Source organism: Mycobacterium sp. Root265 (assembly GCF_001428895.1).
In the GTDB taxonomy this organism is placed as follows: domain Bacteria; phylum Actinomycetota; class Actinomycetes; order Mycobacteriales; family Mycobacteriaceae; genus Mycobacterium.
The window spans coordinates 112590-227932 of record NZ_LMJA01000033.1; the positions used below are offsets into that span (position 1 = coordinate 112590).

Sequence of the window (115343 nt, forward strand, 5' to 3'; positions counted from 1 at the left end):
GGGACAACCCTCGCAGTACAACACCACCTACATCGTCAACGAGTACGACCTGTGGGGTGACTTTCCGGCCTACTTCAATCCGGTGGCGATCCTGAACGCCGTGCTGGGACACGAGTACGCGCACGTCGACAAGTGGTACGACGCGGTGGACCCGACCGACCCGGCCAACCACGTGAAAACCGTGACCGACCTCGTCACCGGCGGCACCGACACCTACATCTTGGTGCCGGCGTCGCGTCTGCCGCTGCTCGGCCCGCTGCGCGACATCGCCTACCACCTGGGTGTGTCGGTCCCGGCGGAGCGACTGCTGGGTCTCGTCGAGCCGCTGCTGCGGGTCATCATCGACATGGGCTACACCGACCGGCTGAACCTGAACCCCGAAGTGCGCACACCTTTCTCGCTGTTCACCCCGCCGCACAAGATCATCGAAGCACTGAACGCGGTACCCGGAGCGGTACGTGAAGGCCTGGAGAACCTGCTGGGCGTCAAGCGCCACCCGGTCACACCTGCGATGGCGCCGGCCGCCACCGGTGCGGCCACCACGCAAACGGCAACCTCAGCAACGACGCCCGAGCCCGACGTGGACGTCGAAACCACCCTCGGGGATGAGGCGTCCTCCGACGACGACGACGAACTGGAGACGTCGCCGACGGTCAAGAAGAGCCCCGGCGCCCCCGTCGTCACCCTGCGCGACGGACCGCGAAGTGCGTTCGGCGGCAACCGGACCGGACCCAAGACCGCGCAGTCACCGGCCCGGTCGGAGAAGCCCGGTCAGGACAGCCGCGACCGCGGTGCAGCGGCGGCCTGACGCCGCTGGCGGCGCCGCAGCCGGGCCAGCAACACCCGGCGGTGCACCTCGAACGACAACGACAGCGGGTCACGCCATGTCACGTTGCTACCCATAGTTTCCCAACTGTCGCACACGTCACGCGCCAACGCAGTTGACGCGCCCCGTGTTTGACCAATGTCACCGACGAAAAGAACTGCTGGTGAACGGGTTTCAAGCGACAGGCGAACCAGGTTCGACGGCCGGGCTACGCGGATCAATCAGGATCTTGGCCTGCGATTCCGGATCCCCGAGCGCTTGGAACGCTGCGGCCACCCCGTCCAGGCCGACGGTGCCGGTGACCAGAGCCGACGCATCGACCTTGCCGTCGGCCAGCAGGTAGAGGGTGTCCCGGAATTCCAGCGGGGTGTAGGCGAAGACGAACCGCAGGTCGATCTCCTTGCCGTTCGCCATCGCCGGGCGTAGCCGGTCGTCGCCCATGCAGACCCCGACCACGATCACCCTGCTGGCCACGGGTGCGGCGGCGATGGCGCCGTCAATCATGCCCGGCACCCCGACGCACTCGAAGATCACCGGGCTCTTCGGTCCGGCCGCGCCCAGCTTGTCCGCGATCCGGTAGAGGTGCGCCCAGCCCGGCACCTTGCGCAGCTTCTCCATCGAGCCCATGCCGAGTTCGTAGAGATCGGGGGCCGCGGTGATGACGCCCTTCTGCGCGGCGACCCGGTCATAGGGCGAGTCGTGCGCCGGATCGACCACCACATGGGCGCCGCACCGGGTAGCAAGCGCGCGGCGGGTCGGCGAGTAGTCGCTGGCGACGATGGTGGCCACACCCTGAGCCTTGAGGTGACAGATGACGGCCAGCCCGACCGGTCCGCAGCCGATCACGATCGCGGTGTCCCGGCGTCCGATATCGCTGCGCCGGACGGCATGCAGCGCCACCGCCATCGGTTCGGTGAGTGCGGCGGTGTCGACATCCAGGCCGTTGGGCACCACGAAACTCATGGCGGCCTCACCGAGTACCTGTTCGGCATAGCCGCCCGGCGCCAGCGGCGACAGCCCGGTCAGATGCACTCCGCCGTTTGCCCGCAGCAGCGGAAAGGACACCACCGTGGTGCCGACCTTGAACTCCTTGGCGACCCCGCGGCCGCGCTCGGCCACCTCCCCGCAGAATTCGTGGCCCAGGACAGTCGGGGTGTCCCCACGCATGAAATCGGGGTATCCGACCGCGTCCATCACCTCGGTGAGCTCATCGGCGTGGTCCTTGGCGTGCAGATCGGACCCGCAGATACCGCATCGCCGCACGTCGAGCAGCAACTGCCCGCGGGCGGGCTGCGGTGTGGGCATCTCGACCACGGACAGTTCGCCGGACAGACAACTGACAGCCTTCATAGGTATTTCCCTTCGTCAGTACCTGAGTATGGCGGTCGGTCAAAACCCCCCATAAAGCTTTCGCCCCTGTCAATATTCGGAGGGATCCAGGTGCCAATGTCAGGGGAATTCATGGAACGCCTTTCGGTGTGGGTAAGTGCTGGGCTGCTGTCGGCCGGAGTGTCGGCGGCGGTGCTGGCAGGCGCCGGCGTCGCGGCAGCCGATGACTCGACGTCGGGCACCGGTTCGGGCTCGGAGCCCGGTTCGTCGTCCTCGGCGGGCGGCACCCAGACCGACAGCCCCGCTGACACGGATACCGACACCGACACCGACACCGAACCCAAGGCGACAGCGGAACCCGAGGCCGAGGCAACCGGGAAACCCGTGGACGACGCCGTCGGCGACACCCCGAAGAAAAAGAAGCGCAACCTCACCGCGCGGACCACGGCCGTGACGGCGCTCAAACCGCACTCCGCACCGGTGACCGCGAGCGCACCCGAGCGATCGGCGACGGTCGCCGCCGAGACGGTGGAGACCGTCCCCGGTGTCGCGACGCCCGCGGTGACCGACATCAGCTCCGGCGGCGCGGCCGCCGTCGCGAGGATCACCGCGCAGCCGAACGTGTCCCTGGCGCTGGCCGCACCCGAGGCCGCCGCCCCGGTGCAGGCCGCTGCCGCCTCGCCGCCGAACCTGATCCGCTGGCTGCAGGGCGTGGCGGACAGAATCACGGGCGGGATCGCCTCCCTGGCGTTCAACTCGTTGCAGGCGCTGGAGGCGCTCGTCACCGGCCCACCGGTGCTGCCCCCGAACAGCACTGTGACGGTGCGCAACTCGACGATTCTGCTGTCCACCGGGCAGCGGGTGAAGGCGAACTGGTACTACCCCGAGGGGGATGTGGTGCCGACGAAGCTGATCGTGTTGCAACACGGCTTCTTCGCGCTCGGTCCGATGTACAGCTTCACCGCGGCCAACCTCGCCGCATCCACCGGAGCCATCGTGGTGACACCCACGATCTCCTCGAATCCCTATGCCGGTGACGACAGCTGGATCAACGGTGACGGTCTGGCCGCCGCCATCGCCGACCTGTTCGACGGTGACCGCCAGGCGTTGACCGACAGCGCGCTGGCCGCGGGCTTCGCCACCCGTTACGGCCTGGACCCCGCAGAGGCGCGGCTGCCCGAGAAGTTCGGGCTGGCAGGCCATTCGGCCGGCGGCGGGCTGGTGGCCGCGGTCGCCGGTTACCTCGTGGACAACGGTGACGCCGACGACCTGGTCGGTGTCATCACCTTGGACGGCGTGCCGCTCGGCAGCGCCGCAGTGGTCGCGCTGGGCAAGCTGCAGGCTTACGAAACCGCCACCGGCCGTTACATCCCGGTCCGTGAGATCGGCGCACCGCCGAACTCCTTCAACTCCAACAGCAACCTCAAGGCGGATCTGAACGCGGCCCGGCCCGGCCGGTTCAACGGCGTGGTGCTCGCCGGTGGCGTGCACATGGACTCGATGCGGGGCGGCAACCCCGTCGTGCAGTTCGTCGCCTCGCTGCTCGCGGGCTTCCCGCGGCCGCAGAACCCGCCCGCCGTCGTGCAGCTGTCCACTCAGTGGTTCAACGACTGGTTCGCCGGTGACACCGACAACGGCGATGAACTGGTACCCGGGTCGACGGTACCGATCAGCACACCGAACGGGACCGCCCAGGGCACCGTGATCGGATCCGCCTTGCCGGCAACCCGGTTCGTCACCGTCGCGGTATAGCGCGCGAGCTACATCCCGCGCCTGCGCCCGATCGAGACGGTGCCGTTGCGCCGGAGCATCGCCAGCGTCGTCGCGATCCGGCCCCGGTTGACGTCCGGGGCGTGGCCGGCCCCGATCCGGTGCAGCTGATCTGTGTGCCAACTGAGTTCGAGAATGCCGTCCAGTGACTTCAGATCCACGAACCTGCCGAGCAGCCCGCGCATTCCCGCGCGCACCTGATGGGCCACCACAGTCTCCGACCGACCGTGCAGGATCGCACCGGCCGCGTCGGTGGTCGTCACCGTCGGCCTGCCCAGACCGATGACATCGCATTCCCCGGTACCGACCGCCTCCGCCATGGCGCTGCGCGACCGGAATCCGCCGGTGACGGCAAGCGGGACATCCCCGACGATCTCCCGCACCGTGCGGGCGTATTCAAGGAAGTACGCCTCCCGCGCCCTGGTGCTGTCGGCGGCCTTGCCCATCATCGCGGGAGTTTCGTAGCTTCCACCGCTGACCTCGATGAGGTCGAGGCCCTCGCCGGCCAGGGCTGCCAGCACACCGCGGGACTCGTCCTCGGTGAAGCCACCGCGCTGGAAGTCCGCCGAATTCAGTTTGAGCCCCACGGCGAAGGACGGTGAGACGCGCGACCTGATGCGGCGCACGATCTCCACGAGAAAGCGCATCCGCCGCTGCGGGTCGCCACCCCATTCGTCGTCACGCCGGTTGGACAGCGGCGACAGGAACTGCGCCACCAGATAACCGTGCGCCCCATGGATCTGCACGCCGTCGAAACCCGCCGACTCACACACCACGGCCGCCGTCGCAAACCGGTTGATGATGTCCTCGATCTCCGCAGCGGTGAGCGCCCGTGGTGTCGGCGAGCCCGGCAGGGTCAACGCAACGGCGCTGGGGGCGACCGGCGTGTGCCCGAGTGCAAGCGGATTCGATTGCCGCCCTGGGTGATTGAGCTGGACCCAGATGGGCACCCCGCCGTCCTTGGTGGCCTTGGCCCACCGCGACAATGCGTCCAGATCGCGATCATCCTCGATCACGACGTTCCCGGGTTCGCCGAGCTGCCTGCGGTCGACCATCACGTTGCCGGTGATGACCAGGCCGTAGCCGCCCTGACTCCAACTGGAGTAGAGCCGCTCCAGGCGCCCGTCGGGAGCATTCTTCCGGTCGCCCAATGCCTCACTGAGCGCCGCCTTCATGATCCGGTTGGGCAGTACCTGACCACAGGGCAGCGTCAATGGTTCGGACAGGGAATTCATGTGCATGGCTCCTTTATTCGCCGGCCAGGAATGCGATGGCATCGGGCACGAAGGTCTCGTGATGTTGAAAGATCCCACCGTGGCCGGACCGTGGATAGATCTTCAGCATGGCGTTGGGCAGTCGACGCGCCAAGTCGGCCGAGTGACTGCTGGCCACCATGACATCGTGGTCACCGTTGGCGACTAACACCGGCGCGGTGATGGCGGACAGATCATCGGGGGCGCTGAGACCGGCCCGGCGGATCGCCTTGAGTTGTCCGATCCTGGCCTGGAGCCTGATCTTCTCGTCGCGGTCAGACGTCCGCTGTGCGAGTCGGCGGAAGTACTCCGACGCCGCGCGCTTGCCCTCGCCGGTGCGGGGAAAGAACAGGAAGTTCCTGGCATCGCTGAATGTCAGAGCTGCCTTGACGTACGCGATGGCCGTGATCACGGCGATGCGTTCGATACCACCTCCACCGCGTGGACCGGTACCCGCCAGGATCATGCGGCGCACGAGCTCCGGGGCCTGCAGCGCGACCATCTGGGCGACGCCCCCGCCCAGCGAGAACCCGAACAGGTCGACCTTGCGGTGGCCGAGCGCACGGATGAACGCGATGGCATCGGCGCCCATCGCCTCGACCGTCGGCGGCACCGTGGACCCCGTCCCGCCGACTCCGCGATTGTCGAAAGCTATGACGCGGTGGCGGGCGGCGATCCCCTCGATGATCTTCGGGTCCCAGTCATCCAGCACGGCCATCAGGTGGTGCAGGAACACCACCGGCACACCGGCGCCGGAACCGAGTTCGCGGTACGCGTAGGTGATGCCGTCGACATCGATCGTTCTGGTCGGCGCATCTTTCCAGCTCGTCGTCTTGGTGGTCATGTCGCCTTTCGCGGCCGTCACGCCGGTCGTGGTGCGCGTCCGGTATACCGATTGGTGTACTTGTGCCCGTCACCGTAGTAAACCGATTGGTATATTGCAACCATGCGTGTACGAGATCGACTCACCTCGGCGACCGCCGTCCTGATGCAGCGCCACGGCGTGGCGGGTACCGGGATTGCGCGCATCCTGGAGACCAGCGGCGTCACCAGGCGGTCCATCTACCTGAACTTCCCTGGCGGCAAGGCCGAACTCGTCACTGCCGCAACACGTTTTGCGGGCGATGAGCTTTCGGGCACCATACGCGGCCTTGTTGACACGCCGGATCCTGTGGGTGCATTCGCCCGGATGTGGGGCACCGTCCTGTTGAGCACGGAGTTCGAAGGCGGCTGTCCCATCGTCGCTGCGGCCTGCAGCGGGGACGAAGCTCCCGAGGCCGCGGCGGCGGCCGCCGAGGTGTTCGCCACGTGGGGCACACTGCTCGCCGAACGCCTCATCCGCGACGGGATCGCCGAGGACGTGGCGCAGTCACTGTCGACGACCATCGTCGCCTCGATGGAAGGCGCGGTGATACTCGCACGCGCTGCGCGTTCGACCACACCCCTGGAACAGGTCGCCCATCACATCGAAGAACTCATCGCGGCGCACCGGCCGGCCGCACGGCAGCGCCGTCGCACAGAGAAATAACACCGATCGGTTTACATGTCGCAGCCGCGACGTGTACCGTCCCAAGTACACCATTCGGTATACAAGGGACGAGGGTTCTCCTTTCTCCCATTTCCCACGAGAGGGAGAACCACATGCGCTCTGTACTGGTCACCGGCGCGGGCCGCGGCATCGGCCGCGCGATCACCGAGCACCTCAGCGGCCACGGATGGGAGGTGTACGCGACGGCACGGTCCGATTCCGCCCTGCAGGGTCTCGACCGGCTTCCACACGTGCACGCCGTACCCCTCGGCATCACCGACCGGGACGCCATCGCCGCCCTTCCCGACCAGCTACCCGAAACGCTCGACGGTGTGGTCAACAATGCGGGCATCATCGTGAACGGACCGGTGGAGGGCCTGCACCTCGACGACCTGTCGCGGCAGTTCGAGGTGAACGTGACCGCTCAGATAGCGGTCACCAAGGCAGTACTGCCCCAGATCCGGGCCGCTCGCGGCCGGGTGGTGTTCATGTCCTCGGTCAGCGGGCTGATCACGACCCCGGGTACCGGTGCCTACAGCGCGTCGAAGTACGCGATCGAGTCACTCGCCGATGCGCTTCGGATAGAACTGCGGCCGTGGCACATTGCGGTGTCGCTCATCGAGCCCGGCCCCATCCGCACCGACATGTGGGGCGACATCCTCGTCGAGCACGACCGGATGGTGAACGCACTCGACCCCCGGCACCGCGCACTGTATTCCGCCCATCTGGGCGGTACCCGGCAGTTGCTCGGGCGTATGCAGAAGTTGGCCGCCGACCCGAAGAAGGTGGTCAACGCCGTCGAGCGCGCGCTGACCGCCAGGCATCCGCGACGCCGCTACCTTCTCGACAATCTCAGCCGCGTCCAGAAGCTCGTGGTGGCGCTCAGCCCCACGCCGCTGAACGACGCGGTCCTGTCTGCGGCGACCACCCGCTCATGAAAGCCTTCACGGTCGACCGTTATGCGAAGAAGAGCGTCCTCCGCAAAGCGGAGATGCCCGAACCCGTCGTCGGCGCCGACGACGTCCTCGTCGAGATCCACGCCGCCGGGGTCAATCTGTTGGACGCCAAGATCCGCGACGGTGAGTTCAAACTGATACTGCCCTACCGGCTGCCTCAGATCGCGGGCAACGACGTGGCCGGCGTCGTGCGGCGGGTGGGCGCCCGGGTACGGGATTTCGCGCCCGGCGACGAGGTGTACGCACGCCCGGACAAGGACCGGATCGGGACGTTCGCCGAGCTGATCGCGATGAACCACCGCGACGTCGCCCAAAAGCCCCGTGCGCTCGGCATGGTCGAGGCCGCCTCGCTACCACTGGTCGCCCTGACCGCGTGGCAGGCACTCGTCGAGAGCGCCGGCCTGCAGAAGGGCCAACGGGTCTTCATCCAGGCAGGCACCGGCGGTGTCGGCACCATCGCCATCCAGTTGGCCAGACATCTGGGCGCGACTGTCGCGACCACGTGCAGCCCCGGCAGCTTCGATCTGGTCAAGGGTCTGGGCGCCGACATCGTGATCGATTACCGGACAGCGGAGTTCGAAGACGTCCTGAGCGACTACGACGTCGTGCTGCACAGCCAGGACACCGCCGCGCTGAAGAAGTCGCTGCGGATCCTCAAGCCGGGCGGCACATTGGTCTCCATCTCCGGGCCGCCCGATCACGTCTTCGGCGCGCAGATCGGAGCGCCCTGGTACGTCCGGTTGTTGCTGCGGGCACTCAGCTCGGGGACGCGACGGCGTGCCCGTCGGCTCGGCGTCCGCTTCCACTTCCTCTTCATGCGCGCCGATGGTGGGCAGCTGCGGGAGATCACCACGCTGATCGATGCGGGCGCCATCCGTCCGGTGATGGACAGGGTGTTCCCGTTCGATGAGACCAACGACGCGCTGGCCTACGTCGAGTCCGGACGGGCCAAGGGCAAGGTCGTCGTCGCGGTCACGCCGGAGCGCGACTGATCGCAGCGTCGAGCAGGGTCTGGGCGGCCTTCCTGGCGTGCGTCCAGGGTGCGGGGTCGTTGAGCGAGGTCGACATGGCGGCGGCCCCCTCGAAGAGCAATGCGAGCTGGTGGCCGAGCAGTTTGGGATTGGCCGCCCCCGCTGCGCGCGCCAGCGTGACGAGCCCGTCAATGTAGCTGCGCTTGTGCGCCTCGACGATCTCGTGCACCTCGGGCATACCGTCGGCGGCCTCGACAGCCGCGTTGTGGAACGGGCAACCTCGCATCAGCCCTCCCGCCGGAGGCGTCTGGAACAGTGCCAGGATGCGTGACCTCGGGCTGCGGTTGGCCGCCGCGGGTCCGGGTACGACGGGATCACCGACACCCTGCCTGATATGGCGCAGATACTCCTCGACCACGGCCGTCTTGCTCGGAAAGTGTTGATAAAGAGTGCGTTTGGAGACGTTGGCCTCGGCCGCGAGCCGCTCGACACCGGTGGCGTTGATGCCCTCCTGATAGAAGAGCCTGATGGCGGCGTCCAGAATCCGTTGGCGCGCCCCCCGGCCGCCGCGCCCGGGCGCCGGTTGCACATCAGATGTCACGGTCATCACCGAAGTATACCGCTTGGTTTACATCGCCCCGGCTGGCGTGTAGCGTCGGCAACGAAGTACACCGAACGGTATACATGGAGAGGTGCCAACCGATGAGCGCGCGAACGTACAGGGATACCCCGACCAAGACGATCGACGTCGGTGACACGACGTTCGCGTACCGCGACGTCGGCACCGCAGCAGGCGTGCCGGTGATCTTCCTCAATCACCTCGCGGCCGTCCTGGACAACTGGGATCCGCGCGTCGTCGACGGCATCGCCGCGCAGCACCGCGTCATCACCTTCGACAATCGGGGCGTCGGAGCCTCCCGCGGTAAGACACCGACATCGGTGGCCGCGATGGCGGACGACGCCATCGCATTCATCCGCGCACTGGGCTTCGAGCAGGTCGATCTTCTCGGATTCTCGTTGGGCGGCATGGTCTCTCAGGAGATCGCTGCTCGGCGGCCGCAACTGATACGGAAGCTGATCCTCGCGGGAACCGGGCCGGCCGGCGGTGTGGGCATCGACAAGGTGACGCGAGTGACGATCAGCGACACCACCAGGGCTCTGCTGACAGGCAAGGACCCGAAGGAGAATCTCTTCTTCACCAGAACGGCGCACGGCCGGGCGGAAGCCAAGCGCTTCGTCGGCCGGCTCAAGGAGCGGACCGCCGATCGTGACAAGTCCATCTCCCCCTTCGCTTTCCGTGCCCAGCTGAAAGCCATCCACGGGTGGGGCGTTCAGCAGCCCGTCGACCTCTCCGGCATCCGGCAGCCGGTGTTCGTCGCCAACGGCGACGATGACCGGATGGTCCCCACCAGCAACTCACACGATCTGGCCCGTCGGCTCCCGAATGCGCAGCTGAAGATCTACCCGGACGCCGGGCACGGCGGCATCTTCCAGTTCCACGACGAATTCGTCGCCCAAGCCCTCGAGTTCCTGCGATGAGCAGCAGGCGGAGGTTGCAGTGGACACTGGGGCTGCTGGCCGCCCTGCCGGCGCAAAGCGCGGTCCGCGAGATCGTCGGGGGCCCAGCTGCGGTTCCCGGCGGCTCACCCGCTGTCGCACCGACCGTCGACAGTGCGCTCCGGTATGCCAACGTGTTCAAACTGGCTGTCGCACCGATCATCTGGTCGCAGCTGTCGCGCATCGAGCGCTCGGACGCCATCACGGTCGCCGGTGCCACCATCGGTGCCGGCGGGCTGGCCCGGCTGTGGTCATGGAAGCAGGCCGGGCGTCCGCATCCGGTCACCGTCGGCGCGACCGCGCTCGAACTCATCGGCATTCCCGTCATCCTGGCGTGGCAGCGCAGCCTCGCCGACCGATGACAGACATCCACACACCCCCAGGAGAAACGACATGACCTCACTGCACAACCAGACCGTGCTCGTCACCGGCGCCAATCGCGGGATGGGGCGCCACTACGTGACGCAGCTGCTCGATCGCGGGGTGGCCAAGGTGTACGCCGCCGCGCGTGACACCGCTCAGATCGACACCACCGACCCACGGGTCACCGCACTGACCCTCGATGTCACCGACGCCCGGTCGGTGGCCGCAGCGGCCGAGGCGGCGCGCGATGTCACCGTGTTGATCAACAACGCCGGCATCGTGCGCGGCGCCTCGGTACTGGACCGGGATTCCACCAAGCTGCGGGAGGAGTTGGAGACCAACCTCTTCGGGCCGCTCGCGCTGGCATCGGCGTTCGCCGACCAGATCGCCGACCAGGCCGGCGCGATCGTCAACGTGGCCTCGGTGCTGGCGTGGCTGCCCGTCGGGGCGAGCTACGGCGTATCCAAGGCCGCGATGTGGAATGCCACGGACTCGATGCGGCTCGAGCTCGCGGCGCGTGGTGTCCAGGTGGTCGGCGTCTACGTCGGGCTCGTCGACACCGACATGGCGTCGTTCTCCGACAGCCCGAAGTCCGACCCCGCCGACGTCGTGCGGCAGGTTCTGGACGGGATCGAAGCCGGCGCCGATGAGGTGCTCGCCGACGAGCTGACCCGCACCGTCCGCGCGGAGTTGAACAAGCCCGTGTCCGAACGCGCGCTGGGCTGAGCGACCGTCGATGCGGCTGTGCCAGGCTGGACAGCATGCTTGTTGCCTTCAGTCTGACCCCGTCCGCCGCCGATGAGGACGGTGGCGTGCACCGGGCGGTGGCCGAAGCCGTCCGCATCGTGCGGGCATCCGGTCTCCCCAACGAGACGAACGCGATGTTCACCAACATCGAGGGTGAATGGGACGAGGTGATGGCCGTCGTCAAGCAGGCCGTGGACGCCGTCGCAGCCGTCTCGCCGCGGGTCGGCCTGGTGCTCAAGGCCGATATCCGCCCCGGGCACACCGGCCAGCTCAGCGCGAAGGTGCAACGCGTGGAACAGGCGCTCGAGCCCTAGCTCCGCAAACGAAAAGCTCCCCACCGGTGTGTACCGGTGGGGAGCCATGGCGGTGGCGGAGGGATTTGAACCCTCGGACGGGGGTTACCCGTCACACGCTTTCGAGGCGTGCTCCTTAGGCCGCTCGGACACGCCACCGCGTGGCAGCTTACCGGGGACTGGCGGTTGGCCATAATCGCGTCAGCGCTGCCGGGCGAAGAACTCCTCCAGCGGGGCCGCGCACTCCTGCGCGAGCACCCCTCCGCGCACCTGCGGGCGGTGCACCAGCCGGCGGTCGCGCACCACATCCCAGAGCGAACCGACGGCCCCGGTCTTGGGCTCCCACGCCCCGAACACCAGCAGGCCGATCCGCGCCATCACCAGTGCCCCGGCGCACATGGTGCACGGTTCGACGGTGACCGCCAGCGTGCAGCCCTCCAGACGCCATCCGTCACCGAGCCGTGCGGCGGCCTCCCGTATCGCCAGGATCTCCGCGTGCGCGGTCGGATCGCCCAGTGCTTCACGGGCGTTGGCGGCACGCGCCAGTTCGGTGCCGTCCGGCCCGAACACCACCGCACCGATCGGCACATCGCCGGCGGGCGCGGCGCGGGCCACCTCCAGGGCGAGCCGGATCAGCTCCTGATCCGACTTCACCGACCCAGTTTGTCGAGCACCGCGGACAGTTCGTTCTCGAAGCCCATCCGCTCGGCGATCGCGGTGATCTGCTCGTCGATCTCCATCTCGTCATCGGAGATGATCACGCCGAGCACACCGGCGGGCAGCCCGACATCGGCCAGCAGCCCGAGGTCGCCCTCCTCGAACGGGTCTTCGTCCTCGAGGTCCTCGTCATCGATATCGGAGTCCAGTTTGTCGAGCACCTCGGCGGCGATGTCGTAATCCAGTGCCGCGGTGGCATCCGAGAGCAGCAACCGCGTGCCCGCCGGGGCCGGCCGGACGATGACGAAGAATTCCTCGTCGACGTCGAGCAGCCCGAAAACGGCACCCGCGCTACGCAGCTCCCGCAACTCGGTCTCGGCGGCCGTGAGGCTGTTCAGCGCACCCTTGCGCAACGGAGTACACCGCCATTTGCCGTCCTCCCGGACGACCGCGACTCCGAATCCGCCTGGCAGGTTGGCAGCTTCCTGCGCCGGCGCACGCTGTGCTCCCATGGGCGCTAACGGTAGTCCCCGGCCGGGACCTTTGACCACCTATTCACCGGCCGGCAACCGGGCGCCTGAACCGTGTGCCAACCTAGAACCGTGACCGAGACTCCGGTGTGCGTGCTGGGACTGGGATTGATCGGCGGCTCGCTGATGCGGGCGGCGGCCGCGGCCGGCCGTGTGGTGTTCGGCTACAACCGCTCCGTGGACGGTGTGAAGGCCGCCCAGTTCGACGGGTTCGACGCCACCACCGCCCTCGACGAGGCGCTGTCCCGGGCCGCGGACACCGACGCGCTGATCGTGCTGGCCGTTCCGATGCCCGCACTGGGCGTCATGCTCGAACACATCCGCGCCCACGCCCCGGACTGCGCACTGACCGATGTGATCAGCGTCAAGGGTGCGGTGCTGGCGCAGGTCGAGTCCGCCGGGCTGCGGGCCCGCTTCGTCGGCGGTCACCCGATGACCGGGACCGCGCACTCCGGGTGGTCCGCCGGGGACAAGGACCTGTTCGCCGGGACCCCGTGGGTGGTCGCGGTGGACGACGATGTCGACGCCGACGTCTGGGCGACGGTGATGCAGCTGGCGCTGGACTGCCGGGCATTCGTGGTGCCGGCCCGCTCCGATGAGCACGACGCCGCCGCCGCGGCGATATCGCATCTGCCGCACCTGCTGGCCGAGACGCTGGCGGCGACCGCCGGCGAGGTTCCGCTGGCCTTCGCGCTGGCCGCCGGGTCGTTCCGGGACGGCACCCGGGTCGCGGCCACGGCACCGGACCTGGTGCGCGCCATGTGCGAGGCCAACTCCGAGCAGTTGCTGACCGGGCTGGACCGCAGCATCGAGCTGCTCACCCGGGCACGCGAACATCTGGCCGCGAACGCCTCGGTGGCCGATCTGGTGGAAGCCGGCCACGCCGCCCGGATCCGCTACGACAGTTTCAGCAGGCCCGACATCCTCGCCATCGCCATCGGGGCGCCGGACTGGCGCGAAGAGCTCGCCGCGGCGGGCCGGGCGGGCGGGGTGATCAGATCCGCGTTGCCAGTCCGGGGTAATCGAGGATGAAGCCGTCGTCGTCCACGGTGATGGTGGTCTCGGCGACCGGCGATTTCAGGTCGATCCCCGCCGAGCCGGTGCTGCTGTAGCTGATCGTCTCCAGCTCCACGGTCAGTTCGGGCAGCCGCACGTACACGACGGGCACCTCCAGTGACTCCGCGCGCTGGTAGAGCCCGGTGCGGCGGATGGGCAGCGCGTTGAAGAACGGGCTGAAGACCACGTCGACATCCATCGCCCCGTCGAAGGCGGCGCGGCTGGTCTGGTTCTGGTGGTCGCGCACCAGCCACATGCCCTCTTCGTCCCGGGCGATGGACAGCTGGCGTTCCCGCTCGGCCAGCGTCATCGTCAGCGACAACCGCTTGGTGGCGCCGGTCTCATCGGTGACCAGGTCATAGGAGGCGCTGAACGCGGCGTCCGAGGGGGTGGCGGCCGAGACGATGCGGCCATAGGCCTTGATTCGGTTGCCGGAGAGCTGCACGCGCACCGACTCCATCCGCGGTACATCGTGCGCACGCCAGGTCAGGATCGCCGGCCAGGCGCCTGCCGTTTCATCCGTGGCGCCCGTGCCTGATTGTGGGGCTGGTTCAGTCACCCTCATACCGTATGCGAACGTCCCCCGGCTTCGTACCCGCGTTGGATGATTCGAGTGCCACTTCGTCATCTAAGAGTGGCTGCGGTAACCGATCGGCCTGCCTGCCGAAACGGTCGCCGCCGGGCTGGGACAGCCACACCGCCAGGGCCAGGGCCCCGTCGAGGATGAGTGCGAGCAACGTCACCATCAGCGCGCCCACCAGGGCCAGGTAGAACTCGCGGACCTTGATGCCGTCGATCAGGTAGCGCCCCAGCCCGCCGAGGCTGGCGTAGGCCGCCACGGTGGCGGTGGCCACGATCTGCAGGGTGGCGGTGCGCAGGCCGCTGAGGATCAGGGGTAGCGCGTTGGGGACCTCGACGCGCAGCAGCACCTGGCGCTCCGTCATGCCCATCGCCCTGGCCGCATCCACGACGGCGCGGTCGACATTCGCGATGCCGGAGTAGGTGCCCGCCAGCAGCGGCGGGATACCCAGCAGCATCAGTGCCACCGTGGGCGGGATGAGACCCAGCCCCCACAGCAGCACCCCGAGCAGCAGCACGCCGAGCGTGGGCAGTGCGCGCAGCGCGTTGACACCGGTGACGACCAGGAAGGTGCCGCGGCCGGTGTGCCCGATGATCAGGCCGATCGGGATCGCGACCAGCACCGAGAACACCACCGCGATCGCGGTGTACTGCAGATGCTCGGCGATCCGGATGCCGAGGCCCGCGGGCCCGGTCCAGTTCGCCGACGTGAAGATGAAGGACAGCGCCTCCTGCAGGAAGTTCATCGTGCACCTGCCTTGGTTCTGGCGCCTCTGTCCCAAGGGGTTAGCGCCTTGCCCGCCAACAGGATCAGCGTGTCGATCACCACCGCCAGCACGAAGATGGCGATGATGCCCGCGATGATCTGGCCGCTCTTGTTGGCCTGATAGCCCTCGGTGAACCAGGTGCCCAGCCCGCCGATGCCGATCACCGAACCGACCGACACCATCGAGATGTTGGTCACCGCGACCACCCGCAGGCTGGCGATGAGCACCGGGATGGCCAGCGGTAGTTCAATTTTGAGGATCCGGGTGAGCGGACGGTAGCCGACCGCGGTCGCCGCGTCCAGCACATCCGGGGGCACCGCGTCCAGCGCCTCGGGCACGGCACGCACCAGCAGGGCGGTGGTGTAGAGCGTGAGAGCGACGATGACGTTCGCCTCGTCGAGGATGCGGGTCGGGATGATCAGCGGCAGCACCACGAACAGCGCCAGCGACGGGATGGTGAAGACGATGCTGGCGATCACCGTGACGACCCGGCGCGGCTGGGTGGTGCGCTGGATGACCGCGCCGATGGGTACCGCGATGATCAACCCGAGCACGATCGGCACCAGCGACAGCCGCAGATGGATCAGCGTCAGCGTCCAGGCGTCGTCGAGGTGGGTCAACAGATAGTTCACGGCAACTACCCGACCTTCGGGACCCGGCGCTGTTGCTTCAGCGCCGCGAGCACGTCATCGGCCTGCACGCCCCCGATCAGACGTCCGTCCTCGTCGACGGCCACCCCGAGACCGGACGGGGAGGACAGGGCGGCGTCCAGGGCCAGTCGCAGCGAGCCGTCGGGCCGGAAGAAGGATCCGCCGCCGATGGTGCTGTCGTACAACGCGCTTCCGTTGCGGTGCACCTGCACACCCTCGGCGTTGATCCAGGCGAATGGCTTGCCATCGCCGCGGATCACCAGGGCCCAGTCGCCGTCGGCCAGCTGCAACTGGTCGATATCGTCCTCGGCGACCTGGCGGATATCGTGCAGCGGCAGGCCGGTCGCCTTGAAGAACTGCAGTCCGCGGTAACCCCGGTCGGCGCCGACGAAGCCCGATACCAGTTCGTTCGCGGGGTTGGACAACACGAAGGCCGGGTCGGCGAACTGCTGCAGCACCCCGCCCCTCCCGAATACCGCGACCTTGTCGCCGAGCTTGACCGCCTCGTCGATATCGTGCGTGACGAACACGATGGTCTTACGCAGTTCGCTTTGCAGCCGCAGGATTTCGGCCTGCAACTCCTCCCGCACCACCGGATCCACGGCACTGAACGGTTCGTCCATCAGCAGGATCGGCGGGTCGGCGGCCAGCGCGCGGGCCACCCCGACGCGCTGCTGCTGCCCACCCGATAGCTGGGATGGATAACGTTGTGCCAGTTTGGGATCCAGCCCGACACGCTCCAGTACCTCAAGGGCGGCCTTACGGGCGCTGCGCCGCGACTCGCCCTTGAGTACGGGCACTGTGGCGACGTTGTCGACGACCCGCTGGTGCGGCATGAGCCCGGCGCTCTGGATCACGTAGCCGATGCCGAGCCGCAACTTCACCGGATCGACCTTGGTGACGTCCTCGCCGTTGACGGTGAGGACGCCCGAGGTCGGCTCGATCATCCGGTTGATCATCCGCATCGAGGTCGTCTTACCGCAGCCCGACGGACCGACGAACGCCGCCAGCGTGCCCTCGGGGACCTCCAGAGTCAGGTCGTCGACGGCGACGGTGCCGTCCGGGTACTTCTTGGTGACGTTGGTGAACGTGATCATCGCGTACTCACTTACCCGGCAGTGGTTGGTCGAAGCCGTTGTCCCTGATCCAGTTTGCGGCCGCTTCGTCGGGGTCGACGCCTTCATTGCCCTCGACCGACGTGTTCAGCTGGATCAGCGCTTCGGTGGTCAGCTTCGCGCTGACGGCGTCGAGCACGGATTTGAGAGTGTTCGACATCTTCTGCGAGGCGACCAGTGGCACCACATTCGCCGCCAGGAACACGCTCTCGGGATCTTCGAGGACCACCAGATTGTTCTTCTCGATGGCCGGCGACGTGCTGAAGATGTTGGCGGCGGTAACGGTGCCGCCGGTCAGTGCCTGCACGGTGGCGGGGCCGCCGCCGTCGCTGATCGCCACGAAGTTGGCGGGCGCGATGTCCAGCCCGTACTTCTCCTTCAACCCCACCAGTCCGGTCTGGCGGGTCTGAAACTCCGATGGCCCACCGACTTTCACCTCGGGTGAGCGTTTGGCCAGATCGGCGATGGACTTCAGGTTCCATTCCCGCGCGATGGCCTCGGACACCGCGAGGGTGTCCTTGTCCTCCGCGGGCGAGGGATACAGGATCGACAGGTCACCGGGCAGCGCCTTCAACAGTGCCAGCAGCACGGCATCGGAGGTGGTTGCGGTGGCCTGCGCATCGAAGTACTGCAGCAGGTTGCCGGTGTACTCCGGGATCAGGTCGATGGAATGGTCCTGCACGGCAGGGATGTAGGTCTCCCGGCTGCCGATGCCGAACTGCCGTTTGATGGTGAAGTCGTTGGCCTCCAGGGCCTGAGCGTAGATCTCGGCGATGATCTTCGATTCGGTGAAGTCGGCGGAGCCGACCGTGATCGATTTCAGGTCGCCGGATATCTCACCACCGCCGAGTGGGTTGGAGCTACCGCAACCCGCAACCGACAGGGTGAGCAAAACGGTACACAAGACGACGAACTTACGGATGCGGCGCATACCGTCCCCTCGGCCATTGGTGCGTAGATGCGTGGCAATTTCTCGACAGTAACGGGCCGCGCCAAGACATGCCGAGCTTTAACTCACCGTGAGATGGTTTGTCATCGCCCTTGAAAGGGCACTATTAAGACCATGACGACCGACCCGCACGCGCTGCCCGCTGAGCCGGAGCAGCCATATCAACCTCTGGGCGCCGCGGAACCGCCACCGCCGCCGCCCGAAGATGCGGTCAAATTCACCAGGGCGGCAGCGCTCTGGACATCACTGATCATCGGATTTCTGATCCTGATCGTGTTGCTGATCTTCATTGCGCAGAACACCGACCCGGGCACCTTCCATTTCCTGGGCTGGAACTGGACGCTGCCACTGGGTGTGGCGCTGCTGCTGGCCGCGGTGGGCGGCGGGCTGCTCGCGGTGATGGTCGGGGCGGCGCGCATCGTGCAACTGCGACTGGCGGCCAGAAAGAACCTGAAGGCGGCCCGCCGGACGTTCTAGACGAGCTTGAGTCCCTCGGCGATCAACGGGGCCACCGCCTCCCCGACCGCTGCTGGGGCATCGCCGCTCTCGCGGCCACGGAAATCGATCCCCGCGGCGATGATGGCCAGCTTGAAATAGGCCAGCGCCATGTAGAAATCCCAGTTCTGCAGTTCCTGCCCACTGGCCACCGCATACCGCTGGGCCAGGTCATCGGCCGGGGGCAACAGCTCTGAGGTCCATGCGGCCCGCATGCCGAGCACATCGTCGAAGTTCGGGTTGCGGTAGACGCACATCAACGCCGCATCGGAGAGCGGGTCGCCGAGGGTGGACAGTTCCCAATCCAGTACTGCGCGCACCACGGTCGGATCCTGCGCGTCCAGGATGGTGTTGTCGATGCGGTAGTCGCCGTGCACGATGGAGGCCCGCGGGCTGGCCGGAATCCGTTCCGCCAGAACGGAATGCAGCCTCTTGACGTCGGCGTCGCGGGCATCGTCGAGCAGCCGCACGTGGTCCCACTGCGAACCCCAACGCCGCACCTGGCGTTCCAGGTAGCCGTCGGCCCTGCCGAAGTCGCCCAGCCCGACAGCCTGCGGATCGACGGCATGCAGATCGGCGAGCACCCTGATGAGCGAATCGACGCAACCCTCGATGACCTCTGCGTCACCGAGCGCCTCGAGTTCCTCGGCACTGCGCACCACGTTGCCCTCGACGTTCTCGACCATCTGGAACGGCGCGCCCAGCACGGAGTCGTCATTGCGCATGGTGATCGCGCGGGCAACCGGAACCGGGGTGTCGGCCAGTCCGGCGACCACCTTGTACTCGCGGGCCATATCGTGCGCGGACGGGGTCAGTCCGTGCAGCGGCGGGCGGCGCAGCACCCACTTGGACGCGTCATCGAACACCCGGAAGGTCAGGTTGGAGCGGCCGCCGGAGATCAGCTCGGCGTGCAACTCACCGGCGCGGGCGATGCCCTCCGCGCGCAGGTGGGCGTCCAGGGCGTCGAGATCAAGTCCTGCCAGAGAGTTCACCGGGCTTTTCTACCATTGCGTATTTCGCGGCAGCAGATCCCATACGTGTTCGGTGCCGTTGACCGAGGCGACCGAGAGCTTGCCGATGCGCGAGGACAGCAGCCGGGTCACCGAGGCGTAGTCGACGTGGAACGACAACAACCGCTCGGTGCCCAGGATGTGATGCAGCAGGACATTGATCACCCCGCCGTGGCTGAACACGGCCACGGTGTCCTCGTGGTCGGACGCGGCCACCAAGTCCCCCACCGCGGCGAGCACCCGCTCCAGGAACGCCTTCTCGTCGACCGCGCTGGGCAGATGACCCGAGATCAGTCGCGCCAGCTCCTCGGGGTTTTCCTTGGCGATCTGCTCGATCGGAATGTAATGCCCCAGGTCGCGGTCGTACTCGGCGAGGCGTTCGTCGACGTCGACGGCCAGCCCGAGCTTCTCGGCCAGCGGCCCTGCGGTCTGCTGGGCACGGCGCTGCGGACTGCTCACCAACCGGGTGACGGGAAATCGCGACAACGCATCGGGAAGCCGGGCGGCCTGTGCCAGCCCCTCCTCGGACAGCTGCGGATCGGACCCCTCACCGGGCTCACTCCGCAGCGGCAGCGCATGTCGGACCAGAAGAAGTTGCACCGTGACACCATATGGCTCGTGCGTGCCTTCGCCTGCCCGGTGTGCGACAGCTTCATCGCGTTCGAGGCCGATCGCTGCGCCGAGTGTGGGACCGCGCTGGGCCTGCACCTGCCGTCGCGCACCATGCTTGCGCTCGGTGCCGGCACCGCGCTGCACGACGGCATCCGGTGGATCCGGTGCAACCAGTACGTGACGCTGGGGTGCAACTGGCTGGCGCGCGAAGAGCAGGAGGCGGGCCACCGCGGCCGGTGCCTGGCCGGCTCGCTGATCCGCCGTGAGCCCGACGCCGACGACACCCTGGCGCGGGAGAAGCTGGTGCCGACCACCCTGGCGCTGCGCCGGCTGGTGTTCCAGCTCGCCGACATCGGGTTGCCGATCGAGCCGTACTGGCACCGCGACGGCGGCCTGGCCTTCGACCTGCTGTCGAGCTACAGCACCGGCGAGAAGGTGACCATCGGTCACGCCAACGGAGTGATCACGATCGACCTCGTCGAGTCCCTGGACGACTACCGGGAGTCGCTGCGCGTGCGCCTCGGTGAGCCGTACCGCACCATGCTCGGCCACTTCCGGCACGAGGTGGGCCACTACTACCAGAACGTGCTCGTCGAAAACGGTTGTGGCGCAGACATCTATCTCGACGAATGCCGTCGGCTGTTCGGCGACGAGCGGGCCGGCTACCGCGAGGCGATCACCCGGCACTACAAGCTGGGCGCCCCCGCCGGCTGGGAGTCGACCTTCATCTCCGAGTACGCCACCATGCATCCGTGGGAGGACTTCGCGGAGTGCTTCGCGCACTACCTGCACATCGCCGACACCATGGACACCGCCCGGGAGGCGGGCATGGTGCTGCACGCCGACCGGGTGCGCTTCACCGCGCCGCGCGACATCGTGGCGCTGGAGTGCTACGACGACGAACCCATCGAGCGGATGTTGTCCGACTGGAAGTGGATGTCGTTGTTCTTCAACCGGGTGAACACGGCCATGGGCAAGAATCCGTTGTATCCCTTCGACCTTCCGCAGCCGGTGGTCGAGAAACTGGGTTTCGTGCACAGGGTCATCCGCGACAGCGCCAGGAGCCAGTGATGGGCTTTGCCGACAACCTGTTCGACCTGACCGACCGGGTGGTGCTGATCACCGGTGGCAGTCGCGGCCTGGGCCGCGAGATGGCCTTCGCGATGGCCGAGTGCGGCGCCGACGTGATCATCGCCAGCCGCAATTACGAGTCCTGCGTGGCCACCGCCGAGCAGATCACCGCGGCCACCGGCCGCGCGGCCTTCCCCTATCAGGTGCACGTCGGGCGCTGGGATCAGCTCGACGGCTTGGTCGACGCCTGCTACGACCGGTTCGGCAAGGTCGACGTGCTGATCAACAACGCGGGTATGTCGCCGCTGTACGAGTCGCTGACATCGGTGTCGGAGAAGCTGTTCGACGCGGTGATGAACCTGAATTTCAAAGGCCCGTTCCGGCTTTCGGCGCTGGTCGGGGAACGCATGGTCGCCGACGGCGGCGGGTCGATCATCAACATCAGCACCAGCGGCTCACGCAGACCCGATCCCGCGTTCCTGCCCTATGCCGCCTCCAAGGCCGGGCTCAACGCGCTGACCGAGGGTTTCGCGTTGGCGTTCGGCCCGACCGTGCGGGTGAACACCCTGATGCCGGGACCGTTCCTGACCGACATCAGCGACGCCTGGGATCTCGAGGCGACCCAGGCCGGTGCGCAGCACTTCGCGCTGAAGCGCCTCGGCAATCCACCCGAAATCATCGGGGCCGCTCTGTTTCTCGCCTCCGACGCGTCGAGTTACACCAGTGGTTCGATCCTGCGCGTCGACGGCGGTATGCCCTAGTTCGCTCCGCTCGCCCACTAGGGCGTGATGATCGCGAACCCCGGGTCGGGCTGGTCCAGCACACCGATCAGCGTGGGCAGCGCCTCGGCATCGCCGGTGAACTCCACCCCCGGCGACTCGCGGTCACCGGCCGCGAAGGCCAGCAACCGGGCCTTGGTCGCGAACGTGACGGTCGCCGTGGCCGTGGCCGGATCGGCAGGGGTCTTGCGGTGCACCAGCACACCGTTGCGCAGCGTCAGCCGGTAATCAGCTCCGAGGTCGACGAAGGTCACATCGATGGTGAGGTCCAGATTCCAGGCGCGCGGGCCGTTGACGTTGATCGCCAGCGCGTCGAACATCTGGTCCGGGGTGAGCTGGCCCATCAGCGACGGGGAGGCGGTCTGGGTGGGGGTGCCGAAATTGCCGTCCCGCAGTTCGGTGGCCCCGGACAGGAAGAAGTTGCGCCACACCGCGTTCTCGGCGCCGTACGCCAGTTGCTCCAGCGTGTCGGCGTACAGGTCGCGGGCACCGGTGTGGTTCTCGTCGGTGAAGATCACGTGGTCGAGCAGCGTTGCCGCCCAACGGTAGTCACCGTCATCGAAGGCGGACCTGGCCAGCTCGACCACCCGATCGATGCCGCCGATCGCCTCGACGTAGCGCGGGCCGATCTCCTGGGGCGGATGCTGCCAGAGCCGGCCGGGGTTGCCGTCGAACCAGCCCATGTAGCGCTGGTAGACCGCCTTGACGTTGTGGCTCACCGACCCGTAATAGCCGTGTGTGTGCCAGGCCTTCTCCAGGGCGGGGGGCATCTGGAAGGTCTCGGCGATCTCGATCCCGGTGAAGCCCTGGTTGAGTTGGCGCAGCGTCTGGTCGTGCAGATAGGCGTACAGATCCCGCTGCACCGACAGATATTCGACGATATTGTCCTGCCCCCAGGTGGGCCAGTGATGCGAGGCGAACACCACGTCGGTGCGGCCGGAGAAGGCGTCGATCGCCTCGGTGAGATAGCCGGCCCAGCCGTGTGGGTCGCGTACCAGGGCTCCGCGCAGGGTCAGCAGATTGTGCAGGTTGTGGGTCGCGTTCTCGGCCATGCACAGTGCCCGGAACTTCGGGAAATAGAAGTGCATCTCGGCCGGGGCCTCGGTGCCCGGCGCCATCTGGAACTCGATGTCGACACCGTCGACGGCGTACGTCTCACCGGTCCGCGTGATGTCCACCGTGGGCACGATCAGCGCCACCTCACCGAGTGACGGCGTCTGCCCCAGCCCGCAGCCGACCTGTCCCTGCGGGCCGCGGGCCAGCACCGCCCCGTACATGTAGGAGGCGCGGCGGGCCATCGCCGTGCCGGCATACACGTTCTCCTGGACGGCGTGCTCGGTGAATCCCTCCGGGGCGATGATCGCGACCTCGCCGGCGTCGACGGCGGCCTGGGACGTCACGCCCAGCACACCGCCGAAGTGGTCGACGTGGCTGTGGGTGTAGATGACCGCTTTGACCGGCCGGTCACCGCGGTGCGTCCGGTAGAGCGCCAGCGCCGCGGCCGCGGTCTCGGTGGATACCAGTGGGTCGATGACGATGATGCCGGTGTCGCCCTCGATGAAGCTGATGTTGGACAGGTCCAGGCCGCGTACCTGGTAGATGCCGGGGACCACCTCGTAGAGCCCCTGTTTGGCGCACAGCTGGGACTGCCGCCACAGGCTCGGGTGCACGCTGTCCGGCGCGTCACCGGCCAGGAACCCGTAGGAGTCGTTGTCCCACACCACCTTTCCGTCCGCGTCGGTCACCACGCACGGTTCGAGGGCGCCGAGAAACCCGCGGTCCGCGTCTTCGAAATCCCGGGTGTCCTCGAACGGCAGACCGTCGCGGTGCGCGAGGTTGGCAGCGGCAATGGTGGCGGTGGGCGGCTTCTGCTCCATGGCTACGACCCTGCCACGCACAGCTGTCCGGCGCGCCGATATCACGGTGCCGTCACGTTGAGCTGCTGTGCGGCTATACCCGATGCAGGATGACGTCGGTCAGCACGCCACCTTCGACCGAGGCCGTCATGTAGGTGCAGAAGGGCTGGCGCCGACGGTCGGTCGGTGAGCCCGGATTGAGCAGCCGCAGACCGGTGGAGGCCGTCGCGTCCCATGGAATGTGACTGTGCCCGAAGACCAGCACATCAGTGTCCGGGTAGAGGCGGCCCATCCGTTCGTCACGCCCGGCAGCGCCACCCGTCTCATGGGTGACGGTGAACCGCAGCCCACCCAGGACGACATCGGCCCGTTCGGGCAGCCGCGCACGCATCTCGTCGCCGTCATTGTTTCCCCAGCACGCCACCAGCAACCGCGCACGGTCCTGCAGGCGGTCCAGCAGATCCGGCGCCATCCAGTCACCCGCATGCAGCACCACGTCGGCCTCATCGACTGCGTCCCACACCACGGCCGGCATGTCCCGTGCCCGATTCGGCACATGAGTGTCGGAAATCAGCAAAAGACGCATCCTTGGCAGGCTATCGCAGGCGCATGATGTTGCTGGACCCGCTACGCGAATTAGTGTTCTTGGCACCCGAAAACCACTCTAAGCTGCATGTAATGCGCATGATCAGAGCGAACCCCAGCTACGCCGCCGGCATGGTGGTTTACCTGGTGTTTGTTTGCTGGTTGCTTGCCGGTTGGGGCGGTCCGCAGGTGACGACGTTCGTCAGCTCGGTCGGCTTCGTTGCGTTCAGTGGACTGACGTGTGGATGCGCCGTCTGGGCGGCGCGCGCCGGCCGGGGCAGTATCCGCATCGGGTGGCTCGCGATCGCCGTCGGCTTCCTGGGCTGGGTCATCGGCGGCCTGGTCTGGGCGTACCACCAGGTGATCCTCGGGGTCGCTCCTCCGTTCCCGTCCGTCGCAGACGTCGGCTTCCTGGCGCTGCCGGTGGCCGTCGCGGTGGTGTGGGTCCTGCGCACCGCGACCGGCAGGATGTCGGCGGTCCGGCAGCTGCTCGACGGCACGGTCATCGCGTCGGCGCTGTTCCTGTTGGTCTGGGTCTCGGTGCTGAACGAGGTGTTCACCGACAACCGGCTCGACCCCGTGCGCACGGCGCTGACCGCGATCTACCCGATCGCCGCGCTGACGATGGTCACCATGTCGATACTGGTGCTGTCCGCCGTCCCGCCGGGACGGCGCTACATCCTGGGTCTGGTGACCGCCGGGCTCGTCGCGATCGCGATGGGCGATCTCACCGCGCTCTACATGAAGCTGCAGGATGCCTATCCGGGCAGCCCCTTCCCGGTCATCAGCAAGGTCACCGGACTGCTGATGATCGCCGCCGGGGCGGTCATGTCGGCCACGGTGAAACGCAGGCAGGAAGCCGACGATCACCGGCCGCTGCCGACCACCATCATGTGGCTGCCCTACGCGCCGATGCCGTTCGCGGTCGCCGCCGCTGTCGCACATCTGTGGCCCGACGCCGGCATCCGCCCGGTGCTGCTGGGGTCGGCGATCCTGGTGATCGCCGCCCTGATCCGTCAGCTCACCGTCCTCGTCGAGAACCGGCGGCTGCTGGACGAAGTGGCGATGCATGCGTTCAGGGATCCACTCACCGGACTCGCCAACCGCCTGCTGTTCACCGACCGCCTGGACCATGCCATCGAGTTACAGCACCGCGACGGCCGGCCGGTGGCGGTGCTGTCGCTGGACCTCGACGACTTCAAGCTCGTCAACGACAACCTCGGGCATCACTGCGGTGACGCGCTGCTGCGCGAGATTGCCGGCCGGTTGGTGCGCAGCGTCCCTCCGGGCCACACCGTGGCCCGGCTCGGCGGCGACGAGTTCGCGATCATCCTCGAGGCCGGCCCGGAGGGCCCCGAGGACATCGCGGATCGTGTGATGCGGGCCTTCGACGACGCCTTCCAGCTCGACGGTGAGGACGTCTACATCCACCCCAGCATCGGCCTGGTCGCCGCACCCGGCCTCGCGGAACCGCCGATCGACACCGAGGAACTACTCAAGCGGGCCGACGTGGCGATGTACGTGGCGAAGCGCTCCGGGGTCGGCGGCATCCAGATGTTCGTCCCGGGCATGCAGATCGGCGATGTGGACACCGCGCCCGCCTGGGGCGACAGCGGGCAGATCCGGCTGCCTCCGGTCTCGGAGATCCGGCTGCTCGGCGAGTTGCGCCGGGTGGTCGACGGCGGCGATCTGCGGCTGGCCTATCAGCCGCAGATCTCGCTGGCGACCGGTGACATCGTCGGTGTCGAGGCGCTGGTGCGGTGGCCGCATCCCGACCTCGGTGTGCTGACGCCCAACCAGTTCCTGCCGCTGATCCGCCGCAACGGCCTGATGGGCGCGGTGACGGATCTGGTGCTGGAACAGGCGGCCCGCGACGCCGCCGCCTGGTATCGGCCCGGGATCCGGGAGGTGCCGGTCGCCATCAACCTGTTCGCGCCGTCGTTCAACGATGCGACGCTGCCCGAGCGGATCGGCGCGGTGCTGGCCGGTCACGGTCTGCCGCCGGAAGCGGTGACCATCGAAATCACCGAGCACTATCTGCTGGCCAACGTGCGCCAGGCCCGAAACGTCATCGAGCAGCTCCGCAGGGCCGGGTTCCGGGTCTCCATCGACGATTTCGGCAGCGGCTACGCCACGATGAGCTACCTGCGGGATCTGCCGATCGACGAGCTGAAGCTGGACCGCAATTTCGTGGCGCCGATGCTGCAGAACCCGAGGGCCGCCGCAATCGTGCACTCGGTGATCAAGCTGACCCACACGCTCGGGATCACCAGCGTCGCCGAGGGCGTCGAGGATGCCGAGACCGCCGAACTGCTGCGCGGATACGGCTGCACCGTGGCGCAGGGCAATTACTTCGCCGAACCGGTGTTCACCACGGCCCTGCAGGCCCAGCTCGACGTCACTACGCGCCGAGCAGCTCCGCCATCCGCGGTATGACCGCCTGCAGGCCCTTGAACGGCCTGATCATCACCTTGAACGAGACGATCTTGCCGTCCTCGCCCCAGTGGATCATGTCGATACCGTCGACCACGACGCCGTCGAGGGTGGCCTGGAATTCCAGGATCGCCGAGTTCTCGCCGTACCACTGTTCGACATAGTGGAAATCGGTGCCGCCGAAGAGTTTCGCGGCGGCGTTCAGGTACTTGGCCGTAATGGCCTTGCCCTGTTGCGGGGTGAAGACCGCCGGTGAATAGAAGACCGCGTCCTCGGCGAGGAGCTCATCGAGTTCGGCCGGGTCGTGATGGTCGATGTAATGGATCCAGCGCTGGATCACCTGCGGGGTCATACCGGCATCTTGCCCGACCCCACCCTGCTAGCCGGCAGAGCGCACCAGTTCGACCACCGGGATCACCCGGGAGGTCTTCCTTTGGTAGTCGGCGAACTGCGGTTGTACGGCCGACTGTTTCGCGTAGATCGCGTCACGCTCGTCGCCGGTGAGCACCCGGGCCGTCACCGCCACCGTCTCGTCGCCGAGTTCGATGACGGTCTCGGGATGGGCGAGCAGATTGTGATACCAGGCCGGATGGATATCGGCGCCGCCCAGACTCGCGAACACGTAAACCCGGCCGTCCTCCACGAACGGAACCAGTGGCGCGATGCGTGCGGTGCCGGATTTTGCCCCTACGTGGTGCACCAGGACCAATGGCATGCCTTCGACCAGCCCGCCCGCCGTGCCGCCGGTCTCCCGGAACTCGCGGATGACACCGCTGTTCATGTCGTCCAGGCCGCTCATATCGAAATCAACGTTGTCGGTCACACCGTGGGGAACGCACAGCCCGAGTCGAACCATTCCGGCCGTCGCGGCCCGCCCGGAAATGCAACGACTCCCGGGCGTGGTGCTCGTGCCGCGGGAGTCGTGATGGTGCTGGTGTGCGCCCGAAGGGATTCGAACCCCTAACCTTCTGGCGTAGATCCGGCGCCGATCGTCGTCCGCACTAGTCCACAAAAGTACTGCGGCGCATCCCCTTCCGCGGATATGAGTCCATTGGAGATTGTTGAGAGTCGGGTCGATCCAAACTCGTTTGTGTCAGGAAAGTGGAGACCAGGGTCGTGCTGAACCGACGCGCCAGACAGAGCAGCTAGGTGTTCTTCTTCGGAGAAGGCCAGATGTCGTGTGTTGGGTCCCACCAGAGAAGCGCGATCAGGTGGCCGAACCGGAGCCCGTACAGCCTGCGTTCGCCCGAGAGTCTGAAACGGCAGATGTTGTCAGATGACTCGTACAGCTCGGCCAACCGCTTAGGGGCCGCGACGTTGGGGCAATCGCCAAAGTTGTCGTACTCCTTGTACAAGTTGCGTCCATTTGGGCCAGCCAGTTCATTGACCGTCTGGCCCTCAATGTCGCGCAGAAATCGGAAGAAATCGGGTGTGTGCTCAGGAGCCAGATCGAGCAGTGACCAGGGGCCATCTAGGTCGGCGTCGGCGAACGTGAAACGAATCTTCCGCGCGCCGACGTCGAGGTGTGCCTGACTCTGAGTACGCGGCACCTTCTCCGGCTGGACGTTGTGGGCCGCCTTCGGAGTCTTGCCGCCTGCGCCCTTGAAAGGGTTGCCCGAGACGCGAGGTTGTTTATCTTTCGCCACGACTACAAGGCACCTCCGCAGCGGTGAATCGCCGTCAGAGCGACGAGTAGTACTCGGCCATCGCAGCCTGGGTGATCTCCGTATCGCTCGGCGCGCCTGGTTCCAGCGCGCCCCGCGCTTCACGCCACGGCTGTTCCCGGTGGGTCAGATCGCTGAGCCACATCGCGGACTTGTCGCCATAAAATTTGACCACGGAGTCAATCGTCGACTTTTCCTCGGCTCGCAGGGCACCGGGGTTGCCGGGAATGTCGCTCTCAGACACCCGAAACTGCCGGCGATGTTCGCGGTACAGCGCAGGGCAAACAGGCCCGTTCGCCCAAGCTTCAATGCGCCGAGCGAACAGTGGCTGTTCCTCCCAGACGAGATGCCAAGCCTGGCTGTAGTACACGAGCTTCTGCAGCTTCATCGCGGTCATCGGGCCCAACTTGGCAAGGATGTACCGGGCGACGTCGGATACCTCTGCCATTTCAGACCCTTTCTGTGGATAACTTGTGGATAACCTGTGGGCAACTTCCTTGCCCCTTGTGTATAACGCAACCCTATGACAAGTAGTGCCCAGTCTCGCAAACGGTGCGGTGTGTCATCGACCTAGGGCTCGCGGGCTGGGCGAGGGGCGTGGCGGTCAGACCAGATCAGCATCGCCTGATCACCGTGAGCACATCGTCCTTGCTCTGATCGGGTTCCAGGAGTTTCAGCATGTTTGCGACGTGCCGCTGAGCGGCTTTCTTTGCGTAGTGGACGTGGCGGAAGTCCCCCAGGTCGTTGGTCCACTCGACGGCCCACGGCTCCGGCCCGAGGTCGTCTGTCGGCTCGATCTCGATGGCCACTATCCGGGTGACGTGCACACCATCCTGCATACCCAGATCCAGCGCCAACACCTGCAAAGCCGACTTCACCCGCAGCCTCGTTTCAGCATCCATACCGGATTGGACGCAGCGGACAGCCGCTCGGTTCCCACGTCTACGCCCCTCTTTCGACGACGAGCGGGGCGCGCCTGTCCGTCGTTCGGATTAATCGGTCGCGTTTTCGCTCCAGAGGCCATCACGGCGCCGATAGGCTCCGTCAGTTCTACGCATCGGGGGAAGGGAAACCATCAATAAATGAAGATTGCTCGCGTCGTCGCCGCACTGCTGGCCATGGTCCTGCTATCGAGTTGCTCAATGTCCACGTCGTCGTCGACCAAGTCCGACACAGCAGCATCATCTGCCGGCATCGGCACACCCGTCCGCGACGGCAAGTTCGAATTCACAGTCACAAAGGTGGACACCACGGACCCCAACCTTGTCCGGGTGCACGTCGAAGTCACCAACATCGGGAACGAAGCACAGCACTGGTCCTCCGGTAACCAGAAGCTACTAGCGGGCGGCAAAGAATTCGAATCCGATATGTGGGAGTCGGAGGGGTCATCCATGGACGAACTCAACCCCGGCTTAAGCGCCTCGGCCGTACTTGCCTTCAAGGTCCCACCCGGAACCGTGCCCGACGGAATCGAGCTTCACGACTCAATGTTCTCCCAAGGCGCGACTGTAAATCTATGACGCGCAGGATGGCGGTCTGACGAATGACAACACCCTGTCAGGTTCAAAGGTGCACGGGCGAAGCTACACACCCGGTCAAGCTCAAAGAACCCGGTGAGGTTGCCTCCACGTACATATGGACCGAGGTCTGCAGATCTCACTGGGAACAACTCACCCAAAAGTCTCTTGAGTGGGTTCTCGAAATTGGTAAGAACCCCATGAACCCTGAATGGCACCAACAAACACTCATTGCCGGAACTGATCTCGCAGCTCTGGACGAGCACGTGATCGTAGAGAGACCGATCCTCAAAGAGCGGCCCGACCTCTACTCGCGAATCTTCAGCAACAACGACGAAGACGGCCCGCACCTCCAACTACTACTGCGACAACGGGGCGGCCAGACCACACAGAGCCTCACTGTGGTCGTGCGGCGGTCAGACGTGGACGGGCTGATTCAGCTCCTTACCGACTGGCGCGACTCCCGCTGATCCAGGACACCCCACCCCCTCTGCCCCTCCCGGCTACCCCCCAGCCGCATCGGCCGGCATTGGCGGGATCTCTCTCCGAAGTTTTTTCCACAAACCCACCCCCTGACAGCGCCGCATACCCGGTGAAGAAAAAAATTCTCGGGGAGGGTGATGCCTATGCCGGCCGTGGCGGGTCGGGGGTGGGGTGGAGGGGCCTCTCGGGTGGGCGCGAACACTGAATCAACCGATCGGGCGACATGCATCGAGCCTTCATGACCCAACCTAAAGGCCATACTTCCGACCATGACCGAACCGCCCGTACCAAAAGAACCGGACTGGACGGCGCGCTGTTTCGTGCACGAGCTGGATGAGATTGGGCCTGGCAATCCGTATATGTTGCGCACCTCCGACGACTCAGCGAGCCCGTGGAGGATGGTCAAGTCCCGACACCAGGGCTGGTGGACGGACGAGCAGACCGGTGTGCAGTTCGAATACACCACCGTGGAGTTCCACCGAGACGAAGCCCAGCGGATCTTGAATCACACGGACGAGATCGAGGTCGGGTTGATCCGACCGCCTTGGTGGCCGACTGACATGGAACCGCCGGTCTGGCCAAAACGCGAATGAAAGCCCCGAGAAGAGATGCGCGATGACTGATGATCCGGCCGAGGAACCCGTCTCCGCCGAAACGCCGGCCGATCAAGCGTTCGTTGACGGCAGGACTGACTACGAAAAGCTCGTCGAGCTGCTCGCATTCCCGGAAGGAACGCACCTCGACTTCAAAGCCGAACTGGACTTGGGTTCGACCGAATCGAAGTTGAAGTTCGCCAAAGACGTCGTGGCGATGTCGAACACGCCGCCGGGAGGATACCTGTTGATAGGTGTCGACAATGACGGAAAGCTTTGCACCCCAACTGGAACCATTAACCGACCGAGCTTCGACGGCGCCCGCCTAGGCGATTTGGTGCGCCCGCACATCGAGGGTCGCGTCAACCTGCAAGTCGCTGTTCATGACCACCTCAATCATGAGGTTGTCGTGATCCTGGTCCTCCCCCACCACGACGGATTACCTGTGCCGATGAGCAAGGCCGGCAACTATCAAGATCCCGAGAACTCGAAGAAGCAGATCAACATTTTCCGTCAGGGCGACGTACCGGTCCGAGAAGGTCCCGCAAACGTCCCTCTACGGCATGCACATTGGAGGCAGATCCTCTCCGTCTACAGCCGCCAGGTCCGAGCTGAAGGTACAGAACTGGCGCAAGCCATGCTGCGGGAATTCCTGAACGAACGCGGACAGTCCCGCGTGGAATCGGCCGGCAGTGTAGCGATACCCGTCCCACTGCTTGCCGACATGGACGAGCTCACCTTCACGAGCACGATGCAATCGATGCTCAACATGAACGACGACTTGCGCCTACGCCGATTCCTCCAGAAGCTCGCCAAGACATCGCTGAAGCCCACGGCCAGCGAAGATGTTTTTGAGAACGGGTTAAGTAAGTGGTCAATCTTTTGCGCACAAGCGCTTTTCGGAGGGCGCACCGACCTTGTTGAGGAAGCCATTGAGGTGCTCAGTGAGCAGTACGCCGACCTCGGGTTCGGTGATGCCGAAACGAGAAAGCGACTCGCGGCCGTAGTCCACATCTACGCGTTGGGTAGCTCCGCGGTCCGTCAAGCAGACTGGCACGTCGTTCACCAACTAGCGCTGCAACCCGTCCCTTCGAACCCCTACGACCGGCAATACATGTACTCATCTTGGATTCGGCACGGACAGGTAGATGCGAGCCGTGGAGCACTTCTGCCCGACCGGGGTGGATATCTCATATCGGCAGCACGTGACCTGCTGGTCCGGAACCCAGCGATGAGGCCAGACGTAGACGACGATGAAATTCCACCTGCCGATGAACTCGCGGCAGACGACCTGCTGCTGAACTCATTGGCCGAGTTTGACATTGCGTACTGCTTAATCGTCGCCGCCGAAGGAAAACACGAAGGGGGTGGATACCCAATGTCAGCCGTGCTGAACGACCATCGATCGGGCAAGATGGCCGAAAGGATCGTGAGCAAACCGGAAGTCCGAAGAGCATTGTTCCCTAACTCGGATGACGCCGTGATTGCGCACGCGTTGCAGGAGACATACAGATCCGCAAGCATTGAGGCTTCCCGCTATGGCATGCACTGGGAAATGCCACGGTCGGTCAGGAAGTTCATCGAAGGCCATCCGACTGCCAATTAGGATCCGTCCTCGTAGTCATCCGCCCACCGAATACCGCGAGCAGCTTCCGGGTCCTCTCGCAACCTCCCGACGTACGCGAAGGCCTCTGCCGGGTCCATCGATTCACGCTCCATCAGCCACCGACGTATCTGATTCGGTGTCATGCCCTCCCAGAGCAGGCCCCACTGCTCCAGCCAGCCGTGCGGCCACTGGCACACCCCTTGATCGATGTTCTTCGGCGACTGAATCTCCCAGGCCATCAGTTCACCGCCTTCACCGCCTTCAGCGCATGCCGGGCGATACCGGCCTTCACGTGGCGGGCTGACTTCGGGCGGCCTACACCGAACTCCAAGCGCGACACCAGATCCACCACCTGCTTGTCCAGCGCCCGCGCTTCAGCGGAGAGCTTCACCAGCACTGTCATCCGGGCCTCGCCGGCCCGCTCGACGTCGTATAGCCCGCGCACATCCTCCGCACGGTCAGCAGTCGCCACCGCACGATCAATGATGTCCAGCTCCGGTGGAGACCACGCCAGCACAGTTCCCGACATCTCACCCGCTTGGCGAAGGCCCTCGGTTAGCGATGCGCGGAGACGGCTACCCGCGGACGAAGATCCACTCATGCCCAACCCCCAGAAAATCCGGTTGCTGAGCATCCAGTGGCAGGCCCTATGCCGGCCGTGTCCGCTGTGAGGGGTGCCATGGGGGGCACGTGGGTGGGGGTGTGCGGCGGCGCTGCGCAGGTACTTCTCCGGCGTGGTGAGCCGTCGTGGAAGTCCTTGCCCGGAAAGGAGTGCACTGACAGGAAGTGGGTTTGACGCGTGCCGCCGCTGGCCATGAGGTTCTAGTCGGCCGGGGTGAAGTTGAAGAGGGCGCCGGATCGGAGCGCGTTCAGGAAAGCGAGCTTGTCGGCCGCGGTGAGCGAGTTGACGTACTCATCGAGGCTGGCGTGGAACATCTCCATGGGGCTCAGGAAACCGGGCAGTGTCGCGAGGGCGGCGGGTCTAGGCATGGGTGGCGATCCTTTGGTTGGTGGTGGGTGCCGGGGCTGCAAGGTCGGTGCTCGCGCCGAGTTCGGTCAGTTCGGCGAGACGGTTGTAGAACCACGAGGTGCCCGAGTAGGCGGCGGTGCGGAACATCTCGTCGGCCAGGGCGTGGCAGGCGGTGAGGGTGGCAGCGTCGGGCAACCATGGCTGGTTGTCGACGACGATCAGTAGCCATTCGCTGGGCCTGTGGGCGTGCGGCCATGGGCTGTTGCGCTGCATGTCCTCGGGGTTCAGATCGGTTGCGCCGTGTTGGTTGAGCCACGCTGCGATGTCGTGGTTGTTGCTGCCGTCAGGTGCGGGTGTGGTCGCTCGGCGGTGCAGCCAGGCCGGTTCGATTTCGAGGAATCGGCGGGTTTGTCCGCACGCGACGGGGATGTGCGTCGGGAGGTGTGTTTCGTGTTGTCGGCTGACCCATTCGGTGTACTCGCGGTGAATCTCGTCGTAGCGGCCGAGTAGCTCGGTGACGGCCTTCCAGTCGGATGCTGCTTTCGGCCCGCCTGTGGTGAGTGCCTGCTCGGCGTTGACGGGGTGAGCGACGATCAGCGCCCGGTGCTTGTGAACATCGGTGACGAGGGTGTCGAGTTCGGACCGAAGGATGTCCAGGGCGGTATCGGATCCGGTGGTGAGCGCGTGGTCGGCGTCGGTGCGGGCCTGCTGCATGACGCGGACTGCGAGTTGGTGGAATTCGGCGCGTGCCCTCATGCCGTTCAGGTCGGCCACGTAGGCGTCACAGACGCTGTTGAGGTCGGTAGCGCCGCCGTCGACAGCTTCGGCGACCTTGGCGTAATAGGCGGATTCGAGGTCTGCGCCGTTACCGAGGTTGTCGAGGCTCTGCAAGGTGAGGGTGCGAAGGCGGCGTTCACGTTCCAGAGCGGTCTGATAGCCGGGGATCTGGGACAGGATGCGGTCTTTGAGGCCGGTCTGATTCGCCTTCATGCCTGCACCTCGTAGTCGGTGCGCTGGGCGGTCTGTTCGACTTCGATGGTGCGGCGTCCGTTGTTCCGGTACAGATCCTGCCCGGATTTGATGCCGGCTCGGGGGTCGGGTTCCGCTGGGGCTCCGGGGGTGGGTTCGCCTACCTCGTTGATGAGTGCGGAGCGTTCGGCTTCGGGGAGTTCGGCGAGCCACTGCTTGACGACTTGGCGCAGTACGGGGTCTGTCATGGGTTTCTCCTAGCTGTGGCGTATTCGGTGACGGTGTCGTGGTTGAAAAGCCAACGGCCGGCGATGAGTTGGCCTTCCAGGTCGGTGTGTAGTCGTCGGACGTGGCGGCTGCTGCATCCGAGGATTACGGCGGTTTGCTTCGCGTCGATTAAGTTGGGGTTCTGACTCAATGGTGGTGCAGCAGACCCAATCTCATGTCCAGAGGTGGACATGTAGGTGAGTAGGCTTCGCACCCGCTCCGGGATCGGCTGGCCCGTGCGCTGCCGACGCATCACCATCTCCGCGACACAATCCCGCAGGAGACGAGCCTGATCATCGGAGAACTCGACGGTCATTACTTACCGTCTTCCGTGGATCACGCGGACACCCCGTCATCGGTGTCTGACGACTTGAGGGTCCAGATGGTTTCGGATCCGCGCCGGGTGGATTCGATGCGCCCAGATTCGGTGGCAGCGTGCCGTGCTGCGGTCCACGAGTGGCCGTTCGCGCCAGCGGCGGACCGGAAGGCCGTCTTATCCACTTCGGCTCCCAAGGGCAGAGCGGCCAAGTAGTCGTTCACCCAGTCGTCGGCAGAACGGTATGGCGCCGAACCCTCTCCAGTGATGCTCCACTTGGCGGTGCCCCCGGCGCGGTCAATGACGACGATGTCGGGGTTGGCGGACGCGGCACCACGGAGCTGTTGACGGGTGTACCCCTGGGCCTGACCCGCTTGATACACCAGCAGCGACATCGCGGTCGTTTCCCCGGCTGCCCGAAGGTCGGCGATGTGGGCGTCGAACCACTTCTGGCAGGACACCTTCGCTTGACCCTTAGTTGTTTGCTGGCGTCGGTGTTTGGCGGTACAGAAGTCGCACAGACCGGTGTCGCGTCGGGTAGGGGCGCGACGGCAGTCCGGGCACAGTGTGGAGGTGGCGGCACCTTGTGCACCGGAGGGAAGCGGCACATCCGGCACAAGCGGCACAACTTCGTGTAACACCTGCTCAGGGGCATTAAATGCACGTGCCGCTTGTGTGCCGGATGTGCCGCTTAACGATGTATCCGGCACAGTCCGCAACGCGCCGACCTGCAATGTGTCGGCTGTGCCGCTTGTGCCGCTTACAGATGGGGTAAGCCAGTGATCCCATGCTTGACGTAGTCCCGTGGGGCCGTGCACGTCGTACCCCTTGGACGTTGCGATACCCAATCTGATGCTCTTGGACTTCACTCCGTAGCGGTTCAGTTCCTTTGCTAGACGTCGTTGGTCAAGCGGTTTGCCCCACAGGTCACGCCACTCAGATTCGGCGTCGGCGGTCAGCTTGGCGATGATGTCCGACGACCACATGGCATCTACGTTCTCGCCCTCCAGCAACAGTTGGATGTCGCGCAGCAGGCGCTGCCCGATGGACAGCTTCTCGTCATCCGCTGCGGAGTCCACGACGAAGAACGTGCACGCCTCTCGGGAACGCCGCGCCCAGTCCGGGCCTGCCAGATCCGCTATCGCAATGAGCGGTTCCCAAATCTCTGCGGAGCGGTCTGTGACGCCGCTGGGCAGTGTGGGGCGCGCCGACGCAAGGCGTTCTTCATGTTCCTTGGTCCATGCGTCGAGCTGCTCGCGGATGGGAGCGGCTTCGGCCAGGGCGGCGCGCTCCCGGAAGTCGGCTACCTTCTGGTCGGGTCGTCGGCGTCGCATGTGGATGGTGATGCCTCGGGTCTTGATGGTGTCGGGCATCTTCCCGGCCAGCCCGGCGAGCGCGACGGGTGCGTGGACGGGGAATTCTCTGACGCGCATGTTCTTGGCGTCGCCTTCGCAGCGGTCGACGGTGGCGCCCTTGCGGTACCCGGCGTTAAACAACGCGCGGAGGTCTTCGGCCTGCGGGCTGGAGTTCTTGCCGAAGATGGCGTCAGCTTCGTCTTGGAGAACGGTGGGGGGTGGAAGGCCGTCGTCGTCGGCGGCGGCGATCCGCCGATACAGGGCGGCGGTGGTGGTGGACAAGGTGAGCTTGGCGGAGCGGCACAGCAGGGCCAGTAACTCCAGAACTCGCGTCTTGCCGCTGCCCGGTTCGGCGGAGTCCAGGATCAGGCGCGGCGTCACATAGAAAGCGTTGACGACCCAGGTGTGTAGAACCCAGAGTGCGATGACGGTGCTGTGGTGTGGCGACTGGAAGGCCAAGTACTTGTTGACCATCCGGTCGACTTCGTTGAGCAGGTCGGTAGTCACGCGACCCCCTTTCGTCGTTCGATGTATGTGGGGCCGCTGCGCCCACGGAGGCGGTTAGCTTGGGTGGACCAGTCGGTTGCTTCGGCGATGGCGCGGGAGGCGTCGGCACGATGTTCTTGATCTACGTCGTGCAGGAGTGCTTCGCGGATGCCTCCGAGGATCAGGGAGAGCAACTTGGTGGCGTCGTCGTCGGACATCGAGCACCATGCCGGGGTGCCGGGGATAACGAGGTCATTGGAGAGCAGGTCGATTCCGCGGCTTGACGCCCAACGTTGTGCGAACTGGTACACCGAGAACCACGACACCTGGCACGACGAGGGGTAGCCCCCGGCGTCGCGGCCGGGGGCTACCTCGTTGTTGTCGTTCACAGCCGCCGCGCCGTGAACGTGTCGGAGAAGCTGGGGAACCGGGTGTCGCAGTCCTCGCAGTAGGTGCGGCCGATATTGTCCCGATGCCATTCCCAGTAGTGATGCCCGCAGACGGTCCCCCGGTAGCAGCCATGGAGATTCACATCCCAGTTTGCCGGCCGTCTGCACGGCTTGTGGTTGGGCAAGTCGGCATACCAATCGCACGGCACGCGGTCTCCCCAATGGGCGACGAGATCGCCGAACTGCATATCGGTTTCGGTGCCCCTACTCATCAGCGGACCGCCCGCCGTCAAGCGCGGACCGGAGCTGGTCAAGGTCAGCCAAGACGAAGCGCGCCCGGTCAAGGATCTCTTCAGCGCGAGCTCGGCGTGCCCCGTCGAGATGTGCAGCGGCAGAGTCGATCAAGCAGCAGACCGTGTCTGCGTGGCCTCGTGCACCGTCGACATCCCAGCGGGCCGCGTAGGTGCGGTCAACGGCGGCGGTCACTTTTCACCACCAACCATGTCGACCGCGGCGAGGATCACGTTGGCGAAGTCACGCGCCTCGTCCAGCGTGAGGGTGATCCCCAGCGAGTTCCACTTCTCATCTAGGTAGCGCGTCATGGTGATGCCGACGCCCGCCCAGCCGTCGCCGATGAGTCGTCCGCGAACCCGGAATCCGCAAGGGAGTAGGCACTCGCCGATCGCTTCGCCGCCCATGCGGTTCGCCGGAACGTGTGCGGTGGTGCTGTTGAATGTGGTCCAGCCGACTGACTTACCGATTTCGTCGCAGTCGGGGTCAGCCCAGGCGGGCCGCGGGATCGGAATTATCTTCTCTGCGTCGCCGCCGTGGTCGATCGCGATATCTCTGCCAGACAGTTCTTCCCAACGCGCGAGGACCGGGTCAGGCGGGTCGAGTTCGACCGGTGTGAGTTCGGCCGGGGACACCTCGTCGAGGTCGACAGGGGGGGTGATGTTCGTGTTGCGTTTTGTCGTGCGAGTAGCCATGATGTGGTTACCTAACTTCTCTCTGCTGAGGGTTGGTTACGAAGCCTCGGAGGCGGCAACCTCCGGGGCTTCACTCTTTCCGGGACGTAGATCTTCGGTTCTGTCGTTCTCGATCAAGCCCAGGTCGGCGTGATCCTGCTGTGGGAGCGTCCGCATCAGGCCGTCGCTCGTTCCAGCCGCGACAAGTACTCGTCAATTTGGCGATCTGTCGAGAAGCGCTTTCGCCCGATCGTGACCGAACCCAGTTCTCCCGAGGCCCACAGGTTGAAGACAGTGGACCGGCCGATGCCGAGCCTGGCGCCCGTGGCGATGTGGTCGTTGTTCCTGTTCATTACCTCTCCTCCACTTTCCGCTTACGTGTATCGACGTTCAGGAGAATCCACTTGCGTCGATGCACGCAAGAATAGGCACATCTCGTGTATCGACGCAAGAGTGGGCTACTCTGCGTGTCATGGCGTCACGCCCGAAGCGGGAAAACTGGTCAGACTCCCCTCCCCAGAACTGGGCCGAGCGGGAGGCATACCGGTTCTCGCGAGTCGTCCAAGAGCTGCGGCGGGGAAGGTCCGCGCAATGGCTTTCAGATGAGACTCACAAGCTTGGACACCGGGTGTCGCGGGCGGTCATCTCAGATCTCGAAACCGGCCGGCGACGGTACGTCACCACCAGTGAGTTGCTAGTCCTGGCTGCAGCGCTGGAAACATCGCCTGTGACACTTATGTACCCCGGCCCATACCAAGATCAGGTGGAGATTCTTCCTGGATTGGACGGCACGCAATTTGATGCAGCTCAGTGGTTTTCGGGAGACGGGACACGGGGGTTAACGCCAGACCCATCGACTTCTCGAGGTCGCTGGCTCTTCCACGTACAGCAGCTGCGTCAGTGGCGTCGACTTGAAACCCTCGAAGACCGACGGAGGTTTTTGGCATCCGAAGTGGATGCCGACAGAGATCAGATTGCGTTCTACGACGAGCAGATTCGCGACCTGAAGACCGAACTGCAGCACGGAGGCGAGGATGCCTAGACAGAGGATGACTCCTGGCGAGCACGGCCGAATCGCAGAACGCTTACACCGCGGAAAGTTTTACGCCACAACATATGTGCGCGACACCGACGGAAAGCGGCGTCGAGTCGAGCGATCGAGCGTTAAGAGCGCCGAGGACGCCCGCCGGCTGCTGCAGCGTCACCTCAAGGACCGTCGAGCGCCGATTGCTCGGCAGGAGGTCACCGACAAAACGACGCTGTCGGAGCTGTTTGAGGTATGGGTTCTGGCGAAGGCCAATGAGGATGGAGTGTCGCCTCAGACGGTGGATCAGTACCGCCAGGTATGGGCGAAGCACGGAGCGACCCAATTGGGGGCGCTGCGTATCCGAGAGGTGGAGGCCCCACAGGCCCAGCGGCACTTGCAGGACATGGGCGCCACGACTCAGGCGAAGAGGATGCGGATGATCCTCGTTGGCATGTACTCGACGGCCGTGCGGTTTGGTGTTGTCGCAGTGAATCCGATCAGGGAGGCGCAGCCCTCGAAGGCCGTGCCCAAGGTGGTTACCCGCGAGATCCAGCAAGGCGACCTTGACCGCGTCCGGGCTGCCGCGCGGGCGTACGCGGAGCGCTCTGGGCCAGGACCGCAGCCGGGACGACTCCTGCCGGCGTTCGTCGATCTGTTGATCGCCACCGGAGGCCGGCCGAATGAGATCTTGGCGCTGAGGTGGTCCGACTGCGATCTCGGCGCAGATCCACCGACGATCACGATTCGCGGCACCCTGATCGACCACGGGCGTATCGCAGGGCGTCCGCTACACCGGCAGGACAAGCGCAAGGGTGACGCCCCGGAACACACGGTGCTGCTCCCCCGCGTCGGTGTCGAGGCACTCGAAGCTCTGAAGAATCATGCAGTCGGCGACGGCCCCGTCTTCTCCAACCGTGACGGCGGGTGGATGTCACTGGCCAACATGCGGCGGTCCCTCCGGGCGGCCCTACCGGAGGACCTACGGGCGGCGATCACACCGCACACATTCCGGCGCGCAGTCGCCACGGTCGTGCGGAACAAGATGGGTGCGGAGATGGCGCAGCAGCAGCTGTCGCACGCAAAGCTGGCGACCACGGAGAAGCATTATCTTCAGCGTCACACTCACGGCCCGGACGTGCGCCACGTGTTGGACGAGTACGCCAGCGTCCGGGAATGAATGTAGCGGGAAAGTAGCGGCTCCCGGGCGTGTTGCTTATGCCGCGGGAGCCGTTCGTGCTGCTAGATGGTGCGCCCGAAGGGATTCGAACCCCTAACCTTCTGATCCGTAGTCAGATGCTCTATCCGTTGAGCTACGGGCGCTCGGTCTTGCTGGTCTTGCTGGTCGAACTTTATCTTGCCGGTCGAACTATTCAGTTATGCAGCGGAGGCGAGAGGATTTGAACCTCCGGTCCGCTTTAAGGCGGACAACTCATTAGCAGTGAGTCCCATTCGGCCGCTCTGGCACGCCTCCTGAACGATCTGAGGGTACCGGACCCCCGGAACCGCCGAGCGCACAGATTACACAGGCCGGAGCGCGGAAGGCAAAGCGCGCCTCCGCGCACCCCTAGAATGACTGGGTGACCGCCCGTCTGCGACCCGAGCTGGCCGATCTGCCGGCCTACACGCCGGGCCGCACCGTGCCCGGCGCCATCAAGATCGCCAGCAACGAGACCGTGGACGGTCCGCTGCCCAGCGTGATGGAGGCCATCACCACTGCCGCCGCCGGCATCAACCGGTACCCCGACAACGGCTACCTGGATCTGCGCGAGCGCCTCGCCAAGCACGTCAACTTCGCGCCGGAGAACATCTCGGTGGGTTCCGGCTCGGTCAGCCTGTGCCAGCAGCTCATCCAGATCACCTCCACCGTGGGCGACGAGGTGATGTTCGGCTGGCGCAGCTTCGAGATCTACCCGCTACAGGTGCGCACCGCCGGGGCGACCCCGGTCGCGGTGCCGCTCAAGAACCACACCCACGACCTCGACGCCATGCTGGCGGCCGTCACCGACCGCACCCGGCTGATCTTCGTCTGCAATCCGAACAACCCGACCTCCACCGTCGTCGACCCGAACGCCCTGGAGGCCTTCGTCGCGGAGGTCCCCTCCGACGTCCTCATCGTGATCGACGAGGCCTATGTCGAGTACATCCGCGACGGCCTGTTGCCGGACAGTCTGGGCCTGGTCCGCAGGTACCCGAACGTCGTTGTACTGCGCACCTTCTCGAAGGCCTACGGGCTGGCCGGGCTGCGCATCGGTTACGCGGTGGCCGATCCGGACATCATCACCGCACTGGGCAAGGTGTACGTCCCGTTCACCGCGACCACCATCTCGCAGGCCGCGGCCATCGCCTCCATCGACGCGGCCGACGAACTGCTGGCCCGCACCGACGCCGTGGTCGCCGAACGCGCCAGGGTGAGCGCCGCGCTGAGCGCTGCCGGCTACGACCTGCCCGCCTCGCAGGCCAACTTCGTCTGGCTGCCGATGCCCGGCCGCTGCGACGAGTTCACCAATGCCGCGGCCGACAACCGGCTGCTGGTGCGGCCCTACGGGCAGGACGGCGTGCGCGTCACGGTCGCCGCCCCGCACGAGAACGACGCGTTTCTGGCTTTCGCCCGACAGTGGATCCGAGGAGAACAGCCATGATGCGCACCGTGGTGGCCGCAGGCGCCGGCCTGATCGCGCTCGGCCTGCTGACCGGATGTGGGCGCAGCACCGACGGCACCGTCGCGATGACCACCGAACCGGGGCCGCCGCTGAGCTCGGAGCCGACCACCACGGGCCGCGGTACGCCCGGATTGCCGCAGATTCCCGGGCTCCCGGAGATCACCATCCCCAACTTCCCGATGCCGGGCCAGGAGTCCGACGTCCCCGATGTCCCGGCGCCGCCGGATGCGCTGACGATGAAATGCTCGGAGTTCAACAAGCTCGATGCCGCGACCAGGAAGGCCGTCGTCAACGCCATCCTGGAAGGCGAGGATTCGATCCTCGGACCGGAGAATGTGGACATCGCCCGATCGCTCGCCGAGGCGGTCTGCCAGTTCATGACCGACAGCACGGTCAGTGAGGTGCTGCTCGGAGGACCCGTTCCGTAGCGGGTTAGCCTTCACGCCATGGCATATGAATCCGTCACGGTGGAGATCGCCGACCATATCGCCCGGGTGACCCTGATCGGCCCCGGCAAGGGCAACGCGATGGGCCCCGCGTTCTGGGCCGAGCTGCCCGAGGTGTTCGGCACGCTGGACGCCGACCCCGAGGTACGGGCCATCGTGCTGACCGGTTCGGGGAAGAACTTCAGCTACGGCCTGGACCTGGCCGCCATGGGCGCCACCATGCCGGGCCTGGACGCCGGCGCCAAGGATCGCCTCGGCTTTCACCAGAAGCTCACCAAGATGCAGGGCGCCATCAGCGCCGTGGCCGACTGCCGCACACCCACCATCGCCTCGGTGCACGGCTGGTGCATCGGCGGCGGCGTCGACCTGATCAGCGCGGTGGACATCCGCTACGCCAGCGCCGACGCCAAGTTCTCGGTGCGCGAGGTGAAGCTGGCCATCGTCGCCGATGTGGGCTCGCTGGCCCGCCTGCCGCTGATCCTGTCCGACGGGCACCTGCGCGAGCTCACGCTCACGGGTAAGGACATCGACGCCTCGCGTGCCGAGAAGATCGGTCTGGTCAACGACGTCCACGCCGACGCCGACGCCTCCCTGGCCGCCGCGCACGCCACCGCCGCCGAGATCGCGGCCAACCCGCCGCTGACCGTGCACGGCGTGAAGGACGTGCTGGATCAGCAGCGCATCGGCCGGGTCTCGGAGAGCCTGCGCTATGTGGCGGCGTGGAACTCGGCGTTCCTGCCCTCGAAGGATCTGGGCGAGGCGGTCACCGCGATGTTCCAGAAGCGCCCCGCGCAGTTCACCGGGGAATAGGCGTCCAGCCCAGTTCGGCCTTGGCCTTCGCATTGGACAACGGCAGCCACGCGGTGCCGAACGCGGTGGCTGCGTACGGTGCCACCAGCCGAACCAGGCTGCGCGGCACCGGCAACGGTCGCGGACGACCCAGCCCGGCGCTGAGTTCGCGCACATAGTCACCGAACGACTGTGGCCGGTCATCGACGATGTTGTAGATCTGCCCGCCCCGCCCCCTGTCCAGGGCATCGGCGGTCGCGCGCGCGACATCGTCGATGTGAGTCCAGGACAGCACGCCATGACCGTTCAGCGCCGGTAGCGCCCACCACTTGGCCAGCGCGCGGAACAGATCGTCGTGCGTGACGCCGGGACCGTAGAAAACGCCGTAGCGCAACACGATTCCCTCGGTGGCACCATGCTGACCCGACTCGAGCACCGTGCGCTCCATCCCGCGAAGGGCGGCGAGCATCGCGGCGCCCCCGGGCGGCGGCGGACCCGGATACGGGTCGCTCTCGTCCAGCAGGGCCGGCCCGGTCGGTGCATACCCGTAGGCGAAGATCACCGATTCGGCGATCACCCGGCACACCCCGGCACGCTGGGCCGCAGCCACCAGATTGCTTGCGCCACGGCTCCACAACTCCTTGGCGGGCTCGAAATCCTTGATCCGCTTGGGCCCCAGCTTCGGCAGGGTGGTCAGCAGGCTCACCACCACCTCGGGGGCGAATTCCACGAGCGCCGAATCGATCTGGCCGGCGTCGAGTACATCGGCCACCACGGGCTCGGCGCCGCACGCGGCGATCTGCGGCGTTTTCGCCGCGGATCGCGTCACCCCGATGACCTCGTGACCACGCGCGGTGAGCTCCCGCAGCAGCGGAATGCCCGGGACACTGGTCGCCCCCGCCACCAATACACGCATCTACCGAACACCCGCCTTCACCGGCAACCCGATTCTGGGCATGGGCTCACGGTAGACCCGGCGCGGTGCTCACTGGGGCGAAGTAGCCACCTTATGTGTTGCTGCCGCGGATTCCAGCTCTTGCAACAACTTCAGTGACAGGAACGTCATCGGGCCCTTGTCCTCGAACCGGCCGGACACATTGCCCGCGATCCCGCCCTGCACTGCCAGTTGGCTCTGCAGGTCCAGCTTGAGCTGCGGGCTCCCCTCGGCGAAGTCGAGGTCGGCCAGGTCCACCCACACGATGTTGGGCCGGGTGGTCGATTCGTAGACGTACCGTTTGTTCGTCAGGTCCAGCACCACCTGCCAGATGGTCTGCGAGGCATCAGGCTTGCCCGGGTCGGGGATCCGGAACGGCTGCGCCGCATTGCGGATCACCGAGAACATCGACGCGATGGCTTCCACCTGACTTGCGGGTTCGGGGAGCCGGCCGGCGTAATAGCTGGCGCGGGCGAACCGGTCGGCGGCCAGCGTCGAACCGGGCAACGGCTCGGTTCCCCCGAGTCCGGTGAACGACTTCACCAACTCCAGTTGCTGGTCGAAGGTCGGAGAATTGGTCATCACCCGGTAGGTGCGGTCGTGGTACACCGTGGCCTTGCCGTCGATGTACTCGATGATGGCCGAGTCCCCGGAGGCGTCGTCGAGCGCCAGATGGATGGCGGGCGGATCGCCGCCGGTGGGGTCGTCCATCTGTACGACCTGGACGTCGCTCTCGGCGATCCACGCCACCGCGTCGGCCACCGTGGCGAAATTGTCCAGGAAGTACTGCAGCCAGACGGCCTGGCTGAGCTGGGTCCGGCCGGCGTCCGGTGTGCCATAGGTGGACTCGGSGAGCCACAGCACGTGCCCGGCCAGCCCGGCCTCGTTGAGGCCGTCCACCGAGATGATGTCGAAGGCCGCGGCGATGACGCTGCCGTATTTCGAGGTCCAGCGCAGCTTGCCGGTGACGCCATCATCGCGGGTGACACCGCGGGGCTGTGTCCACAGGTTGGTCAGCAGATCCTTGTGGAAGTCCATGTTGCGGCCCACCAGGACGGCTCCGCCGGCTTCCGGCCAGATCACTCGAGTACACATGCGGAACAGCCTATCCAGGACCGTCCCGCAACGGTTCTGGCTGAGGAAAGTGGCACTGCGACATGGCTCTTACACTGCTCCGGCTGTCCATCCGTCGCGGACGAGTTTGCTGCTACGATCCCGCTCGAAGCCGCCGGCCGCTTCGCTCAGAGGGGGAATCGTGGGAAATACTCGCCGCAGCGTGGTACCGGCGTCGATTGTGGCGACAGCCGTCCTGGCCGCATCGGTCTCCATTTCCACGATGCCACCGCACGTGGCGTCGACACGGGTGGCCACGCTGACGTCACCTGCCCCGCAGACACTCCAGGTACGTCTCGCCGGCTTGGTGGAGCAAGCCATCGAAGATGCCACCGCAATGCCCTCGGCCGCCAACGACGTCGAGTCCGCTGAAACGCGAAAAAGCCTGACGTCCAATGCATCAGTGGCGGCCGTTCGCCCGCCTGTGGGCTACAGCCCGTTTTACCCGTTCACGACGCCGACAACGCCGCAGGGGTCACTCGGGTGGTGGGTGACGTTGCCGATAGCCATCCCCGGCCTTGTTTTCGACAGCCTCGCCCAGAGCTTCACGCGGGAACTGAGCGACCGAGGCCTGGACGCACGCCTGGCCAACCAGCCCGAGCTGCTGTCCCGGTACCTCTTGGTGCCGATCGCCGTCACCATCCAGACAGCGCTCACCGGCCTGATCGGTGGGGGCACCGTCGAACTCGGGAAGTTCACCCTGCCTCAGGCAGTGTTCTGGTCGGCCAGGAGCCTGCGCACGGCGATCGCCAATACGATTGCCGCCGAGAAGGATCTGCTCAGCGGTGGAACCGGCGTCCTGCCCGAGGATGAATCCGTCGCGGCTGACAAGCGCATCGCGCTGAGCGCCTCGGCGCCTGCGACGGTCGCAACCGCCACCACGAAGCCCAAAGTTGCCCAGCGGCCTGTCGCGCCGGCACACACCGCGCAGCCACCGACGTCGACACCACCGACCGGTGACACCGCTGACGATGCGGAAACCGACGCCTCCGTGTCGCGGTCGTTGCCGACCGCGGAGACGCCTGCCGGTCACACGAACAGGTTCCGGCTCGGACCGATCTCGCTGCCCAGTCCGTTCCGCGCGGGGCCGGCATCACCCTCGGCTGACCGGGCGGACTCGGATCGCCGCGGCAGCATCAGCGTCAAGTCGGCCGCATCGGGACGAAAATAGGCAGCACGCCGGTCACAGCGACCACCGCGCGGGGCACATCGAGCACTCGCCTCGGCTGCATTCACACGCCCCACGAGCCGCGGAAGTGCACCTGGTGCGCAGCCGTCTGCGGCCGGGACGCCGCTCACCCGACAGCGCGGCGGTGACCAGGGCCACTGCTGCCGAAGTTGCTGCCATCAGCAAGAGCAACCCGTCCGCTATTGCTGAATACATCGCACCGTCCCGCCGAACCGACTCAAACTGGGAATCCTGCGCGCACCGGTAACGCGCTGTAGTTGCCGAGCACATATCAAGATCGTTCCTTAGGACAATGACATGCGGGTTGCGAACGCGTCAATATGGCCCAGCACACATCCCGCGGCGTTCGATCCGGCCAAGAATTTCTGCATCGTCTGCGCGTTAAAATCTATGGTGGCGAAGGTAGACATCCCCATTTGGATGCGCTACATTCGTTCCTGTTGATGACGAAGAGAGCACGAGCGCGGGAGATGACGAACTACCCGCGAAGCAGGGGATTCAAAGCGGCCCAGCCGTATCGACCGGACGCTCCATACCGGTCCGGGTCGCTGCAGTACGCAGTGAGAAGTGCCGAGCAGGTCGATTCACTCGGCGGCAAGAAAGGAGGAGCTACCGTCGGATCGCCCGCAGAAGTTGTCGCGGGCCGATGCCGCAGCTACGAAGCAGTATCGATAGATGGTAACCATCTCCTCAGGGCCGGCGGCCCGGCGCGTCTCATGGCCGGGTTGCCGGCCCTTCTATTTCCTGCGGTAAATTCCAGGCTTTGAATAGTTCCTCTGGTAAGGCCTTGGAAGGCGCTGTGGTACCCCCGAAGAACACATCCGGTACGACCCCCGACGACAGGTTCGATGACGAGGACTACCCGGCCTACAGCATGGGTAGCGCCGCTCAGATGTTGGGAACCACACCAGGGTTCCTACGCAGCCTCGACGAGGCGAAGTTGCTCGCCCCGCAGCGATCCGAGGGCGGGCATCGCAGATACTCCCGCTATCAACTGCGCATCGCCGCCCGCGCCCGTGAACTGGTCGACCAGGGAACAGCCCTCGATGCGGCGTGCCGAATCATCATCCTCGAAGACCAACTCGCCGAAGCGCAGGCGATCAACTCCGAACTCCACAGCCGCTTGGGCGACGACGACACGGCCGCAGGCGCCGGCAATTAGGTTTCAGCGGGGCCTCGCCATAGGACGACGAGGAGGACATCGCGCGAGCGAGCTGCGCTTTGGCTCTTGAACTGCACCACGAACCCGAACGCGCCGACATATACATCCGCGAAACCTATGCGTGATGGGCAATTTCACGGGACCTGAGGCAGTGACCGACACAGAGGCGCGCATCGCGCAGTGAGAAACACGTATCGGGTTGTTGGAAGGCAGTACGTTTGGGTCCGACTGACCCACGCTGCTAGTTCTCAGCGCCGTCCGCGTTACCGCTGCGATCGGAGGACTCCGACCGGCCGGCATTCGGCGACGCATCAGCACCGTCATCGTCCGCCTGCTCGTTCGCCGCAGAGCCACCCGAGGTTGACGTGGCCGGCCGGGTCGACTTCTTCGGCGACGGGAACTTCAGCGTCGGCAGCTTCAACTTCGGCAGCTTCAGGGTCGGGAGCTTGAACGTGGGTTTCTTCGGCACGGACGTCACCACGTCGGCGGTGTCGAGGGCAGTGGTCTCGCCGGTGATCTCCGGCGTGCCGGTCTGGGCTTGCTCGTCGTCGTGCTTCGTCGTGTCAGCGGTCGGGTGCTTGAGCCCCGTTGCCGCCGAAGAGTCTGCCTGCGCAGTCGACAACGTCACCACCGATGCCGCATCCGGGAGCTCGGTCGACGACACCTCCGACGCAGCGGCCGTGGCCCCAGATACCTTGGCGGCCAACGTCGACTGGCCGAACAGTGCCTTCTCGGCGGTGACAAATCCCTCGATGGCGGTCTTCACCGCATCCACGAAGAAGCTCAGCGCCTCGGCCGGGGTGAACTTGCCGTAGACATAGGTTCCCTCCAGCCCGCCCACCAGCGCGGTCTGCACGGCCACGGCGATCGGCAGCACCAGGCTCCGGGCGATCAGCTGGGGCTGCTGGGCCCACCGCGGATCGAAACCCGCCTCGGTGAGAGCCTGTGTCGCCCCGTCGAAGGTCGGCAGCAAGACCGCGGTCTGGGTCGCGAACACCGTCGTCAGCGCGTACCCGATCACGCCGACCGGCTGAGCGTAGGGAACGAACGGGTTGTAGGCCATCAGCTGCACCGGCAGTGACTTCACCTCGTGCACGACAGCCGGCGCGACGTTCTCCGCAGCCCGCTGCACCGGTGGTGCACTCACCGCGGCCGCTGCGGCGATCACCACCGCACCGGTCAGCGCCACCATCGGTGCCATCCGTGCCTGCACATTGTCCTGAGCGTCCACCGCTCCCCCTTCGGTTAGATGAGAAGCTCATATAAGCACAAATATGTTTGCTGCTGTGCGCGAATAATCGCACTGATACTGGCATTTCCCTCCAAGCAAAGTTGCTGTGCGGACCGCCACGCACTCACCTCGACGAACCCCCTATCAGCAAGCAAACGCGTCCCGATAGTCGCCGGACCATCCGCCACCTCAGGGTCGCCCACTCGATTCCCCACGTGCACAGGAACTTCCGCCGCCTCGGACAGACCTCGCTGAGCCAAGGCGCCGCACGGCCATACCGGAATTTGCTGGCGGACCCGTGGGACACCGAATGAGGCCGGTCGCGCGCTGGACCGAGGAATGGTGGCGTCGCCGCCATTCGACTACAGCGACACAGACATCGGCTTCGCCTACGTGCTCGACGCCGCCTCAAGGAGAGTCCCGAACGGCCCTCCCGCTCGGCCTGGTCCACAACGAGGCGGTCCGGATTGGCCGAGATCGAGCAAACAGTTCTTGGCGGTGGCGGAGGGATTTGAACCCCCGGTCGGTGTTAGCCGACTCTCGCTTTCAAGGCGAGTGCATTAGGCCGCTCTGCCACGCCACCGTGGACAAGCCTAAGCGGTCTATACCCGTCCGAGTTTCGCGGGCCGTCCGTCGGCCTGCAATCCGGCGCTGATCCGGCGGCAGTTCTCCCCCGTCGCGGTGATCTGCGAACGGGACAGCCGGCCCAGGTAGTGGTTGCGCACGCCGGCGCTGTAGGTCTGCATCGCCTCGGCCAGCAGGGCGCGGCCCTCGTCGGTGATCGTGGCCAGCACGCCGCGGCGGTCATCCGGGCTGGCGACCCGGGTCACCAGGTTCAGCTTCTCCAGCCGGTGGATCTGGCGGGTCACCCGGCTGGGCAACGACATCAGCCCTTCGGCCAGGTCGCCCATGCGTGCAGATCCGTTGTCGGAGCTGTCCAGGATGTCGAGCAACCGCACATCGTTGAGCGCGAGTCCGTGAGCATCGACCAGTGACCGGTTCAATGTTGCATAGATGCGCAGCGCCGAGTCCAGAAAATTTTGCCAAGATTTCTGCTCAGCGATATCCAGCCCCGGCATGGTGCTTGCCGTTCGCCCCCCAATAATCGCTTCCATCGCGCAATCGTACGGCTGAAACGGGTAGTAGCGTAGGTCCAATGTGGGCCATAGTTGCGGTTTCAACCGAACGTATGACATGGCAAGAAGTTCCCGACGTCGCAGCTCACGCGGGTGAAGTGGTGATCAAGGTCGCCGCAGCGGGCGTGAATCGCGCCGATCTGCTACAAGCCGGAGGTAGCTATCCGCCTCCGCCGGGCGCCAGCGACATCCTCGGTCTGGAGGTCTCGGGGACCATCGCCGAGATCGGACCCGGTGTCACTGGCTGGTCGGTGGGCCAATCGGTGTGCGCTTTGCTGGCGGGCGGCGGATACGCCGAGTACGTCGCGGTGCCCGCCGCACAGTTGCTGCCGGTGCCCGACAGCGTCGAACTCGTCGAGGCCGCGGCGCTGCCCGAGGTGGCGTGCACGGTCTGGTCCAACCTGATGATGACCGCGCGGCTGCGGCCCGGCGGGCTGCTGCTCGTGCACGGCGGAGCCAGCGGAATCGGCACCCACGCCATCCAGCTGGCCCGCGAACTCGGTACCCGGGTCGCCGTGACCGCAGGTTCGGCCGAGAAGCTGGCCGTCTGCTCGGAGCTGGGTGCCGAGATCCTGATCAACTACCGCGACGAGGACTTCGCCGAACGGATCCGCGAGGCCGGCGGCGCCGACGTCATCTTCGACATCATGGGCGCCAAATACCTGGACCGGAACATCGACGCACTGGCCGACGGCGGACGTCTGGTGATCATCGGGATGCAGGGCGGGATCAAAGCCGAACTGAACATCGCCAAGTTGCTCGGCAAACGCGCCGGGGTCATGGCGACCGCGTTGCGGTCACGACCGGTCGAAGGCCCGGACGGCAAGGGCGCGATCGTGGAACAGGTGACCGCCAACGTGTGGCCGCTGATCGCGGCGGGCAGAGTGCGCCCGATCATCGGAGCGGAACTGCCCGTGCAGGAGGCCGCCGAGGCGCACCGGCTGTTGAACGCCGGTGAGGTCACCGGCAAGGTGCTGCTGCGAATCGGTTGATCAGCCGAGTGAGGCCAGCACCCGTACCAGCTGGTCGACCTCGGCCGCGGTCGTGTAGTGCGACAAACCGATGGTCACCGCACCACCGATGTCGTTGACGCCGAGAGCATCCAGTACGCGCGAGTGTTCGCTGCTGCCCACCAGGACCCCGTTGTCGGCCAGCCGCTGGATCACCCGCTCGGCGGGCACACCATCGACGGCCAGGCTCAGCACCGGGATGCGTTCGGCGGGGCTGCCCAGCACCATCACCAGCGGCAGCGAGCGCAGCGATGACAGCAGGTAGTTGAAGAGCCGATCCAGGTACAGCGCAGCCGATTCCATGGAAACCGACAGCCGCTCCCGGCGTGTCCCGGAGGCCGCCTCGTCCAGGTTGGCGAGGTACTCGATGCTGGCCACCACACCGCCGAGCAGACCGTACTGGTGGATGCCGGTCTCCAGCCGCGCCGGGCCGGTGGCGTGCGGATCCAGGGACACCGAGCTGAATTGATCGATGACGGCCGGGTCACGGAACACCAGCGCGCCGATCGGCGGGCCGCCCCACGCCACCGCGTTCAGCGCCACCACATCGGCGTCGATATCGTCGATGTCGATCATCCGGTAGGGCGCCGCAGCGGAGTGATCCACGATCACCAGGCCGCTGTTCTCGTGCACGAGCTTGGTCACCGGCGTCAGGTCGGTGATGGTGCCCAGGGTCGCCGACGCCGACGTGATGGCCACCAGGCGGGTCGGCGCCGTGATCAGGCCCTCCCACTGCCAGGGCGGCAGTTCACCGGTCTCGATGTCGACCTCGGCCCACTTGACCTTGGCGCCGTACCGGTTCGCGGCCCGTAGCCACGGCGCGATGTTCGCCTCGTCGTCCAACCGGGACAGCACGATCTCGTAGCCCAGCCCCACCCGCACCGACGCGGCGTCGGCCAGGGAGGTCAGTAGCACCGCCCGGTCGGCACCGAGCACCACCCCCTGCGGATCGGCCCCCACGAAATCGGCGACGGCCTGCCGCGCGGCGGCCAGCACCGTGGCACTGCGCCGGGCCGACGGATGCGGACCCGTGGCGATCGGCTTGGAGCCACGGAACGCGGTCGACACGGTGGTGGCCACCGAATCCGGCAGCAGCATCCCGTTCTGCGCGTCGAGGTGCACCCAGCCGTCGCCCAGCGACGGGTGCAGCCCCCGCACCCGGGCAACGTCGTACGCCATGTCAGCCACCTTAGAACGTCCGTGAAACGCACAGACGAACACACATTGGGTTAAAGGATCCGGCCGCACCGCACGGTAGGGGCCTCGATCACATCGGCAGCCATACTAATGCAGTGGGCTTGTCGTTCGGGGTGCTAATAGCCCTGTTGCTGTTGGTGTGCCCCGGAGCAATGGTCGCTCGTACCACCGGGCTCAACGTGCCGGTCGCCGTTGCTGTCGGGCCCGTGCTGACATACGGCGTTGTGGCACTTGCGATCGTGCCGTTCGGCGCGCTCGGCATCCCGTGGAACGGCTGGTCGGCACTCGGCGCGCTGGCAATCGTGCTCGGCGCCGCGGCGGCGGTGCGGCTCGCGGCGAACCGGCTCGCCGAGCCCGAACCGCGGCCCCGCGGCCGGCGGGCCGGGGTCGACGGACCCATGCTGACGGTCGCCGCGGGGGTGCTGATCGGGGCTGCGCTGATCGGACTGGCGGCCTTGCTCAGGCCGGCCGACTGGGAGTCCATCCCGAGCAACTGGGACTCCGTCTGGCACGCCAACACCATCCGCTGGATCCTGGAGACCGGCCAGGCCTCACCCACCCACATGGGTGAGTTGCGCAACGTCGAGACGCACGCCGATCTGTACTACCCGTCGGCGTTCCACGCGCTGGCCGCGGTGTACAGCCAGCTCACCGGCGCGGCCGCCACCACCGCGTACACCGTCGGCGCACTGACCGCCGCGATCTGGCTCTTCCCGGTGAGTGCGGCGACGCTGACCTGGCAGATGGTCGGTACCGGCGGGCTGGCGCGCAGCGACCGGGGAATCATTTCAGCGGGTACCCGCTGGCAGGCCGCGGCCGCCGCCGGCACCGCCGCGGCGCTGGCGGCCTCGTTCACCGCGGTCCCCTACGTCGAGTTCGACGTCGCGGCCATGCCCAATCTGGTCGCCTACGGTCTCGCCGGGCCGACCGCCGTCCTGGCGATCTCCGCGGTGCGGCACCGCGAACGGATCCCGCTGGCAGTGCTGGCCCTGGTCGGAGTGTTCTCGGTGCACCTCACCGGCGGCGTCGTGGTGGTGGCGTTCGTCGCCGCGTGGTGGCTGCTGGCCGCCCTACGCACACCGGTGCACGGGCGCCGCGCCGATTTCCTCAGCCTGCTCGGGATCGCGGTGCCCGCGGTGCTGGTGCTGCTCCCCCAGTTCCTCTGCGTGCTGGGTCAGGCCGACATCATCGCCGGGCACGCCTTCGTCGACCATCTGGGACGCAAGCGGGCCCTGTTCGTCGCGATCGTCCAGCACACCCGGCACCTCAACGACTATCCGATCCAGAACATCCTGATCGCCCTGGCCGCCGCCGGCGGGCTGCTGCTGGCAATCCGGCGGATCTGGTGGCCGCTGGCCGTGTGGGCGTTGCTGATCGTCTCGATCGTGCACTCGGACGCACCGTTCGGCGGACCGCTCGGATTCGTCACCGGGAAATTCAGCGACCTGTTCTACAGCGACCCGCGCCGGTTGTCGGCGGTGGTGACGCTGATCTACACCCCGATGGCCGGTATCGCGCTGGCCGCGCTGGTGCTGGCGCTGGTCAGGAGCCGCCGGGTCCTGGCCGCGGTGCTGCTCGCCGCATCCGTGCTGGGGCTGGCCTGGCATTACTTTCCGCGGCACCGCTATCTGCTCGGCGAGAAGTACGACAACGTGATGATCGGCGAGAAGGACCTGGAGGGCTTTGCCTACCTGGCGTCGTTACCCGGGGCTCGCGACACCTTGATCGGCAACGCCAACACCGACGGCACCGCCTGGATGTACGCGGTGGCCGGGCTGCACCCGCTGTGGACGCATTACGACTATCCGGTGCAGCAGGGCCCAGGTGAGCATCGCTTCGTGTTCTGGGCCTACGCCGACGACGCCGACACCGACCCCCGCGTCGCCGCGGCCGTCCACGCCCTGAACATCCGCTATGTCATCACCAGCACACCGGTGGTCCGCGGGTTCGTCATGCCGGACGGACTAGTGTCGCTAGACAGCTCACGGTCGTGGACGAAAATCTATGACAACGGTGCGTCCCGCATATACGAGTGGCGCGGTGACCAACCCGACCAGATCAGACGACAGGAAAGCAATGACCCACCCTGACGATGACGACAACGTCGAGATCCTCACCGGCGATCCGGCCGAGGCCGCAGCGGATGACGACGGGGGTTTGACCGGCCTGGTCGAGCAGCCCGCCAAGGTGATGCGGATCGGCACGATGATCAAGCAGCTGCTGGAAGAGGTGCGCGCGGCTCCGCTGGACGAAGCGAGCCGCAGCAAGCTGGCCACCATCCACCGCAGCAGCATCCGCGAGCTCGAAGACGGGCTGGCCCCGGAACTGCGCGAGGAACTGGAACGGCTCACCCTGCCCTTCAGCGATGACGCCGTGCCCACCGACGGTGAGCTGCGCATCGCCCAGGCCCAGCTGGTCGGCTGGCTCGAAGGACTGTTCCACGGCATCCAGACCGCGCTGTTCGCCCAGCAGATGGCCGCCCGCGCCCAGCTGGAACAGATGCGTCAGTTGCCTCCCGGGGCCGCTCCGGGACAACGCGGGCCGGGACACCCGGGCACCGGGCAGTACCTGTAGCCGCCCGTGTCGAACAGTCCGTTCATCTCCACCGAGAACGCATGGGTGGAGTTCCCGATCTTCGATGCCAAGTCGCGGTCGCTGAAGAAGGCGTTTCTCGGCAAGGCCGGCGGCACCATCGGCCGCAACGAATCCAACGTGGTCGTCATCGAGGCGCTGCGTGACATCACCATGTCGCTGCAGATGGGCGACCGGGTCGGTCTCGTGGGCCACAACGGCGCGGGAAAGTCGACACTGCTGCGGCTGCTGTCGGGAATCTATGAGCCCACCCGCGGATCGGCCACGGTACGGGGCAGGGTGGCGCCGGTGTTCGACCTCGGTGTCGGCATGGACCCGGAGATCTCCGGGTTCGAGAACATCATCATCCGCGGACTGTTCCTGGGTCAGACCCGCAAGCAGATGATGGCCAAGGTGGATGAGATCGCCGACTTCACCGAACTGGGCGACTACCTGTCCATGCCGCTGCGCACCTACTCCACCGGTATGCGGGTTCGGCTGGCGATGGGCGTGGTCACCAGCATCGACCCGGAGATCCTGCTGCTCGACGAAGGTATCGGTGCGGTCGACGCGGAGTTCATGAAGAAGGCCCGCACCCGGCTGCAGAGCCTCGTGGCCAGATCCGGAATCCTGGTGTTCGCCAGCCATTCCAACGAGTTCCTGGCCCAGCTGTGCAAGACCGCGATGTGGGTCGATCACGGCACCATCAAGATGACCGGCGGTATCGAAGAGGTCGTCGGCGCCTACGAGGGCCCGGATGCGGCCCGGCATGTGCGCGAGGTGCTCGCCGAGAATGCTCGTGATGACGCCTGAATCGGTGATCGCGGTGATCGTCACCCACCGCCGGGTCGAGGCACTCGCGGTGTCCCTGCAGGCGGTGAGCACCCAGACCCGCCCGCCCGAGCACCTCATCGTGGTCGACAACGACGACGATCCACGGGTGCGCGAACTGGTGGCATCCCAGCCGGTGCCGTCGACCTATCTGGGGTCGCGCCGAAACCTGGGCGGCGCAGGCGGTTTCGCGCTCGGCATGTTGCATGCCCTGGCACTCGGCGCGGACTGGGTGTGGCTGGCCGACGACGACGGCCGCCCCGCCGACTCGTCGGTGTTGCAGACGCTGCTGGCGTGCGCGGCGAAGCACTCGCTGGCCGAGGTGTCGCCGATGGTGTGCGATCTCGATGACCCGACACGCCTGGCGTTCCCGCTGCGGCGCGGCATCGCATGGCGCCGGCACGTCGCGGAGTTGAAGGTCGACGGCTCCGATGACCTGCTGCCCGGGATCGCGTCGCTGTTCAACGGTGCGCTGTTCACCGCTGCCGCACTGGAATCGGTCGGTGTGCCCGACCTTCGCCTGTTCATCCGCGGTGACGAGACCGATGTGCACCGTCGCCTGGTGCAGTCCGGGCTGCCGTTCGGCACCTGCCTGGACGCGGCCTACCTGCACCCGCACGGCGCCGACGAGTTCAAGCCGATCCTCGGCGGGCGTATGCACACCCAGTACCCCGATGACGCGGCGAAACGCTTCTTCACCTACCGCAACCGCGGATACCTGCAGGCGCAGCGCGGCTTACGCCGGCTGGTCCCCCAGGAATGGGTGCGCTTCGGCTGGTTCTTCCTGGTCACCCGCCGCGACCCGGCCGGGCTGCGTGAGTGGCTGCGGCTGCGGCGGTTGGGCCGGCAGGAGAAGTTCGAAAGGTTCGGGGCGCCCCCCCAGGGCGAGCGAAGCGACGGGGGAAACAGATGACGTTCGTTGACGCGGCGGCCAACTCCAAGTCCTTCACCCGCGCCTGGGGCGACCTGACGGCCGGGTTCGGCAAGCGCGAGCTGTGGCTGCACCTGGGCTGGCAGGACATCAAGCAGCGGTACCGCCGCTCGGTGCTCGGCCCCATCTGGATCACCATCGCCACCGGCACCATGGCGGTCGCGCTGGGCGGTCTGTACTCCAAGCTGTTCAAGCTGGAGCTCTCCGAGCACCTGCCCTACGTCACGCTCGGGCTGATCATCTGGAACCTCATCAACGCCGCCATCATCGAGGGCGCGGACGTCTTCGTCGCCAACGAGGGTCTGATCAAACAGCTGCCCACCCCATTGAGCGTGCACGTGTACCGGTTGGTGTGGCGGCAGGTGTTGCTGTTCGCGCACAACATCATCATCTTCGTGGTGATCGCCATCATCTTCCCGCAGCCATGGAAGTGGACCGATCTGGCCTTCATCCCGGCACTGTTCCTGATCGTCCTCAATTGTGTCTGGGTCGCACTGGTTTTCGGCATTCTGGCCACCCGGTACCGCGATATCAGCCCGTTGCTGTTCAGCCTGGTGCAGCTGCTGTTCTACATGACCCCGATCATCTGGAACGACCAGACGCTGCGCGATCAGGGCGCCGGCGGCTGGGCGAAGATCATCGAGTTCAACCCGCTGCTGCACTATGTCGACATCGTCCGGGCGCCGCTGCTGGGCGCCGATCAGGAACTGCGGCACTGGATCGTCGTCCTGGTCTGCACGGTGCTCGGCTGGATCGCCGCCGCGTTCGCCATGCGTCAGTACCGAGCGCGCGTGGCGTACTGGGTGTAGCGGCCGGCGTCACCCGGTGGTCACCTGAACGCCACCGGGGAGTCGGATGCGGCGCGTTCAATGGCCTTTCATGACCGACACCGTCACCCCTGAGAACACCGCGAACACCACCGCGCCCGCCCCCGACAGTTTCATCGACGCCGAGATCGTCCCGGTGGTCGACGAATCCGCCGAACGGGAGGCCGACCTCCGCCGTCGCGCACTTGTCATGCGCGAGGCACTGGAACGGCAACTGGGCGCCGGCCAGCGCCTGAGCGAGGAGCTGTTCAGTGCCACCACCGAGGCGGGCGTCGCGGTCGTGGAGTCCCCGGCCAGGGTGATCGCCGCGGTCCGCAGCGGCGCCACCCTTCCTGCCGCACTGGGTGAGACCAGCGAGGCCGTCCAGGATTCCGTCGCCGCAGCGGGTAGCCAGATCCGCACCGCCGTCGGTGATTACGTCGGTCAGCAAGCGGTGTTGCCGAATGCCGTGATCGTCGGGGCTGCCGAGGTGGCCGGCGCGCTGGTTCGCGCACAGGGCGAGCTGGCGTCCTCCGCCGCGGACGGGGCGTTCACGGTCGCCACCACCGCCAGCCGCCGCGGCGATGTCCGCGACGCCATCGATCGCGAGTGGAGTGAGTTCAACGCCACCGCGGTGGAACTGCGCGACGCAATCGAAGCCCGCATCTCGGTGGCCCGGCAGTCGATCCGGGACGCCATCGCTTAACGTGCCCCTGGTGGGCATCCAACTGGCAGCACCGGACGGCACCGGACTCGTCGCCGAGGTGACGGGCTCCGGCCCTCCGGTCGTGTTCGTGCACGGCTCCAACGGCGACCTGAACTCGTGGGCCGACATCGGCGCACGCCTGACGGGTTATCAAGTGGTGCGGTACTCGCGGCGCAATCACCAGCCCAGTGGGGTCGGTCCGGCGCCCAACAGCTTTGCCGCCGAGGCCGGCGATCTGCAGACGGTGCTCGAAGCCGTCGGGCGGGCTCATGTGGTGGGCGGCTCCTACGGGGCGACGGTCGCGCTACACGCCGCGCGGGCCGACGCGGACCGCATTGCGTCGCTGGCACTGTTCGAGCCGCCGTTGCTGCAGGCGGGTCCGCATCTGGTGCCGGTGATCGAGCAGTACCAAAGGCTCTTCACCACAGTGCGATACGCGGACGCGCTCGAACTGTTCTTGCGTGAGGCCGCCCGGATGCCGGCCGAATTACTGGCAGACGGGCCGTCGATTCCGGACGACCCGGTGGCGGCGATGGCGGCACTCGCCGATCTGGAGGCGATGGCCGGCGACGACGCCGATACCGAGCGATGGTCGACGATCGGTGTGCCGGTCCTGCTGATGCAGGGCGGGCAGAGTTGGTCACCACTTCCGGAGGGCATGGACCTCCTGGCTGCCGCGCTACCGCATGCCGAGCGCGTGGTGTGGCCCGACGAGTCGCATTTCGCCACCGCGACGGTGCCCGATCAGTTCGCCGCGGCTCTGCAGACATTCTTCGATTCACGTGTCGGGGGGTCGACGTAGAATCGCACGTATGTTCGAAGGTCGGGGTACTACTGCTCACCTCGATGGTGCGCGCGATCAGCTGCGCGCCGAGCGGATGGCCGTTGCCCTCAAGTTGATCGAGGCCGGCCGGTTCGCGCTCGCCAGGATGGCCGAGCTGGGTCACGCGTTCGAGGATCTCATCGTCGATGACTGGGAGTTGGCCGCCGCCGAGCTGGGTGCCGAGCTCGGGATCAGCCGCGGCCGGGCCTGCACCCTGATCACCCAGGGTCGCGACCTGCTCACCCGGTTGCCGAGATTCGCCGACATCTTCGCCACCGGCACCGTGGACCTTCGCGTCCTGCGGGTCATCCTGCACCGCACCGCCCTGATCACCGATCCCGACGTCATGTCGGTCATCGACACGCAATTGGCCGAGGCGGCACCCTCGTGGAATGCGTTGTCCGATGAGCGAATCGCCGAGCTGGTCGACTGGATGATCGTCGACGTGGACCCCGAGGCCGTACGGCGGGCACGGCAGGCGCGGCAGCAGCGTGGGATCACTATCGAACCCGCGCACGGTATGCCCGGATGACCCGCGGTCGTTTCAGGAGCGCCGCGCCGATGCCGTCGAGCCGCTGAGCCTCGGCGCGAAGAGCATCCCGTGCCTGTGCGGTGGCGACAACTGCCCGGCCGCCGGCAACGAAGCGCCCAAGGGCCACATCGTCATCCACGTCCTCGCCGAACAGGGCTCCGTCACCGGTGAATCCGGCCGCCCCGCAGTGCTTCCCGGGTACGGCGCGGTCCACGCCGACCAGGTGCAGGAGATGGTCCCGCGCGCGGATATCCGGCCCGTGCCCGATGCCGATGATCTGGGGTCCGAGCCCCGCTATCACCCGTCGAAGAAACTGACCGACTTCGTGCGCTGCCGCGATCTGACCTGCCGCTGGCCCGGCTGCAACGTGCCGATCGGGCGCTGCGACATCGACCACACGGTGGCGTGGCCCTATGGGGTGACCCACCCGTCGAACACCAAGCTCTATTGCCGGATCCATCATCTGGTGAAGACGTTCTGCACCGGCTGGTCGGATCGCCAGGAGCCCGACGGCACCATCACCTTCACCGCACCCAACGGCCGGACCTACACCACCACGCCGGGCGGTGCGCTGTTCTTCCCGCAGCTGAGTTCGCCGTCCGCGACGCTCACGCACCCGCCGACCCCACCGCCGCATCCACTACGTGGGCTGGCGATGCCCACCCGCAAGCGCACCCGGGCGCAGAACCTTGCCTACCGGATAGCGCACGAGCGAGCGCTGAACCGGGCCGATATCGAGGCCGACCCGCCGCCGTTCTAGGACGCGGCACTTCAGCGGCGGTTCATGCGTTGTGCGCATATGAGCATCCCGCCATATGAGCCGCCCAAGCCCGCCAACCCGTTCCCCGGCGGTGTGGGCAACACCCTGCTGTGTCCCAAGTGCGCCGGGGTGATGAAGACCTATGAACGCAACGGCATCCACCTGGAACAGTGCGACTCCTGCCGCGGGATCTTCCTGGACTTCGGCGAGCTGGAATCATTGACCCAGATGGAGAACCGGTTCATGCAGGCGGCCCCGCAGCAGGCGCCACCTCAGCAGGGCTACGGGCAGGACTACGGCTCGGGCTATGGCTCGAGCTACGGACAGGGCCCCGGCTGGGGCCATCGCGGTAACAAGCACTACCGCAAACAGGGCTTCGGGCGGCTGTTCTTCTCCAGCTAGGGCTGCGACACCGCGGGCTCGGGGTCGGCAGGCACCGGCTTCAGCACCGCGGGGCGGTACCGCACGGGGAGGGCGCGCAGACCGAGCGCGACGAGCCCCAGGATGGCGGCGGTGGCCAGCGCGATGACCCAGAAGGGCGCGCTCGCGACGATGTTCTCCAGCAGCATGAAGACGCCGAACAGCAGGAACAACGCCGCCGCGCCGATCTGGATGAGCCGCTCCGGAAGGTGCTTGCCGGCGACGGCGCCCACGATGATCGCCAGCCCGTCGGCGACGACCATGCCCAGCGTCGATCCGATCCAGACGCCCAGCCAGTTGTTGTCGGCGGCCAGCGTGATGGTGGCGAGCATGGTCTTGTCGCCCAGCTCCGCCAGGAAGAACGCCGAGGTGACCACGAAGAACGCGATGCCGGAGGCGCGCTGGACCCGGCTCTTCTCTTCATCGCTGAGGCTGTCGCCGCGCAGCGTCCACAGCCCGAAGAACACGAACATCGCACCGGCGATGATGCCGAGCAGATGTCCCGGCAGCGCCGCGCCCAGGTAATGGCCGATGGCGACCGAGAGCACGTGCACCAGCGTGGTCGCGACGGTGATCGCACCCAGCACCACCCACCAGCGGTAGCGCAGCGCGAACGTCATAGCCACGAGCTGGGTCTTGTCACCCAACTCGGCGACGAAGATGACTGCGAAGCTCAACAGGAGCGCGGAGATCACGGACAACCCCTCGATCGGTGGCTTCCGGCGGAGTTCACAAGTTGCCTCCGGCCAGAAACCAATACGGTCTACTACGGCCGAAGGTCTCGCCCACCGGCACGGATGCCGGTTCGGTGACCGGGCTTTCGCGGGCTACCGCTGGGCCAGTATGTCGATCACCGATTTGGGGGCTACTCCCCTTCGCGCTGCAAGCTTGACACACCACGAGCGGTATCGCAAACCCTACGTCTTGAAAGACGTTACGTATCAATAGTTTTCGCTTACCCACAGCGAAAGTTCGAGCCCTCGAACAATTCTGTTCCGGTGCCGGTCAGCTCATCCTCGCGCAGGCCGCAACCAGCAGCTCATCGTCGGGATGATTGGCCGCAGCGGTGATCACGGCCGCGCGGGCGAAAGAATCCAGGGCGGGCCACGGATCGCTCTCGGGCAGCGCCGGCCCGTCGGCCTCGCGGTACCCGCGCAGGAAGGCGCGCCAATCGGCATCCGGCACCATGCCGGCGGCCCAGAATCCTGCCGGCCGCGCCAGGTCCCAGCGCGCATCCCCGGCGCCGAGATCGTCGATATCGAGGAGCAGCCACTGCTGCCCGTCCCGGCCGAGCTGCCCGAGATGAAAGTCGCCGTGCGCCAGACGCATCGGCCCGGCGGGGAACTCGAGCCGGTCCGCGGCGCGACGGATGACATCCCCGACCGGGCCCGTGCCGAGCCGGGACAGCGCCCGGGCCAACCGCGCGGGCCCACCGTGCGGAACCCTGAAGTCCCCCAACGGTTCCCGGTGCAACCGGGCGAGCAGCGCGCCCGCCTGGGCCCACGGCAGCCCAACGGGGTCCTGCGCGACCATCTCGATTCTCGGCCACCGGGTCAGCCACTGATCGCCCACCGCTTCGGGCTCCGTGCTCACCGGGGACAACAACTCCGCACAACGCACGGCGACCCGCAGACGCTCACGCAGCGCCTGCGGGTCGGTGCCCGGTGGGTGGAGTTTGGTGACTAGCGACGGGGTGCCGGCATCCGGGTGGCGACGTTGAACCGGTTCCATGCATTGATGGTGACGGCCATCGCGATCACCTGGGCGAGTTCCTTCTCACTGAACACCGCGGCGGCCTTGGCGTAGACCTCATCGGGGACATGCCCGTGATGCAGCTCGGTGATGGCCTCGGTGAGTTCCAGGGCGGCCCGCTCCTGCTCGGTGAACAGGTTGCCGGCCTCCTCCCACGCCGCGACGAGAGCCAGCCGCTGCTCGGTCTCGCCCTGCTTGCGCGCATCCGCGACGTGCATGTCCAGGCAGAACGCGCAGTGGTTGATCTGCGAGGCGCGGATCTTGACGAGTTCTCCGATGGTCGGGTCGATGTCCTTGGCCGACGCGGTGGACAGCTTCATCATGGCGTCGTAGAGCTCCGGGGACACCTTGTAGATGTTCAGGCGGTCGAGGGCGGTGGGGTTCTCCAATGTCTGCGTCATGATCACCACGCTAGCCCGAAAAGACCCGCCCACATGGTTCAATTATGACGTGACTTCATGGGCCAATTCCGGCTCCCGGGACCTGCATCTGGAACTGCGGCGCGCCATCACCCCCGGCTCGCGTGGCGCACGGGATGCACTGGTCGAGGCCCTGCGCGCCACCATCCGATCCGGGCGCCTGGCCCCCGAAGCCATGTTGCCGCCGTCGCGCAGCCTGGCCGCCGACCTCGGGTTGGCCCGCAACACCGTCGCGGAGGCCTACGCCGATCTGGTCGCCGAGGGCTGGCTGGCATCGCGCCAGGGCGCGGGCACCTGGGTGGTCAACTCCCGGGCCAACCCACTGCCACCGCGGCCCCGCGGTGTCGCAGGCACCCCGACCCACAACCTGATGCCGGGCTCCCCCGATGTCTCCCAGTTCCCCCGCAGCGCCTGGCTGGCATCGACCAAGCGCGCGCTGACCACCGCCCCCACCGAGGCCCTGAGAATGGGTGACCCCTTGGGCCGCATCGAATTACGTGTCGCTCTCACCGAGTACCTCGGGCGGGTCCGTGGTGTGCGCACCACCCCGGACGAGATCGTGGTCTGCGCGGGCACCCGGCACGCCGTCGAGATCCTGGCCCGGGTGCTGGGCGGCCCCATCGCGGTCGAGGCCTACGGCCTGTACCTGTTCCGGGAGGCGCTGCAGACGATGGGGGTGCACAGCGTTCCCATCGGCGTCGACGACGACGGGGCGGTGATCGCCGACCTGGACCGCACCGGCGTGGACGGCACCAAGCCCACCGCGGCACTGCTCACCCCGGCGCATCACTTCCCGCACGGCGTCCCCTTGCATCCGGGCCGGCGCAAAGCCGTGCTGGACTGGGCGCATCGCACCGACGGTTACCTGCTCGAGGACGATTACGACGGCGAGTTCCGCTACGACCGCCAGCCCATCGGTTCGGTGCAGGGGCTCGACCCCGATCGGGTGGTCTACCTGGGGTCGGCCAGCAAGAGCCTGTCCCCGGTGCTGCGGCTGGGCTGGATGGTGTTGCCCGCGGCCCTGGTCGACCGGGTGGTCGCGGCGCTGGGCGGCCAGCAGTTCTACGTCAACGCCCTGCTGCAGCTCACCATGGCCGACTTCATCGCAAAGGGCGCCTACGACAAGCACATTCGCCGGATGCGCGCCACTTACCGGCGCCGCCGCGACGTGCTGGCCCAGGCGCTTGAGCCCTACGATGTCGGTATCCGCGGGCTGTCAGCGGGCCTGCATCTGCAGTTGACGCTGCCGGAGGGCTCCGAGGCCGAGGTGATGCGGCGCGCCGGTGACGCGGGTATCGCGCTGTCCGGGCTACGGCTGCTGCGCCATCCCGATGCCGGCCCCGAGATACCCAGCGCCGACGGTGTGGTGGTCAGCTTCGGCACCCCGGCCGATCACGGGTTCGGGGCGGCGGTCGACGCGTTGTGCCGGGTGCTGGACGGTCTCACTCACTGAGGGTGCGCAGTTCCGACGTCAGGTTGCGCCGGGCCGCGTCCTCCCACAGTCGCCGGCCGTCCGGTGTGCGATACAGCGCGGGGGCCGCCAGCAGCGACTCGATGATGCGGGCACGCCCGGCCCGGAAGTCGTCATCGGAGACGTGCCCGTACTCGGCTCGCACCTTCGCGGTGTTGCTGCGGTACTCGTCGGGCGCCAGCGCCAGCACCGCCAGATCCGCATCCGAGAGCACCTGCCCGTTGCGGTCGGAGGGCGCCGGATCGTGCTCGACGGTCAGCCGCACCAACCGGGCCACCTCGGCCACCAGCTCGGAGGGCAGCCCCAGGGCGCTCAGATCCGACTCGGCCAACAGGGCGCTGTTCTCCTCATCATCTGGCGAGCCGGCATAGACCGCGTCGTGATACCAGGCCGCCAACCGCACCGCATCGGGATCATCGGCGAATCCGGCCAGGTCATCCACGGCGTCCAGGACACCCTGCAGATGAACCACATCGTGGTAGCGGCGGTGCGGTTCGGACCAGCGGGCCAACAGCGCGGCACCCACGGCGGCGGTGTCCGGCGACGCGCTGTGGCGTGTCAGGAGCGCACGCCACTCGTGGAGCAGATCGGTCACGCGCCCATTCTCGCCCCGTATGCTGCCCGCGTGGCCGACACCCCGGATAACGCTCCCCTGAGCCTCAAAACCCAGGCGGCGCGTTTCATCGTCACCGGCGGCCTGTCGGCGATCGTCGACTTCGGGCTGTACGTGCTGTTCCTGAAGCTGGGGTTGCATGTCAACGTGGCCAAAACGCTCAGCTTCATCGCGGGCACCACCACCGCGTACCTGATCAACCGGCGCTGGACCTTCCAGGCCGCGCCCAGCAGGGCCCGCTTCCTCGCGGTGATGGCGCTCTACGCGCTCACCTACGCCGTCCAGGTCGGCATCAATTACCTGTTCTACCTGCAGTTCGCCGGAGAGTCGTGGCAGGTCCCCGTCGCGTTCATCATCGCGCAGGGCACCGCGACGGTGATCAACTTCGTGGTGCAGCGGGCCGTGATATTCCGGCTGAGGTGAATCTGCTCCGGTAGCCCGACCGGTATCGTCTGCCACTGATATGTCTACCGACCTTCCCCTCACACCCCGATCCCTCACCGGGTTCGGCCAGACTGCGCCCAGCGTGGCGCAGGTGCTGTCCACCCCCGATGTCGAGGTGATCGCTGCCGCCGTCCGGCAGGTGGCCGACGCCTCAGCGTCCAGTCCGTCCTACCTACGGCGCGGCATCGTGGCCCGCGGGCTGGGCCGGTCCTACGGTGACCACGCCTGCAACGGCGGCGGCATCGTCGTCGACATGACCCGGTTGAACCGCATCCACTCGCTGTCCTCGGAGACCGCGATCGCCGATGTGGACGCCGGGGTCAGCCTGGACCAGTTGATGAAGACCGCGCTGCCCTTCGGCCTGTGGGTGCCGGTGCTGCCGGGCACCCGGCAGGTGACCGTCGGTGGCGCCATCGGCTCGGACATCCACGGCAAGAATCACCACAGCGCCGGCAGCTTCGGTAACCATGTGCTGTCGCTGGACCTGTTGATGGCCGACGGTGAAGTCCGAACGCTGACGCCGGACGGCGCGGACAGCGAGTTGTTCTGGGCCACGATCGGTGGAAACGGGTTGACCGGCATCGTGATCCGCGCCCGGATCGCCATGACCCGCACCGAGACCGCGTATTTCATCGCCGACGGTATCGCCACCGCGAATCTCGACGAGACGATCGCCGTGCACACCGACGGTAGCGAGGACAACTTCACCTACTCCAGCGCCTGGTTCGACCTGATCAGCGCGCCGCCGAAGCTGGGCCGCGCCGCCGTCAGCCGCGGCAGTCTGGCCAAGCTGGATCAGCTGCCCGCCAAGCTGGCCAAGAACCCGCTGAAATTCGATGCGCCGCAACTGTTGAAGGTGCCCGACATCTTCCCGGTGAGCGCGATGAACAAGCTGTCCTTCACCGCCATTGGCGAGGTCTACTACCGCCTCGGCGGCACCTACAGCGGCAAGATCATGAATCTGTCGCAGTTCTACCACATGCTCGACCTGGTCAGCGGCTGGAACAACGCCTACGGCCCAAAGGGTTTCGCTCAGCACCAGTTCCTGGTCCCACCGGATGCGCTGGACGAGTTCAAGGCCATCATCCGTTGGATCCAGACCAGCGGGCAGTACTCGGCACTGAATGTGTTCAAACTTTTCGGCCCCGGCAACCGGGCTCCGCTGAGCTTCCCGATGGCCGGCTGGAACGTCGCGATGGACTTCCCCGTCAAGGCCGGTGTGAACGAGTTCCTCAACGAACTCGACGAGCGTGCAATGGAATTCGGCGGCCGGGTCTACACCGCCAAGGACTCCCGGGTCAGCGCGGAGAAGTTCCACCGCATGTACCCGCGCATCGACGAATGGATAGCCACCCGCCGCAAGGCCGACCCGCACGGCGTGTTCGCCTCCGATATGGCCCGCCGCCTCGAACTTCTTTAGAAAGGCTCTACTCCTCCATGATCGACGCCACCGGTAACCCGCAGACCATCCTGCTGCTGGGCGGAACGTCCGAGATCGCCCTGGCCATCGCCGAGCGATACCTGCGCAACGCGAAGGCCAGGATCATCCTGGCCGACCTGCCCGGGGCGGCCAAGAAGGACGCCGCGATCGCTCAGCTCGAGGCCGCAGGCGCCAAGGAGGTCCAGTACCTCGATTTTGATGCTCTCGACACAGATTCCCATCCGGCCGTCATCGAATCCGCCTGGGCCAAGGGCGATGTCGACGTCGCCGTGGTGGCCTTCGGCGTGCTGGGCGACGCCGAGGAACTGTGGCAGAACCAGGCCAAGGCGGTGCTGACCGCGCAGATCAACTACGTCGCGGCGGTGTCGGTCGGCGTGCTGATCGGCGAGAAGCTGCGCGCCCAGGGCTTCGGGCAGATCATCGCCATGTCCTCGGTGGCCGGTGAGCGCGTGCGCCGCTCCAACTTCGTGTACGGCTCGACCAAGGCCGGGCTGGACGGTTTCTACCTCGGCCTCGGAGAAGCCCTGCGGGAGTTCGGCGTCAACGTGCTGGTGATCCGCCCCGGACAGGTGCGCACCACCACCACCCTGGAGCACTGGAAGGCGACCGGCGCCAAGGAAGCACCCTTCACCGTCGACAAGGAGGACGTCGCCGAGCTGGCCGTCACGTCGGCGGCCAAGGGCAAGGACCTGGTGTGGGCGCCCGGTCAGGTGCGGGTGTTGATGTCGGTGCTGCGCCACATCCCGCGGCCGATCTTCCGCAAGCTGCCCTTCTGATGGTCCGGCGGGCAGGAGCGAAGCGACCCGGGAAATGATTCCGGAGGGTAGGAGCGAAGCGACCCGGGAAATGAGCCGGAGCGCGCTGGCCGTCACCGGCCAGATGGTGGCTGCCGCCGCCACCGCTGCGCTACTGACCGTCGTCGCCCTGCTGGCGATCGCCCGTGTCGAGTGGCCCGCCTACAACTCGTCCAACCAGCTGCACGCCCTCACCACCGTCGGCCAGTTCGCCTGTCTGGCAGGTATTTTTGTCGCCGGTGCGCTGTTTCGCCACGGACGCCCGCTGCTCGCCCGCATCTCGGCGGTGGTGTTCCTGTCGGCGTTCTCGGTGGTCACCCTGGCGATGCCGCTCGGCGCCACCCGGCTGTACCTGTTCGGCATCTCGGTGGATCAGCAGTTCCGCACCGAGTACCTGACCAGGCTGGCCGACAGTCCGGCGCTGCACGACATGACCTATATCGGCGTGCCGCCGTTCTACCCCGCCGGCTGGTTCTGGATCGGCGGCCGGCTCGCCGACCTGACCGGTATGCCCGCCTGGGAGATGTTCAAACCGTGGGCCATCATCTCGATCACCGCGGCGATCGCGATCGCCCTGGTGCTGTGGTCGGCGATGCTGCGTTTCGAGATCGCGCTCGCGGTGTCCACCGCCACCGCGGCGGTGACGCTGGCCTACACCTCGGCCGAACCGTACGCCGCGGTGATCACCGTGCTGTTGCCGCCGATCTTCGTACTGGCGTGGTCGGGGCTCAAACGCACCGACAAAACCCCCTGGGGGGCCGTCGTCGGCGTCGGGCTCTTCCTGGGCCTCGCCGCGCTGTTCTACACCCTGCTGCTGGGCTACGCGGCGTTCACCGTCAGCCTGATGGCGCTGCTGCTGGCCGTCGCACGGCGCAGCATCGCGCCGCTGCTGCGACTGGCTGTGATGGGTGTCATCGCCGGCGCGCTGGCGCTCATCACCTGGGGTCCGTATCTGCTGGCCGCAGCCCGCGGTGAGCCGGCCGACAGCGGCACCGCTCAGCACTATCTGCCCATCGACGGCGCCGAACTGACCTTCCCGATGTTGGACTTCACCCTGCTGGGCGCGCTGTGCATGCTCGGCACCGTCTGGCTGGTGGTGCACGCCCGCACGTCGACTCGCGCGGGTGCGCTGGCCGTCGGGGTGCTGGCCGTCTACGCGTGGTCACTGCTGTCCATGCTGACCACCCTGGTCGGCACCACCCTGCTGTCTTTCCGGCTGCAACCCACCCTGACGGTGCTGCTGACCGCCGCGGGCACCTTCGGGTTCATCTGGGTAGCCCAGGCCGTCATGGCGCGCTACCAGCACCCGGGCCGGCACGTGGTGGCGATCGCCGCGACCATCGGCGCCATCGGCGCGGTCACCTTCAGCCAGGACATCCCCGATGTGCTGCGCACCGACATCAACGTCGCCTACACCGACACCGACGGCTACGGCGAGCGCGCCGACAGGCGGCCCCCCGGCGCCGAGCAGTACTACCGCGCCCTCGACGAGCGCATTCTGCAGGTGACCGGCGTGCCGCGCACCGAGACCGTCGTGATGACCGCGGACTACAGCTTCCTGTCCTACTACCCGTACTACGGATTCCAGGGCCTGACCTCGCACTACGCAAACCCGTTGGCGCAGTTCGAAGCCCGCTCGGCGGCCATCGAGAGCTGGGCGCTGCTCAACACACCCGACCAGTTCATCACCGCGCTTGACCAGCTGCCCTGGCAGGCCCCGACGGTGTTCCTGATGCGCCGCGGCGGCCCGGCCAGCTACACCCTGCGGCTGGCCTCGGACGTCTATCCGAATCAGCCCAACGTCAAGCGGTATCAGGTCGAGCTGAACGCGGCGCTGTTCGAAGATCCGCGCTGGGATGTGTCCACCGACGGCCCGTTCGTTCTGGCCATCCGTAAACCGCAGGCAGATGGTTGATGGCCGGACAACTAGCATCTAGCTCCGTGACCGACGCGCCGGCCAATCACCGCACCACCAGACTGGTCGCTGTCGTCGCCGGGTTGCTCGGCACGATCCTGGCCATCGCCACCCCGTTCCTGCCCGTCACCGAGACCACCGCGACGCTGAACTGGCCGCAGAACGGGACGCTGGACAGCGTCGACGCGCCGCTGATCGGTTATGTCGCGAGCGACCTGAACATCACCATCCCGTGCTCCGCGGCCGCCGAGCTCGGAGGCGCGCGCAACGTGCTGCTGTCCACGGTGCCCAAACAGGCTCCCAAGGCCGTCGACCGCGGGCTGCTCATCGAGCGGGTCAACAACGAGCTGCTGGTCATCGTGCGCAACACCCCGGTGGTCAGCGCGCCGCTGAGCGAGGTGCTCAGCCCGGCCTGCCGCGAACTGACGTTCACCGCCCACGCCGACAAGGTGACCGGCGAGTTCGTCGGCCTCACCGCCGGGCCCGACGACGAGAATCCGGGCGAACCGCTGCGCGGTGAACGCGGCGGCTACGACTTCCGCCCACAGATCGTCGGCGTGTACACCGATCTGGCCGGCCCGGCGCCGCCCGGCCTGGAACTCTCCGCGACCATCGACACCCGCTACAGCAGCTCACCCACCCTGCTCAAAACCCTGGTGATGGTGCTGGGTGTCGTGATGACGATCGCGTCCCTGGTGGCGCTGCACCGCCTCGACGTCGCCGACGGGATGCGGCACCGCCGTTTCCTGCCCCAGCGCTGGTGGTCGCTGACCGGGCTCGACGCCCTGGTGGCCGCCCTGCTGGTGTGGTGGCATTTCGTCGGCGCCAACACCGCCGACGACGGCTACATCCTGACCATGGCCCGGGTGTCCGAGCATGCCGGCTACATGGCCAACTACTACCGCTGGTTCGGCACCCCGGAGGCGCCGTTCGGCTGGTACTACGACCTGCTCGCACTGTGGGCCCACGTCTCCACCGCCAGCATCTGGGTGCGGCTGCCCACCCTGCTGATGGGACTGGCCTGCTGGTGGATCATCAGCCGTGAGGTGATCCCGCGGCTCGGTGCGGCGGTCAAGAAGAGCCGCCCGGCGGCCTGGACCGCGGCCGCGATGTTCCTGGCGTTCTGGCTGCCGCTGAACAACGGCCTGCGGCCGGAGCCGATCATCGCCGTCGGCATCCTGCTGACCTGGTGCTCGGTGGAGCGCGGCGTGGCGACCAGCCGCCTGCTGCCGGTCGCGGTGGCCATCATCATCGGGGCGCTGACGCTGTTCTCCGGGCCCACCGGTATCGCCGCCGTCGGCGCGCTGCTGGTGGCCGTCGGCCCGCTGAGAACGATTGTGGCCGCCCACGTCTCCCGCTTCGGCTACGCGGCGCTGCTGGCGCCCATCGCCGCCGCGGGCACCGTCACCATCTTCCTGATCTTCCGGGACCAGACTCTGGTCGGCGAGCTGCAGGCCAGTTCGTTCAAGTCGACCATCGGCCCCAGCCTGGCCTGGTTCGACGAGCACATCCGCTACTCCCGGCTGTTCACCACCAGTCCCGACGGATCGGTGGCGCGCCGTTTCGCGGTGCTGGCACTGCTGCTCGCCGTTGCCATCTCGGTGGCGATGACGCTGCGCAAGGGGCGCATTCCGGGCACCGCGATCGGCCCCGCCCAGCGCATGATCGGCATCACCGTCATCTCGTTCCTGTCGTTGATGTTCACCCCGACGAAGTGGACGCATCACTTCGGGGTGTTCGCCGGTCTGGCCGGTTCGCTGGGTGCGCTGGCGGCGGTGGCCATCGCCGCCACGGCCATGAAGTCCAAACGCAACCGCACCGTGGTCACCGCCGTGGTGCTGTTCGTGACGGCACTGTCGTTCGCCACCGTGAACGGCTGGTGGTACGTGTCGAATTTCGGCGTCCCGTGGTCGAATGAGTTCCCGGAGTGGCATTTCGGGCTCACCACGATGCTGCTGGGATTGTCGGTGCTGGCCCTGCTGGTGGCGGCCTGGCTGCATTTCGCCGGCGGCGAGGACAGGGACCGGCCGTGGAGCCGGTTCACCGGGGCGCCGCTGGCGGTCGTGACCTGGGCGGTGGTGCTGTTCCAGGTGGTCTCGCTGACGCTGGCGGTCACCGCGCAGTACCCGGCGTGGTCGGTCGGCCGTTCCAATCTGGATGCGTTGCGCGGCAAGACGTGCGGACTGGCCACCGACGTGATGGTGGAACAGGACCCGAACGTCGGACTGCTCACCCCGATCGACACACCGGTCGGCGAGGCGCTGGGCGCGGGCACCGCGCAGAACTTCCGCCCCGACGGGATTCCCTCCGACATCTCCGCGGACTCGGTGTCCGAACAGCCCGGCTCCAGTAACTTCGCCGACTCCGAGGACAGCGACGAGACCGGTAGCGAGCCCGGCACCGAGGGCGGCACCACCGCCGCGGCCGGGGTGAACGGCTCACAGGCCCGGCTGCCCTACAACCTCGATCCGGCCCGCACACCGGTGCTGGGCAGCTGGCGGGCGGGCCCGCAGTCGCCGGCGAGCCTGCGCTCGGCCTGGTACCGGCTGCCCCCCAGCGGTGAGCGCGGTCCGCTCCTGGTGGTCGCCGCGGCCGGGCGCTTCGATGCCGGCGAGGTGCTGGTGCAGTGGGCCACCGAGGAGCAGGCCGCCGACGGAAAACCTGGTGGCACCATCGGTTTCGCCGATGTCGGCGCCGTGCCCGCGTGGCGCAATCTGCGCGCCCCGATGTCCGCGATCCCCGAGCAGGCCACCCGGGTGCGGCTGGTGGCCTCCGATGACGACCTGTCGCCACAGCACTGGATCGCCGTCACCCCGCCACGCATCCCGGAGCTGCGCAGCCTGCAGGATGTCGTCGGGTCGACCGACCCGGTCATGCTGGACTGGCTTGTCGGACTTGCCTTCCCGTGCCAGCGACCGTTCTTCCACCGGTATGGGGTCACCGAGGTGCCCAAATGGCGCATCCTGCCCGACCGGTTCGGGGCGGAGGCCAACTCACCGGTGATGGACTACCTGGGCGGCGGGCCGCTGGGCATCACCGAGTTGCTGCTGCGGGCCACCCCGGTGCCGACATACCTGAAGGACGACTGGTTCCGCGATTGGGGTTCCCTGCAGCAACTCCGGCAGTTCTACCCGAACGCGAAGACCGCTGAACTGGAACTCGGCACCGCCACCCGCAGCGGGTTGTGGAGCCCGGCGCCGCTGCGTCCGTCCTAGCCGGCGCCCCAGCTAGCGGCGCCCGGCCAGGATCGCCTCCATATTGCGCTCGGCGAGCGCCGTGATGGACATGAACGGGTTGCAGCCGATGTAGCCGGGGATCAGCGACGCGTCGTTGACGTACAGCTTGTCGTGGCCGTTGACACGCCCGAACAGGTCGGTGGCCGCACCGCGCACGCAGCCGCCCAACGGGTGAACGGTATTGGGCGCGAATGCCTTTCCTTCGAAGAGGTCATCGCGGTAATCCACACCGTTGGCCTGGGTGACCCGGTCGAACACCAGCCGCGCACGCTCGATGAGGTGGTCGGTGTGGCTCTGCGGCCAGTCGATGCCGATGGAATCCGCCTGGCGGTCGTAGCTGATCGTTGCCCGGTCACCGGTGCGCACCATGGCGTAGTAGCCCAGCGCATTGGTCTCCAGCGGCAGCGGCAACGAGAACATGCTGGCGTACACCGGATTGTCGGGATCGGCGCGGCCGTCCAGGTTGATCATGCCCAGCAGCGACTGCTGGGTGCCCACCGGATCCTGTTCGGCGGTGTTGTGCGACACCATGATGTCGCCGTTGTTGCCGTAGCCGTTGCCGACCTCGTCGTGCAGGTTGGCCAGATCCCCGGACTCCCGCGCGCGCAGCAGCAGGTGGGTGGTGCCCAGTACGCCGGCCGCCAGATACAGCTGTTCACAACCGATCTCGTCGCGCGACAGCTCTTTGCCCCAGCGGTCGATCTCGCGGATGGACACCACGTACTCACCGGAGGGTTCCTGACGGATGCCGGTCACCTCGGTGAGCGGGCGCAGTTGCACCTTGCCGGTCTTCAGCGCCGCGGCGACATAGGTCTGGTCGACGCTGCCGAGGCGGCCGTGGTTGTTGCCGTACTGGCACTCCCAGTCCAGTGCCGAGCGCGGCACCTCGCCGGCGGCCTCACGCATCATGTAGTCGAACGAGTAGGCGCTGCCGTTGATGTCGACGCCGTACCCGGCCGCCTCGGCGTAGCTGCGGCCCACCCGGGCGTACTGGAAGTACGGGGTCTGCTCGAACCAGTCCAGGTCCCGGTAGCTGATCTGCAGCGCGGACTTGGCCCGCTCGACATAGGTGCCCAGGAATTCGTTCGGATCGATGTCGGGGAAGGCGGCCCGCACCTGATCGGGGGTCGGCACCGCGGCGATGGCCGCGTTGACCATGGAGCCACCACCGACGGCGATCCCGCGGAACACGTCGTGGGCGCCGAAGGTCACCTTGTCGCAGATCCCGGCCTGGATCGGCTGGGACCCCGGATTCTGCGCCGCGACCGCGTTCACCGACACCCCGCGGAACGACGGCACCAGGCTGGGCGGAACATCGCGGAACCAGCCCGCGCGGGTGTCCGCCGGCAACATCTTGGTGAAGCGTTTCCCGTCCTCGTCGGGGGTGTCCCAGAGCCGCCCGCGCTCCAGGATCAGGGTGTCCACCCCCGCCTCGCCCAGGCGCAGCGCACTGACACCCCCGCCGTACCCGCTGCCCACCACGATGGCCTGGTGGAATGCCCGCGCCGCGGGGCGTTCCCCGGACCGGTTGGACGAACAGGCTCCCACGCCCACCGCACCGGCTGCGAGGCCCGCCGCGGCACCCAGAAAACGCCGCCGTGTCACCTTGATCTTGTGCACCCTTACACCAACCTCACAGCAAAATCCTCATTCGTTATGGCTCCGTGTTTGCACTGCTCGCGCAACCAGGTTAAATAGGCACTAAGAACTAGTTCGCTCCATCCCCCGGCAAGGATACGAAGTGACCGACGCGCAGACCGGCAGAACGCCCATGTGGCGGGCTGTAAAGCGGTATCTGTGGCTGCTCGGTGCCATCGTCCCAGGGATGGTCGGATTGGCGTGGCTACTGGTCCAGGTGACCGGTTCTGCGGTGTTCTGGTGGGTGGGTCCACTGCTGGCCTTCGTCGTGATTCCGGTACTTGACCAGCTAATTGGCGCCGACGAAACCGGCGTCCCCGGCGGCACCATCGAAGATCTTGAAAACGACAACTTCTATCGCTGGGTCAACTATCTTTACCTGCCCAACCAGTACCTTTCACTGATTTTCGCGTGCTGGCTGTGGAGCGGCGGCGGATGGCTCGCGATGACCACCGTCGACAAGATCGGCTTGATGCTCACCGTCGGGATCGTCGGTGGGATTGCGATCAACGCCGCCCACGAATTGGGCCACCGGCGCGCAAGTGCCGAGAAACGACTCAGCAAGATCGCTCTTGCGCAAACTGGCTATGGGCATTTTTTCGTCGAACACAACCGCGGCCACCATTTGCGGGTCGCGACCGTCGAGGATCCCGCGAGCGCGCGCCTGGGCGAGAGCGTCTATCACTTCATCCCGCGTTCGGTGCTGGGTGGACTGCGCTCGGCATGGCACCTGGAGGGCACCCGGCTGGCTCAGGCCGGCAGGTCCCGGTTCTCGCTCCGCAACGACATCCTGAACGCCTGGCTGCTCACGGCGGCGATCTTCGTCGGCCTGGTCGCCTGGTTCGGCCCGGTCATCATTCCGTGGCTGCTCGGACAGGCGATCATCGGCGTCTGCCTGCTGGAGACGGTGAACTACCTGGAGCACTACGGGCTGCGGCGGCAGCGCCTTGCCGACGGTCGCTACGAACGGGTCGGCCAGCGGCACAGCTGGAACAGCGACACGCTGATCGCCAACGTGTTCCTGTACCACCTGCAGCGGCACTCCGATCACCACGCCAATCCGCAGAAGCGCTACCAGACGTTGCAGCACTCCGATCAGGCTCCGCAGTTGCCCACCGGGTACGGCAGCATGCTGGTGCTGGCCTGGTGCCCGCCGCTGTGGCGCCGGGTGATGGATCCGCGGGTATTGGCGCACTACGGCGGCAATATCGGGCTGGCAGCGCTGCAACCCGATAGGGCCTAGCGCGGGTCGTCCGGCGGTGCCGGGCCGGCTGTCGCCTAACCTTGAACCTCGTGCCCGATAGGAACGTCCGCCTTCTCGCCGTCATCACGGGCCTCGTCGGCTTCCTGCTCTGCGCCCTCGCCCCGCTGCTGCCGGTGCGCCAGAGCACCGCAGCGATCCAATGGCCCCAGGCCGCGAACGCCGACGGCTTCGTCGGCGACATCACCGCGCCACTGGTCTCCGGCGCGCCCCGATCGCTCGACGTGACCATCCCGTGCCGGACGGTGGCGAGCCTGCCCGCCGACGGCGGACTGGTGTTCTCCACCATCCCGCCCGGCGGTATCGACGCCGGGCGCAACGGCCTGTTCGTCAACGCCAACGCCGACGTCGTCTACGTCGCGTTCCGGGACACCGTCGCCGCGGTCGCGCCGCGCGACGCCGTCGGTTCCGGCGCCTGCAGTGAGCTCCGCATCTGGGCGAACGTCGGCGCGGTCGGCGCCGATTTCGTCGGCATCCCCGGCGCCACCGGCACTCTCGGCCTCGACAAGCGCCCGCAGGTGGCGGGCATCTTCACCGACCTGCGCGTCGGACCGGATGCCGGCCTAAACGCGCACGTCGACATCGACACCCGTTTCATCACCTCGCCGACCGCACTGAAGACCGCGGTGATGGTGCTCGGCGTGGCCGCCGTGCTGGCGTCCATCGTCGCGCTGGCGCTGCTGGACCGCACCGCCGGGCGGCGCCCCGCGCCGGGCCGCCGGCGCCGCACCGGACTGTCGGTCTGGCTGGCCGACGCCGGCGTGGTGGGCGGACTGCTGGTGTGGCACATCGTAGGACCGCCGACCTCCGATGACGGCTACAACCTGACGATGGCCAGGGTCTCCGGGGACGCCGGGTACATCGCCAACTACTACCGCTACTTCGGCGCCTCGGAAGCCCCGTTCGACTGGTATCAGAGCGTGCTCGCGCACCTCGCCTCGATCAGCACCGCCGGGGTCTGGATGCGGCTGCCCGCCACCGCCGCCGCGATCGGCACCTGGCTGCTGCTGAGCCACGTCGTGCTGCCCCGGCTCGGCAACCGGCTGGCCCGCAACCGGGCCGCCGTGTGGACGGCGGGCGCGGTGTTCCTGGCCGCCTGGCTGCCGTTCAACAACGGTCTGCGCCCGGAACCGCTCATCGCGTTCGGCGTCGTGCTCAGCTGGGTGCTCGTGGAACAGACGGTGGGCCGGCGCAGGCTGTGGCCGACCGCGGCAGCGATCGTCGTCGCCATGTTCTGCCTGACGCTGGCACCGCAGGGCCTGATCGCGCTGGCGCCGCTGCTCGTCGGCGCCCGAAAGATCACCCAGGTCATCGCCGAGCGCCGCCCCGCACTGGGCCTGGCCGCCCAACTGGCACCGCTGGCCGCGGCCGCCTCGCTGATCTTCGTCATCGTGTTCCGCGACCAGACGCTGGCCACCGTCGCCGAGTCGGCGCGCATCAAGTACGTGGTGGGCCCGACGATCCCCTGGTACCAGGAGTTCCTGCGCTACTACTTCCTGACCGTCGAGGACAGCGTCGACGGTTCACTGACCCGCCGTTTCGCGGTGCTGATCCTGCTGCTGTGCCTGTTCGGTCTGCTGATGGTGCTGCTGCGCCGCGGCACCGTGCCCGGCACGGTGAACGGGCCGGTGTGGCGGCTGATCGGCACCACCGGTATCGGGCTGCTGCTGCTGACGTTCACCCCGACGAAGTGGGCCATCCAGTTCGGTGCGTTCGCCGGCCTGGCCGGTGCACTCGGCGGCGTGACGGCGTTCGCGCTGGCCCGGGTCGGGCTGCACAGCCGGCGCAACCTCGCGCTGTACGTGACCGCGCTGCTGTTCGTGCTGGCATGGGCCACCTCCGGTCTCAACGGCTTCTTCTACACCGGCAACTACGGGGTGCCGTGGTTCGACAAGCAGCCCGTCATCGTCGGCTTCCCGGTCACCACGATCTTCCTGGTGCTCGCGCTCGCCGGCGGTCTGCTGACCGCCTGGCTGCATTTCCGTATCGACTACGCCGGGCACACCGAGGTCGCCGACACCGGCCGCAACCGGGCGCTGGCGTCCACCCCGCTGCTGGTCGTCGCGGTCATCATGGTCGTGCTGGAACTGGGTTCGATGCTCAAGGCCACCGCGGCCCGCTACCCCGTCTACACCACCGGCTCGGCCAACCTTGCCGCCCTGCGTTCGGGGCTGTCCGCAGACAGCTGCGCCATGGCCGACGCGGTGTTGGTCGAGGCCGACACCAATGCCGGACTGCTGCAACCGGTTCCGGGCCAGCGCTTCGGCGAGTACGGCCCGCTCGGCGGCGACAAGCCCATCGGGTTCACGCCCAACGGCGTCAGCGACACCCTTGAGCCCCCCGAACCGGTGGCCGCCAACCCAGGTACCCCGAACTCGGACGGGCCGGTCGACAAGCCGAATGTCGGTGTCGGCTACGCGGCAGGTACCGGCGGCGGCTACGGCCCCGAGGGCGTCAACGGATCCCGGGTGTACCTACCGTTCGGACTCGACCCGGCCACCACTCCGGTGATGGGCAGCTTCGACGAGAACACCCTTGCCGCCAAGGCCACCTCGGCCTGGTACCAGCTGCCGCCCCGCAGCCCGGACCGTCCGCTGGTGACCGTCGCCGCGGTGGGCGCGATCTGGTTCTACGAGGAGGACGGTTCCTTCAACTACGGCCAGTCACTGAAACTGCAGTGGGGTGTGCACCGGCCCGACGGCAGCTATCAGGCGCTGTCGGAGGTCCAGCCGATCGACACCTTCTATCAGAAGGCGTGGCGCAACCTGCGTTTCCCGCTCGCCTCGGCTCCGCCGGAGGCCAATGTGGCCCGCATCGTCGCCGATGACCCGAACCTGTCCGAGGATCAGTGGTTCGGGTTCACCCCGCCACGGGTGCCGGTCCTGCAGACGGCCCAGCAGTACCTCGGTACGCAGACGCCGGTGCTGATGGACATCGCCACCGCGTCCAACTTCCCCTGCCAGCGGCCGTTCGCCGAACACCTCGGCGTCGCCGAACTGCCGGACTACCGGATCATTCCGAACTTCAAGCAGATGGTGGCGTCCTCGAACCAGTGGCAGTCCGCCGATGACGGTGGACCGTTCCTGTTCATCCAGGCGCTGCTGCGCACCTCGACGATCCCCACCTATCTGCGTGACGACTGGTACCGCGACTGGGGTTCGATCGAGCGCTATATCCGGGTGGTGCCGCGCGATGTCGCGCCCGACGCCGTCATCGATGAAGGGACTGCGAACGTGTTCGGCTGGAGTCGCGGCGGACCGATCAGGGCACTGCCGTGAGCGACGTGAACGGGAGCGGACAAGCCGGAGCCGTGAGTGAACCTGTGAACCAACCGAAGGCCCGCGACGATGTGAAGATCGCCCGCTGGGTCGCCACGATCGCCGGCCTGCTGGGCTTCGTGATGGCGGTCGCGGTGCCGCTGCTGCCGGTCACCCAGACCACTGCCACGCTGAATTGGCCGCAGGCGGGCCAGCTCTCGAACGTCACCGCCCCGCTGATCTCCCAGGCGCCGGTGACGCTGACCGCCACCGTGCCGTGCTCGGTGATCCGGGACATGCCCGCCGAGGGCGGTCTGGTGCTGGGCACCGCGCCCGCCGAGGGCCGCGACGCGGCGCTGAACGCGATGCTGGTCAACGTCACCGAACCGAGCGCGGGCAGCCCGGGCCGGGTGGACGTCATCGTGCGCAACGTGGTGGTGGCCAGCGTCGAACGTGACCGTGCCGCAGACTGTTCCGACATCAAGATCACCTCCAACCATGACGGCACCTACGCGGAGTTCGTCGGGCTGACGCAGGAGGACGGCACCCCGCAGCGCACCGGCTACCCCGACCCGAACCTGCGCCCGGCCGTCGTCGGCGTGTTCACCGACCTGACCGGACCTGCCCCGCAAGGGCTGTCGCTGTCGGCCGATATCGACACCCGATTCACCACGCATCCGACGCCGCTGAAACTCGCCGCGATCGTGCTGGCGATCCTCTCGACGATCATCGCGGTGCTGGCGCTGTGGCGCCTGGACCGCGTCGACGGCCGGCGCATGCACCGGCTGATCCCCACCCGGTGGAAGACGGCGTCGCCGGTCGACGGTGTGGTGGTGGGCGCGTTCGCGCTCTGGTACGTCATCGGCACCAACTCCTCGGATGACGGCTACATCCTGCAGATGGCCCGGGTCGCCGATCACGGCGGCTACATGTCCAACTACTTCCGCTGGTTCGGCAGCCCCGAGGATCCGTTCGGCTGGTACTACAACGTGCTGGCCCTGATGACCCGGGTGAGCGACGCCAGCATCTGGATCCGGTTGCCCGACTTGATCTGTGCACTGGTGTGCTGGCTGTTGCTGTCCCGCGAGGTGCTGCCCCGACTCGGCCCCGCCGTGGTCGCCAGCCGCCCGGCGCTGTGGGCGGCGGGTCTGGTGCTGCTGGGTGCCTGGATGCCGTTCAACAACGGCCTGCGTCCCGAAGGCCAGATCGCCACCGGCGCGCTCATCACCTATGTGCTGATCGAACGGGCGGTCACCTCCGGGCGGCTGACGCCGGCCGCGCTGGCCATCCTCTCGGCCGCCTTCACCCTCGGCATCCAGCCGACCGGTCTGATCGCGGTGGCCGCGCTCGTTGCCGGTGGCCGTCCCATCCTGCGCATCCTGATGCGTCGCCGCGCCGTGGTGGGCACCTGGCCGCTGCTGGCACCGCTGCTGGCGGTCGGCACCGTGATCCTGGCGGTCGTGTTCGCCGACCAGACCTTGGCCACGGTGCTGGAGGCCACCCGGGTCCGCACCGCGATCGGGCCCAGCCAGCAGTGGTACACCGAGAATCTGCGGTACTACTACCTGGTCCTGCCGACCGTCGACGGCGCCATCTCACGCCGGTTCGCGTTCCTGTTCAGCGCGATGTGCCTGTTCCCGGCGCTGTTCATGATGTTGCGCCGCAAGCGGATCGCCGGCATCGCGCGCGGTCCGGCCTGGCGCTTGATGGGCATCATCTTCGCCACCATCTTCTTCCTGATGTTCACCCCCACCAAGTGGATTCACCACTTCGGCCTGTTCGCCGCGGTGGCGGGTGCGATGGCCGCCCTGGCCACGGTGATGGTGTCCCCGGTGGTGCTGCGGTCGGCACGTAACCGGATGGCGTTCCTGTCACTGGTGTTCTTCGTCGTGGCGCTGTGCTTCGCCTCGGTCAACGGGTGGTGGTACGTCTCCAACTTCGGTGTCCCCTTCAACACGGCGGTCCCGGCGATCGGCGGGGTGACCATCAGCACGATCTTCTTCGCGCTGTTCGTGATCGCGGCGCTGTGGGCGTTCTGGTTACACGTATCGGGGCGCGGGGACTCCCGTTTCGTCGACCGGCTCACGGCCGCACCGATCCCGATCGCCGCCGGCTTCATGGTGGTGGTGTTCGTGGCGTCGATGGCCATCGGCGTGGTGCGCCAGTACCCGACCTACTCCAACGGCTGGGCCAACGTACGCGCCTTCGCCGGTGGCTGTGGCATGGCCGACGACGTCCTGGTCGAACCCGACTCCAACGCCGGGTTCCTGCGCGCGCTGCCCGGTGATTACGGCCCGCTGGGCCCGCTCGGTGGGGCCGGTGCGCCCGGCTTCTCCCCCGACGGGGTGCCCGACCGGATCGTCGCAGAGGCCATCCGGCTGAACAATCCTCAGCCCGGCACCGACTACGACTGGAACCGGTCGATCCGGCTGCCGCGGCCCGGCGTCAACGGCTCCCGGGTGCCGCTGCCCTACGGCCTGGACCCGGCGCGCGTACCGATCGCCGGCACGTATTCGACCGGGGCACAACGGGAGAGCAAACTCGCCTCGGCCTGGTATGAGTTGCCCGCCGCCGACGACGCGCACCCGCTGGTCACCATCACCGCGGCAGGCACGATCTCCGGCGTCAACGTCGCCAAGGGCGAAGTCTCCGGGCAGGCCGTGGAATTGGAGTACGCGGTCGCCGGCCCGGACGGTGCCCCGGTACCCGCCGGTCGGGTCAGCCCCTATGACATCGGCCCGACGCCGTCGTGGCGCAACCTGCGCTACCCGCGCCGGCAGATCCCGGCCGATGCCATCGCGGTCCGGGTGATCGCCGAGGATCTGTCACTGAGCCCGGGTGACTGGGTCGCGGTCACACCGCCGCGGGTGCCCGAGGTGCGTTCGGTCCAGGAATACATCGGCTCCCAGCAGCCCGTGCTGCTGGACTGGGCGGTCGGTCTGGCCTTCCCGTGCCAGCAGCCGATGCTGCACGCCAACGGGGTGACCGAGGTCCCGAAGTTCCGCATCTCACCGGACTACTTCGCCAAGCTGCAGAGCACCGACACCTGGCAGAACGGCTTGGAGGGCGGCCTGCTGGGGATCACCGATCTGCTGCTGCGCGCGTCGGTGATGTCGACCTACCTGTCCAACGACTGGGGCCAGGACTGGGGTTCGCTGCGGCGCTTCGACACCATCGTCGACGCCGAACCCGCGGAGATCGAGTTGGGTAGTTCCACGCACTCCGGGCTGTACTCGCCCGGCGAGATCCGCATCGGCCCCTAGCCATGGCAGATCGGACCCGGCTCGGAAACGCCGTCCTGACAAGGGTGTTGGAGACGTCGTTCGAGCCGGGTGTCGACATGTTCGGCGACACCCCGGACGGGGCGTGGTCGGAGAACGCCGATCTGCTGGTGCCCACGTTCCTGAACCCGGACACCCGGCGGTGGCGGGTGGCGATCCAGACCTGGGTCATCGATGTCGACGGGCTGCGGGTGCTCGTCGACACCGGCGTCGGTAACGGCCGCCAGCGGCCGATCCCGGTGCTGAACAATCTGGACACCGGGTTTTTCGATGCGCTGACGGCCGCGGGTGTCACCCCGGACAGCGTCGACGTGGTGCTCAACACCCACCTGCACACCGATCACGTCGGATGGAACACCACCGCGTCCGACGACGGGTGGGTGCCGACCTTCCCGAATGCGCGTTACCTGTTGCCGGAGGCCGACTTCCGGTACTTCGGTCCGGACGGCGCCGGCTGCGATGCCGCGGCGCGGGTGGTCTTCGACGACAGTATCGCGCCGGTGTACGAGGCCGGTCAGGTCGAATTGTTCAGCGGGGAGCAACAATTGAGCGAATCGGTGTGGCTGCGGCCCGCCGCGGGCCACACCCCGGGATCATCGGTGCTGTGGCTGGACGCCGGCAGACCGGCGGTGTTCGTCGGGGATCTGACCCACTGCCCCATCCAGATTCCGCGGCCCTCGGATCCGTGCGCGTTCGACGTCGATGCCGCGGCCGCCGCGGCGACCCGTAAGCGGGTCTTCACCGAGGCCGCCCGCCGGCGTGCCGCCGTCATCCCCGCGCACTATCCGGGTCATGGCGGCGCCACCCTGGTCGCCCGCGGGGATGCGTTCCAGGTCGATGACTGGCTGGACCTACCCTCCAGCTGAGGGACGCCGATCTAGACCTTGACGTAGACCACCCGGCTGCCCAGCACCACGTCCTGGATCGAACGGCGCCGCACGTCGATGACGACCCACAGCAGACCCACCGGGAACAGCACGCAGGCCACCGCACGGATCAGCGCGATCAACGGCGACACCCGTCCACCGCGGCGGCCGGTCACCCGCAGCCCCATGGTGACGGCGCCGACGGTGCAACCCGAGACCGTCCAGCACGCGGCCAGATAGAACACCGCGACGCCGAACATCACCGCCGTGGAGAACACCGCGCTGACCGTCGGGAAGCTGAAGGAGGACGGGTTGAACATCAACCGCGCCAGGATGAGGCCGACATAGAGCGCGCCCAGCACGACACCGACGAACAGCAGATCGATGACGGCGGCCACGCCGCGGCTCACTATCCCTGCCGAGCGAGGCTTGCCGAGCGAGTCGACAGGCACCGGTCTCACCGCGGCTCCCTGCCCAGCAGGCGGTCGACGAAGCCGGACACCAGATCATCGGCCCGCTCGCTCTGGGTCCGCACATCGGACATCACCTCGGCGGTCACCGAATCGGTGGACTGCCTGATGATCGCGGGCAAATCGATCCCGTCCACCACCTCGTTGGCCAGCCCGATGAGGTCGAGCCGTTGCCGCGCCAAGGTGTTCAGGTCGAGCTCGTCGAGGATCACCTCGATACCGGCGGCCAGCACCCGTTCGCCGCGGGCCTGTAGATCCAGCCGGCTGCGCCGCAGCCACGGGCCGACCACCGGCAGGCCCTCGGCACCCCGGTAGACCACCGCGGCACCCTCATACGCGGTGGCCACCGCGCCCAGCGCGACGGTCACCGCAGGGTGTACGGGGTCCGGCATCGTTGAATCGTAGTAGGCCACAGCGACCCGCCACCGCGTACTGCTCGATACCCGCGGCGGCTTCTGCAGGGATCACCGCCGGGGCGGACAGCTACAGCGGCGTCAGGCCGTGCTTGCGCAGCACCTTGCTGACGGGCTGCTTGTCGCGCAGCAGCCGCAGCGACTTACGGATCAGCAGCCGGGTCTGGTGCGGTTCGATGACGCCGTCGATGTAGCCGCGTTCGGCGGCGATCCACGGGGTCGCCAGGTTGGCGTTGTAGCCCTCGATGAAATCGGCCCGGATCTTCTGCACCTCGGGTGAGGTCGGATCGGGGAAGCGCTTCACCAGCAGCTGCGCGGCACCCTCGGCGCCGATCACGGCGATGCGCGCGGTGGGCCAGGCATAGTTCAGGTCCGCCGACAGCTGCTTGGAACCCATCACCGCGTACCCGCCGCCGTAGGCCTTGCGCACGACGATGGTCACCTTGGGCACATCGGCCTCGACGATCGCGTTGAAGAACCGGCCGCCGCGCTTGATGATGCCGCCCTTCTCCTCCTCGAGACCCGGCATGGCGCCGGGGGTGTCGACGACGAAAACCAGCGGCAGGTTGAACGAATCGCAGAACCGGATGAACCCGGCCGCCTTGTCGGACGCCTCGTTGCCCACCGCGCCGGACATGTGCATCGGCTGGTTGGCGATCACCCCGACGGGGCGGCCGTCGACGCGGGCGAACGCGGTGATCATCGACGGGCTGCGCTGTTCGGCGATCTCGAACAGGTCGCCGTCATCGAAGATCCGGAGCAGGATCTCGTGCATGTCGTAGGCCTGGTTGTCCGAGTCCGGCACGATCGTGTCGAGTTCCAGATCGGACGGGGTGATCTCGGGCTCCAGGCCCGGGTTGACGATGGGCACATCGTCGAAGTGGTTGGACGGCAGGAAACTCAGGTAGTCCCGCACGTACTGGTAGGCGGCCGACTCCGACTCGACGACCTTGTGGATGTTGCCGCGCTGCGCCTGCACGTCGGCGCCACCGAGTTCGTCGAAGGTGACGTCCTCACCGGTGACGTCCTTGATGACATCCGGGCCGGTGATGAACATGTAGCCCTGATCGCGCACCGCGACAACGAGATCGGTCTGGATGGGCGAGTACACCGCGCCACCGGCGCACTTGCCGAAGATCAGCGAGATCTCCGGGACCAGGCCGCGCAGCATCTCGTGGCGGCGGCCGAGTTCGGCGTACCAGGCCAGCGAGGTGGCGGTGTCCTGGATGCGGGCGCCCGCCGAGTCGTTGATGCCGATGATCGGGCAGCCGACCATGGCCACCCATTCCATGAGCTTGGCGACCTTGCGGCCGAACATCTCGCCGACCGAACCCTGGAACACGGTCTGGTCGTGGCTGAACACGCCGACGGGGCGGCCGTCGATGGTGCCGTGACCGGTCACCACACCGTCACCGAAGAACGCGTTCGGATCGCCGGGGGTCTTGGCCAGTGCGCCGATCTCCAGGAAGCTGCCCGGGTCCAGCAGCTCATGGATGCGGGCGCGGGCGCTGGGGATGCCCTTCTTGTCGCGCCGGGCCTTGGCCTTCTCGTCGCCGGGATCCTTTGCCAGTTCCAGCTTCTCGCGGAGCTCGGCGAGCTTCTCGGCGGTGGTGTGCAACTTGGGCTGCACCGGGGTTTCCGTCACTTGGAGTCCTTCTCAGCTTCGATGCGGTTGATGGCCTCGCTCATGTGAGCTCCGACCTTCGCGATATAGGGCTCGTCGATGGCCTGGATGTGCTCACCACCGATCGGCACCACTTCCAGCTCGGAAACGTAGTCGCCCCAGCCGCCGTCGGGCTTGCGGGTGGCGTACGCCGGCTCGAAGACGATGGCGTCATCGTGGTACCGGTCGGCCAGATACAGCGTGACAGGCCCGTCGTAGGGCTGGATCTCGATGGTGGACAGTGCGCGGTTGTCCAGATACGAGGTGCGCTGGTGCTCGATGATGCCGCCCGGGATCTGCACACCGCTCTGCGACACCAGGTCCAGGACGTACTTCACCTGGCCCTCGTCGTCGAGCTTCTCCAGGTCCTCATAGGGGATCTCGGGGATCTCCACGTTGAAGGTGCGTTGGGCGAACAGCGCGTACCGGTCCCAGCGGGCCCGCATGCCCTCCTTGGACTGGTCGATCGGCTCACCGGGCAGCGCGAGGTCGATGAGCCCGACGAACCGCACATCGGCACCGGCCCGCTTGAGCCCGATGGCGCAGGCGTAGGCCAGCGCACCGCCCAGGGACCAGCCGGCCAGCACGAACGGGCCGTCGTGCAGTTCCAGCAGCTTGGGCACGTACTCGGCGGCCCGCTCCTCGATGGATCCCTCGACCCGTTCGATGCCGTACACCGGGACCTCTGCGGGCAACCGGTTGATGAGCGGCTCGTAGACCACGGTGGACCCGCCGGCCGGGTGGAACACGAACAGCGGCAAGGCGTTCGAGCCCTCGGGGGCCGCACGCAGGGTGCGCACGAATCCGTCGACCACGCCGTCTTCGAGCTGGTTGCGGACGTGGGTGGCCAGTTCCTCGATGGTCCTGGCCGAGGTCACGTTCTCGACGGTGATGGTGCCCTCGGCACGTTCGGACAGCCTCTCGGCCAGCTTGGTGGCGGCCGCCGCATCGATCGTGGGCAGCTCGTTGAAGATGCCGCCGGGCGACTTGCCGGTCACGATCGCCCAGGTGGCGAAGGTGACGCGCTCGGCTGCGTCACGTGGGGGGACGTCGGCGCCCAGCGCCTCGGTGACCGCCTCCTGGGTGAGCACCTTCGCCGCGGCCGCAGCCGCGGTCGCGCTCGGCTTCGCGGGAGCACCCTGCGCCGGTCCGCTCGGATCCGTTGGTGGCGGCGGGATCTCGATACCCACCTCGGCCAGCGATTCGACGGTGTCGTCGGTCTGCTCCGCTGCGATCGGATGCCCTGCCTCGGCCAGCTTGGCCTCCAACTCGGCGACCGTGGTCGCCCCGCCCATGAGCTCAGCCTGCGCGGCGGCGATCTCCTCGGCGCTCTGCCCCTTCTGCGCCTCGGCCAGTTCGCCGACCTCGTCGCGGTGCTCGATGGCGTACTGGATCAGCTTCTCCACCGCGTACAGGTTGGCATCGCGCACCGCGGTCAACTGGATCGGTGGCAGGTCGAAGTCGTACTCGACGCGGTTCTTGATACGCACGGCCATCAGGGAATCCAGGCCGAGTTCGATCAGCGGCACCTCCCAGGGCAGGTCCTCGGGCTCATAGCCCATGGCGCTGCCGACGATGGTTCCCAGCCGATCGGCGACCGTCTCGCCGGTGTCCGGGGACCATTTGGCGAAGTTCGCCCCGATGTTGGCACCGGCGGTGAGGTTATCGGCCTCGAACGCCGGGGCGGACTCCTCGACAACGGCTGGTGCGGCGGCGATCTCGGCGACGGTGCCCGCGCCGACGGCGATCGGCAGCACGGCCTGCTGGCCGCCGCGGCTGACGATGGCGTCGTAGACGAGCGTGAAGGATTCGTCGATGCGGGCGTGCACCTGCACCGTCGCCCCACCGGGGTGCCGGGTGAGCGTGGTGACCAGGCGGGCATTGTCGGCCGGGACCGCACGCTGCTCGAACGCGGTCAGCTGGGCATCGGGAAGCACCTGCACGGCAGCGGCTTTCACCAACGCCGACAGGTCGGCCGCACCGTCTGGTGCGTACTCCCAGACGTGGCGACCATCCGGGGTGGCCACGTGGGTGCCGGGCATGAGGACCGAGCTGTCGCCGGTGAACCGGGCGTCCAGCCAGTGCTGCTTGCGGCGGAAGCGGGTGAGCGGGATATCGGCGTAGTCCAGGGCGCCGGCCAGGCCGCGGGACCGCCGCGGGAACAGCGAGCGCGGGTCCAGATCGTGGCCGTGCACGAACAGGGTGGCCATCGCCACCGTCATCGAGTCGACCTCGTCCTGCTTGCGGGCCAGGGTGGCGATCAGCTGGGCGTCGTGCAGACCTGCCGACGCGGTGGTCAGCCCGACCTGCATGAGCGCCACCGGGTTCGGCGCCAGCTCCAGGAAGGTGGTGTGCCCGTTGTCCACGGCGTTGCGGATGCCGTGGGTGAAGTAGACGCTGTGCCGCAGCCCCTTCTTCCAGTAGTCCACATCGTGGATGGGGTCCGCGCCGACGCGAATCAGCTGACCCTCGTGCACCGTCGAGTAGTACGGGACCTTCGTCGGGCGTGCGTCGATGCCCTGGATCTCGGCGGCGAGTTCACCGAGCAGCGGATCCATCTGCTGGGTGTGGCTGGCGCCCTTGGTCTGGAACTTGCGGGCGAACTTGCCCTCGGACTCGGCGCGGGCGATGATCGCGTCGACCTGCTCGGGCGGACCGCCGATGACGGTCTGGGTCGGTGCGGCGTAGACGCACACCTCCAGATCCGGGAAGTCGGAGAACACCGTCTTGATCTCGTCGGTCGAGTACTCGACCAGGGCCATCAGCCGGATGTACTCGCCGAACAGCATCGCCTCGCCCTCACCCATCAGGTGGGCGCGCGAGCAGATGGTGCGGGTGGCGTCCTCCAGCGACAGACCGCCGGAGAAGTACGCGGCGGCGGCCTCGCCGAGCGACTGTCCCACCAGCGCACCGGGTTTGGCGCCGTGCGCCTTGAGCACCTCACCGAGGGCGACCTGGATGGCGAAGATGACGGTCTGAGTGGTCTCGATGCCGTAGTCCTGGGAGTCGTCCAGGATGAGTTCGACGACGGAATAGCCGCGCTCGTCCTGCACGTGGGCGTCGACCTTGTTGATCCACTCGGCGAAGATCTCGTTGCGCAGGTACAGGCTCTTGCCCATCTTGCGGTGCTGGGCACCGAAACCGGCGAGCACCCACACGGGTCCGTTGGTGACCGGACCGTCGGCGGCCAGCACCAGCGGGCTGGGCTTGCCGTCGGCGAGCGCACGCAGGCCCTTGACGGCCTCATCGTGGTCGTGGGCCAGCACCACGGCGCGGGAACGGCCGTGGTTGCGCCGCGACAGCGACCGGCCGATGGACTCCAGTGACGAGGCGCGCCCGGCCTCGCTGTCGATCCAGTCCGCGAGTTCTGCGGCGGCGGTGCGCTTGCGGGAGGTCAGGAACCCGGACAGGAACAGCGGCACCACCGGTGCCGGTTGCTCCTGGGACTCGAGCTCCTCGCGGGCCACCTCGAGCAGTCGCTTGGCCTCGTCGGTCAGCCCGGGCAGTTCGTAGCTGCCCTCGTCGTAGCTGGGGTACTCGGGCTCGTCGGTGACGAACTCGCCGTACTCGTCCATCCGCACGCCGCCGACGGACACCGCTTCCTGCGCCGGCTTCTCTTCGGCGACAGGAGCTTCGGGTTCCGGCTCGACCAGGTCGGCGGCCAGCACCTCACGCAGCACCAGGTGGGCGTTGGCCCCGCCGAAACCGAAGCCCGAGACACCGGCGATGGCGTGCCCGCTGTAGCGAGGCCAGTCGCTGACGGTGTCGTTGACCTTCAGATGTTCCTTGTCGAAATCGATGTACGGGTTGGGCCCGGCGTAGTTGATCGACGGCGGCAGCTTGTCGTGCTGCAGCGACAGCGCCATCTTTGCAAGGCTGGCCGCGCCGGCCGCTGATTCCAGGTGTCCCACATTGGATTTCACCGCGCCCAGCAGCGCAGGCTTGTCATCGGCGCGGCCCAGGCCGATCACCCGGCCGAGCGCGTCGGCCTCGATCGGGTCACCCAGGATGGTGCCGGTGCCGTGCGCCTCGACGTAGTCGACATCGCGCGGGTTGATCCCGGCGTCCTTGTAGGCCTTGCGCAGCACCGCGGCCTGGGCGTCCGGGTTCGGCGCCAGCATGCCGTTGGAGCGCCCGTCGTGGTTGACCGCGCTGCCGGCGATGACGGCGATGATCTCGTCACCGTCGCGCCGGGCGTCGGCGACCCGCTTGAGCACCAGCATGCCGCCGCCCTCGGACCGGGCGTAGCCGTTGGCATCCGAGGAGAACGACTTGCACCGGCCGTCCGGGGCGAGCACGCCACCGACCTCGTCGAAGCCGATGGTGACGATCGGGGTCACCATGGCGTTCACGCCGCCGACGATCGCCACGTCGATCTCACCGGAGCGCAGCGCACGCACACCCTGGTGGGTGGCAACCAGCGAGCTGGAGCAGGCGGTGTCGATGGATTCGGACGGTCCGCGGAAGTCGTAGAAGTAGGACACCCGGTTGGCGATGATGGAGCTGGTGGTGCCGGTGATGGCGTACGGGTGCGCGGTGGTGGGATCCGCCACCGCCAGGAACATGTAGTCGTTGTTCGAACTGCCCACGTACACACCGACATCGCCGCCACGCAGGCTGGAGGCCGGGATGCGGGCGTGCTCGAGGGCTTCCCAGGTCAGCTCCAGCGCCATCCGCTGCTGCGGGTCGAGGTTGTCGGCCTCCATCTTCGACAGTGCGAAGAACTCGGAGTCGAAACCCTTGATATCGGAGAGGTAGCCGCCGCGGGTGTGCGCCTTGGCGACCCGCTCGGCGATGCGGGGCTCGCCCAGGAATTCCGACCAGCGACCCTCGGGCAGATCCGAGCTGGCGTCGCGGCCCTCGAGCAGGGCGGCCCACATCTCGTCGGCGCTGTTCATATCGCCGGGGAACCGGGTGGCCAGACCGACGATCGCGATGTCGTCGACGCCGGGCGCGCGGGTCCAGTCCTCGTCGGCGTCGAGCACGGGTTCGGGCTCGCCCTCGACGATGACGGTGGCCAGCGACTCGATGGTCGGGTTGCGGAACACCACGGTGGCGGTCAGGGTGACGCCGGTCAGATCCTCGATATCGCTGGCCATGGCCACCGCGTCCCGCGAGGACAGCCCCAGCTCGACCACCGGCGCCGACTCGTTGATGGTGTCGGCCGACTGGCCGGTCGCGTTGGCGATCCAGTTGCGCAGCCATTCGCGCATCTCGTTGACGGTGATGTCGCCCCGTACGGCTGGTGAATTATCTTGTGCTTCAGTCATTTCCACTGTTCACTTTCGCCGCCGTGCGGCCTTGGTAACGCGGCCGGAAACTCAGTCGGTCTCAGTCGGTCTCATCGGGGAAGTCGTTGGCGATCTTGCCGCTGCGCAGGCTGCCGTCCAGGTAGCCGGCACGGCAGGCGCGACGGCCGATCTTGCCGCTGGAGGTACGCGGGATGGCGCCCGCCGAGGTGAGCAGCACGTCGCGGACGGTGACACCGTGGCGCACCGCGATGGCGGCCCGGATGTCGTCGATGATCGGGGCCAGCTCCAGCTTGTGCGAACCGGCCGCCCGCTCGGCGACGATCACCAGCTGCTCGGAGGTGTCCTCGGCATCGAACTTCAGCCCGGCGTGCGAGTCGTCGAATACTTCCTTGGGCAGCTGGTTGGCCGGGACCGAGAAGGCCGCGACGAACCCGGTGCGCAGCGCCTTGGAGGATTCCTGCGCGGAGTACTCCAGGTCCTGCGGGTAATGGTTGCGGCCGTCGATGATCACCAGGTCCTTGACGCGGCCGGTGATGTAGAGGTCGCCGTCGTGGAACGCGCCGTAGTCACCGGTGCGCACCCAGGTCGCGTCATCGGCCGCGCCCTCGGCATGCGACTCGCTGATCCGCGACTTGAGGATGTTGTGGAAGGTCTCGCGGCTCTCCTGGTCCTTGCCCCAGTAGCCGGTGCCCATGTTCTGGCCGCTGATCCAGATCTCACCGATCTGACCGTCGGGCAGTTCGGTGGCGGCTTCGGCGTCCACGATCACGGCCCATTCCGAGACGCCGACCTTGCCGGCGGAGGCCTGCGCGACGGCGGACTCCGAGTCGGCGTCCACCTCGACGATGCGGCCGGTGTTCAGCGCGTCCCGGTCGACGTAGATGATCTTGGGCTCTTCCGATGCCGGGGTCGTCGACACGAACAGTGTCGCCTCGGCCAGTCCATAGGACGGCTTGATCGCCTTGGGCTGGAACCCGTAGGGCCCGAATGCCTCGTTGAAGCGGCGCACCGTGGCCGCCGAGATGGGCTCGCTGCCGTTGAGGACGGCCTTGACATTGGACAGGTCCAGTGGCGGCTCGCCGTCCTTGGGCAGACCGCGCGCCGCGGCGTGATCGAAGGCGAAGTTCGGGGCCACCGAGATGACACCGCCGGTGTCATCGGGCTTGCGGGCCATCTCCCGGATCCAGCGGCTGGGCCGGCGCACGAACGCGGCCGGCGTCATGAAGGTGAAGTTGTGTCCGATCATCGGCGACAACAGCGCGGTGATCAGACCCATGTCATGGAAGAAGGGCAGCCAGGACAGGCCGCGGTCGCCCTCCTCGGCTTCCAGCGCCTCGATGATCTGGACGATGTTGGTGGCCAGATTGAGGTGGGTGATCTGCACACCGGTCGGGATGCGCGTCGAGCCCGAGGTGTACTGCAGGTAGGCGACCGTGTCGATGGTGACATCGAGCGGTTCCCAGGTGCTGGCGACCTCGGCGGGGACGGCGTCCACGGCGATGACGCGCGGGCGCTGGTTGGCCGGACGGCTGCGGAAGAACTTGCGCACGCCCTCGGCGGCTGCGGTGGTGGTCAGGATGGCAGAGGGCTGGCAGTTGTCCAGCACGGCGTGCAGACGACCGACGTGGCCCGGCTCGGACGGGTCGAACAGCGGCACCGCGATGCGGCCGGCGTAGATGGCGCCGTACATGGCGACCAGGTAGTCCAGGTTCTGCGGACAGAGGATGGCGACGCGGTCGCCGACCTCGGTGACCTGCTGCAGGCGCGCCGCGACGGCGCGGTTGCGTGCGCTGAACTGGGCCCAGGTCATATCGCACTCGACACCGTCACGCTCGGTGGAGTAGTCCAGGAAACGATAGGCGAGCTTGTCGCCGCGGACCTTCGCCCAGCGCTCGACGTGGGAAACGATGCTGGCGCTGTCGGGGAACTTGATCTGACCGTTCTTGATGAACGGGTTATGGAACGGCATCAAATACTCCTGTCACAGCACACTCATCGCACGGTCGGCGCGAGCCTCCGGAATCGTACCGGGGCGGCGGATTCTGGCCGATGGACGAACCACTGACCGACCACTCACTACTCTTAGTTTTCTCTTAATGTTAGGTGACCGATTCCCGCAGGCCAAATCTGGTTACCGGCGAGTCGCTTTTCCCGGGACGAGCCAGGGCGAGCGCAGCGACGGGAGGACGGGCCAGGGCGAGCGCAGCGACGGGAGGACGAACAAGCTCTACTCGTGCTTGGGATGCGGCGCGTTCTCGATCAGCCCGCGGGCCCAGTCCAGGGTCCACTGCGGTGCCGCCTTGCCGTCGAGCGTCCAGAACTGCGGGGTGTTGTACAGCGCATGCACCGGACCTTTGGTGCTGCCCAGCAGGGTTTCCAGGGTGGCGGGCAGGTTCCCGACCGAAAATGCCGACTCGGGGGCCGCGCAGATCAGATCGCCGGAACCGCAGATCTGATAGGTGCGGTCATCGAGCGCGCCGAATCCGCCGTCGCGAGGACCTGTCATCGACAGTCCCAGCGCGGAGAGCATCGGCAGCTCGTGCAGGGTGATTTCGGCACCCTGCCCGGGCGGGTTGGGGCTCAGGTTCTGGCCGACGCCGTCCTGCCTGCGGCCGTCGGCGATCAACATGGCGCCGAGCACCAGATCCTGATCCACCGGTCCGCGGCCGTTGCCGATATCGCTGGCGATGTCACCGGCGATCACCGCGCCCTGCGAGAAACCCACCAGCACATAGCTTGTCAGCGGGCACCGGTTGTTCATATCGGTCATCGCGCGCACCGTCGCGTTGAAACCCTCGGTGCGGCTGTCGTTGTAGGACATCTGGCCGTCGGCGGAGAACGGATTGTGGAACTGCGCCGTGTAGGGAACCGTGTAGATCTCCATCCGGTCGGTGCCGAACTCGGCGCGCAGCGGATTGGTCACGTTGAGCAGCAGCGCGATCGGGAACTGCACCGGGTTGTACGGATCGAGTTGCGGCGAGGACTCCCAGGTGCCCGGGATCGAGACCAGCTGCACGTCCGGGCAGCTGGCGTCCTGGAACTCCGGTCGCGGCTTGCCCGTGGACGGCACGGCCGACGGCACATCGGTCGGTGCGCCGGGCTGGGTGGCGATCGGCGGGGTGTCGGGCTGGCGCATGAAGACCACGACGCCGGCGACGACCACCGCCACCAATACCGCGACCGCCACGGCCGCGGCCAGCGCGAGAATGCGGTGCCGTTTACGTCTGCTGTTCTTGGTCGCCATGAGTCCTTGATGGTCCGTCCTGTGAGCCCTGCGGATAGGCCGTCGGGCTAGCAGAGCCGTTCGGTTGCGATGCGAATGTAGTCAGCGGTCGCCGAGTTGACCTCACCGACCTCGGGGGCGACCGAGGTGGCGTGCGCATCATCGACATCATCGACATCATCGCGGACCAGCGGCAGCACGAAATCCCACACCGCCTGCTCGGACTGTTTCGCCGCGCGGGCCTGGCAGACGTAGGCGCCGATGCTCAGTGCCATCAGCTCGTCGGCGGGCCGCACCCCGGCGTCGGCGAGCGCCTGCAGATAGGCCTGCTGATGCGGGGTTGCCGCGAAATGATCCTCGGCGTGCCCGTCGTCGCGGATCGCGCTCTGCAGCCCTTGCGCACGCGCATCGGTGGATTGGGCGGCGGGCTGACCGATGGTGGTCAGCGTGGTGTCGCCCAGCGAACAGCCACTCGTCAGCACGGCGACCGAAGCCAGCATCACCGGGGTCAGCATCACGATCGACGGGGATACCACCGGCCGCTTTGCCAGGGTCGCGGTCCACCGTCGGTTGTGCTGCACGATTCCACGGTACCGGCTGCCCGGCACCCGACCGCGAACCTGACTGTGACCGTTATCGCACCGTGGTGCAGTCGATGCCCGGGTCAGGCGATGGCCGCGGCCAGGTCGCCGCGCAGCGCGCCGAGCTGGGCCGACCAGCTACCCCAGTCGTGCTGACCACCCGTCGGAAAGTCGAAGTGTCCGTTGCGGCCGCCGATGGAGCGGTAATGCGAGTAGAAGGTGCGGTTGCTGCCCTGGGCCTGGGCGCAGTCGTTGATCATCGCGGGGACATCACTGCAGGTGGTGGTCTGCGGGCTGAAGATCCACAGCCGGGTGTTGTTGTCCACCAACAACTGCGCGTGCACATCGGGGTCATGCCACTTCCAGCGGCCGAACTGCACCGGCCCCCACATGTTGTGGGTGTCGACCCCACCGAACTGCGCCATCCCCGCGGTGATCGCGCCGTTCTCGTAGGTACGCGACGGCGTGAGGAAGCCCGACAGCGAACCCGCGTAGCGGAACCGGTCCGGGTGGAAGGTGGCCAGCATCAGGGCGCCGGTGCCGCCCTGGGACGCGCCGACGACTCCGTGCCCACTGGGAGAGAGACCCTTGTTCGCCGCCAGCCAGTTCGGCAACTCGGTTGCCAGGAAGGTCTCCCACTGCTTGCTGCCGTCCTGCTCCCAGTTGGTGTAGAGGCTCCATGCCCCACCGGCCGGGGCCGCCACCGAGACACCGGAGCCGGCCAGGGTATTCATCGCGTTGCCCGCGGTCACCCAGTTGCTGACGTCGGGGGCGCCGTTGAAGGCGTCGAGCAGGTAGACCGCGTGCGGGCCGCCGGCCTGGAAAGCGACCGGGATATCGCGTCCCATCGCCGCCGAGGGGACCATCAGGTATTCGACGCCGTCGGCCTTCGCCGGGGTGTCGACCGCAGCCGACACCGTCCACAGCCCCATCGCCAGCAACACCGCGCACACCATTGCGTGCAGCCTCATGTCCCACCTCTTGTCTGGCCCGATTGACCCGGCGCCGTATCCCACCAACGGGTTGTAGTGAATCACATCACCGCGCGGGGATACGCTGGAAACGACTGACGGCGGTGACCCCGAGGGATCACCGCCGTCAGTCTTCGGTCGTTGTGGTGCCGCTACTGCGTGACGGCCGGCGTCGCGCCCAGCACGCGCTGCATATCGGGCTTCATGGCCTGCAACTGCGAGCCCCAGTAACCCCAGCTGTGGGTGCCGTTCTCCGGGAAGTTGAACACGCCGTTGGTTCCGCCGTTCGCGATGTAGGTGTCGCGGAAGGTCTTGTTGGTGCGCAGCGTGAAGCTCTCCAGGAACTTCGCGTTGAACAGGTTGCCGGCGCTGGCGCCCGCGTCCAGGTCCGAAGGGGTGCCGTCACCGCAGTAGACCCAGATGCGGGTGTTGTTGGAGATCAGCGTGCTCATGTTGACGTAGGGGTCGTTGCGCTTCCAGGCCGGATCGCTGGACGGGCCCCACATGTCCTCGGACTTGAAACCGCCCGCGTCACCCATCGACAGCCCGACCAGCATCGGCCACCAGCCCTCGGACAGGTTCAGGAAGCCCGACAGCGACGCGGCGTACGGGAACTGCTGCGGGTGGTGGATGGCCAGCGTGAAGGCGGCCGAGCCGGCCATCGACAGACCGACCGCGGCGCTGCCGGTGGGCTTGACGCCCCGGTTGGCCTGCAGCCAGGCCGGCAGCTCCTGGGTGAGGAAGGTCTCCCACTTGTAGGTGTAGGTGCCGCTCTTGCCCTTGGCCGGCTTGTACCAGTCCGAGTAGAAGCTGGACTGACCGCCGACGGGCATCATCACCGACAGGCCCGAGTCGTGGTACCACTCGAAGGCGGCGGTGTTGATGTCCCAGCCGTTGAAGTCGTCCTGGGCCCGCAGGCCGTCGAGCAGGTACAGCGCGGGCGAGCCCTCGCCGCCGCTCTGGAACTGGATCCGGATGTCGCGGCCCATCCCCGCCGACGGAACGTCCAGGTACTCGACCGGCAGACCGGGCCGGGAGAAGGCCCCTGCCGTCGCCGAGCCGCCGACGGCACTCACCAGGCCGGGCAGCACCGCGACCGCTGCGGTCGCGACCGCCACTCGGCGCGAGGCGCCGCGCAACTTCTGAACGAAACTCATCCGCATTCAATCCCATCGTCTTTGACCACGACTGGCCGTACTGCCCGTGTAGTCAACCACAACCCGGCACGACTTCTCTCGCCGGCGAATGCGGTTCTCAGCGATTGAGTGTGGCGATCAGATCTGGCTTCAGGGCTTGTAATTGGGCTCCCCAGTACGCCCAGGAATGGTTGCCGGCGGCCGGAAAATTGAAGGTTGCGTTGCGTCCACCAGCAGCGGTGTAGCGCTCCTGGAACTTCTTGTTACTACCGATTGCCAGGCCCTCCAGGCTGTCGGCGTTGAACTTCTGACCGGGATCGGCGTTGAGGTCCAGCGGCGTGGAACCCCCTGGCGCACAGTAGATCCACAGCCGAGTGCCAGCTGCCACCAGCTTGCCGACCTGCTCGACGGGGTCGTTGCGCTTCCAGGCCGGGTCCCACGGCGGTCCCCACATGTTGTCCACGTTGTAGCCACCGGCGTCGAGCATGGCGACCCGGATGGCCTGTTTCATGAACGGTGTCGACGGGTTCAGGAATCCCGACAGCGCTGCGGCATAGGCGAACTGGGCCGGATGGTAGGCGGCCAGGATCAGGGCGGCCCCACCGGCCATCGACAGTCCGACCGCACCGTTGCCGGTGGGTGAGACCTGTTTGTTGGCGGCCAGCCACTGCGGTAATTCGTTGCTGAGGAAGGTTTCCCACTTGTAGGTGTAAGCCTGGTTGTTGAAGCTCGAGGGTGAGTACCAGTCGCTGTAGAAGCTGGACTGCCCGCCGACCGGCATGACCACCGAAACACCGGAATCGTAGAACCATTCGAAGGCAGCGGTGTTGATATCCCAGCCGTTGTAGTCGTCCTGCGCCCGCAGGCCGTCGAGTAGGTAGACGGCCTTCTGGCCTCCGGGCTGGAACTGCACGCGGATATTGCGGTTCATCGCCGTGGAGAACACGTCGAGGTATTCGACCGGGAGGCCCTCGCGGGAGAAGGCGCCCGCGGTGGGGGCCGGGGTCACGACGATGGTTGCTGCGGCCGCGGCGGCCACCAATATCGTCTGCAGCAGCCGACGAGCCCGCACACCAGGTTTTCTACGCATGTGTTGTCTATCCATCCATCTCATAGGCAACGCGATGTAGCGCTTTGCCACGCGGAGTTCCGCGGCGGGCATCTGTGGCCACGCTTGTGTATCGCCACAACATAACCGCGCCGTTACCGCTGCTGCAAAATCGCAGTGACCTTGCTCACGGCCCGGTGGCAGGCAACCCGGTGTACTCGGGGATCTTCTTCGGCGGGATCGCCAGACCACATCTGCGCAGCTCATAGATGGGAACGCGGTCGATCCGGTACTGGCCGAAATCGAGCGCGTGCACGAAGTTGGAGACGAACCGGCGCGGACCCAACGGGGCGCGGACCGCGTTCAGCTTCGCCTCGGTGTCAGGGCATTTCAGGGCGGCCTCGGCCTGGATGATCCAGTCCTCGTCCAGATACGGCGGGATGTACGGACGCTCCTTGAGGAACGGCCCCTCGGCCACTGCCCAGTCCGGGAACAGGTTCTTGTCGTGGCCGATGCGGGCGTCCTCCAGGCGCGCGGTGTGCGCGGCCAGCGGATTGGTCAGCCCGATCTGGTCGATGACCCGGACATCGAGGCCGACGTTCATGCCGAGCATGCCCATATTGGTGAAAAAGACTGTGTGGGGACCGGATTCGCCCGAGGGGCGGGGCTTGTCCGGCGGCGGCGGGATGGCCGGGACCACATCCCAGACGTCATAGTTGCCCGACGGCAGCAGCAGCGCGCCGTCCGGGGTGTTGCGTAAGGCGACGAGGACGGCGCGCATCCGCGGATAGTCCAGGTAGTCGGCCGCCGTCAACGGATGCGCATGGCCGGTGGCCTGCGCGTAGAAGCGCCGCTCATCGACGATGCCGGTATAGGTGACCCGGGTGGCGTCGGCTCCCATCCCCGGCGAATTCGCCGCCCACAGCGACCATCCCGCGACCGAGAGCCACAGCAGGCTCGTGGCGCCCGCGAGCAGGTACCCGGTGCGCCTGCCGAACTTCGCGGCGTCGGGGATGCCGATCGGCACGACCGCCACCGGAGCCAGCATCAGGAACAGTGCGGTGAGCAGGACCCGGCCGTGCATGAAGTCGCCACCCTGGCGGACCCAGTACACCGCCTGGATCGCGCCGCTGAGCACGATGAAAATTACAGCGGCGGTGGGACTTTGAACCACGCGAGTCCAGGTTCGCTTGCGCCCCGGAGCATTCGGGCGGATCCACCACTGCCGGCTTCGCGACGCCGACAGCAGTACCGCCAGCATCACCAGCACCACCGCCGGGATCCACAGCAGATAGGGCGCGTTGAAATTGCTCAGGTAGGTCAGCCCCTGGGACCACTTGGCACCCGAGGCGTCCTTGGCGATGGCGGTCTGGGGCACCAGCAGTCCGTAATAGCCCATCCGGAAGATCTGATAGGCCACCGGAAGCGCGCCGCCGGCCGCCACGATCAGCAGCCTCCGTCGCCAGCTCTGCGCGGCGAGCACCATCATCACCAGCGCCAGGCCGCCGACCAGTGCCAACTCGGGGCGGACCAGCACGCTCAGCCCCGCCACGAAGGCCAGCGCCGCGCTCAGATACCGGGCGGTGCCGGCGCGCTCGGTGTAGGGCGCCTGCGACCAGCACACCATCAACCACCACAGCAGGCCGACATAGGCCAGCACCAAACCGTTTTCCAGCCCCGAGGACGCGAAGTCGCGGGCCGGCGGGATGGCGATGTAGATCAGTGCGCCGGCCGGGAGCAGCAGGGCGCGGCGGCCCTGCAGGCCCGGTGCGTACAGCCGCGCGGCACCGAGCATGACGAACACCACACCGGCCAGGCTCAGCCCGAGCGTCAGGGCCAGCGTCACGTACTCCAGGCGCAACGGTCCGGCGACCCAGCTCGCCCCGGTGATCAGGTAGGTCCACAGCGTGGAGGTGTTGGATTCCACACGTTCCCCGGCGTTGAACACCGGGCCGTTGCCTGCCAACAGGTTCCGCACGGTACGCAGCACGATCAGGCCGTCATCGGCCATCCAGCGGCGCTGCCAGGCGCCCCAGCCGAACAGCCCGGCGATCACCACGACCGACAGCCACAGGCTGATCCGGACCGACATGCTGTAGCGGTAGGCCGGCCAGCCGCTCACCCGCGCCGCGACCGCGGCGCCCAGGCGATCAACTGAGGATTGCAGCCGCACAGACGGTTCCGATCCATGCCACCCCGAGCAGCTGCAGCACGCGGTCCCCCAGCACGATCTCCTCGGGTTCGCCGGCGTATCCGCCATCGACGTCGACCGCGTAGCGCAGGATCGCGATGGTGAACGGGATCATCGAGATGGCGAACCACGAACCGTCTGCGCCATCACGCTCGAACGCCCACAGCCCGTAACAGAGCACCAGCGCGGTCGCCGACAGCGTCCAGACGAACCGCAGGTAGGAACTGGTGTAGCTCTCCAGGGACTTGCGGATCTTGGCACCGGTGCGCTCGACGAGCTGCAGCTCGGCGTACCGCTTTCCGGCCGCCATGAACAACGAGCCGAACGCCATCATCAACAGGAACCATTGCGACAACGGCACACCGGCGGCGACACCGCCGGCGATGGCCCGGATCAGGAAGCCCGAGGACACGATGCAGATGTCGATGACCGGCTGGTGTTTGAGGCCGAAGCAGTAGGCCAGCTGGATGGCGATGTAGACACCGATGACCGCGGTCAGGTTCGGTGACACCAGCCAGGCGATGCCCAGCGACGCGACGCCCAGCGCCACCGCCAGCACGTAGGCCAGCGATTCGGGCACCACACCGGCGGCGATGGGACGGAACCGTTTGGTGGGATGCGCCCTGTCGGCCTCGACATCGCGCGCATCGTTGACCAGATAGACCGAGGATGCCGCGAGGCTGAATATCACGAAGGTGAGGACCACCTTGACCAGGACCTCGCGGAGATCGTAGTCGTAGCGGTCGTCCCCGAGAGCGGCCACCGGTGCGGCGAAGACGAGGACGTTCTTCACCCACTGGCGCGGCCGCAGCGCCTTGACGATGCCGGTGGCCAGGTTCTTCGGCGGGCCGGCGGTCGGGAGGGGTTCTTCGCTCACAGCTCAGTCTCCTTCAAGGCCGCCTCGTTCACCGCGGCGACGCTCCGGGCGACCACCGTGCCGACCGCGACTCCGGTCAGCACATCGGTGGGATAGTGCACTCCGAGCACCAGACGCGACAGTGCCATCACCGGGATCAGCACCAGCGGCAGGCGCGTTCCGGTGACCCGCGCCAGCAGGATCGCGGCGGCCGTCGTCGACGTCGCGTGCGCCGACGGGAAACTCAGCTTGCTGGGTATGCCCACGTTCACCGCGATCGCCGGGTGATGCGGGCGCTGCCGTTTGACGACCCGCTTGATCACCACGGCGGCCGCGTGGGCGATGAAGGCACCGGCGCCCACGGCCAGCCACTGCCGGCGCTGACGGGGTGCCGCAATGGCCCCGAGCAGCGAGATGCCGATCCATCCTGCGCTGTGCTCACCGAAATGCGAGAGGGTGCGCGCGGTCGTCAACACACCCGGGCGACCGGCCAGCGCGGCCTGCACCACCACCAGCGCCGTCTCTTCGGGCGCCAGATCGTCCGCCACGTCAGGCCTTTTCCAGCGCCGGCGGCACCACGCCTGCCGGCTCCAGCACGGCTTCCCAGCTCTCGGTGCTGGTCAGCTGCGGCAGCGCCTTGCGATACACCTTGCGCATCTTGTTGAACTTACGACCCAGCTGGATCTGGCGGGTCACCGACTCACGAAGGAGTTCGAACATCTTGGCGCGGTCCCGCTGTCGGTAGACCACACCGCGGCCGTCCGCCGTGGTGACGGTGACGCCGTCGACCTTGCACAGCGAGAACCAGCGGGCGTCCTGGGTCGCGACGTTGATCTGCGGCCGGACGTGGTGCTCCGGGTTGTGCGCCGAAAGCTGATGCAGCACACCACGAGTCAGCCGGACCGAGATCGCCAGCGGGTTGGTCGGGATATTGACCTTCTTGCGCCAGCGCTTGTCGGACGGCGCGGGCAGCGCGGACGCGCTCTCCAGCACCACCGCATCGGGGAACTGGGAGCGCATCTTGCGCACCTCGGGCAGCGCCGACTCCAGGATGGAGAAGATGTGGTCGGGGCCGGCCAGGAAGTCGTCCATCGCCTTGTTCTGGATGGCGACGGTCGAATACTCCAGGCACAGAAGGTGTTTGAGCGTCGCCTTCAGATGGCTGGCGATCAGGCCGCTGATCTTTCCGTCCCAGTGCAGCGCGGCCACGACAAGCCGGTTGCGCAGGTGGAAGTAGGCCTGCCAGTCGATGGCGTCGTCCTTGTCACTCCACGCCATGTGCCAGATCGCCGCACCGGGCAACGTCACCGTCGGGTAGCCGTGCTCGCCGGCACGCAGCCCGTACTCCGAGTCGTCCCACTTGATGAACAGCGGCAGCGGCTGGCCCAGTTCCTCGGCGACCCGGCGCGGGATCATGCACATCCACCAGCCGTTGTAGTCCACGTCGATGCGGCGGTGCAGCAGCCGGCTGCGCTCGTGATCTTCGCTGTTGAGCGGGTACTTGGCGAAGTTGTGGTCGTATTCGGTGTTCACCGCACCGGTCCACATGAAGTTCTCCGCGTCGACCATCTCGCCCATCACGTGCAGGTGCGAGGGCTCCTGCAGGTTGAGCATCTGACCACCGACCAGGGTCGGCTTCTTGGCGAAACGGCTGAACGACAGCGCCCGCAGGATCGAATCCGGCTCGACCCGGATGTCGTCGTCCATGAACAGGATCTGCTCACAGTCAGTGTGTTTGAGCGCCTCGTACATCACCCGGCTGTACCCGCCGGAGCCGCCGAGGTTGGGCTGATTGTGGATGGTCAGCCGGTCGCCGAGGGCTGCGGCGGCATCGTCGAAGCCCGGATGGTCCTTGGCCTTGCTGGTGCCCTGATCGGAGAGGATCACCTTGGTGACGACCGCGTCCACCAGGGGATCCGACGTCAGCGCGGCGAGCGCGTTGACGGCGTCGGCGGGCCGGTTGAAGGTCGGGATCCCGACGGCCACGTCGGCGCGCCCCGGTGCCGGCTGCTGCGCGTACCAGCCGGCGCTGTGCACCGTCACCGCGGTGTCGGTGGTGATGTCGAACCAGATCCAGCCGCCGTCCTCGAACGGGGCGAGGTCGACCTCGAACTCCACCACGCCGGGAGCGCCGTCCTCGGTGCCCGCCGCCTCGGTGCCGCCGACGGTGATCCGCGCACCGGTCGCCTTGGACCGGTAGACGTCCACGCGGGCGTTGCCGGTGAGCTCGACCCGCAGCACCACCGACTCCAGGATCGACCAGCGCCGCCAGTAACTGGCGGGGAAGGCGTTGAAGTAGGTGGCGAAGGACACCTCGGATTCCGCGCCGATCTCCAGCGTGGTGCGGGTCGGGGCGTGGGCCCGTCGCGCGTTGGTGTCGGATTCCTCGATGTAGAGCTTGCGCACATCGAGCGGCTCGCCGGGTCGCGGCAGGATGACCCGCGACAGCAGGCTCACCGCTTTGGACTCCGTCGAGTCGAGTGCTCCGGACGGGATGTCGCTCATGAGTTGCCTTCGTCTTGAACAGTCAGGGCCGCACCGTCACGCAGGTGCGGCGCCAGGATGTTGTCGTACATGTTCAGCGCACTGGCGATGGCCATGTGCATGTCGAGGTACTGATAGGTGCCCAGCCGGCCACCGAAGAGCACCTTGGCCGCCGCCGTCTCGGCCTTGGCCCGGTCCCGGTATCCCGCCAGCAGCGCCCGGTCGGCGTCGGTGTTGATCGGGTAGTACGGCTCATCCTCGGCCTCGGCGAAGCGGGAGTACTCCCGCATGATGACCGTCTTGTCGGTGGGGTAGGCGCGTTCCGGATGGAAGTGCCGGAACTCGTGGATGCGGGTGAACGGCACGTCCGGGTCGTTGTAGTTCATCACCGGGGTGCCCTGGAAATCACCGGTCGCCACGACCTCGGTCTCGAAGTCCAGGGTCCGCCAGCCGAGCCGCCCGTCGACATAGTCGAAGTAACGGTCCAGCGGTCCGGTGTAGATCACCGGCACGTCCGGGTTGGCCGCCCGGAGTTCGTTGCGCACCGCGAACCAGTCGGTGTCCAGGCGGACCTCGATGTTCTCGTGGTCGGCCATGTTCTGCAGCCATGTGGTGTAGCCGTCGACCGGCAGACCCTCGTAGGTGTCGTTGAAGTACCGGTTGTCGAAGGTGTACCGCACCGGCAGCCGGCTGATGACGGCCGCGGGCAGGTCGGTCGGGTCGGTCTGCCACTGCTTGGCGGTGTAGTGCTTGACGAACGCCTCGTAGAGCGGGCGCCCGATCAGCGAGATGGCCTTCTCTTCGAGATTGCGCGCCTGCGCGGTGTCGATCTCGGCGGACTGTTCGGCGATCAGCGCCCTGGCCTCGTCCGGGCTGAAGTACCGGCCGAAGAACTGCGACACCAGGCCCAGTCCCATCGGGAACTGATAGGCCTGCCCCTTGTGCAGTGCGAAGACCCGGTGCTGGTAGCCGGTGAAGTCGGTGAACCGCCGCACGTAGTCCCAGACCCGCTGGTTGGAGGTGTGGAACAGGTGCGCGCCGTAGCGGTGCACCTCGATTCCGGTCTCCGGGTCGGGCTCGGAGTAGGCGTTACCTCCTATATGGGAGCGCCGTTCGACGACGAGCACTCGCTTGCCCAGTTCATTGGCCACGCGCTCGGCGATCGTCAGGCCGAAGAATCCGGAGCCGACGACAAGCAGATCTGCGCGATGAGATTCAGCGGACATCGGCAGCAAGGGTATCCGACCGGGGGCTCCGGTCTCGAAACGAGTGAGATGGCCCGCCGACGGCAGGTCGCAATTAGCTCACGATTGCGCATCGTCACTCTAGACACACGAGTCACAGCAGTACCATCAATCACGTTGGTGGACGGCGGTAACCCGGGCACGAGAACTGCAGTCACCGACGATTTCCATCCGATCGCAACACACCTGAAAACACGTAGTCCATGTATTGAGGAGACTTCCGTGCCGAACCGTCGTCGACGCAAGCTCTCGACAGCCATGAGCGCAGTCGCCGCCCTGGCCGTCGCAAGTCCAGTCGCCATTGCCGCCGTTTCCGAGATGTCCGAGGCCAACGAGCCTCAGCATCGCGAATTCGTTCACGCCGCCATGATCACCGATCTACCCGGCGAATTGATCAACGCTCTGTCACAGGGCCTGTCACAGTTCGGCGTCAACATGCCGCCGATGCCGACCGGTCTGCTGACGGGATCGCCGGCCGCCAGCCCGACGCTCGTCTCTCCCGGACTGGGCGCCCCCGGCCTGACCTCGCCCGGTCTGACCTCACCGGGTCTCACCTCGCCGGGGTTGACCTCACCCGGTCTCACCACGCCGGGCCTGACGAGCCCCGGGCTCACCACCCCAGGCCTGACCGCACCCGGTCTCACCACCCCGGGACTCACGACGCCGGAGCTCTCCACCTCGGGGCTGACCACGCCCGGGCTGAGCACCCCGGAGCTGACGACTCCCGGCCTGAGCATCCCGCCGGTGGGCGCGGCAGGACCGTCGTTGTCGCCGGCCTCGCTGTCGCCCGGTTCGCTGACCGATCCGGGACTGGCCGGCCTGACCCCGGGCCTGACGGATCCGGGTCTGGGCACCGGCTTCCCCGGTGAGATCCCGATCGGCGCACCCATCGGCCTGGATCCGATGGCGGGCACGTACCCGATCCTGGGTGCCGACCCGTCGCTGGCCATGCCGGCCTCCACCGGTGGCGGTGGCCTGCTGGGCACCATCAACAGTGCCGCCGAGCAGCTCGGCGCCGGCCAGGCGATCGATCTGCTCAAGGGCATGGTGATGCCCGCCATCATGTCGGCGGTCAAGAGCGCGGCACCTGCCGCGGCACCCGCCGCAGCAGCCGCTCCGGCCGCTGCGGGCGCCGCACAGGCCGGCCTGGGTGCGGCCGAGGCCGCAACCGGTGTCGCCGCCGCGGCGGCCTCGGGAGCCGGGGCCTGACCCACTGATCCTGTTACCGAACGGCACCGCAGAAGCCAGCGTGGGCTCTGCGGTGCCGTTACAGGTTTGGCCCCCAGGGCACGCGGTAAAAACTTTGGCACCACGCGCCCGTGTCGCAACACTGGTAACAGTAAGCACATACGTAACATCAGCTCGTGCCACGTCGTCGCCCTGCACCCTCCTTGCTGCTCTCTGCAGTACTGGGCACCGTCGCGATCCTGCCGTGGGCGATCAGCGGTCTCCCCGGCGATGCGCCCACTCAGAGTTCGGCGACCGCGATCACCCAGCAGCCACTGGCCGAACTCGGTGGCGGCGAGACGATCCGGGAGATCCACCAGGACACCCCGTTCTCGATGGTCGCGCTGACCGCCGACAGTCTCGACGGGACGACCGCCCGTATCCGCGCCCAGCACGCCGACGGCGGCTGGGGTCCCTGGTACGACGCCGAAACTTTGGAGGGCGTGGGACCGGACCGACCCGACACCCACGGCACCGAGCCGATTTTCGTCGGGCGCACCCACACCGTGCAGATCGCGGTCACTCGCACCCCACCGCCACCGGCCGCGGCACCCAAGACCGGCCCCGGGCTCGGTTACATCCCCGCCAATGTCGAACAACCGTTGCCGCAGAACGTCAATGCGGTCCTCATCAGCCCGCCCGAGGCGCCGGTCGACGTGCAGTTCCCGCCACCCGCGGCCGCCACCGTCCCCGGCCAGGCGCCACAGATCATCACCCGCGCCCAGTGGGGCGCCAACGAATCGATGAAGTGCGGAGCCCCCATCTACGACAAGGGAATTCGCGCGGCCGTCGTGCACCACACCGCGGGCAGCAACGATTACACCCCGCAGGACTCGGCCGGCATCGTCCGGTCGATCTACGAGTACCACGCCCGCACACTGGGCTGGTGCGATATCGCCTACAACGCCATGGTCGACAAGTACGGGCAGGTCTTCGAGGGCCGCGCCGGTGGCATGAGCCGGGCCGTGCAGGGCGCGCACACCGGCGGATTCAACTCCGACACCTGGGGTGTGGCGATGCTCGGCGATTTCAACGCCGAACCGCCGACACCGATCCAGATGCGCACCACCGGAAGGTTGCTCGGCTGGCGACTGGGCCTGGACCGCGTCGACCCCCACGGCAGCGTGGCCCTGACCTCGGCGGGCGGCAGCTTCACCCTTTTCCCGCGGGGCGCCACCCCGACGCTGCCCAACATCTTCACCCACCGCGATGTCGGCAACACCGACTGCCCGGGCGATGCCGCCTACGCGCAGATGGGTCTGCTGCGCGATATCGCCGCCCGTTTCAATCAGCCGCCCGGACCGCAGGATCTGGTCGACACGCTGCGTGGCGGCGCCATCTTTACCAAATGGCAGGCGCTGCGCAGTGAAGCCGGCCCGCTGGGCATGCCGACCTCACCGGAGGGGTCCGGCTTCGGGGCCACCCGGTATGTGACCTTCGACCGCGGCGCCATGTACTGGGCGCCCGAGACCGGCGCCCAGCCGGTCACCGGAGCGATCTACGAGGCCTGGGGCACACTGGGATTCGAGCGCGGCGCACTCGGGTTGCCGACGAGTGCCGAGATCCACGAGCCGCTGTGGATCAAACAGAACTTCCAGCACGGCACGCTGAACTTCGACCGCGAGACCGGTCAGGTCACCCGCGTCATCGACGGTGTGCCGGTGCAGCTTCCGCGCCCCGAGCACTCTCCCGTTCAGCTGGAGCGGTTCACCCCGATCAACAATCGGGCCTAGCGCCCGGCTAAAGCCACCAGCGTTCGAGCACGCGGGCCAGACCGTCATCGGTGTTGGGCGCGGTGACCTCGTCGGCGGCCGCCAGCGCGTCCGGATGGGCGTTGCCCATCGCGACGCCCAGTCCGGCCCAGCGCAGCATCGGAATGTCGTTGGGCATATCGCCGAAGGCCACGATGTCGGCGGCCTCGATGCCCAGCGGTCCGGCGACCTCCGCGATCCCGGTCGCCTTGCTCAGGCCGCGCGGCAGCACCTCGATGAGCCCGTTGTTGGTCGAGTAGGTCAGATCACCCTCGGCGCCGACGTGCGGGGCGAGGGCGGCGGCCATGTCTCCGCTGCGCGCACCGGCCTTGCGGATCAACAACTTGACCGCGGGCGCGCTCAACAGGTCCTCCAGCGACACCTCGGTGTTGTCCGGGTTGAGCCAGGCGTGCTCGTACCCGGGTGAGCTGACGAACTGCGGGGTCGCCGCGTCGTGGGCGCTGCGGCCGACCCGCTCCACCGCCAGGCCCGCGCCGGGGATCACCCTCGCAGCGATCTCGGCCAGGGTGGCCAACTGCGGCACCGACAGCGTGCGGGCCGAGATGATGCGGTCGGTCTCCGGGTCATAGACGACTGCGCCGTTGGCGCACACCGACATCGGCGCGAAACCGAGTTGCTCGACGACCGGCGGCACCCAGCGTGGCGGTCTGCCGGTGGCCAGCACGAAACGGGTGCCGGCGTCCACTGCGGCACGGATGACCGAGGCGGTGCGCGGCGTCACCCGTTCGTGCTCGTCGAGCAACGTGCCGTCGACGTCGGTCGCGATAAGGGTGGGCAGCATCAGCCGTCCTCACCCGCGTGCTTGGCCGCACGCTTGGCCGCCTTCTCGGCGGCCTCGTCCATGTCCATCCGGTTGGCCTCGGCCAGCGTCGGCGCACTGCCGCCCAGGCGGTGCGGCACCCAGAACTCACCCTTGGGATGCGAACCGTAGGACTCCTGCACCTTCTCCAGCAGATGCTGCATCCGGTGGTGCAGCAGTTCGGTCAGTTCGGCCGGCGGCAGTGTCGGATAGATCGGTTCGCCGACGGCGATCGTGATCGGCACCTTGGGCCTGCGCATGTTGCGCGGGTGCCCTTTGGTCCAGACGCGCTGGGCGCCCCAGATGATGTGCGGGATGATCGGCACGTCGGCGGCGATCGCCATCCTGGCCGCGCCGGACTTGAATCCCTTGATCTCGAAGCTGCGGCTGATGGTCGCCTCGGGGTAGACCCCGACCAGCTCGCCCGCCTTCAGCGCCGCACAGGCCGCGGCGAAGGAGTCGGCGCCGCTGGCCCGATCCACCTCGATGTGGCGCAGGCTGCGCATCAACGGCCCGCCGACCTTGTGGTCGAAGACCTCCTTCTTCGCCATGAAGCGCACCTTGCGGCCGCGGCCCTGCCGGTAGGCGGGCAGGCCGGCGAAGGTGAAGTCGAAGTAGCTGGTGTGGTTCACGGCGATGACGGCGCCGCCGGTCACCGGCAGGTTCTCCACACCGGTCACGGTGAACTTCAGCCCCTGCAGCCGCCAGACCAGTCGGGCGGCTTGGATGACTGTCCCGTATACCGGTTCCACACCTCCAGCCTAGTTCCACCGGCCCGCCGAGGCGGAGGAGCGCCCGTGCTGGCGCTAAACTCGTGACCGAGCATCCACCACCAGGAGAGGCATTCGTGCAGGTCACAAGCGTCGGACACGCCGGTTTTCGGATTGATACGGAAGCCGGCAGCATCCTGTGCGACCCCTGGGTCCATCCGGCCTACTTCGCGTCGTGGTTCCCGTTCCCGGACAACAGCGGGCTGGACTGGGATGCCCTCGGGGACTGCGACTACCTCTACGTCAGCCACCTGCACAAGGATCACTTCGATCCGGCGCTGCTGCGCGCGCACGTCAACAAGGACGCCGTCGTGCTGCTGCCCGACTATCCGGTGCCGGATCTGCGCCGCGAGCTGGAGGGGCTGGGTTTCCACACCTTCGTGGAGACCACCGATTCGGTGAAGCAGCGGGTCAGTGGGCCCAAGGGCGATCTCGACGTGATGATCATCGCGTTGCGGGCGCCCGCCGACGGGCCCATCGGCGACTCCGGTCTGGTGGTGTCGGACGGCGCCACAACCGCTTTCAACATGAACGACGCCCGGCCCATCGACCTCGACATGCTGGCCGCCGAGTTCGGCCATGTCGACGTGCACATGCTGCAGTACTCCGGGGCCATCTGGTATCCGATGGTCTACGACATGCCGGCCCGCGCGAAGGCGGCGTTCGGCACCCAGAAGCGGCAGCGCCAGATGGATCGCTGCCGGCAGTACATCGCGCAGGTCGGCGCCACCTGGGTGGTGCCCTCGGCCGGCCCGCCGTGCTTCCTGGACCCGGCACTGCGCGATCTCAACGACGACCAGGGCGACCCCGCCAACATCTTCCCGGACCAGATCGTGTTCCTGGACCAGATGCGCCGCCACGGGCACGACGGCGGCCTGCTGATGATCCCCGGATCGACCGCGGATTTCGCCGGCTCACAGCTCAATTCGCTCGTCCACCCGGTCGATGACCCGGAGGCCATCTTCACCACCGGCAAGGCCGCCTACATCGAGCAGTACGCCCAGCGCCAGGCGCCGGTGCTGGCCGCCGAGAAGGCGGCATGGGCCCCGTCTGACGGCGACTCACTGCTGGAACCGCTGCGCGCGCTGTTCGAGCCCATCATGCTGGCCTCCGATCAGATCTGCGACGGTATCGGCTACCCCGTCGAACTCCGGCTGCCCGGCGTCAAGAGCGTCGAGACGGTGGTCATCGACTTCCCGAAACGAGCTGTACGCGAACCGGTTCCGGATGAGAAGTTCCGCTACGGCTTCGAGATCCCGGCCCAGCTGGTGCGCACGGTGGTCCGTGACAACGAACCGGACTGGGTGAACACCATCTTCCTGTCCACCCGGTTCAAGGCCTGGCGGGTCGGTGGCTACAACGAATACCTGTACACCTTCTTCAAATGCCTCACCGACGAGCGGATCGCCTACGCCGACGGATGGTTCGCCGAGGCACACGACGACAGCGCCTCCACCGTCCTGGAGGGCTGGGAGATCCAGCGCCGCTGCCCGCACCTGAAGGCCGATCTGTCCAAGTTCGGTGTGGTGGAGGGATCCACCCTGACCTGCAATCTGCACGGCTGGCAGTGGAACCTGGAGAACGGCCGGTGCCTGACGGCCAAGGGCCACCAGCTGAGGAGCTCGAGAACGACATGACCACGACGGTGTCCTACGACGACGGCCTGATCCAGCTCGATCGCCAGGCCCTGACGCTGCGGCGTTACCACTTCCCGTCGGGCACATCGAAAATCATTCCGCTGCAGGCGATTCGTGGTTACCGCGCCGAGTCGATGGGACTGGCGTTCGACCGGTTCCGGATCTGGGGACCCTCGGACGATCCGCGTCGCTGGCTGCCACTGGACGTGTGGCGCCCCATCAAATCCACCCTGGTGGTGCTCGACGTGCCGGGCACTCGGCCCAGCCCGGCATTCACCCCGCTGCGCGTCAAGGAGTTCCTGGCGGTGCTGGAGGAACTGCTGGCGGACTAGCGTTCGCGCAGCACGGTCGCCTCCAGCAACCGCTGCACGCCCCTGGTCGCGGATTTGTTCACTGCCATGGTGGCGCGCTGGAATGCGTTGGGCGCCTTGCCGGTATGCACGTGCACCTCGTCACCGACGCTGACCAGGCCGGAAGCCGACACATCGGCGTACACCCCGAGAAAACGATCGGTGCGTTCGGCCAGCTGCCGGGTGATGGTCTTGTCCAGTTCGATCTCGGGCTGCGGGCGGGTCGGCACCACGCACCTTATGGTCGGGATGGTGACCTGAAGCCGAGCCGCTCCGATGCTCAACTCGTGGCCCAGCCAGAATGATTCGGGGAACTCCGGACCGTCCTCGCCGGTGCCGACGAGGACGTTCGGCCGGAACCGCCGCACATCGTAGGGCTCGGCGCCGGGTGCCAGTTGGCGCAGGCTCGCGGTGCTCATCAGATGCACCGGGCTCAGGTCGGCGAAGCTGCCCGGCGGTGTGGAGAACCGGGCCAGCGTGATGATGTCCTTGGGTGAGAAGACCGACGTGTCCGGTAACGCCTCGGCCTCGCTGAGCCCGAAGTCCTTGCGCACCTGGGCGGCCCGGAAGTTGGCCAGCGAGTCCGACACCGACATCCGGTGCTGGCTGGTGTCGTCGACCGGAGGCAGTGCCACCAGCCGCATCTCCCGGCCCAGAAGTTCCGACAGCGCCGCATGAATCTCCGGATCGTCGCCAATCAGTTCGCGGCCGTCGGGAAAGGTCACCGCAACGGCCGGGACATTGCCCGGCCCGGCGTCCGCACCGGGTTCAGCCAGATAGCGTGCGGTGCACCCGAGGAGTGCCGGAAGGCGTCGCGCCGAAGCGGTGACACCCTTCTCCAGATCGCGGACCGCCCACAACCGGTCGGCATGCACGCCGCGGCGATCGATGCGCACCCGGTCGACCCGGCTACCGCCCATCGACTTGACCGGAAAACGCCAGAGCTCGCGGACCGTGGCTGCCACTGTGCTTACTTGCCCGAAACCGTTTGCCGCAGTTCGGAAGCCGCATCGGATGCGGTGTCATAGACCCGCACGATGGCCTCATCGCCGGGCGAGAGGTAGGTCGATTCACCCAACTCGGTGTACTTCGTCGCGCCGATACCGATGAGCACGTGCTCGGGATGACCCGAGGCCACCATCAGCGCGCCGACATCCTCCAGAGGTGTTTCCGGCGAGCCCTTCTGGTGGGCCAGCCGTTCGGTGATCCAGTCCAGCAGCACCTCGCCGTAGTAGGAGTAGCCCAGCAGCGGGCTGTCCACCCCGTACTCGTGCTGCTGCCCGTCGGCGCTGTGCAGGTAGCAGACCAGCCGCAGGGTGGCGGTCGGGCCGTCCGGTGTCAGGTCACTGATGTCGAAGAACTGGCGCGCAACACCTTTGGAGGCCGGGCCCCAGTTCTTCTTGTAGCTGATCTTGGGGGCTCCCGGCCGCCGGATCGAGCAGTCGTTGAAGGCGCCGAGCGCGAACGGCTCCAGCGAGGCCACCGTGTCACCGCGCCACACCACCCGGCAGGCCAGTCCGACCTCGGGTTCGATCTGCAGGTTCAGCGGCTCGTCGCTGGCCGGCAGGGTGATGGCGTCCTGCGAGAGCGGGAACTCGCCGAGGAAGGTGTCATTGCCCGGGGCGTACCAGGGGAAGATGCCCTTGGGTGCGGTTCCCTCGGAGGCGACGTTCACGAAATCATCTGCCTCCCCGGCCTGTTCGAGGTGACCGGCGAAGTTGCCGGCAACCCCGAAACCGAACCAGGTGCGCAGTTCCGTCGTATCGATTTCGATCACGGTGTCAGGACCTCCGTACCGACGTAGGGCACCAGGGCGGCGGGCACCCGCACGCTGCCGTCTGGCTGCTGATGGTTCTCCAGGATGGCGACCAGCCAGCGGGTGGTCGCCAGGGTGCCGTTCAGGGTCGCCGCGGTCTGCGGCTTGTTGTTCTCGTCGCGATAGCGGGTGGACAGCCGACGTGCCTGGAACGTCGAACAATTCGATGTCGACGTCAGCTCCCGGTAGGTGCCCTGGGTGGGCACCCACGCCTCGCAGTCGTACTTGCGCGCCGCCGAGGAGCCCAGATCGCCCGCGGCCACATCGATCACCCGGTAGGGCACCTCGATGGCCGCCAGCATCTCGCGTTGCCAGCCCAGCAGACGCTGGTGTTCTGCTTCGGCGTCCTCGGGTTTGCAGTAGACGAAGGCCTCGACCTTGTCGAACTGGTGCACCCGGATGATGCCGCGGGTGTCTTTGCCGTAGCTGCCGGCCTCCCGCCGGAAACACGACGACCAGCCCGCGTAGCGCAGCGGCCCCGCAGACAGGTCCAGGATCTCGTCGCTGTGGTATCCGGCCAACGGCACCTCCGAGGTGCCGACCAGGTAGAGATCGTCGGCCTCCAACCGGTAGATCTCGTCGGCGTGGGCGCCCAGGAATCCGGTGCCCGCCATCACTTCCGGCCGTACCAGCACCGGCGGGATCATCAGCGTGAAACCGTTGGCCGTGGCCAGCCGGACGGCCAGCTGCAGCAGGCCCAGCTGCAGCAGCGCGCCGTGGCCGGTCAGGAAGTAGAACCGCGACCCGGACACCTTGGCGCCGCGTTCCATGTCGATCAGACCCAGCGCCTCACCGAGTTCCAGGTGGTCACGCGGGTTCTCGATGGCCGGCGGTTCACCCACGGTGTCGAGCAGGGCGAAGTCGTCCTCGCCGCCGGCGGGCACGCCGTCGACGATGACATTGGAGACCGCCATGTGGGCGGTGATGAACGCGGCTTCGGCCTCGGCCTGCTGCGCCTCGGCGGCCTTGACATCGTCGGCGAGCTCCTTGGCGCGGGCCAGCAGCGCCGGTCGCTCATCGGGGGTGGCCTTGCCGACCAGCTTGCTGGCGGACTTCTGCTCGGCGCGCAGGGTGTCGGCGGTGGAGATGGCCGATCGGCGCGCGGTATCGGCGGCCAGCAGGGCGTCCACCCGGCCGGGATCCTCGCCGCGGGCGCGTTGTGAGGCGCGCACCCGATCGGGCTCTTCGCGTAGCAGCTTGAGGTCGATCACGGCGGTAACCCTACTTGCGCGCCGCCGGCAGACGGCCCGCGGGCCACAACCACATAACATTACAAGTGCATCACTTGTCACACATCGTGACACGCCTGTCACAATGGGAGGCGATGTTGGACGCACCCGATAGCCCGGAACCGTTTCTGTACGAGGCGCAGACCTCGCAGAAACCGGTGTCTCGATGGCGCAAGGCGCTGTCCCTGAGCACCCCGCTCAGCCCCACCCGCCGCGCCCTGCTGCTGACTGCCCTGGGTGGACTGCTGATCGCCGGCGTCATCACCGTGCTGCCCGACACCGCTGTCGGTGGCCGACTGGCCGGGTTGAACTCCGGATCCAGCGCGCTGGGGTTGCGCACCAACAGCACCTTCGACAACGCCAAGGGCGGCGACTGCCTGAACTGGCCGGAACGCACCCCCGACGCCGCGCAGATCGTGGACTGCACCACCGAGCACCGGTTCGAGGTCGCCGAGTCCATCGACATGCGCACCTTCCCGGGCACGGAGTACGGCCCGGACGCGGCGCCGCCGTCGCCGGCCCGCATCCAGCAGATCAGCCAGGAGCAGTGCCAGAGCGCCGTGCAGCGCTACCTCGGTGACCGATACGACCCCAACGGGCGGTTCAGTGTCAGCCTGCTCTGGTCCGGTGAGAAGACCTGGCGCCAGGCCGGTGAACGGCGGATGCTGTGCGGTCTGCAACTGCCGGGCGCCAACAACCAGCAGCAGGCCTTCCAGGGCAAGGTCGCCGACATCGATCAGTCCAAGGTCTGGCCCGCGGGCACCTGCCTGGGCATCGACCCGGCCACCAACCAGCCCACCGACATCCCGGTGGACTGCGCGGGACCGCACTCCCTGGAGGTGACCGGCGCGGTCAATCTCGCCGAGAAGTTCCCCCAGGGCCTGCCCGCGGAGGGCGACCAGGACACCTTCGTCAAGGACAACTGCTCGCGGGTGACCGACGCCTACCTCGCGCCGCTACAACTGCGCACCACCACGCTGACGCTGGTGTACAGCACCATCGCACTGCCGAGCTGGTCGGCGGGCAGCCACCAGGTGTCGTGCAGCATCGGCGCCACCCTCGGCAACGGCGGCTGGTCGACCCTGCTGAACAGTGCCAAGGGTCCGCTGATGATCAACGGCCGTCCCCCGGTCCCGCCGCCGGACATCCCGGATGAGCGGCTGAACATCCCGGCCATCCCGTTGCCGCCGATCGACACCTCCTCGCAGATCACCTACGACGAGTCCGACAGC

At 67.1% G+C, this 115343-nt stretch carries 111 protein-coding genes, 4 tRNA genes and 1 pseudogene (2 of these 116 cut by a window edge); 50 read left to right on the plus strand and 66 right to left on the minus strand.

Annotated features, from left to right (window positions below):
• Positions 1-808, plus strand: partial view of a PE-PPE domain-containing protein gene (locus tag ASE48_RS31175; RefSeq protein WP_057171081.1) — the 3' portion only. 503 nt of this gene lie to the left of the window's left edge; 808 of the gene's 1311 nt are visible here — the last part of the coding sequence; its start codon lies off the left edge, out of view; it ends in the stop codon at positions 806-808.
• On the opposite strand, the gene ASE48_RS33735 is transcribed toward ASE48_RS31175, so the two are convergent.
• Positions 772-903 carry a hypothetical protein gene (locus tag ASE48_RS33735; RefSeq protein ID WP_268766344.1) on the minus strand — a complete coding sequence of 44 codons (132 nt, stop codon included), beginning with the start codon at positions 901-903 and terminating at the stop codon, positions 772-774. The genes ASE48_RS31175 and ASE48_RS33735 overlap by 37 nt on opposite strands.
• Positions 904-1000: 97 nt before the next feature.
• Positions 1001-2176, minus strand: a complete 1176-nt coding sequence (locus ASE48_RS31180; RefSeq protein ID WP_057171082.1) for a zinc-binding dehydrogenase — start codon at positions 2174-2176, stop codon at positions 1001-1003.
• A 111-nt stretch (positions 2177-2287) separates the two neighbouring features.
• Here ASE48_RS31180 and ASE48_RS31185 point away from each other — a divergent pair, with 111 nt between their 5' ends.
• On the plus strand, positions 2288-3907 hold the full coding sequence (locus ASE48_RS31185; protein ID WP_156409460.1) for an alpha/beta hydrolase: 1620 nt from the start codon (positions 2288-2290) through the stop codon (positions 3905-3907).
• Positions 3908-3915: 8 nt separating this feature from the next.
• Here the strand turns inward: ASE48_RS31185 and ASE48_RS31190 are convergent, their stop codons facing one another.
• Both ASE48_RS31190 and ASE48_RS31195 read right to left on the minus strand, forming a co-directional pair.
• Entirely contained in the window at positions 3916-5160 is a 1245-nt protein-coding gene (locus tag ASE48_RS31190; RefSeq protein WP_057171219.1) for an NADH:flavin oxidoreductase/NADH oxidase family protein, read from the minus strand.
• Positions 5161-5173: 13 nt separating this feature from the next.
• Complete coding sequence (locus ASE48_RS31195; protein ID WP_057171220.1) at positions 5174-6022, minus strand: alpha/beta fold hydrolase; 849 nt, start codon at positions 6020-6022, stop codon at positions 5174-5176.
• 102 nt (positions 6023-6124) lie between these two features.
• On the opposite strand from ASE48_RS31195, the gene ASE48_RS31200 reads away from it, so the two are divergent.
• The 3 genes from ASE48_RS31200 (at position 6125) to ASE48_RS31210 (ending at position 8654) form a co-directional block, all read left to right on the plus strand.
• On the plus strand, positions 6125-6706 hold the full coding sequence (locus tag ASE48_RS31200; RefSeq protein WP_057171084.1) for a TetR/AcrR family transcriptional regulator: 582 nt from the start codon (positions 6125-6127) through the stop codon (positions 6704-6706).
• Between the two features lie 113 nt (positions 6707-6819).
• Positions 6820-7644, plus strand: a complete 825-nt coding sequence (locus ASE48_RS31205) for an SDR family oxidoreductase (protein WP_057171085.1) — start codon at positions 6820-6822, stop codon at positions 7642-7644.
• On the plus strand, positions 7641-8654 hold the full coding sequence (locus ASE48_RS31210; protein WP_057171086.1) for an NADP-dependent oxidoreductase: 1014 nt from the start codon (positions 7641-7643) through the stop codon (positions 8652-8654). Before ASE48_RS31205 ends, ASE48_RS31210 begins: the two co-directional genes overlap by 4 nt.
• Here ASE48_RS31210 and ASE48_RS31215 read toward each other — a convergent pair.
• Positions 8635-9240, minus strand: a complete 606-nt coding sequence (locus ASE48_RS31215; RefSeq protein ID WP_057171087.1) for a TetR/AcrR family transcriptional regulator — start codon at positions 9238-9240, stop codon at positions 8635-8637. The genes ASE48_RS31210 and ASE48_RS31215 overlap by 20 nt on opposite strands.
• Positions 9241-9335: 95 nt before the next feature.
• On the opposite strand from ASE48_RS31215, the gene ASE48_RS31220 reads away from it, so the two are divergent.
• From ASE48_RS31220 to ASE48_RS31235, 4 genes are read left to right on the plus strand one after another with little or no spacing between them, the layout of a single operon-like run.
• The gene (locus ASE48_RS31220) at positions 9336-10172 is read left to right on the plus strand and encodes an alpha/beta fold hydrolase (RefSeq protein WP_235571767.1); all 837 of its coding nucleotides are present in this window, start codon (positions 9336-9338) and stop codon (positions 10170-10172) included.
• Positions 10169-10552 (plus strand): DUF4345 domain-containing protein, encoded by a 384-nt coding sequence (locus ASE48_RS32470; RefSeq protein WP_082614558.1) that lies wholly within the window; start codon positions 10169-10171, stop codon positions 10550-10552. The genes ASE48_RS31220 and ASE48_RS32470 overlap by 4 nt, the downstream gene beginning before the upstream one ends.
• Before the next feature lie 31 nt (positions 10553-10583).
• Positions 10584-11279 carry an SDR family oxidoreductase gene (locus tag ASE48_RS31230; protein ID WP_057171089.1) on the plus strand — a complete coding sequence of 232 codons (696 nt, stop codon included), beginning with the start codon at positions 10584-10586 and terminating at the stop codon, positions 11277-11279.
• A gap of 35 nt (positions 11280-11314) precedes the next feature.
• Positions 11315-11614: a thiamine-binding protein gene (locus tag ASE48_RS31235; protein ID WP_057171090.1), complete on the plus strand. Its 300-nt coding sequence runs from the start codon at positions 11315-11317 to the stop codon at positions 11612-11614.
• 47 nt (positions 11615-11661) lie between these two features.
• On the opposite strand, the gene ASE48_RS31240 is transcribed toward ASE48_RS31235, so the two are convergent.
• From ASE48_RS31240 to ASE48_RS31250, 3 genes are all read right to left on the minus strand, one after another.
• Positions 11662-11752 (minus strand) — tRNA-Ser (locus ASE48_RS31240).
• A 42-nt stretch (positions 11753-11794) separates the two neighbouring features.
• A complete protein-coding gene (locus tag ASE48_RS31245) occupies positions 11795-12247 on the minus strand; it encodes a nucleoside deaminase (protein WP_057171091.1) in 453 nt (150 codons plus the stop codon).
• Positions 12244-12762, minus strand: a complete 519-nt coding sequence (locus ASE48_RS31250; protein ID WP_057171092.1) for a tRNA adenosine deaminase-associated protein — start codon at positions 12760-12762, stop codon at positions 12244-12246. The genes ASE48_RS31245 and ASE48_RS31250 overlap by 4 nt, the downstream gene beginning before the upstream one ends.
• A gap of 105 nt (positions 12763-12867) precedes the next feature.
• Between ASE48_RS31250 and ASE48_RS31255 the strand changes: the two genes are divergently transcribed.
• Positions 12868-13812 carry a prephenate dehydrogenase gene (locus tag ASE48_RS31255; RefSeq protein WP_057171222.1) on the plus strand — a complete coding sequence of 315 codons (945 nt, stop codon included), beginning with the start codon at positions 12868-12870 and terminating at the stop codon, positions 13810-13812.
• Here the strand turns inward: ASE48_RS31255 and ASE48_RS31260 are convergent.
• Genes ASE48_RS31260 through ASE48_RS31280 form a run of 5 tightly spaced genes read right to left on the minus strand, consistent with a single transcriptional unit; the run spans position 13775 to position 17878 of the window.
• On the minus strand, positions 13775-14395 hold the full coding sequence (locus tag ASE48_RS31260) for a putative glycolipid-binding domain-containing protein (RefSeq protein WP_235571770.1): 621 nt from the start codon (positions 14393-14395) through the stop codon (positions 13775-13777). The two genes, ASE48_RS31255 and ASE48_RS31260, sit on opposite strands and share 38 nt — an antisense overlap.
• Positions 14388-15161 (minus strand): ABC transporter permease, encoded by a 774-nt coding sequence (locus ASE48_RS31265; RefSeq protein ID WP_057171094.1) that lies wholly within the window; start codon positions 15159-15161, stop codon positions 14388-14390. Before ASE48_RS31265 ends, ASE48_RS31260 begins: the two co-directional genes overlap by 8 nt.
• A complete protein-coding gene (locus tag ASE48_RS31270; RefSeq protein ID WP_057171095.1) occupies positions 15158-15814 on the minus strand; it encodes an ABC transporter permease in 657 nt (218 codons plus the stop codon). Before ASE48_RS31270 ends, ASE48_RS31265 begins: the two co-directional genes overlap by 4 nt.
• 5 nt (positions 15815-15819) lie before the next feature.
• Positions 15820-16929, minus strand: a complete 1110-nt coding sequence (locus tag ASE48_RS31275; RefSeq protein ID WP_057171096.1) for an ABC transporter ATP-binding protein — start codon at positions 16927-16929, stop codon at positions 15820-15822.
• Between the two features lie 7 nt (positions 16930-16936).
• Positions 16937-17878, minus strand: coding sequence for an ABC transporter substrate-binding protein (locus ASE48_RS31280; protein ID WP_057171097.1), 942 nt, complete (start codon positions 17876-17878; stop codon positions 16937-16939).
• Positions 17879-18010: 132 nt separating this feature from the next.
• On the opposite strand from ASE48_RS31280, the gene ASE48_RS31285 reads away from it, so the two are divergent.
• Positions 18011-18373, plus strand: coding sequence for a LapA family protein (locus ASE48_RS31285; protein WP_057171098.1), 363 nt, complete (start codon positions 18011-18013; stop codon positions 18371-18373).
• Here ASE48_RS31285 and ASE48_RS31290 read toward each other — a convergent pair.
• Together ASE48_RS31290 and ASE48_RS31295 are read right to left on the minus strand one after the other, a co-directional pair.
• Positions 18370-19383: a phosphotransferase family protein gene (locus tag ASE48_RS31290; protein ID WP_057171099.1), complete on the minus strand. Its 1014-nt coding sequence runs from the start codon at positions 19381-19383 to the stop codon at positions 18370-18372. The genes ASE48_RS31285 and ASE48_RS31290 overlap by 4 nt on opposite strands.
• 9 nt (positions 19384-19392) lie before the next feature.
• Positions 19393-20001 carry a histidine phosphatase family protein gene (locus ASE48_RS31295; RefSeq protein WP_057171100.1) on the minus strand — a complete coding sequence of 203 codons (609 nt, stop codon included), beginning with the start codon at positions 19999-20001 and terminating at the stop codon, positions 19393-19395.
• 18 nt (positions 20002-20019) lie between these two features.
• Here ASE48_RS31295 and ASE48_RS31300 point away from each other — a divergent pair, with 18 nt between their 5' ends.
• Together ASE48_RS31300 and ASE48_RS31305 are read left to right on the plus strand one after the other, a co-directional pair.
• Entirely contained in the window at positions 20020-21084 is a 1065-nt protein-coding gene (locus ASE48_RS31300) for a zinc-binding metallopeptidase family protein (RefSeq protein ID WP_057171101.1), read from the plus strand.
• On the plus strand, positions 21084-21845 hold the full coding sequence (locus ASE48_RS31305) for an SDR family NAD(P)-dependent oxidoreductase (protein ID WP_057171223.1): 762 nt from the start codon (positions 21084-21086) through the stop codon (positions 21843-21845). The genes ASE48_RS31300 and ASE48_RS31305 overlap by 1 nt, the downstream gene beginning before the upstream one ends.
• A 17-nt stretch (positions 21846-21862) precedes the next feature.
• Here ASE48_RS31305 and ASE48_RS31310 read toward each other — a convergent pair whose 3' ends face one another.
• Positions 21863-23740: an alkyl/aryl-sulfatase gene (locus tag ASE48_RS31310; protein WP_057171102.1), complete on the minus strand. Its 1878-nt coding sequence runs from the start codon at positions 23738-23740 to the stop codon at positions 21863-21865.
• A gap of 73 nt (positions 23741-23813) precedes the next feature.
• Positions 23814-24305, minus strand: coding sequence for a metallophosphoesterase family protein (locus ASE48_RS31315; RefSeq protein ID WP_057171103.1), 492 nt, complete (start codon positions 24303-24305; stop codon positions 23814-23816).
• A 92-nt stretch (positions 24306-24397) separates the two neighbouring features.
• Here ASE48_RS31315 and ASE48_RS31320 point away from each other — a divergent pair, with 92 nt between their 5' ends.
• Complete coding sequence (locus ASE48_RS31320; protein ID WP_057171104.1) at positions 24398-26740, plus strand: putative bifunctional diguanylate cyclase/phosphodiesterase; 2343 nt, start codon at positions 24398-24400, stop codon at positions 26738-26740.
• On the opposite strand, the gene ASE48_RS31325 is transcribed toward ASE48_RS31320, so the two are convergent.
• The 5 genes from ASE48_RS31325 to ASE48_RS31345 all read right to left on the minus strand — a co-directional run bounded on the left by ASE48_RS31325 (position 26706) and on the right by ASE48_RS31345 (position 29279).
• The gene (locus ASE48_RS31325; protein ID WP_057171105.1) at positions 26706-27089 is read right to left on the minus strand and encodes a nuclear transport factor 2 family protein; all 384 of its coding nucleotides are present in this window, start codon (positions 27087-27089) and stop codon (positions 26706-26708) included. The genes ASE48_RS31320 and ASE48_RS31325 overlap by 35 nt on opposite strands.
• Before the next feature lie 27 nt (positions 27090-27116).
• Complete coding sequence (locus ASE48_RS31330) at positions 27117-27536, minus strand: nitroreductase family deazaflavin-dependent oxidoreductase (protein WP_442928792.1); 420 nt, start codon at positions 27534-27536, stop codon at positions 27117-27119.
• Between the two features lie 346 nt (positions 27537-27882).
• Entirely contained in the window at positions 27883-28383 is a 501-nt protein-coding gene (locus ASE48_RS31335; protein WP_057171107.1) for a hypothetical protein, read from the minus strand.
• A gap of 34 nt (positions 28384-28417) precedes the next feature.
• On the minus strand, positions 28418-28798 hold the full coding sequence (locus ASE48_RS31340; protein ID WP_235571774.1) for a Panacea domain-containing protein: 381 nt from the start codon (positions 28796-28798) through the stop codon (positions 28418-28420).
• A gap of 217 nt (positions 28799-29015) precedes the next feature.
• Positions 29016-29279, minus strand: a complete 264-nt coding sequence (locus ASE48_RS31345; RefSeq protein ID WP_156409461.1) for a hypothetical protein — start codon at positions 29277-29279, stop codon at positions 29016-29018.
• A gap of 204 nt (positions 29280-29483) precedes the next feature.
• Here ASE48_RS31345 and ASE48_RS32475 point away from each other — a divergent pair, with 204 nt between their 5' ends.
• The 4 genes from ASE48_RS32475 (at position 29484) to ASE48_RS31365 (ending at position 32600) form a co-directional block, all read left to right on the plus strand.
• Positions 29484-29921 (plus strand): DUF4352 domain-containing protein, encoded by a 438-nt coding sequence (locus ASE48_RS32475; protein WP_082614561.1) that lies wholly within the window; start codon positions 29484-29486, stop codon positions 29919-29921.
• Between the two features lie 23 nt (positions 29922-29944).
• Positions 29945-30388, plus strand: coding sequence for a hypothetical protein (locus ASE48_RS32950; RefSeq protein ID WP_156409462.1), 444 nt, complete (start codon positions 29945-29947; stop codon positions 30386-30388).
• Between the two features lie 282 nt (positions 30389-30670).
• The gene (locus tag ASE48_RS32955) at positions 30671-30994 is read left to right on the plus strand and encodes a hypothetical protein (RefSeq protein WP_156409463.1); all 324 of its coding nucleotides are present in this window, start codon (positions 30671-30673) and stop codon (positions 30992-30994) included.
• Positions 30995-31016: 22 nt separating this feature from the next.
• Positions 31017-32600, plus strand: coding sequence for an AlbA family DNA-binding domain-containing protein (locus ASE48_RS31365; protein WP_057171113.1), 1584 nt, complete (start codon positions 31017-31019; stop codon positions 32598-32600).
• Here ASE48_RS31365 and ASE48_RS31370 read toward each other — a convergent pair.
• The 11 genes from ASE48_RS31370 to ASE48_RS33255 form a co-directional block, all read right to left on the minus strand.
• Entirely contained in the window at positions 32597-32839 is a 243-nt protein-coding gene (locus tag ASE48_RS31370; RefSeq protein WP_057171114.1) for a hypothetical protein, read from the minus strand. The two genes, ASE48_RS31365 and ASE48_RS31370, sit on opposite strands and share 4 nt — an antisense overlap.
• The gene (locus tag ASE48_RS31375; protein WP_162264301.1) at positions 32839-33072 is read right to left on the minus strand and encodes a hypothetical protein; all 234 of its coding nucleotides are present in this window, start codon (positions 33070-33072) and stop codon (positions 32839-32841) included. The genes ASE48_RS31370 and ASE48_RS31375 overlap by 1 nt, the downstream gene beginning before the upstream one ends.
• Before the next feature lie 350 nt (positions 33073-33422).
• On the minus strand, positions 33423-33590 hold the full coding sequence (locus tag ASE48_RS32960) for a hypothetical protein (protein ID WP_156409464.1): 168 nt from the start codon (positions 33588-33590) through the stop codon (positions 33423-33425).
• The gene (locus tag ASE48_RS31380; RefSeq protein WP_057171116.1) at positions 33583-34560 is read right to left on the minus strand and encodes a hypothetical protein; all 978 of its coding nucleotides are present in this window, start codon (positions 34558-34560) and stop codon (positions 33583-33585) included. The genes ASE48_RS32960 and ASE48_RS31380 overlap by 8 nt, the downstream gene beginning before the upstream one ends.
• Positions 34557-34787 (minus strand): hypothetical protein, encoded by a 231-nt coding sequence (locus tag ASE48_RS31385; protein ID WP_057171117.1) that lies wholly within the window; start codon positions 34785-34787, stop codon positions 34557-34559. Before ASE48_RS31385 ends, ASE48_RS31380 begins: the two co-directional genes overlap by 4 nt.
• Positions 34784-35122: a hypothetical protein gene (locus tag ASE48_RS32965; protein ID WP_156409465.1), complete on the minus strand. Its 339-nt coding sequence runs from the start codon at positions 35120-35122 to the stop codon at positions 34784-34786. Before ASE48_RS32965 ends, ASE48_RS31385 begins: the two co-directional genes overlap by 4 nt.
• 20 nt (positions 35123-35142) lie before the next feature.
• The gene (locus ASE48_RS31390) at positions 35143-36984 is read right to left on the minus strand and encodes a DUF3631 domain-containing protein (RefSeq protein ID WP_057171118.1); all 1842 of its coding nucleotides are present in this window, start codon (positions 36982-36984) and stop codon (positions 35143-35145) included.
• A complete protein-coding gene (locus tag ASE48_RS31395) occupies positions 36981-37352 on the minus strand; it encodes a DUF2742 domain-containing protein (protein WP_057171119.1) in 372 nt (123 codons plus the stop codon). Before ASE48_RS31395 ends, ASE48_RS31390 begins: the two co-directional genes overlap by 4 nt.
• Positions 37349-37624, minus strand: coding sequence for a hypothetical protein (locus tag ASE48_RS33045; RefSeq protein ID WP_162264302.1), 276 nt, complete (start codon positions 37622-37624; stop codon positions 37349-37351). Before ASE48_RS33045 ends, ASE48_RS31395 begins: the two co-directional genes overlap by 4 nt.
• Before the next feature lie 210 nt (positions 37625-37834).
• Entirely contained in the window at positions 37835-38338 is a 504-nt protein-coding gene (locus tag ASE48_RS31410; protein ID WP_156409466.1) for a hypothetical protein, read from the minus strand.
• Between the two features lie 155 nt (positions 38339-38493).
• The gene (locus ASE48_RS33255) at positions 38494-38670 is read right to left on the minus strand and encodes a hypothetical protein (RefSeq protein WP_200962315.1); all 177 of its coding nucleotides are present in this window, start codon (positions 38668-38670) and stop codon (positions 38494-38496) included.
• A gap of 119 nt (positions 38671-38789) precedes the next feature.
• On the opposite strand from ASE48_RS33255, the gene ASE48_RS32970 reads away from it, so the two are divergent.
• Entirely contained in the window at positions 38790-39359 is a 570-nt protein-coding gene (locus ASE48_RS32970) for a hypothetical protein (RefSeq protein WP_156409467.1), read from the plus strand.
• Positions 39352-40521 carry a tyrosine-type recombinase/integrase gene (locus ASE48_RS31415; protein WP_057171123.1) on the plus strand — a complete coding sequence of 390 codons (1170 nt, stop codon included), beginning with the start codon at positions 39352-39354 and terminating at the stop codon, positions 40519-40521. Before ASE48_RS32970 ends, ASE48_RS31415 begins: the two co-directional genes overlap by 8 nt.
• Before the next feature lie 67 nt (positions 40522-40588).
• Here the strand turns inward: ASE48_RS31415 and ASE48_RS31420 are convergent.
• Positions 40589-40664: transfer RNA gene (locus tag ASE48_RS31420), tRNA-Arg, on the minus strand.
• 62 nt (positions 40665-40726) lie between these two features.
• Positions 40727-40815: transfer RNA gene (locus ASE48_RS31425), tRNA-Ser, on the minus strand.
• Positions 40816-40921: 106 nt separating this feature from the next.
• On the opposite strand from ASE48_RS31425, the gene hisC reads away from it, so the two are divergent.
• From hisC to ASE48_RS31440, 3 genes are read left to right on the plus strand one after another with little or no spacing between them, the layout of a single operon-like run.
• Positions 40922-41983, plus strand: coding sequence for a histidinol-phosphate transaminase (gene hisC, locus ASE48_RS31430; protein WP_057171124.1), 1062 nt, complete (start codon positions 40922-40924; stop codon positions 41981-41983).
• Positions 41980-42432, plus strand: coding sequence for a hypothetical protein (locus ASE48_RS31435; RefSeq protein ID WP_327049672.1), 453 nt, complete (start codon positions 41980-41982; stop codon positions 42430-42432). Before hisC ends, ASE48_RS31435 begins: the two co-directional genes overlap by 4 nt.
• Before the next feature lie 18 nt (positions 42433-42450).
• Positions 42451-43260, plus strand: a complete 810-nt coding sequence (locus tag ASE48_RS31440; RefSeq protein ID WP_057171125.1) for a crotonase/enoyl-CoA hydratase family protein — start codon at positions 42451-42453, stop codon at positions 43258-43260.
• On the opposite strand, the gene ASE48_RS31445 is transcribed toward ASE48_RS31440, so the two are convergent.
• Both ASE48_RS31445 and ASE48_RS31450 read right to left on the minus strand, forming a co-directional pair.
• On the minus strand, positions 43247-44155 hold the full coding sequence (locus ASE48_RS31445) for an NAD-dependent epimerase/dehydratase family protein (protein WP_057171126.1): 909 nt from the start codon (positions 44153-44155) through the stop codon (positions 43247-43249). The two genes, ASE48_RS31440 and ASE48_RS31445, sit on opposite strands and share 14 nt — an antisense overlap.
• 69 nt (positions 44156-44224) lie before the next feature.
• Positions 44225-45268, minus strand: a complete 1044-nt coding sequence (locus ASE48_RS31450; protein WP_057171127.1) for a linear amide C-N hydrolase — start codon at positions 45266-45268, stop codon at positions 44225-44227.
• A 199-nt stretch (positions 45269-45467) separates the two neighbouring features.
• Here ASE48_RS31450 and ASE48_RS31455 point away from each other — a divergent pair, with 199 nt between their 5' ends.
• Entirely contained in the window at positions 45468-46457 is a 990-nt protein-coding gene (locus ASE48_RS31455; RefSeq protein ID WP_162264303.1) for a hypothetical protein, read from the plus strand.
• 805 nt (positions 46458-47262) lie between these two features.
• Positions 47263-47637, plus strand: coding sequence for a MerR family transcriptional regulator (locus ASE48_RS31460; protein WP_442928793.1), 375 nt, complete (start codon positions 47263-47265; stop codon positions 47635-47637).
• Positions 47638-47878: 241 nt separating this feature from the next.
• On the opposite strand, the gene ASE48_RS31465 is transcribed toward ASE48_RS31460, so the two are convergent.
• The 3 genes from ASE48_RS31465 to ASE48_RS31475 all read right to left on the minus strand — a co-directional run bounded on the left by ASE48_RS31465 (position 47879) and on the right by ASE48_RS31475 (position 49983).
• A complete protein-coding gene (locus ASE48_RS31465; protein WP_057171129.1) occupies positions 47879-48868 on the minus strand; it encodes a hypothetical protein in 990 nt (329 codons plus the stop codon).
• A 493-nt stretch (positions 48869-49361) separates the two neighbouring features.
• Positions 49362-49451 (minus strand) — tRNA-Ser (locus tag ASE48_RS31470).
• Positions 49452-49470: 19 nt separating this feature from the next.
• Positions 49471-49983, minus strand: coding sequence for a MarR family winged helix-turn-helix transcriptional regulator (locus tag ASE48_RS31475; protein WP_057171130.1), 513 nt, complete (start codon positions 49981-49983; stop codon positions 49471-49473).
• Between the two features lie 41 nt (positions 49984-50024).
• Between ASE48_RS31475 and ASE48_RS31480 the strand changes: the two genes are divergently transcribed.
• Positions 50025-50996 carry an NAD(P)H-quinone oxidoreductase gene (locus tag ASE48_RS31480; protein ID WP_057171131.1) on the plus strand — a complete coding sequence of 324 codons (972 nt, stop codon included), beginning with the start codon at positions 50025-50027 and terminating at the stop codon, positions 50994-50996.
• Here ASE48_RS31480 and ASE48_RS31485 read toward each other — a convergent pair whose 3' ends face one another.
• Positions 50997-52193 (minus strand): cysteine desulfurase-like protein, encoded by a 1197-nt coding sequence (locus tag ASE48_RS31485; protein ID WP_057171132.1) that lies wholly within the window; start codon positions 52191-52193, stop codon positions 50997-50999. It abuts the gene before it with no gap.
• A 113-nt stretch (positions 52194-52306) separates the two neighbouring features.
• On the opposite strand from ASE48_RS31485, the gene ASE48_RS31490 reads away from it, so the two are divergent.
• The 9 genes and pseudogenes from ASE48_RS31490 to ASE48_RS31535 all read left to right on the plus strand — a co-directional run bounded on the left by ASE48_RS31490 (position 52307) and on the right by ASE48_RS31535 (position 60573).
• Positions 52307-54301 (plus strand): DUF6541 family protein, encoded by a 1995-nt coding sequence (locus ASE48_RS31490; RefSeq protein WP_057171133.1) that lies wholly within the window; start codon positions 52307-52309, stop codon positions 54299-54301.
• Positions 54288-54785 carry a bacterial proteasome activator family protein gene (locus ASE48_RS31495; protein ID WP_057171134.1) on the plus strand — a complete coding sequence of 166 codons (498 nt, stop codon included), beginning with the start codon at positions 54288-54290 and terminating at the stop codon, positions 54783-54785. Before ASE48_RS31490 ends, ASE48_RS31495 begins: the two co-directional genes overlap by 14 nt.
• A 6-nt stretch (positions 54786-54791) precedes the next feature.
• Complete coding sequence (wzt, locus tag ASE48_RS31500; RefSeq protein WP_057171135.1) at positions 54792-55595, plus strand: galactan export ABC transporter ATP-binding subunit Wzt/RfbE; 804 nt, start codon at positions 54792-54794, stop codon at positions 55593-55595.
• Positions 55585-56526, plus strand: coding sequence for a galactofuranosyltransferase GlfT1 (glfT1, locus tag ASE48_RS31505; RefSeq protein WP_057171136.1), 942 nt, complete (start codon positions 55585-55587; stop codon positions 56524-56526). The genes wzt and glfT1 overlap by 11 nt, the downstream gene beginning before the upstream one ends.
• Positions 56523-57353 carry a galactan export ABC transporter permease subunit Wzm/RfbD gene (gene wzm / locus ASE48_RS31510; protein ID WP_057171137.1) on the plus strand — a complete coding sequence of 277 codons (831 nt, stop codon included), beginning with the start codon at positions 56523-56525 and terminating at the stop codon, positions 57351-57353. The genes glfT1 and wzm overlap by 4 nt, the downstream gene beginning before the upstream one ends.
• Positions 57354-57423: 70 nt before the next feature.
• Entirely contained in the window at positions 57424-58056 is a 633-nt protein-coding gene (locus ASE48_RS32975; RefSeq protein ID WP_057171138.1) for a hypothetical protein, read from the plus strand.
• Positions 58057-58066: 10 nt separating this feature from the next.
• A complete protein-coding gene (locus ASE48_RS31520; protein WP_057171226.1) occupies positions 58067-58858 on the plus strand; it encodes an alpha/beta fold hydrolase in 792 nt (263 codons plus the stop codon).
• Between the two features lie 127 nt (positions 58859-58985).
• A pseudogene (locus ASE48_RS32480) lies at positions 58986-60171 on the plus strand (DUF222 domain-containing protein).
• A 39-nt stretch (positions 60172-60210) separates the two neighbouring features.
• A complete protein-coding gene (locus ASE48_RS31535; protein ID WP_082614564.1) occupies positions 60211-60573 on the plus strand; it encodes a TFIIB-type zinc ribbon-containing protein in 363 nt (120 codons plus the stop codon).
• Here the strand turns inward: ASE48_RS31535 and ASE48_RS31540 are convergent.
• The 3 genes from ASE48_RS31540 to ASE48_RS31550 form a co-directional block, all read right to left on the minus strand.
• On the minus strand, positions 60570-61286 hold the full coding sequence (locus ASE48_RS31540; RefSeq protein WP_057171142.1) for a TMEM165/GDT1 family protein: 717 nt from the start codon (positions 61284-61286) through the stop codon (positions 60570-60572). The two genes, ASE48_RS31535 and ASE48_RS31540, sit on opposite strands and share 4 nt — an antisense overlap.
• Before the next feature lie 310 nt (positions 61287-61596).
• A complete protein-coding gene (locus tag ASE48_RS31545; RefSeq protein WP_057171143.1) occupies positions 61597-62322 on the minus strand; it encodes a phosphotransferase family protein in 726 nt (241 codons plus the stop codon).
• Complete coding sequence (locus tag ASE48_RS31550; RefSeq protein WP_057171227.1) at positions 62274-62744, minus strand: carboxymuconolactone decarboxylase family protein; 471 nt, start codon at positions 62742-62744, stop codon at positions 62274-62276. Before ASE48_RS31550 ends, ASE48_RS31545 begins: the two co-directional genes overlap by 49 nt.
• A 49-nt stretch (positions 62745-62793) precedes the next feature.
• Between ASE48_RS31550 and pdxR the strand changes: the two genes are divergently transcribed.
• Positions 62794-64215: a MocR-like pyridoxine biosynthesis transcription factor PdxR gene (gene pdxR / locus ASE48_RS31555; RefSeq protein WP_057171144.1), complete on the plus strand. Its 1422-nt coding sequence runs from the start codon at positions 62794-62796 to the stop codon at positions 64213-64215.
• Here pdxR and ASE48_RS31560 read toward each other — a convergent pair.
• Positions 64205-64828 carry an HD domain-containing protein gene (locus ASE48_RS31560; RefSeq protein WP_057171145.1) on the minus strand — a complete coding sequence of 208 codons (624 nt, stop codon included), beginning with the start codon at positions 64826-64828 and terminating at the stop codon, positions 64205-64207. The two genes, pdxR and ASE48_RS31560, sit on opposite strands and share 11 nt — an antisense overlap.
• Before the next feature lie 30 nt (positions 64829-64858).
• Between ASE48_RS31560 and ASE48_RS31565 the strand changes: the two genes are divergently transcribed.
• From ASE48_RS31565 to ASE48_RS31585, 5 genes are all read left to right on the plus strand, one after another.
• The gene (locus tag ASE48_RS31565; RefSeq protein WP_057171146.1) at positions 64859-65269 is read left to right on the plus strand and encodes a GtrA family protein; all 411 of its coding nucleotides are present in this window, start codon (positions 64859-64861) and stop codon (positions 65267-65269) included.
• A 40-nt stretch (positions 65270-65309) separates the two neighbouring features.
• Entirely contained in the window at positions 65310-66710 is a 1401-nt protein-coding gene (locus tag ASE48_RS31570) for an FAD-binding oxidoreductase (protein WP_057171147.1), read from the plus strand.
• Positions 66711-66727: 17 nt separating this feature from the next.
• The gene (locus tag ASE48_RS31575) at positions 66728-67507 is read left to right on the plus strand and encodes a decaprenylphospho-beta-D-erythro-pentofuranosid-2-ulose 2-reductase (protein WP_057171148.1); all 780 of its coding nucleotides are present in this window, start codon (positions 66728-66730) and stop codon (positions 67505-67507) included.
• A 70-nt stretch (positions 67508-67577) separates the two neighbouring features.
• Positions 67578-69440: a galactan 5-O-arabinofuranosyltransferase gene (locus tag ASE48_RS31580; protein ID WP_235571777.1), complete on the plus strand. Its 1863-nt coding sequence runs from the start codon at positions 67578-67580 to the stop codon at positions 69438-69440.
• The gene (locus tag ASE48_RS31585; RefSeq protein WP_057171149.1) at positions 69440-72655 is read left to right on the plus strand and encodes an arabinosyltransferase domain-containing protein; all 3216 of its coding nucleotides are present in this window, start codon (positions 69440-69442) and stop codon (positions 72653-72655) included. The genes ASE48_RS31580 and ASE48_RS31585 overlap by 1 nt, the downstream gene beginning before the upstream one ends.
• A gap of 12 nt (positions 72656-72667) precedes the next feature.
• Here ASE48_RS31585 and ASE48_RS31590 read toward each other — a convergent pair whose 3' ends face one another.
• On the minus strand, positions 72668-74296 hold the full coding sequence (locus ASE48_RS31590) for a GMC oxidoreductase (protein WP_235571779.1): 1629 nt from the start codon (positions 74294-74296) through the stop codon (positions 72668-72670).
• Between the two features lie 151 nt (positions 74297-74447).
• Between ASE48_RS31590 and ASE48_RS31595 the strand changes: the two genes are divergently transcribed.
• The 4 genes from ASE48_RS31595 to ASE48_RS31610 all read left to right on the plus strand — a co-directional run bounded on the left by ASE48_RS31595 (position 74448) and on the right by ASE48_RS31610 (position 82979).
• Positions 74448-75557, plus strand: a complete 1110-nt coding sequence (locus tag ASE48_RS31595; RefSeq protein ID WP_057171230.1) for an alkane 1-monooxygenase — start codon at positions 74448-74450, stop codon at positions 75555-75557.
• 50 nt (positions 75558-75607) lie between these two features.
• Entirely contained in the window at positions 75608-78853 is a 3246-nt protein-coding gene (locus ASE48_RS31600; RefSeq protein WP_057171150.1) for an arabinosyltransferase domain-containing protein, read from the plus strand.
• Positions 78854-78975: 122 nt separating this feature from the next.
• Complete coding sequence (locus ASE48_RS31605) at positions 78976-82095, plus strand: arabinosyltransferase domain-containing protein (protein WP_162264308.1); 3120 nt, start codon at positions 78976-78978, stop codon at positions 82093-82095.
• A 2-nt stretch (positions 82096-82097) separates the two neighbouring features.
• Positions 82098-82979, plus strand: coding sequence for an MBL fold metallo-hydrolase (locus tag ASE48_RS31610; protein ID WP_057171151.1), 882 nt, complete (start codon positions 82098-82100; stop codon positions 82977-82979).
• A gap of 11 nt (positions 82980-82990) precedes the next feature.
• Here ASE48_RS31610 and ASE48_RS31615 read toward each other — a convergent pair whose 3' ends face one another.
• The 15 genes from ASE48_RS31615 to glf form a co-directional block, all read right to left on the minus strand.
• On the minus strand, positions 82991-83440 hold the full coding sequence (locus ASE48_RS31615) for an RDD family protein (protein WP_235571780.1): 450 nt from the start codon (positions 83438-83440) through the stop codon (positions 82991-82993).
• Entirely contained in the window at positions 83437-83841 is a 405-nt protein-coding gene (locus tag ASE48_RS31620; RefSeq protein WP_057171232.1) for a hypothetical protein, read from the minus strand. Before ASE48_RS31620 ends, ASE48_RS31615 begins: the two co-directional genes overlap by 4 nt.
• 91 nt (positions 83842-83932) lie before the next feature.
• Positions 83933-85507: an acyl-CoA carboxylase subunit beta gene (locus ASE48_RS31625; protein WP_057171153.1), complete on the minus strand. Its 1575-nt coding sequence runs from the start codon at positions 85505-85507 to the stop codon at positions 83933-83935.
• Positions 85504-90795 carry a polyketide synthase Pks13 gene (pks13, locus tag ASE48_RS31630; RefSeq protein WP_057171154.1) on the minus strand — a complete coding sequence of 1764 codons (5292 nt, stop codon included), beginning with the start codon at positions 90793-90795 and terminating at the stop codon, positions 85504-85506. Before pks13 ends, ASE48_RS31625 begins: the two co-directional genes overlap by 4 nt.
• A gap of 61 nt (positions 90796-90856) precedes the next feature.
• Positions 90857-92746, minus strand: coding sequence for a long-chain-fatty-acid--AMP ligase FadD32 (gene fadD32, locus ASE48_RS31635; protein ID WP_057171155.1), 1890 nt, complete (start codon positions 92744-92746; stop codon positions 90857-90859).
• Positions 92747-93004: 258 nt separating this feature from the next.
• Positions 93005-94021, minus strand: a complete 1017-nt coding sequence (culp6, locus tag ASE48_RS31640) for a carboxylesterase Culp6 (RefSeq protein WP_057171156.1) — start codon at positions 94019-94021, stop codon at positions 93005-93007.
• Between the two features lie 47 nt (positions 94022-94068).
• Positions 94069-94581: a DUF732 domain-containing protein gene (locus ASE48_RS31645; RefSeq protein ID WP_327049673.1), complete on the minus strand. Its 513-nt coding sequence runs from the start codon at positions 94579-94581 to the stop codon at positions 94069-94071.
• An 83-nt stretch (positions 94582-94664) separates the two neighbouring features.
• A complete protein-coding gene (locus ASE48_RS31650; protein WP_057171157.1) occupies positions 94665-95552 on the minus strand; it encodes an esterase family protein in 888 nt (295 codons plus the stop codon).
• A 152-nt stretch (positions 95553-95704) separates the two neighbouring features.
• Entirely contained in the window at positions 95705-96709 is a 1005-nt protein-coding gene (locus tag ASE48_RS31655; RefSeq protein WP_057171158.1) for an esterase family protein, read from the minus strand.
• Between the two features lie 97 nt (positions 96710-96806).
• Positions 96807-97802: an alpha/beta hydrolase gene (locus ASE48_RS31660; RefSeq protein ID WP_082614566.1), complete on the minus strand. Its 996-nt coding sequence runs from the start codon at positions 97800-97802 to the stop codon at positions 96807-96809.
• 121 nt (positions 97803-97923) lie between these two features.
• Complete coding sequence (zomB, locus tag ASE48_RS31665) at positions 97924-99828, minus strand: flagellar motor control protein ZomB (RefSeq protein ID WP_156409479.1); 1905 nt, start codon at positions 99826-99828, stop codon at positions 97924-97926.
• Between the two features lie 58 nt (positions 99829-99886).
• Positions 99887-100804, minus strand: coding sequence for a decaprenyl-phosphate phosphoribosyltransferase (locus ASE48_RS31670; protein ID WP_057171159.1), 918 nt, complete (start codon positions 100802-100804; stop codon positions 99887-99889).
• Complete coding sequence (locus ASE48_RS31675; RefSeq protein ID WP_057171160.1) at positions 100801-101331, minus strand: phosphatase PAP2 family protein; 531 nt, start codon at positions 101329-101331, stop codon at positions 100801-100803. The genes ASE48_RS31670 and ASE48_RS31675 overlap by 4 nt, the downstream gene beginning before the upstream one ends.
• Position 101332: 1 nt before the next feature.
• Positions 101333-103288 carry a glycosyltransferase gene (locus ASE48_RS31680; RefSeq protein ID WP_057171161.1) on the minus strand — a complete coding sequence of 652 codons (1956 nt, stop codon included), beginning with the start codon at positions 103286-103288 and terminating at the stop codon, positions 101333-101335.
• The gene (gene glf, locus ASE48_RS31685) at positions 103285-104493 is read right to left on the minus strand and encodes a UDP-galactopyranose mutase (RefSeq protein WP_057171162.1); all 1209 of its coding nucleotides are present in this window, start codon (positions 104491-104493) and stop codon (positions 103285-103287) included. Before glf ends, ASE48_RS31680 begins: the two co-directional genes overlap by 4 nt.
• Before the next feature lie 240 nt (positions 104494-104733).
• Between glf and ASE48_RS31690 the strand changes: the two genes are divergently transcribed.
• Positions 104734-105720 carry a hypothetical protein gene (locus tag ASE48_RS31690; RefSeq protein ID WP_057171163.1) on the plus strand — a complete coding sequence of 329 codons (987 nt, stop codon included), beginning with the start codon at positions 104734-104736 and terminating at the stop codon, positions 105718-105720.
• A gap of 155 nt (positions 105721-105875) precedes the next feature.
• Complete coding sequence (locus tag ASE48_RS31695) at positions 105876-107471, plus strand: N-acetylmuramoyl-L-alanine amidase (protein WP_057171164.1); 1596 nt, start codon at positions 105876-105878, stop codon at positions 107469-107471.
• Positions 107472-107478: 7 nt separating this feature from the next.
• On the opposite strand, the gene ASE48_RS31700 is transcribed toward ASE48_RS31695, so the two are convergent.
• Together ASE48_RS31700 and ASE48_RS31705 are read right to left on the minus strand one after the other, a co-directional pair.
• Entirely contained in the window at positions 107479-108291 is an 813-nt protein-coding gene (locus tag ASE48_RS31700; RefSeq protein WP_082614567.1) for a Cof-type HAD-IIB family hydrolase, read from the minus strand.
• Entirely contained in the window at positions 108291-109061 is a 771-nt protein-coding gene (locus ASE48_RS31705) for a lysophospholipid acyltransferase family protein (RefSeq protein WP_057171166.1), read from the minus strand. Before ASE48_RS31705 ends, ASE48_RS31700 begins: the two co-directional genes overlap by 1 nt.
• A 95-nt stretch (positions 109062-109156) precedes the next feature.
• On the opposite strand from ASE48_RS31705, the gene ASE48_RS31710 reads away from it, so the two are divergent.
• Positions 109157-110716: an MBL fold metallo-hydrolase gene (locus ASE48_RS31710; protein WP_057171167.1), complete on the plus strand. Its 1560-nt coding sequence runs from the start codon at positions 109157-109159 to the stop codon at positions 110714-110716.
• Positions 110713-111048, plus strand: a complete 336-nt coding sequence (locus ASE48_RS31715; RefSeq protein ID WP_057171168.1) for a hypothetical protein — start codon at positions 110713-110715, stop codon at positions 111046-111048. Before ASE48_RS31710 ends, ASE48_RS31715 begins: the two co-directional genes overlap by 4 nt.
• Here the strand turns inward: ASE48_RS31715 and ASE48_RS31720 are convergent.
• The 3 genes from ASE48_RS31720 to serS are packed head-to-tail and all read right to left on the minus strand — an operon-like array spanning position 111045 to position 114093.
• Positions 111045-112031, minus strand: coding sequence for an MOSC domain-containing protein (locus tag ASE48_RS31720; RefSeq protein WP_235571782.1), 987 nt, complete (start codon positions 112029-112031; stop codon positions 111045-111047). The two genes, ASE48_RS31715 and ASE48_RS31720, sit on opposite strands and share 4 nt — an antisense overlap.
• 5 nt (positions 112032-112036) lie before the next feature.
• Entirely contained in the window at positions 112037-112843 is an 807-nt protein-coding gene (locus ASE48_RS31725; protein ID WP_057171169.1) for a DUF5718 family protein, read from the minus strand.
• Complete coding sequence (gene serS, locus ASE48_RS31730; protein WP_057171170.1) at positions 112840-114093, minus strand: serine--tRNA ligase; 1254 nt, start codon at positions 114091-114093, stop codon at positions 112840-112842. The genes ASE48_RS31725 and serS overlap by 4 nt, the downstream gene beginning before the upstream one ends.
• A gap of 113 nt (positions 114094-114206) precedes the next feature.
• Here serS and ASE48_RS31735 point away from each other — a divergent pair, with 113 nt between their 5' ends.
• Positions 114207-115343, plus strand: the 5' portion of a protein-coding gene (locus tag ASE48_RS31735; RefSeq protein WP_082614568.1) for a septum formation family protein. It continues 294 nt past the right edge of the window; 1137 of the gene's 1431 nt are visible here — the first part of the coding sequence; its start codon is at positions 114207-114209; its stop codon lies off the right edge, out of view.

Bases quoted from the DNA above. Each gene is read 5' to 3' on its own strand.
- ASE48_RS31235 (WP_057171090.1), top strand. From the start codon at position 11,315: ATGCTTGTTGCCTTCAGTCTGACCCCGTCCGCCGCCGATGAGGACGGT.
- ASE48_RS31680 (WP_057171161.1), bottom strand. From the start codon at position 103,288: ATGAGCGACATCCCGTCCGGAGCACTCGACTCGACGGAGTCCAAAGCG.
- ASE48_RS32950 (WP_156409462.1), top strand. From the start codon at position 29,945: ATGACAACACCCTGTCAGGTTCAAAGGTGCACGGGCGAAGCTACACAC.
- ASE48_RS31660 (WP_082614566.1), bottom strand. From the start codon at position 97,802: ATGAGATGGATGGATAGACAACACATGCGTAGAAAACCTGGTGTGCGG.
- ASE48_RS33735 (WP_268766344.1), bottom strand. From the start codon at position 903: ATGGGTAGCAACGTGACATGGCGTGACCCGCTGTCGTTGTCGTTCGAG.
- ASE48_RS31250 (WP_057171092.1), bottom strand. From the start codon at position 12,762: ATGGGAGCACAGCGTGCGCCGGCGCAGGAAGCTGCCAACCTGCCAGGC.
- ASE48_RS31230 (WP_057171089.1), top strand. From the start codon at position 10,584: ATGACCTCACTGCACAACCAGACCGTGCTCGTCACCGGCGCCAATCGC.
- ASE48_RS31700 (WP_082614567.1), bottom strand. From the start codon at position 108,291: ATGCTGCCCACCCTTATCGCGACCGACGTCGACGGCACGTTGCTCGAC.
- ASE48_RS31285 (WP_057171098.1), top strand. From the start codon at position 18,011: ATGACGACCGACCCGCACGCGCTGCCCGCTGAGCCGGAGCAGCCATAT.
- ASE48_RS31305 (WP_057171223.1), top strand. From the start codon at position 21,084: ATGGGCTTTGCCGACAACCTGTTCGACCTGACCGACCGGGTGGTGCTG.
- ASE48_RS31185 (WP_156409460.1), top strand. From the start codon at position 2,288: ATGGAACGCCTTTCGGTGTGGGTAAGTGCTGGGCTGCTGTCGGCCGGA.
- ASE48_RS31385 (WP_057171117.1), bottom strand. From the start codon at position 34,787: ATGACAGACCCCGTACTGCGCCAAGTCGTCAAGCAGTGGCTCGCCGAA.
- ASE48_RS31380 (WP_057171116.1), bottom strand. From the start codon at position 34,560: ATGAAGGCGAATCAGACCGGCCTCAAAGACCGCATCCTGTCCCAGATC.
- ASE48_RS31340 (WP_235571774.1), bottom strand. From the start codon at position 28,798: ATGACCGCGATGAAGCTGCAGAAGCTCGTGTACTACAGCCAGGCTTGG.
- ASE48_RS32975 (WP_057171138.1), top strand. From the start codon at position 57,424: ATGACCGACACCGTCACCCCTGAGAACACCGCGAACACCACCGCGCCC.
- ASE48_RS31435 (WP_327049672.1), top strand. From the start codon at position 41,980: ATGATGCGCACCGTGGTGGCCGCAGGCGCCGGCCTGATCGCGCTCGGC.
- ASE48_RS31475 (WP_057171130.1), bottom strand. From the start codon at position 49,983: ATGGAAGCGATTATTGGGGGGCGAACGGCAAGCACCATGCCGGGGCTG.
- ASE48_RS31715 (WP_057171168.1), top strand. From the start codon at position 110,713: ATGACCACGACGGTGTCCTACGACGACGGCCTGATCCAGCTCGATCGC.
- ASE48_RS31205 (WP_057171085.1), top strand. From the start codon at position 6,820: ATGCGCTCTGTACTGGTCACCGGCGCGGGCCGCGGCATCGGCCGCGCG.
- ASE48_RS32475 (WP_082614561.1), top strand. From the start codon at position 29,484: ATGAAGATTGCTCGCGTCGTCGCCGCACTGCTGGCCATGGTCCTGCTA.
- ASE48_RS31210 (WP_057171086.1), top strand. From the start codon at position 7,641: ATGAAAGCCTTCACGGTCGACCGTTATGCGAAGAAGAGCGTCCTCCGC.
- fadD32 (WP_057171155.1), bottom strand. From the start codon at position 92,746: ATGCCGTTCCATAACCCGTTCATCAAGAACGGTCAGATCAAGTTCCCC.
- culp6 (WP_057171156.1), bottom strand. From the start codon at position 94,021: ATGGCGACCAAGAACAGCAGACGTAAACGGCACCGCATTCTCGCGCTG.
- ASE48_RS31330 (WP_442928792.1), bottom strand. From the start codon at position 27,536: ATGAGCGGCCTGGACGACATGAACAGCGGTGTCATCCGCGAGTTCCGG.
- ASE48_RS31280 (WP_057171097.1), bottom strand. From the start codon at position 17,878: ATGCGCCGCATCCGTAAGTTCGTCGTCTTGTGTACCGTTTTGCTCACC.
- ASE48_RS32470 (WP_082614558.1), top strand. From the start codon at position 10,169: ATGAGCAGCAGGCGGAGGTTGCAGTGGACACTGGGGCTGCTGGCCGCC.
- ASE48_RS31215 (WP_057171087.1), bottom strand. From the start codon at position 9,240: ATGACCGTGACATCTGATGTGCAACCGGCGCCCGGGCGCGGCGGCCGG.
- ASE48_RS31440 (WP_057171125.1), top strand. From the start codon at position 42,451: ATGGCATATGAATCCGTCACGGTGGAGATCGCCGACCATATCGCCCGG.
- ASE48_RS33045 (WP_162264302.1), bottom strand. From the start codon at position 37,624: ATGAGTAGGGGCACCGAAACCGATATGCAGTTCGGCGATCTCGTCGCC.
- ASE48_RS31220 (WP_235571767.1), top strand. From the start codon at position 9,336: ATGAGCGCGCGAACGTACAGGGATACCCCGACCAAGACGATCGACGTC.
- ASE48_RS32965 (WP_156409465.1), bottom strand. From the start codon at position 35,122: ATGACCGTCGAGTTCTCCGATGATCAGGCTCGTCTCCTGCGGGATTGT.
- ASE48_RS31585 (WP_057171149.1), top strand. From the start codon at position 69,440: ATGGCCGGACAACTAGCATCTAGCTCCGTGACCGACGCGCCGGCCAAT.
- ASE48_RS31575 (WP_057171148.1), top strand. From the start codon at position 66,728: ATGATCGACGCCACCGGTAACCCGCAGACCATCCTGCTGCTGGGCGGA.
- ASE48_RS31535 (WP_082614564.1), top strand. From the start codon at position 60,211: ATGAGCATCCCGCCATATGAGCCGCCCAAGCCCGCCAACCCGTTCCCC.
- ASE48_RS31495 (WP_057171134.1), top strand. From the start codon at position 54,288: ATGACCCACCCTGACGATGACGACAACGTCGAGATCCTCACCGGCGAT.
- ASE48_RS31580 (WP_235571777.1), top strand. From the start codon at position 67,578: ATGAGCCGGAGCGCGCTGGCCGTCACCGGCCAGATGGTGGCTGCCGCC.
- ASE48_RS31265 (WP_057171094.1), bottom strand. From the start codon at position 15,161: ATGAACTTCCTGCAGGAGGCGCTGTCCTTCATCTTCACGTCGGCGAAC.
- ASE48_RS31480 (WP_057171131.1), top strand. From the start codon at position 50,025: ATGTGGGCCATAGTTGCGGTTTCAACCGAACGTATGACATGGCAAGAA.
- ASE48_RS31445 (WP_057171126.1), bottom strand. From the start codon at position 44,155: ATGCGTGTATTGGTGGCGGGGGCGACCAGTGTCCCGGGCATTCCGCTG.
- ASE48_RS31320 (WP_057171104.1), top strand. From the start codon at position 24,398: ATGCGCATGATCAGAGCGAACCCCAGCTACGCCGCCGGCATGGTGGTT.
- ASE48_RS33255 (WP_200962315.1), bottom strand. From the start codon at position 38,670: ATGAACAGGAACAACGACCACATCGCCACGGGCGCCAGGCTCGGCATC.
- ASE48_RS31195 (WP_057171220.1), bottom strand. From the start codon at position 6,022: ATGACCACCAAGACGACGAGCTGGAAAGATGCGCCGACCAGAACGATC.
- glf (WP_057171162.1), bottom strand. From the start codon at position 104,493: ATGTCCGCTGAATCTCATCGCGCAGATCTGCTTGTCGTCGGCTCCGGA.
- ASE48_RS32960 (WP_156409464.1), bottom strand. From the start codon at position 33,590: ATGCCTAGACCCGCCGCCCTCGCGACACTGCCCGGTTTCCTGAGCCCC.
- ASE48_RS31200 (WP_057171084.1), top strand. From the start codon at position 6,125: ATGCGTGTACGAGATCGACTCACCTCGGCGACCGCCGTCCTGATGCAG.
- ASE48_RS31180 (WP_057171082.1), bottom strand. From the start codon at position 2,176: ATGAAGGCTGTCAGTTGTCTGTCCGGCGAACTGTCCGTGGTCGAGATG.
- ASE48_RS31275 (WP_057171096.1), bottom strand. From the start codon at position 16,929: ATGATCACGTTCACCAACGTCACCAAGAAGTACCCGGACGGCACCGTC.
- ASE48_RS31570 (WP_057171147.1), top strand. From the start codon at position 65,310: ATGTCTACCGACCTTCCCCTCACACCCCGATCCCTCACCGGGTTCGGC.
- ASE48_RS31325 (WP_057171105.1), bottom strand. From the start codon at position 27,089: ATGACCCCGCAGGTGATCCAGCGCTGGATCCATTACATCGACCATCAC.
- ASE48_RS32955 (WP_156409463.1), top strand. From the start codon at position 30,671: ATGACCGAACCGCCCGTACCAAAAGAACCGGACTGGACGGCGCGCTGT.
- ASE48_RS32970 (WP_156409467.1), top strand. From the start codon at position 38,790: ATGGCGTCACGCCCGAAGCGGGAAAACTGGTCAGACTCCCCTCCCCAG.
- ASE48_RS31315 (WP_057171103.1), bottom strand. From the start codon at position 24,305: ATGCGTCTTTTGCTGATTTCCGACACTCATGTGCCGAATCGGGCACGG.
- ASE48_RS31650 (WP_057171157.1), bottom strand. From the start codon at position 95,552: ATGAGGCTGCACGCAATGGTGTGCGCGGTGTTGCTGGCGATGGGGCTG.
- ASE48_RS31550 (WP_057171227.1), bottom strand. From the start codon at position 62,744: ATGACGCAGACATTGGAGAACCCCACCGCCCTCGACCGCCTGAACATC.
- glfT1 (WP_057171136.1), top strand. From the start codon at position 55,585: ATGACGCCTGAATCGGTGATCGCGGTGATCGTCACCCACCGCCGGGTC.
- ASE48_RS31605 (WP_162264308.1), top strand. From the start codon at position 78,976: ATGGCGGTCGCGGTGCCGCTGCTGCCGGTCACCCAGACCACTGCCACG.
- ASE48_RS31595 (WP_057171230.1), top strand. From the start codon at position 74,448: ATGTGGCGGGCTGTAAAGCGGTATCTGTGGCTGCTCGGTGCCATCGTC.
- zomB (WP_156409479.1), bottom strand. From the start codon at position 99,828: ATGTCGGTCCGGATCAGCCTGTGGCTGTCGGTCGTGGTGATCGCCGGG.
- ASE48_RS31190 (WP_057171219.1), bottom strand. From the start codon at position 5,160: ATGAATTCCCTGTCCGAACCATTGACGCTGCCCTGTGGTCAGGTACTG.
- ASE48_RS31610 (WP_057171151.1), top strand. From the start codon at position 82,098: ATGGCAGATCGGACCCGGCTCGGAAACGCCGTCCTGACAAGGGTGTTG.
- ASE48_RS31620 (WP_057171232.1), bottom strand. From the start codon at position 83,841: ATGCCGGACCCCGTACACCCTGCGGTGACCGTCGCGCTGGGCGCGGTG.
- wzm (WP_057171137.1), top strand. From the start codon at position 56,523: ATGACGTTCGTTGACGCGGCGGCCAACTCCAAGTCCTTCACCCGCGCC.
- ASE48_RS31655 (WP_057171158.1), bottom strand. From the start codon at position 96,709: ATGAGTTTCGTTCAGAAGTTGCGCGGCGCCTCGCGCCGAGTGGCGGTC.
- ASE48_RS31310 (WP_057171102.1), bottom strand. From the start codon at position 23,740: ATGGAGCAGAAGCCGCCCACCGCCACCATTGCCGCTGCCAACCTCGCG.
- ASE48_RS31370 (WP_057171114.1), bottom strand. From the start codon at position 32,839: ATGGCCTGGGAGATTCAGTCGCCGAAGAACATCGATCAAGGGGTGTGC.
- ASE48_RS31365 (WP_057171113.1), top strand. From the start codon at position 31,017: ATGACTGATGATCCGGCCGAGGAACCCGTCTCCGCCGAAACGCCGGCC.
- ASE48_RS31485 (WP_057171132.1), bottom strand. From the start codon at position 52,193: ATGGCGTACGACGTTGCCCGGGTGCGGGGGCTGCACCCGTCGCTGGGC.
- ASE48_RS31410 (WP_156409466.1), bottom strand. From the start codon at position 38,338: ATGGCTACTCGCACGACAAAACGCAACACGAACATCACCCCCCCTGTC.
- ASE48_RS31415 (WP_057171123.1), top strand. From the start codon at position 39,352: ATGCCTAGACAGAGGATGACTCCTGGCGAGCACGGCCGAATCGCAGAA.
- ASE48_RS31545 (WP_057171143.1), bottom strand. From the start codon at position 62,322: ATGGAACCGGTTCAACGTCGCCACCCGGATGCCGGCACCCCGTCGCTA.
- pks13 (WP_057171154.1), bottom strand. From the start codon at position 90,795: ATGACTGAAGCACAAGATAATTCACCAGCCGTACGGGGCGACATCACC.